Below are 113,833 nucleotides of genomic sequence, written 5' to 3'. Positions count from 1 at the left end.
GACCACTTAATATCGGCATGCTTGAAGGCTGGATAACTGCGCGTGGCACGCACGTAGCGCTTGACATCGCGGATATCGCCACCGACTGTGGCATTGATGCCGTGGGGTGACACGATGATTCTGCCGCGAAGCCCAGCGGACTCGCAGACGCTCTGCTGCCACAGTCGGATAGCTTCCGGGTCGGGCAGCGGCGCGAAGACGTAGAACAGCACAATCTTGGGAGTCGACACAATGCCAGAGTACGGACCCCGAATGCGTGTTGCCTTGATTGCCCTCGGCAGTATTGCTGCCGTCACATTGACCTCATGCGGCGTGCTGAACACCGATGCTGCACCCAGCAAGATCGTGATCCCCGGCACCGATGCCCTCCTCACCGAGTCGGCAGCGCCGTCCTTGGCCCCGACCTCGGCGTCAGTCACCGGCAAGGCCGACGAACCGACGTCTCCGTGGAGTATGGCGCGCGTGATCCGGGCCGCCCCGCGAAGTAGTAACTCGCAGTTCCAAGTCGGTTCCACATCGGTCAGCGGCGAAGTGTCTGCGGCTTCGGGCTATCACTTCTCCACCGAAGATCGCAGCATTCGTTGTTCCACTGGCAACAACGGTGCCAACGCGCTGGTGTGCGTCAGCGAAAAGATCGACGGGGCGCGGCAGCGGCCAGTTGATGCCCCCGAGAAATGTGACTGGGCGCGCGACTATGCGGTCGTGGATGCAAACGGCCCCAAAGAGGGTGCCTGCTCAAATAGCTACCCGGTGCTGTTCCGATCGACCATCTTGCCCGCTGGCAACTCAATCGTCGTTGATCGGTTCGCGTGCTTGGCCGACTCCAGCGATCTGTACTGCATTGAGTCAAGTTCAGGCACAGGATTCGCTATTACCTCTGATGGCTACTCGAACATTCGAGGAGATGAACGAGCACCGAAATCGCTTTTGGGTTTAAGTCCCGCCACTTCAACTTCTGCCCGCTGAACAAACCAATTGAAGAACTTGTCTCTGACAAATATTCGATGACGTGTAGTCTGTCGAGAAGAATAGTTATCGATGCTTGAATGACCCCCAGCACGAAATCTCGCTACTCATTTTCATCGCTGCACCCGTTACCAGCGCTCCCGGAGGAGAAGTACACATGGCCAAGAAGACCGTTATCCAGATCGTCGACGATCTCGACGGTGCCGAGCTCGACGAGTTCGAGACCGTGCAGTGGAGCTTGGATGGTAAAAACCTCGAGTTCGATACCTCACCCGAGCATGCGGAAGAGTTCCGCAATCTTGTTGCGACGTACGTTGCCGTGTCGCGTCCCAGTAGCCGCGGCGGCGCCACGCGCCGTTCGGCACCCGCGGGTGGCCGCTCCGGAATCGATACGCGAGCGGTTCGTAAGTGGGCAACGGAAAACGGCTACACCGTGAGTGACCGCGGTCGCATCCCCGCCGACATCGTCGCCGCGTACAACGCTGCGAACTGATAGATCACTTCCCCGCGACTGCCCCCGAGGACTCCTCGGGGGCAGTCGCATTTCTATCTACCTGGTTTTAATTCCCGATTCGATGTCCCGCACGATTACCCTTCTGACCCATGACCCTGCTTTCCGCAGTTCGCCGACGATGGCTCCCACTCCTAGCCATTGCCTTTTTGGTCGCGGTCCTCACCTCGTGTTCCGGCTCCGCATCAGACTCCGATGATTCCGGCCTCTGCGCACCGCCCGGCGTGCAGAGCGCTTCATCGGCGCCAACCAATCTGGCAACATCGGCACAGGCTCCCGATCGGTTCACCACCGCCACCACCGCGCCCGTCGACTCGATCGACATCTCAACGCTGAAGCTGTCCAAGCCCGGCACCATTGTGGTCGGGACGCTCGGTGACGCCCCGCCAAGCATCTGCGTCAACTCCGCCCAGCAGTACACGGGCATGGACAACGAAATGCTGAAGGCGATCGCCGCCAAGCTGGGCTTGAAGGTGGAGTTCATCGGGACCGAGTTCTCAAGTTTGCTCGCTCAGGTCGCCGGCGGACGCTTCGACGTGGGGTCGTCGTCGATCACCACGACCGACGAGCGTCGTCAGACGGTCGATTTCACCAACGGCTACGACTTCGGCTACTTCGCACTGGTCGGCCCCTCGAACGGTGCGATCAAAGGTTTCACCGACCTCAATGCGGGCACGCGCATCGGCGTCGTCCAAGGCACCGTCCAGGACGACTACGTCACCAACATCTTGAAGTTCGATCCAGTGAAGTACCCCGACTATGCGACCGCATACGCAAATCTCAAGTCCGGGCAAATTGACGCATGGGTGGCCCCCAGTCAGCAGGCCGAGGGGACGGTTCAGCCCGCTGACGGCATGAAGATCTTGGAAAACACTTTCAGCATCAACAACTTCACAGCGTGGGCTGTCGCGAAAAACAATCCCGGACTGCGCGATGCCCTCAATAGCGGTCTCGACGCGATCATCGCGGACGGCACGTGGGCCCGGCTTTACAGCGACTGGGCGCCCGACAGTTACCGGAAGGTTGGAAGCCCGGATCGAAGGCGGCGCCAATGCCGCAGCTACCCGACTTCGCCGCCATTGCGGCAGCAAACGCGAACAAGCCGAAAACCGAGACCGCCGTCGAATCGAAGGGAACGTGGCAGCAGTTGCGCGCCACCTTCCTCAATGGGGAGCAGTTCCGAAAGGCACTTCCCGAACTGCTCTCCACCGGGCTCATCAACACCCTGAAAATCGCCATCACCTCGGGCATTCTCGGGACCATCGGCGGAATGCTGTTGGCGTTGGCGGGAATGGCACGCACCCGCTGGCTGCGGTGGCCCGCGCGCGTTTACACCGACATCTTCCGGGGGCTGCCTGCCGTTGTCGTTATCTTGATCGTCGGGCTTGGCTTTGGTCCGGTGGTGAAGAACCTCACCGGCGGTAATCCCTTCTGGCTGGGCTCGGTGGCGCTGGCATTGCTGGCTGCGGCCTATATCGGCGAGATCTTTCGGTCGGGTATTCAGAGTGTGGAGCCCGGTCAGATGGAGGCGGCTCGGGCCCTCGGTTTCTCCCACAACCGGTCCATGTGGCTGGTGATTGTTCCGCAGGGTGTTCGACGCGTGCTCCCCGCGCTGGTTAACCAGTTCATTGTGCTGATCAAAGACTCGTCACTGATCTACTTCCTTGGCCTCACTTTGTTGCAGCGCGACCTCTTCGCCGTTGGTAAGGACTTCAACGCCAACAGCGGCAATCTAACGCCGCTGCTGGCCGCTGGCCTGCTGTACCTGGTGATGACCGTCCCGCTGACGCACCTGGTGAACTACATCGACCGCCGACTGCGCATTGGAAAGGCGTGAGCCCCATGAGCACATCCCCGAGTTCAACACCCGATCCCGCGACTCCCCCGCCAGCTGCGGTAACGCGCAAAGCCGTTTCGCTCACCGGCAAAGACCTGCACCTGTCGTTCGGCGACAATCACGTGCTCCGCGGCGTCGACCTGCACGTCGACGCCGGATCCACGACCACCGTGATTGGCCCGTCTGGCTCCGGCAAATCAACGCTGCTCCGCGTGCTCAACCGACTCCATGAGCCGCAGCAAGGCGACATCTTGATTGATGGCGTCAGCGTGTTGAAGGAAAACCCCGACGCGCTGCGTCGACGCATCGGCATGGTGTTTCAACAGTTCAATTTGTTCCCGCACCGCACCGTTGCGCAGAACGTCGAACTGGGGCCCCGCAAGCTCCTCGGCCTCGGAAAAGACGAGGCACGCGCCCTCGCGCTCGCTCAGCTTGAGGCTGTCGGATTGGCGCACAAGGCCGATGCCCGGCCATCGACTCTCTCCGGTGGCCAGCAACAGCGCGTTGCCATCGCGCGCGCACTCGCGATGAACCCGGAGATCATGTTCTTCGATGAGGCCACGAGCGCCTTAGACCCCGAACTCGTCAAGGGCGTGTTGGCGTTAATGACCGAACTGTCGCAGCAGGGCATGACCATGATCGTCGTGACTCATGAGATGGGCTATGCCCGCGATGTATCCGACCACGTGGTGTTTATGGACGAGGGAGTCGTCGTCGAATCGGGCGTTCCCGAGCAGATCTTTACCGACGCCCACAGCGATCGACTCAAAACCTTTTTGTCGCAGGTGCTGTAGGTCGCGGCGAGCAGCGCAACCCGCGGGTCGAATCGTCGCAGAAATAGAAAGAGGCTGTTAGTCCGACGCGAGAATGGCGGCGAATTCGTCGGAGGCATAAAACGGGGCCAGCCGGCGGCGCAGGGCCGATTCAACGATGCCGTCGCTGTCGAGTTGAGTAATCACCGGCGGACCAAACCGCATAGCCTCCTCGACGAGGTCGGTCCGTGCGATACCGAGTTCGTCGAGGATTTCCGAGAGCGGAGTCTGCCCGTACGTGTCGAAGACTTCGTCGATGCCCTCATCTAGCAGAGCACCGAAGTACGGGGTTTCGCGGAACGATCGCCAGAACTCAAACACCAACACGATGGTGTCCTCGACGTCCCCATCGCTGAGAATGTCACGCACCTGGTCGGCCTGCTCATCAGTGCTGGCAAGCCACAACCACATTTCTCGGGCCGCGTCGAGAATGAGGTGATCGGACTCAGCGCTGTTGACCGCCAGCACATACCGTGTGCCGCGACGCGCAACCCGTTCCACCAGAGTCTCGACGATGCCCGCGAGTTTGCCGGGCAAACGCGACGGATCAACGGCTCGCTGCACGGCCTCAACGCACGCGTCCTCTGAGGCCGGACTCGTCAATACTCGTTCCACGATGCGACGCGACAGTCCGAGGTCGGCGATTCCGGTCGCGAGTTCCTCGAAACGGCGGCGGTCGAGCACGTCCTGAAGTCGCGTGTCGTGGTCGGCCGAATACTGGTAGAGCCGTTCAGCGACGGCACCGACGAGACCGGGGATCTCGCCGTCGACGGGGAACGCGATCGCATACTTGCGTGCAACCGCCTTGATCAAATCGCGGGACACAGCGGTCTCCAACGGCAACTGGTCGGCAACGTCGAGAAAGGCAGTAATTTCCTCGTCTACCAGCGCCGCGAACTCGTGCGGGTCGGTCAATTGCCGACGCTGCTGCGCCACATGAGCGTCGAGGAGTCGAGCGGCGAGATCGGCAGAGTCGGCTGGCATGGCACTCATGCTACGAGGTGGCCCCGTTGCAGTTGTCCCCGCCAGAGCAGTCCCCCGCCCGAGTTGTCCCCGTCAGGGCTCTTGGGAGACGGACTCGATCTGACGAATCACAATGGTGGCGACAGTGACCACCGCGACGATTCCGGTCGCGAGCCACATTGCCCAACCGCCACCGATGAGTCGGTGCATGAGGGCACCGATCACTCCGCCGGCAGCCAGCGCCGTCCACAGAGACAGATTGCGCAGCCACAGCCACTTCTTGCCGCCCGCCAGTCCTTCGACGAACTGTTGCCCAGCCTTCACCAGGGTGCCCGTCATATAGGTGAGGCCAATGCTGACTTCGCCGTTATTGAGGAAGACCGCATTCATCGCGCCCATCGCCGCCGGTAGCCCGGCTGCGGCGGCAGTCGCCGGGTCGGTAACAACGGCAATCACACATGTCAGCACCAGGAGAATCGTGGTGGTCACCAGAACCGTGATGCGCCCATCGCCGAAGCGGGCGGCGACCGCACCGATCACCACGCCAGCCATGAAGCTAACCAGCAAGCCCGCAACGAGCCAGATACTCGTGAGGTACCCGGTGCCGAGTTGCGCGGCCAGGTCGGTGGTATTGCCGCTCATGAATGACACAAAGTGGCCTTTGAGTTCGATGAAACCGACGGCATCGAGATAGCCAGCCACGCTCGATAGGGTCACCGCCAGGGCAACTTCGCGGCGACGAGCAGACCTCACCGGCTTGCCAACAGTCGTTGCAGGATGGTCAACACTCCTTCATCGGCATTACTGGGTGCGCGGAAACGGGCGCGTTCGGCCACGGCGGCGTGCGCGTTGGCCATCGCGAAGGAGAAGTCCGCGGCGTCAAGCATCTCCAAGTCATTCAGGTAGTCGCCAAAGACCATCGTGTTCTCCGGACCGGCCCCGAGCAGTCGTTGCAGTGCCTGCACACCCTGCGCTTTGTGCGTTCCCGGTGCGGTGATGTCGATCCAGTGCTGCCCCGAGACTACCAACTGGTGTTCACCGACGAGCGGCGCAAAGATGCTCGACGCTGCGTGCTCGGCGTCGGCGAAATCGTAAATGGCAAGTTTGACGACGTCACCGGGGATCGCCAACTGGTCTTCAACCGCGTCGAGCCGGACGCAATACTGCCGTGCATGCGCCAGGAAGTCGGCGTCTTCGGATTCGATGAACGCACCGTCGACGCGGTGCACAATCAACCGCAGCCGATCTTCGCTGGTGGTGCGTACCGTCTCGACGACGGTGCGGACAAGTGCGGGATCGACATTGGACGACGACAATAGCGCGCCGTCGTGCATCACCATGCTGCCGTTCTCGGCGACGTACGAAAGCATGCCCGGATGGCGGTCGAAGAGATCGAGCAGCGTGTAGTACTGACGTCCGCTCGCCGGAACGAAGGCGATACCGCGCTTGGTGAGTTCGGCGAGGAGCGGCCAGAACCTGTCGGGTACCAGACCTGCTTCGTTGAGGAGCGTGCCGTCCATGTCGGCGACGACCAGTTTTATGTCGGCGAGAGCCAATTCCTTCGCTGTGATCTCCCCGCGCGGGAGGCGATCAACCATGCCTTGACTCGCCGAGTTCTGCCCGCCGCTCGGCTTCCTTCTGGATGTAATCGTTGTCGGCGAAATCGGCAAAGTCACTCTCGTCGGTCACCCGGCGCACCTCAAGTTTGGTGCCGGGACCCAGCGGGCAGCGGCGCGCCCATTCGGCGGCTTCCTCACGACTGGCCACTTCCAGGATCCAGAAACCGTTGAACAGTTCGTGAATCTCGCCGTATGGGCCGTCGGTGACGATGGGATCATCGGTCGCGAAGTCGACAACGAACCCCTCCGACGGGTCCGACAGTCCGTCGGCGGCGAGGAGCACACCCGCGTCGACGAGTGCATCGTTGTAGGCGCCCATCCGGTTGATCATTTCCTCGAACGGGATTTCCTCACCTGCGGCCAACGCGGCGTCGTCGTTGACTCGCATAATCAGCATGTACTTCATTTTCTACTCCTCCGATAATGGTGCGGATGTGATGACGAAGGCCCGATTTGGCCCGCGAATGAGCACGTTGAACGGGGAGACCAGAAATCGACACGGTCGGGAGAACATTCTTCATCCGATTACCCGACTGCCACAATGCCTGGCTGTGGGATTGGATGGGCGGAGTGTTCAACCGATCTTCCCTCCCCCGTGTGGCGACCCTGCTTCTCAGCAGTGCGCTGACCTTGACTGCATGCACGGCCCCTCCCTCCGAAACGGACCCGAAATCGTCGGCTCCCGCACCAGTGAACCAGACCATCACAATCAGTTGGACCGGCGACAATATTCTCGGCACCGACAGTGATTTCGGCGGCAATACCCTGCCGCAGGTGTGGGCCGATAACGGAAAGGCCCCCGACTACTTCTTCCGAAATGTGAAGCAGTACTTCGACAACGACGATCTGACTGTGGCGAACTTCGAGGTGGCCCTCACCTCCGCCACCACCGAGCGCTACAAGGGCGAAGGCGAAAACTACCACTTCAGCGGCGAACCTGCCCTCGCCAAGACACTGTCGGCTGGCGGTATTGACGCGGTGACCCTCGCCAACAACCACACCTACGACTACCTCCGCCCCGGATTCGACGACACCACGAAAGCACTGCAAGACGCCGGTGTCGAGTACTTCGGTACCGGGTCCGAATCAGAGGGCTCGGACTACGACTACTCGCTAATCCGAAATGTGAAGGGCGTGAAAGTCGGCCTCGTCGGCTATCAGACCTGGCTCGATACCCCCGACATCCGCGGCAAGATCGCCAGTGATTTCCAAGAGCTGCGCGCTCATGGGGCCCAGGTGGTGATCCCGTTCTTCCATTGGGGAATCGAATCCCAGCATGAACCGTACGACGTGCAGCGCGAGCTTGCGACGTTCGCGATCGACAACGGTGCCGACGCTGTGATTGGCACGCACCCGCACGTCCTGCAGTCCATGTCCACATACAAGGGCAAGCTGATCGCGTACTCGCTCGGCAACTTCGCGTTCGGGGGCAACACCAATCCGACCGACAAGCGAACCATGGTGGTGCAGACACGGTTTGACGTGCGAAACAACAAGGTGGCTGGGTCGTCGTTCCGGGTGATCCCCATGCGGTTGTCGTCCACCGAGGCGATCAACGACTACCAGCCCACGCCGTATACGGGTGCCGAACGCACCGACGTTCTCGGCTTCATCAATTCACTCTCGCCCAAGTTAAACGGCACCATCGGCACCAACTTTGTTGCGGTACCTGCCGATCAGGACGGTCGTCGCAGGTAGGCTGCGGTCCGCGCTACTTGCTCGTCTTCGTCGTCGACGAGGGCGGCCAGTGCGGCCTGCGCCGCTGCACCGGGGAGTTCACCGAGAGCCTGGGTAATTCGTCGCCGCACCCCCGGGTTCGCGTCGGACAACTTGGCGATCAGCGCGAACGCGACGGTCTGCTCGGGGAGTTCAGAATTTGCGGCGACGGCGAGTGCATCGGCTGCGTCCACATCGCGGATGCCGTCGACGATCAGCCCGATGAGGACGTCAGGGTGTGGAGGCTGGCCCCGGCGGCACAGTTCGAGAGCGGCCGAAGCCCGAATTTCGTGGTTGGGGTCGGACACCGAAACCGTCAGGGCAGCAGTTGACGCCGGTCCTGCGATCTCCGTTAAGGCGAGGACCGCACGAGTACGTTCGCGCACATCTGAGCGTCGTGCGGCTTCGGCGAGCAACGGAACTGCGTCACCTGCCCGGACCAGGGCCCACCGGAGCGCCCCGGCGACATTGGGCTCGTCTTCGTGCAGCAACGACTCCACGAGCGCTGAGGTTGGGGCCGTTCGGCCGGTGGCGGTGAGCGCAGCGCGTTGTCGTCGTCCGGCGTTAGGTGACGACAACGCCTCCAACAGTGCAATTGTCGACAGCACGTTGTCCCAGTCGTCGAGGCCGCGTTCGGCGATCGCATTGAGTCGCCGAAGAAGTTGTTCGCCTTCGGCAATCTGCGCGGCGGTCCGTTCCGCGAGTTGGGTCACGAGCGCGTCGGGGGCGAAGTCGGGGTCGTCCAGTGCACGGCCAACCTCGCGCAGCGACAGTCCCATCGAACGCAGGCTCTCTACGTGGAAGATCCGGGCGAGATCAGCGGGAAGGTAATCCCGATAGCCGGACGAGGTCCGTCCGGTTGGGGTTACCAGGCCGAGGGTTTCGTAGTGCCGAAGCATTCGGGCGCTCACCCCGGAGCGACGGGCCACCTCACCAATCCGCATCTCTCACCGTCCCTTTAGTGCCACCGTGCGTCGAGCTTCGTGGAGACTGTCTGCGAAGCCGGTGTCGGGGTCGCGCATCAGCGCTTCCGTCGCCACCGCGTGAGCCCGAACGTCCGGATCGTCTGAGCTTTGCGCCCGCAGTATGAGGTTGAGCGAGTCGTGGCCGATGCCGACAAATGCACGACTGAGACTGCGCTGCAATTCATCGTTTCCTCGCCCCAACTGTGTGACCAGTATGGCAGCCACCTCCGACGATTCTGGCGCGAGCGCGACGGCAGCCCGCCACGCGGCACGCGCGACTTCGTCGTCGCGGTCGGTGAGCAAACTACTCGGCACGGATCCCCACATCGAGCTGTCACCAATCTTCGACAGTGTGTGTAGCGCCTGACTGCGGGCCTGCGGCGGCGACGAACGAAGCTCACCAATCAGCAAAGGCACCACGTCGTTGGGGTCATGGCGGGTGAGGGCCCAGGTCAACATGTCGCGGACAAAGAAGTCCGGTTCCACGGCGCTTCGTTCGATCAACGCTGCGACGAACTCCGGGTCGGGAGAGGTTCCCGACGCCAGGGCGGCGCGGAGCCGGAGTTGCGCGTTTGTGGCCCGCAGACCCACAACGATCGTTGAGGTTTGGGCCTTGGGTGTTCTGGTCATCGTGACCACCTCCTAAAAGGCAGTCAAGACCCTGTCACGGTGTCAGGGTCAAGCGTCGTGAGCTAGAAGTCGAAGCCCCCGAAATCGCCGCCACCGAAATCGCCGAAGTCGCCCCCGCCGAAGTCGCCGCCGTCGCCGTAATCGCCCCCGTCGCCGTAGTCTCCACCGTCGCCGTAGTCTCCACCGCCGTCACTCATGTCGCCACCAGCGAAGTTGCCGTCGGAGACACCCGCGGGGATGCCTGCCATCCCGGAGAACAGAGAACTGAACAGGAGGGCAGAGCCCATGCCCCAGGCACCGCCGATGAGGGCGGGTTTCCACCAGGGTTCGGAGTACCAGCCTGCGGGAACAGGTCGGCCAGCGACGCGGCCACCCGGATAGTAATTTGGCGTCGCGTCGGACGGCTTGGGCGATGCTTGCACTTCGCGGCCTTCAAACTCGACGGCACGGGCTTCGGTGACCGAACCCGCTGCGCGTTGGCCTTCGAGTTCAGGGATCGGCGGACCCGGGTCGAGATTGAGCGCGGTGCGCGCCGCCCGAATGTAATAGAGCCCTTCGATAGCAGTCTGTTTAGCGAGTAACGCCTGACCGGGTGTTGCCGCCTGCTCTATCTGCGATCCGGCTGCGGTGAAGCGTTCACCTGCGTCGGCGAGCGATTGCCTGGCCGAGGCGTCGTCGCCGGGATTGAGGGAGTAGACCTGCCCACCGAGTCGCTCGATGGCCTGCCGGGCGTCGGCCTTGGCGTCGTCGAGTCGGGCTTGGGCAGCTTGGGCACCGTTGCTTCGTCCGCGGACCATGAAATAGATACCGACGGCGATCAACGCGATGAGGACGATAGTGAAAAAGTCTGGCACTCCATCCAGGGTACGGATTCTTGGCAAACCAAGGGTGACCTACCTAACGCGCAACTCGGATTATCGGTAGCGTAGCCTTGCCTTATGTTGAGTGTCAGAGGAGTTACACGGGTCTTTCCCGCGTCACCCCAGCCGGTGCATGCGCTCCGCGGCGTTGACCTCGACGTGCGCGAGGGTAGCTTCACTGCCATCCTCGGCGCCTCCGGTAGCGGCAAGACCACCCTGCTTCGAATTCTCGCCGGTTTCGATCGCCCCGACGGTGGCGAAGTGTCCATCAACGGCACGATCGTCGCGGGTCCCGGCACTTTTGTCCGGCCCGAAAAGCGAAGCGTCGGCATCGTCGCGCAAGAAGGTGCGCTGTTCCCGCATCTGTCGGTTGCCGCAAATATCGCCTACGGACTCCCCGGCGGCATCGGTTCCCGGTTTAGCACCGCCGCCCGACGCCACCGCAGTGAACGCGTCGAAGAAATGCTGCATCTGGTCGGGATGGCCGGATACGGGAACCGCAGCGCCGACGAACTGTCCGGCGGGCAGCAGCAGCGTGTGGCTTTGGCCCGAGCGCTGGCCCCCGCCCCGACGGTCCTTCTGCTCGACGAACCGTTCTCCGCACTCGATGCTTCCCTGCGCGTGGACCTCAGAGAGGAAGTCCGAGAACTATTGCGGAGCATCAACGCGACCTCTGTCTTGGTGACCCACGATCAGAGCGAGGCTCTCTCGCTTGCCGATCACGTCGCCATGATGCGCGACGGCCGCGTGATCGCCTGCGCGCCACCCAACGAGTTGTATGCGAAGCCCGTCGACCCCTCGGCGGCGGCGTTCCTTGGCGATTCGGTCGAGTTGCCCTGCACGTTGGTCGACTTAGGGAGCACCGACAAGACCGCGATCGTCGACTCCCCGCTGGGCAGACTCCGCGTTGACCGTTCGGCAGTTTTCGGCGAAACCCTGGTCCTGCGGCCCGAGCAGTTCACCCTGACCGCCGATGGCATTCCGGCGACCGTCGCCTCCACCAGCTTCTTTGGTCACGACGGTCTGGCACGACTGTCGCTGATCGACGGTACCGGGATCGTCGCACGCATGGAGGGTCGCGATCTGCCGGCTCCCGGTAGCACCGTCCGCGTGAGCGTCGTCGAATCCGATCTCACGGACGCCGCCGCGTCCTAACGCCACACCACACTGCAACCGATCGTCACCAGAAAGAAACAGAGGACCCATGGCTGACCCAGCAAAGCGGCTGACCTGGCGAATTGTCGCTGCCACCACGGCACTGGCCACCGCGTTTACGTTGACTGCATGCTCATCGAGCAACGACGACAGCGACGCCAACACACTGACCTTGTATTCGGGTCAGCATGAGGAAACTGCGAAGAGTCTCGCGCAGGCGTTTGAGGCGTCGAGCGGTATCAAGGTCAACGTGCGTGCGGGCAAGGACGCCGAGATGACCGGACAGATCGTCGAAGAAGGCGATCGTTCCAAGGCCGACCTGATCATCACCGAGGAGCCGGGCGCCATGGCCGGGCTCGACAAGAACGGCCTGCTCAGCCCCGTCGACAAGTCGGTCCTTGCGGTCCCGGACCAGCGGTTTGTGCCGTCGACCGGCAACTGGGTTCCGTGGGCGGCCCGTGCGCGCGTAATGTTCTTCGATCCCAAGCTGATCAAGGAAGGCGACCTCCCGCCGTCGATCCTCGATCTGACGAAGCCGGAGTGGAAGGGCAAGTTCGCATACGCCCCGTCTGGCGCGTTCAAGTCGACAACGGCCTACCTGATCAACACGATCGGCAAGGACCGGACCCTCGAATGGCTCAAGGGCATCAAGGAAAACGGCGTCAACGAGCAGTCGAACGGGAAGGTCCGCGACAGCGTCGAGGCCGGTCAACATCCCTTCGGCCTGTCGAACCACTACTACTGGTACATCATGGCCAAGGACAAGGGCGGCGAGGCCAATGTGACCTCGCGCGTGCACTTCATGAACAACGACGACGCCGGTGCGCTCATGCTGGCCTCGGGTGCCGGCGTCCTGAAGTCGAGTTCCAAGCAGAAGGAAGCAGCCCAGTTCTTGAAGTGGATCGTCGCCGCTGACGGTGGACAGAAGGTCCTCGCCGAAAACAGCCCGCAGTTCCCGCTGACGCCCGGCGTCAAGAGCAGCTACGGCCTGCCCGATCTCAAGTCGTTGACCTTCCCTGTCTTCGATCAGGCGTCGCTGCAAAACACCGCCGAAGCGAATGACTTGCTGAAGCAGAGCGGCATCATCTGACGGTGACCCTTCCCCAAGACCCCGATACCGGTTCCAACGCCATCGCGGCATTGGAACCGGTATCGGTGCTTGGCACCGACGGGCTGGAACCGGACGTCGACGCCGCAAGTAAGCAGTCGCGGATTCGACGGGGCCGACCGCCCATCGCCCTGGTTGTTCCAGGCATTCTGGTGGCCGTGGCGGCCATCGCGCCGGCCGCCTATTTGCTGTTCCGCGCTGGGTTTAGCTTTACGCTCCTGCTCGACGAACTCGACAATCCGTCGACCGTGCCGCTGATCTGGAACACGCTCAAACTGCTCGTCCTGGTTTGCGGATTCACCGTGATCCTTGGTGTTGGCTTGGCCGTGCTCATCGCCCGCACCACCCTGCCGATGCCGCGCGTGTGGACGGTACTGCTTACCTTGCCCCTCGGCGTGCCGACCTTTGTCGGATCGTATGCGTGGGTGGCATTTAGCTACCGCTACTTCCCCGGCTCGACCCTGATCTTTGGGCTCGGTGGCGCGACAGCCATTCTGACCCTCACCCTATTTCCCTACGTTTTCCTGCCGACGCTAACGGCATTGCGCAGACTCGACCCCGCGCAGGAGGAAGCAGCCCGAGCTCTGGGGCGTGGCCCGGTGGCCGCGTTCCTCCGCGTGACCCTGCCTCAATTACGCCCGGCGATCGCCACCGGCATGCTGATTATCGGCTTGCATCTGCTCGCCGAATTCGGTGCGCTACAGATGCTCAACTACCAAACTTTGACGACGGTCATCGTCCAACAGCAGACCGTGTTGGGGATGCCGGAGTCGGCTCGCGCACTGGCCGTAGTGCTGGCGGTCGGAGCGATTGGACTCCTCCTGCTCGATCGCGTGCTGCGCGGTAAGCGGCGCCCGGTCCGCACTGGCAGCGGGACCCCGCGACCTCCGCTGCGCTGGAAACTCGGCTACAGCACGCCACTGTGGACAGCGCTCTGCGCGGCGGTCGTAGCTGGTGCCCTCGCGGTGCCTTTCTGGGTGACCGGAAGCGGCATCATCAATCACCTGACCGGCAGTGGCAGCTCTATCGATTGGGCCGAACTCGGGAATGCGGCAGGTAACACGGCGAAGTGGGCACTGTCGGCGGCCGTCCTCGCCACCCTGTGCGCTATTCCGGTCAGCTTGCTCGCCGCGCGCTACCCCGGCCGTATCTCGACACTGATCGAGCGTTCCACCTGGGTGGCGCACGCGCTGCCGGGCGTCATCATGGCACTGTCGCTGGTGTTCATCTCGGTGCGGTGGATGTTCCCGCTCTATCAAACGTCCACCCTGCTGGTCATCGGCTACGTTGTCCTGTTCCTGCCGCTCGCCGTCGGATCGCAGCAGGTCGGATTCGGGCAGGCCGCTCCGGCGTTCGACGACATGTCACGGTCCCTCGGAAAGGGCCCGTTCGAGACGTTCACACGGGTCACCATGCCGCTTGCGCTACCCGCGATCGGAACGGGTGCCCTCCTCGTCGGGCTTGATGCAGGCAAGGAACTGACCACCACGCTGTTGCTTCGTCCCACCGGCGAGCACTCCCTCGCCACGGCCCTGTGGTCGACCACCAACGGCGAAGTACTCGACTTCACCGCTGCCAGCCCGTACGGGTTAGCTCTCCTGCTGATCGGTGCGATTCCGGCGATTCTCCTTGCTCGGTCGACGGTCCGGAAATAGGCGCTCGCCATTCTCCACAGCGATCCCTAAGCGTCCACTGTCAGACGGATCCCCGTGGGGCTTGTTTCGAGACGTTCCTCAACGCATCTCAACGTATGCCCCACTTTGTCGGCACCTCGTCGTAACGTAATTCTCAACCGTCACACGTTAGGAACCAACGATGCGCGCAGTGAAGCTAACTTCACCGGGAACCCTCGAAATGGTCGAGGTCGAGAAGCCCGAACCTGGTCCGGGCGAGGTGCGCGTCAAGGTCGCTGGCGCAGGCCTGTGCCACTCCGATCTGCACATTTTGCATTTGCCAGTACCGTGGCCGGGCCCCGACCCCACGCTCGGACATGAAGGCGCGGGCTGGATCGATGCGGTCGGTCCGGACGTGACGGGCCTCGACATTGGCAGTGCGGTCTTGGTGAACCTGATCTGGAGCTGCGGCCAGTGCCGACCGTGCATCCTGGGACGCGACAACGCCTGCATCAGCGGCGGCCGGTACATGTACCCGCCCACCCCTGGACTCGGTCCCGACGGGGCCATGGCCGAATACATGATCGTGCCAGCGCGCCATGCCATGCCGCTCGGCAATCTCGACCCGGTGAGCGCCGGTCCGCTAGCCGACGCCGCCCTCACTCCAATGCGCGCCATCAGCTCGGCCCGCGACTGGTTGACGCCCGGTTCCACGGCTGTCGTGATCGGTGTCGGCGGGCTTGGCCACATGGCCGTCCAAATTCTCGCCGCCAGCACCGGCGCCCGAATCATCGCCGTCGATATGGCCGACGACAAACTCGAACTCGCCCGCAAACACGGGGCCGACCTCGTCCTTAAATCCGACGCCGCCGCTGCGGCCATCCTCGCCGAATCCGACGGGTACGGAGCCGACGCCGTCTTCGACTTCGTCGGCGTGCAGCAAACCGTCGACCTCGCGCGCGGCGTCGTCGCACCGGAAGGCGCGCTCCGCCTGGTGGGACTCGGCGGCGGAAAAATCGACCTAGGAGCCGAAGCGAACACCGGTGTCATCCCGTGGGGCGTCGACATTCGGAAGTCGTACGGCGGCACCCGCGCCGACCTCATCGAAGTCATCGCGCTGGCAGCACAAGGCAAGCTCACCGTCGAACACACGCTGTATCCGCTAGCAGACTTTCAGCGCGCCTTTGACGACCTGGAGGCCGGAGCTATCGCCGGCCGAGCAATTCTGACGCCGTAGGAGTTACGCGAAACGCTCGTTGGTCTGTGGATCGTAGAGTCGGAAGCCAAGCTCGCGCATCACGTCGATGACCGTGTTGATGTCTGCGGCCTCGACACCGTAGCCAGTGCAGGTCACCGCTTGAGTGTCGACGAAGATGTCGAACACCGGGCTTCCCACGAGGTGACTGCCCGGCGGGTAAAGCAGACTCTGCGACCACCTCCAGCCGTCGATCCCGCTGAGTGCCCGCTCAACACCAGCCTTGTCGACCAGCGCGACGTGTTCGACGCGCTCACCCGTATTGAGCCGACGATAGGTGTCCATGCAGTCCGCCGCATCGTCACCTGACCAAAATGACAACGTGTAACTCATGTGCCGATTCTCCACGACATGGAGCTCCCGGTCAGCAGTATCGGGGACCGGACCATCGAGGACGGAACCGTCGAGGACTGGGACGGGATATTCAACGTGGAGAAGCTCGCACTGACATACTCGGCAAATGCCTCAGCACGTCAGCGCCGACGAAGTCGATGATTTCGAAACCGCCACCCGCGATCTCGTCGGCCTAGCACTGCGCAGCGTCGACCACGTCGACATGTCACTCCCCCAATTCCGTCTGCTGTTGACCCTCCACGAAATCGGACCCGCCAGTTCGACCGACTGCGCACGGGCGCTTGGCGTGGTCGGATCGTCGATCACCAGACTCGCCGACCGACTCCACACGTCGGGTCATCTGGTTCGTGGCAGCGATCCCAGTCACCGCAGCATCGTGCGACTGGAACTGACCGACACCGGACGCAAAGTGGTCAGGCAGGTCAACGACCGGCGACGGACCGAACTCGCCGCAGCACTCAGCCATCTCACTCCCGAAGCTCGCGCCGACTGCGCACAAGCTTTGCGCGACCTCCATTCAGTTCTCAGCGAAGAGGGCAAAAACGACGATCTGCGACGACATTTGCCGCTCTAGTGTCACACCGCGTGATTTGACCGAATCAAGTCTTGCATTGTGCAAGACTTGACGTAGGCAATGATTGCGGTCACGCAGGGAACCGTGCGCCATCGTTGCGTTCCGGTGCCGCCGCGTCGACGGCACCCGGTCCTGAGAACCAGTGATTGGAGAAATCATGAGTACCGACACCGCAATCCGCGGACCGCAGAAGCTCGGCCCGTTGACCCCGCTGGTCGGCATCTGGGAAGGCGACACGGGCGTCGACCTCTCGTACCACAACAAAGACGACGAGACGAGTAAGACCTCGTACTTCGAGCGCGCAACGTTCAAGCCGATCCCGGTTCAGGAGAACGGACAGCAGACCCTGTGGGGCCTGAACTATTCGATGACCGCGTGGCGGCACGGCGAAGAAGGCATGGATCCGTTCCACGACGAGATCGGTTTCCTGCTCTGGGACAAAATCAACGGTCAGGTCATGCGCACGGTCGTTTTTGGTCGCGGTATCGCGATCCAGGCCGGCAGTGATGCCGGCCCGCACGACACCGTCCTCCACTTCAATGCCAGCCCCGGTGACCCAAGCTATGGCATCCTGCAGAACAAGTACCTGATGGAGCGCGCTGAGATCAAGAGCTTCACCAGCAACTTCACGATCATCGACGACGACACCTTCTCGTACAACTCAGACCTGCTGATGCGTCTGGCCGCGACCGGCGGGGAAATGCACCACACCGACGAGAACACCCTGCGCCGCGTGAAGCGCTTCCATCCGGGATCTGAATTCAACTGATCCGTGAGATTTGGCGTTCCATGCCGCCGATCGTGACCTCATCCGGGTCACAATCGGCGGCAGTGCCGCTTCTACGGCTACGCGAGCTCCGTAACCTGGCCGCGCTCGACGTGCCACCGACGGCCGACGCGCACGTTCTCGAGCATGCGGCGGTCGTGAGTGACGAGCAGGAGCGCCCCGGTGTACGCCTCCAGTGCCTGCTCAAGCTGCTCGATCGCCGGGAGGTCCAGGTGGTTGGTCGGCTCATCGAGAACCAGCACGTTGGTGCCGCGCGACTGAAGGAGCGCGAGCGCAGCCCGAGTCCGCTCCCCCGGCGAGAGCTCCCCCACCGGTCGTTGGACGTGATCGGCCCGGAGCCCGAATTTGGCGAGCAGTGTGCGAACTTCCTCGGTGGTGAAGTCGGGGACCAGACTTTCAAACCGGTCGGCGAGCATTTCCTCACCCGAGAAGAGTCCCCGGGCCTGATCGATCTCGCCGATCGCGACGCTGCTACCCAGCTGGGCGGTACCGTCGTCTGGTGTTGTACGACCCAAAATTAACCCAAGCAAGCTCGACTTACCGGCCCCGTTCGGGCCTGTAATCCCGATCCGGTCACCCGCATTGACCTGCAACGACACTGGCCCGAGGGTAAAGTCACCCTGCCGACGGACCGCATTGTTCAACGTCGAAACAACCGAACTCGATCGGGGTGCGGCACCGATCGTAAACTCCAGCACCCATTCCTTTCGGGGCTCGGCGACCTCGTCTAACCGCGCGATCCGGCTTTCCATCTGCCGAACCTTCTGCGCCTGCTTTTCACTCGACTCGGTGGCGGCGCGGCGTCGGACTTTGTCGTTGTCCGGGTTTTTCTTCATCGCGTTGCGGACACCCTGGCTGGACCATTCACGTTGAGTCCGGGCACGCGAGACCAAGTCGGCCTTCTTATCCGCGAACTCCTCGTATGCTTCACGCTTATGCCTGCGGGCCACCTCGCGCTCTTCCAGGTAGCTTTCGTACCCGCCACCGAAGAGCGTGTTGGTATTTTGCGCCAAATCTAACTCCAGCACTTTGGTGACGCTACGGGCCAGGAACTCCCGGTCGTGGCTCACCAACACCACCCCGCCGCGCATACCGCCAACCACCTCTTCCAGCCGGACCAGCCCCTCAAGATCGAGGTCGTTGGTCGGCTCGTCGAGCAGCACAATGTCGAAGCGCGAACACAGCAGGGCCGCTAAGCCGACCCGAGCCGCCTGGCCGCCCGACAGGCCCGTCATCAGCGCCGACGCCGGATCGCCGCCCAACGTCACCCCATCGAGGCCCAGGTCCGCGAGCACAGCGGGTAGTCGCTCATCGAGGTCTGCAGCTCCGGTCGCCAGCCAATGATCAAGGGCCACGGCGTAGAAATCCGCAGGGTCGACAGACCCGGACGCCTCGTCGGCAAGCGCATCGGCGGCCGCGTTCATCGCATCGGTCGCCGCCGCGCACCCGGTGCGACGTGCGACGTACTGGCCGACGGTCTCGCCCTCAATACGCTGGTGTTCCTGGGGCAGCCAGCCGACGAAGGCATCCGACGGCGAGCACGTCACTGTGCCCTCCAGCGGCGCGAGATCGCCAGCCAACACGCGAAGCAGGGTGCTCTTGCCTGCGCCGTTGGCACCCACCACGCCGATGACGTCGCCCGGCGCGACCGTCAGGTCGAGGTGGTCGAACAAAACACGATGCGCGTACCCGCCGGAGAGGTCTTTCGCGACGAGAGTTGCAGTCATGCGTCCTATGGTCCCACTCGAACTAGCGCCGCCGCGCATTCAGTGCCACGTACACCATCCTCAACATCAACTCCGTGCCATTGATGATCGGATCGATCCTCATACGCCTGTGACCGCAATTACATTGGGGCGTCGTCAATATTCTTGCCCGACCCACGCCACTTGGAGTTCGCTTTGGCCACTCGTTCTCGCCTCCGCCAATCTGCAGCCGCAGCCACAGCCGCCGCGGCCAGCGCCGCGCTCGTTGCAGGTGCAACGTTGGTCCCATCGGTCACGCAGCCTGAGCCCCAGCGGACTACCGTCGCAGACCCGATGCTCGCCTCGTCGACCGCGATGTTGGGCGGAATCGCTGCGGACCCAGAGGGCATCATCAAACTCCTCATCGGCAACGGCGGCTGGAATTTCGTCAAGAACGAGTTCGGCGATAGCAGCGCCACCGCGATCGGCCCCGGCTTTGCCATTGCCGCCGCAGACAAGGGCGAGTCCGCAAACGCCTTCGCTCTCGGGGGCCTAGCAATTGCGACCACCGACATCACGATCTTCGACATTCTCGGGTTCAAGGGATTCAAGATCCCCACCGGCCAAGCCTCATGCATCGGAGTCGTCGCGTTCGCGACATCCTCCACCGATGGCATGTGCCTCAACCTGCTTGGCACGGTTGACGCCGACTATCGCACCGATGCCGGTGAGGTTTCGCTCGGCGTCACCAATCCCCTCGCTCTGATTGGGTTACTCACCGGAGACAAGGATCTGCTCGGCCTGATCAAGGAAGTCGTCGCTGGCAAGCCGCTCTCGCGGATCCTGACCGACGACTTCGCTCGAATCACCCTCGGCGGTACTGAACTGGTGAAACTGACGTCCGACTACGCGTTCTCACCGCTGTCGGCATATCCCGGAGCTATCGCGCTCGGCTGGCTCGGCGGTCAACTGGTCCTGTTCCCGACCATTACGAACGGCATTTTGAAGGGCAACGTCAACTACCTGGGTGTGCCCGCCCTCGACTTCTCGAACTTCGGGAAGCTCGACAACATCAGCAGTTTGATCCCGTCACTGTCGGTCGGCCAGTTCAAGACTCCCATCCCCGGGGTGACGATCCCAGAACTGTCGACGGGTGATTTGCTGAGCCCGCAGTCGACGTCGTCGGTAAACCCGAATGCTCTGTCGCGGACGGCAGATGTACCCGAGTTGGCGGCAGATCCCGCGCCGCAGGTGCCAGCCGAGGCGCCGGTCGCTCCCGAGCTGCCTATGCCGACTGACCCTGGTGCGCCGACGGACCCAACTGTGTCGACACCCGTCGACGACGCGCCTGCACCGAGTGCGGACACAACCCCGAGCACAGGTTCGGACGCGGCCCCGGCCGACGTGCCCATCGAAATCGACGCCGCCGCGTAACGACAGTCAAAACACCGGTGGCGGGAAATGGATAACCATCTCCCGCCACCGGTGTTTTTGCGTACTTGCGCTCTAGCTGTAGTCGTAGAACCCACGACCGGTCTTGCGGCCCAGACGACCGGCGTCGACCATACGACGCAGCAGTGCTGGCGGCGCGAAGTGCGGCTCAGCGAACTCCGCGTACAGCGACTCCGCGGCAGCGAGGCAGATGTCGAGGCCGACGGTGTCGCACAGCGTCAACGGGCCCATCGGGTAGCCGCAGCCGCCCTTCATTGCTGCGTCGATGTCTTCGGCGCTGGCGTAGCCGGAGTCGTACATGCGGATGGCCTGGCACAGGTACGGGATCAGGAGCGCGTTCACGATGAAGCCTGAACGGTCACCGGCCTGGACGGTGGTCTTGCCGAGGACGGTTCCCGCGTACTCGGTGACAGCGGCGGCCGTTTCCGGTGCGGTGGTCAGCGCGGAGATGATCTCGACGAGCGGCATCACCGGGACGGGGTTGAAGAAGTGCACACCAACAACGCGCTCGGGATGCGCGGTGGCTGCGGCGATCTTGATGATCGGGATCGACGAGGTGTTGGTGGCGAGGATCGTCTCCGGCTTCACGACGTCGTCGAGCTTGGCGAAGATGTCGTGCTTGATGGCCTCGACCTCGGGGGCCGCCTCGATGACCAGCTCGCGGTCTGCGAACTCGTTGACGTCGAGGGTCACCTTGACGCGGCCGATGGCTGCGTCGGCGTCTTCCTGCGAGATCTTGCCCTTGGCGACGCCGCGGCTGATCGACTTGGTGATTCGCGCGGTCGCTGCGTCAGCGAATTCCTGCTTGGTTTCTAGAACCAGCACGTCGCTTCCGGCCTTTGCACACACTTCAGCAATACCGGCACCCATGGTGCCTCCGCCGATCACGCCAATGAGATTCACAAATAACTCCAAACTGAGCGGGCCAGAAAATCAGTGCCCGGATTCATTGCTGTCGATTGAACAGAATAGTGGTCAATCACCTGGCATTTCGAATCCTGCCCCGAGCGTTGCAACATTCATCACAGGTCAAGCCCGTTAATCCGCAGAATGTCGCCGGGTGCGTTCACAATAGTCACTCGTCCACCATGGCCCGGGTCGGGATCGGGCAGGAGTCCGTCGGCATCAATGAGGTAGACGTCGTGGCCGTCGAGTGTGAGTCGCCGAATAGCTTCGAGAATCATGCGGCGACCAACGTCCGCGATTGACCCGACTCGGACGATTCCGATTCCTACCCGTTTGGTGGTTAGCGGCTCTTCGACGAGGTTCCGAAGGAAGCGTTCCGCTCCGGCAAAAGCAAGGTTGCCCTGCAGCGAAACTATCGTTATCGCCTCGTCGCCTTCACCGACAATTCGGCGGCCACGGACGGCAGCCAGTCCGGGGGGCGCTACGTCCATCAGATGCATGCCCATCTCTGACGTGAAGCGTTGGAAGAGTTCGGCCCCGCGCACGCTGTTGCCATGCTTGTCCAGGCGCGGAGAAAAGGTCGCGATACCTGCTTGTCCCGGCAACGCGCCGATCATGCCGCCCGCCACGCCACTCTTGGCCGGGACCCCGACCCTCGTCATCCAATCACCGGCACCGTCGTACATGCCGCACGTCGCCATCACGCTGAGCGTTTGCCTGACGACCGCCGCGGGGACCACCGGTGCACCGGTCACCGGGTTGACGCCTCGGTTCGAGAGCGTCGCCGCCATCCGCGCAAGATCTTCGACGGTCACCAGAAGTGAGCACTGCCGCGTGTAGCCCGCGACAGCAATGAGCGGATCATCGTGGATGGTCCCGTTGGCCCGCAACATGTTTGCCAATGCCCGATTGCGGAACGAGGTGCTGATCTCCGACTCGAATACCGACTCGTCGACTTCCAGTCGACGACCGGCAAAGGCGCTGAGACCGTCGACGATCCGTTCCACCTGCTGTTCTGCCGTTGCATCGTGTCGGCCAGCTAGCGAGTGAGTCGCTATGGCACCCGCGTTGATCATTGGATTGAGCGGTCGCCCGAACTCCGTGTCGAACGACATCTCGTTGAACGCGTCACCGCTGGGTTCCACGCCGACCTTGCCCAGAACCTCGTCGAATCCGCGGTCTGCGAGGGCCAGCGCATAGACGAAGGGCTTGGAGATCGACTGGATGCTGAACTCCACCTCGCAGTCGCCCTGCGAGTACATCTGGCCGTCCTCGGTACAGACTGCGACAGCGAGTCGATCGGGGTCGGCGTCGCGCAGTTCCGGAATGTAGTCGGCAGTGGCACCGGAGTGATCCGCTTCGACCGAGGAAAGTGCTGACGCGAGGTAATCAGGGATTGGTGATCGCACGATCGCAGCGTACGGCGAGACCCCAGTTATCGCACCGGTTGTGGTTGCCGCGCCGTGTCGCGCCAAAGTGCGACAACCACATCTGGTGCGACAACTGAAGCCGGGCGGGCCAGGGCTGCCGACTCTGCGGGTACAACCTGCTGGTGTTCCCCGTGCTGCTCGGCGACAAGGGTCCCGATAGATAGTCAAGGACATGCTCGCGTAGCTGCCAGGCTGACGACCGCCTGCCCGATCACCTCGGCCCGCCGCCGCGGTGTCCGCGCCTTCAGGATCTGCAGGATGATCGCGTACCGATCCGACCGGCCCAACGCGTCGAACGCCGAGGCCGCCATCGGGCTAGCCGCGAGTGCCGCGACCAGATCGTCCGGTGGTTCCGCCGTCCGCTGCGACTCGTAGGCGGCGTCCCACCGGCCGTCGGCCATGGCGCGCTCCACCTCCGCGAATCCCGCCGGACGTACCCGACCCGCAGCCGCGAGGGCCTCGAATTTGCCGACGTTGATCTTCGACCACGAACTCGTTGCCCGCCGCGGCGAATACCGCTGGAGGAAGGAGTCGTCGTCGTTCGCGCGGCGCTGCCCGTCAATCCACCCGAAGCACAGGGCACCGTCAAGAGCGTCCCCGATTGTTAGACCGGGCATGGCCGATCGACTCTTCGCGATCCGCAACCAGGCATCCGACCGGTCCGCGTGGTGCTCGTCGAGCCACGCTTCCCACTCGTCACCGTCAGTGAAGGCGAGGATCCCGTCGCGGTCCATCCTGCGATACTGCCACTCGCCTGCGGTCGTGACGACTCGTCGCTATGGGGTGCCCATGGGAGGATTCGGACGAATGCCGCAAGCACTCCTTGGGAATGGAGGTCGGCTGCCTTTAGAGGCCGACGCCGCGCTTCGACAGCCAAGCCTGCGGATTGACCGGATTACCCTGTGCGTTCCAGACTTCGTAGTGCAGGTGGGGGCCCGTCGAGTTGCCGCGGTTGCCCACGGTGGCGATCTTCTGACCGGCGATCACCCGCTGCCCCTTGTGCACAAAGCTCTCGTTGACGTGACCGAAAATGCCGGTGGTGCCGTCGTCCTGCTTGACACGGATCCACAGCCCGTAACCCGAGGCCGGGCCGGATTCAAGCACGACGCCGTCAGTCACCGCGTAGACCGGGGTGCCGATCTTGGCTGCGATGTCGACGCCGTTGTGGTGCGTGCCCCAGCGAGGGCCGTAGTGCGAGGTGACGGTGCCCGACGCCGGCTTCACCGCACGGCCGGGGAAGGAAACATTCGGCACCGCCAGACCGCGGACCGCGTCGTCGAGTTCCTTCGGCAGTTCCAGGTTCTCCGGCAGCGTGATGTTCCCGGGCAGCACAATCGGTGCCTCCGACTTCTTCGCCGGCTTCGCCGCGGCCTCACCGGCCGAGACGGTGGCCAGTCCGACGGCACCGGCGAACGCGGCCACCGCGCCGACACGGATCGGCATGGACATCCCGGTCCGGGCCACGCGATGGCGGCCGCGGCGCGCGGGCTGGCCGGCAGCGGGGTTCATAGAGTTGGCAGCGTTCACGCGGTACTGCGGCACAATCACGTCCGTTCGAATTTGGTAACGATTTGGAATCGACAAAGACACGGCGAGGTTACCTAATCTTCTGAGCAGAGACAACAAAGGGCGGCGACGACGCTCGCCGACCGAGGCCCTGCACCGCCCTTCGTACCGGGGACGTGGCAACGGCTGGGAACCGGCCACAGGACGACACCGAGTGCACGGTGGACCATCCGGGCACGACGAATCCCCCGACCGGCCGGGGTGTCCGGCTGGTCGGGCGGGTTACGCCCCCAACAGGTGCTCGAGGTGGGCCTCGAGCCGAGAATCCTCCGGAGCCGGCGGCCCGTGCGGGCCGTTCACCGGCAACAACTCCGCGTGGTGGGTCGGGTTGACCCGCCACACCGCCGGGCGCCCCGGCTGGCGGGGCCGCCAAGCGACCCGGCCCCGGGCGGGGCCGTCCACAACGAGTTTGGTTTCCCACGCCCCGACGTTCTTGCCCACGCTGCGGTTGTGCCGCCCACACGCGGCACCCAAATGGTCCACATCGGTGGGACCACCATCGGCCCAATCCGGGAAATGGTGCGCCTCGGTCCGGGCGAACGGGGCATTACACCGGTGAGCGGTGCACCCGCGATCGCGGGCAAAAAGCATCAGCCGTTGGGGCTTGTTGGCCAACCGCGACCCCCGCCCCAAGTACAGGGGCTGGCCCGTGGCGTCGGCGAAGACCGCCAAATGCGGGGTGGCATTCGCGGCCAGCTCGACGAGCTCGCCCACCGGAACGCGGGTTCCGGTCGCAGTGAGGGCGACTCCGGCCTGCTCGGCCAACTCCCGGTCAGTCACCGTGATGACCAACTCCGAGGAAAGCTTGCCTCCCGCACCGGGCCGCAGGGCTTGCTCGGCCTCCAGCAGCGCCAGCAGGGCGTCGTGCTGGCGTTGGCCGAGCGAACGGTCATCGCGTTCGGCCGCCGCGGCGAGGGCGGCCGGATCAGCGGCCTCAGCCGCCCCGCGTGGGGAGGCTGGGTCGGCGGGGTTGTTCATTCCGGGCTTGGCCCAGGAGTCGAACATGACCTCGAACCGCGCCCGAAGTTCGGGGGTGAGGTAGCCCCGAACTTTGCTCATCAGGCGTTGGTCTTGCCCGCCGAGACCGAACTGGCGGAGCCGTTTGCGGTCCCGCTCATCGGTGAGCGCCCCGTCAGGGTCCAAATGAGCCAACAATCGGTGCCCGGCGGTGCGGACCCCGGCCGGGGTGAGGTCGCGGGCGACCTCGGCCAACCGGGACTCAGCCCCGGCCCGCACCTGCGGGTCGACCGCACTGGGGATCTTGCGCATCACCTCGTCGATCACCACCACGTGGTCGGCGCCGATAGCGCCGTCGGCGACCGCCTCGGCGGTGGCCGGAAACACCGGCGCAAGAGTCTCACCCTGCAAATTGGCCAGGCGGGCGATGCCGGCACCGGTGATCCGGCGGCGCTTGGCCTCCCCGTCACCGAGACGAAGGCCTCCGGCGAGGTAGGCGTGCAGTGAGAGGAACCCGGCCTTGCGGTAGGCACTTCGGTCGGAGATCTCGGCCAGCAAAGCCGAGGTGGCGCCATCGAAGCGGCGGTTGGCACGCTCGAGGATCTCGGCGGTTTCGAGGAGTTGGCCCTCGGTGGAGGCGGTGAACACCGAGCCCGCCAGGTGGGTGGCGACCGTGCCAGCCAGTTCGGCGAGCTCAGCCGGGCCGAGCTCGGCAACTGCTTGGTTTAGGTCCATCGGGGTCACCTCCTCGCGTTCATCGTGAACTTTGCGAAGTAGTTCACTGTGTGTTCGTTTGTATGTGTGAACACTATCGCGACCCTCTGACAATTTTCGTCATCTGCAGTTTGGACCCCTCGTCACCCATTCGGACGAACTGACGCACATCTGCGTCGACCCCTCTTCACCTGCGGGATTATCGAAAAACAAGCACAAATTTCCCAGCGACACCGCGCAGATTTGTCGGACGCCGGGCAGGCTAGAACGGGCAGCAATGAACCTTCGAAAGATCAGCCGCGGAGCACTAATTTCCCTAGCCACGACGTCAACACTTCTTGCCTCAGCCTGCGGATCGTCCGACAAGGTGGCGGCCCCGTTAACGGTAACCGCGACAGAGACGACCACCGAGACCACAACTGTGACCCGGTCTTCCAAAACCAGTCCGACGACCGCTGAAACTCCGACTGAACCAGCAACGACCACGGTAGAGGCGACCACGACGCCTCCGGAGACAACCCCGCCGCCGCGCCCGAACTCGAGATCCGGTCTGACCACGTCCCAGCAGAATGCGGTCGCGAAAGCGTCCGACTACCTGTCGATCTCCGCTTTTTCACGAAAAGGCCTCATCGACCAACTGGTTTACGAGGGATTCAGCACCAACGATGCCACCGTCGGGGTCGACAACCTCAGCACCAACTGGACAGATCAAGCGGCCAAGAAGGCCGCTGAGTACATGTCGATCAGCGCCTTCTCTGAACAAGGACTGGTCGACCAACTCATTTTCGACGGCTTCACTCCATCCCAGGCACAGTCGGGTGCTGCAAGCCAGTTCTGATCACCGAACCAGCAGGTCAACAACAATTTTGGCCGACGATGTCACAAACTGCGCCTCTATCTCGTCCACCTTCTGACCAAACAAGACACCAGGAGGACACCATGAGTGCACGCGTAAATTTCTTCGGCAACGACACCGCAGCGAAGCTGATGAAGTACATCAATTCGGCGGGCAGGGTGATCTCGGAATCATCGCTACCCGCAGCTACCGGCGAACTAGTGAAGATCCGCGCCAGCCAGATCAACGGGTGCGGATTCTGCACCGACATGCACACCAAAGACGCCGCCCACGCTGGGGAGACAGCTCAGCGACTCAATCTGGTCGCCGCTTGGCGAGAAGCGACCGTCTTCACCGATGCCGAACGCGCCGCACTCGCCCTGACTGAGGAGGGCACCCGCATTGCGGACGCGGCGGGCGGCGTTTCTGATGAAGTCTGGGCCGACGTCGTCGAGCACTTCGACGACGACCAGCAGATCGCGCTGATCGGCCTCATTGCGCTGATCAATGCCTACAATCGGATGAATGTCATCGCGACGATCCCAGCGGGAAGCTACACCCCCGGACAGTTCAGCTGACATGTCCACTCCCGCCTTGCCCGGCGCTGAATCGGCAGCCGAGACATTCGAAAACCTGCGGCCCCGCCTCATCGGGGTCGCCTACGGACTGCTCGGCAGTGTCTCCGACGCCGAAGACGTGGTTCAGGATGCGTGGATCCGACTTCAGGGCACCGATATCGACAGCATCGACGACCTCACCGGCTGGCTCGTGACCACCACGTCTCGACTGGCCTTGGACGTCTTGCGGTCGGCACGAGTCCGGCGGGAGAGTTACGTCGGCCCGTGGTTGCCCGAACCTGTCGAGACCGCACCCGACCCGGCCGACTCGGTTGGGCTCGCGGATTCGGTGTCGTGGGCGATGCTCGTGGTCCTGGAGACACTCAGCCCCGCCGAACGCGCGGCATTCGTGCTCCACGATCTGTTTGGGTTGTCGTTCGACGAGGTCGGCACGGCCCTGGGCCGCGCGCCAGCGGCATGTCGGCAACTCGCATCGCGCGCCCGCTCACACGTCCAGGAGCGTAGGCCGCGATTCGACGTCGATCCATCGGCGCATCACGACATCGTCGACGCCTTCGCCGCCGCCTCAATGTCCGGCGATCTCGGCGGACTCCTGCGAGTGCTGGCCCCGGACGCGGTACTCACCGCGGATGGCGGCGGCATCGTCCAAGCCGCCCGCCATCCGATCGTCGGTGCGGCCAAGATCGCTGCCTTCCTCGCCGGCATCTCGAAACGCCACGGACCAGAGAAGGCGATGCGCACGACCATCGTCAATCACAATCCAGCGCTGCTGGTGTTCCTCGGGGACCACCTCGACGGCATGGTCGCACTCACCATTTCCGATGGCCTTATTGTCGCGATCGACTACGTCCGCAACCCGGAAAAGCTGACGCACGTCCACGGCTGACGGCACTTCTCAGTCAATCGCACGAACAATCGGCGACATCGCTTGACCGTTCGCTGAACCATGGGCTCAGATGGACGCATGGGAGATGAATTGTTTGAGCATGAGACCAAAGTTGACCTGAGTCGCGAAGAAGCCGCACAGCGACTCCACGATCTGGCCGACGCGATCGCGCGCCACAACGAGGTGTCGTACGTGCAGAACAATAAGACTGTCCGGATCGACGTCCCGGACCGAGTGAAGTTGAAAGTCGAATTCGAGCGCGGCGACGAATCGGAGATCGAAGTGGAGATCTCCTGGTAGGCCGCTTCACGAGGCGGGCGTCGACGACACCAGTCCGTGGTCGAGTGCGTACAAACTCGCCCCCACTCGGTTCGACACCCCGATTTTGGAGTAGCAGCGTTCAACGTGGTTCCGTACGGTCTTGACGCTGAGGAACAACCTCTCGGCGATGTCCCGGTTCGAGAGGCCGCGTGCGACGAGTTCGAGGACCTCACGTTCGCGCGGGGTCAGCACTTCGGAATGGGGTTCGTGCCGCAGCAGGTTTCCGGTGGCGGCTGCGATCACCGCCTCCGCGCAATCCCGGTCAAGGGAACCGGCGTCACACCGAGTCCGCAGTCGCCTCGCGGCCATCGGTGCGGTCATCGCCTCGCGGTAGGGTCGCGGCTCCACGGCAGACTGGTAAGCGACCGCGGCCGCCAGCAGACGTTCCGGGCGCCCCAGCGACGCCCCTCCCAGCCCGAGCGGATAGCCGGTTCCGTCGATTCGCTCATGATGCGCACGGGCAACGGCCCGGACATCGTCCAACCCCGGAATCCGATGCAGCGCTCGCTCAGTGAGATAAGGGTGCATGCGAACCCGCTCCCACTCGGATGCGGTCAGTGCCGCCGGGGTCGACCACACGTGATTCGACACCCCGAGTCGTCCGACATCGTGCAGGTGGCCGGCCCGACGGACTGTGCGCAACTCGCGTGGGCCGAGTCCAATCAGCTGACCGCTGCTGCACGCAAGCGCTGCCACCGACCGTGAATGCCCCAGCGTGAAAGGGCATTTCAGATCGACGAAGTCACCGACCGCGGACAGCAGTACGTCCAGTTCGTCATCGTCTGGCACCGCTGTTCGGTCCGGTGCTATCGCAATCGCGGTTGTCCAACCGTCCCGGCCAGACAGCGCGGCCAGGAGCTCGCCCGGTGCGGCCAAGACGGCGTCGACCACTTCAGGATCGAACTGTCCGCCGCGACGGCGCCGCAACATCTCCACCGCCCCATCGACACCGTAAGTGCGGTAGTGCACTTCCGCCACGTCGGACACCTGAGCCACACGCATCGGCATCGGGATCGACGTCCCCGATGCCCCCCGTCGGCAGTCCGTCACCGTCGAACCGCTCGAAGGTGAACGCCAACGCGTGCTCCACCGATGGGCTCAGTCCCATGTGCCGTGCGAGCAGGGCGGCAGCTGCGCAATGGGAATGGATCATGGTGGCGAGTTGCCCTCGCGCATCACGAAACAGTGCCGCGAGCACCTTCAGCCGGTCCGGCAACGGCTCGCCGCGACGCACGTTCTGCACCAAGAAGCGCAGGTAGGGCAAGCCGGACCAGTCGACCAGATAGGCATCGTGCCGGACCGCGATGTCGTCACCGAACCAGCGTGCGTACTCCTGCGAATCGGCGTGACAACCGATCCACATGAGCAGCGTCGAATAGTAGACGGCCTCGCGGTCGGCGGCTTCGAGGCCAAGACGGTCGGCGACCCGGCAGGCGATGATCGCGGACCTGAGCATGTGCTCGGAGGGTTGCCCCAGTCCCAGGTCGATGGCAACCGACAGGCCGGCGAGCACCTCTGCCCGCCGGGGAGCCACGACTTCACGTCGCTCACCTGCGCCCATCATCCAATTCTGCGACGGCCTGGATACCAATTGATAGTGCCCGCTGGTACCGGTGATGAGGTCAGACGAAGTTGGACGGCCGCCTCGGAGCCTGTTCACGTCCCGATCCCCACGGTGCGCCGACCGCCCTCCGAAGTCCGGACGTCGGTGCCGAACCTGGCTCGACCGACAAAGAACAGTCCGCGCTGCGGGAGCCAGAAATCGCCCAGTCGAGCCTGAGTGTCCAGCGGTGCCGGATCGCCGAAATCCTCACCGCTCAGCGTGGCTGTTGATTCGACGACCCGCCATACGCGCAGCGGTGCCGCGCGGAATCGCTGGCCGTTCGGCGCAGTTCCCGCCAAGCGAATTCGGCCGGAGCCGAGGACGCCGCTCGCCATCGGCCCCATCACCTGGAGTACCGCGGTGCTGTTCCAGGCCCACTGGGGCGTCGCGCCTCCCATTGTTGTCATCGCCCGCGTCGCCAGCCCGGATCCGAGTCGGACCTGCCACGCCAATCTGGTGCCCTTGGTGGTGTCAGTGTCCAGGGCTACGTTGAGCGTCCAATCGTCCTGCCACCGAAGGTCAATTGCGGAGACGCGGACGGCGTGATCGGATCCGACAAAGTAGCGCGGACAACTCCGCTCCGGATCGGTGGTCGTGTAGATGGTCCACTCCCCTTCCGGGTCGCGGTGCCAGACGGTGCGATAGGCCGGGCCGACGGAACTGGCCACCATTGACCGAAGCGCGAGGTAGTGGCCGCTGGAGAAGGGCAGACCCATGATGCCGAAGCCGGTGAATCGATCGTCGTTCCCACCAACCAGGTACGGGTCGGCGGTGAGTGCGTGTACTGAGGTGCATGGTGTTGTGTTCATGACTTCAGCATCGGCGTCGGGCAGATCGATGACATGAGGCATCGGCCTCAATTCTGGTGCGGAGGTGTCAGGGCTCGATCCGCAGGACGCGGTCATCACCGGGATCGGGATCGCCGCGGCCGTCGGTGTTGTTCGTGAGCACCCACAGGGACCCGTCCGGGGCGACGGCCACATCACGCAGTCGGCCACGCTCGCCGGACAGGTACTCGGTCGAGGATGAGGTGTCACCCAGAGGGACCTCGCGGAGACGCTCGCCGCGCAAATTCGCGATCCAGATCGAGCCGCCGGCTATGGCCATTCCGCTGGGACTGGCGTCAGCGGGGTTCCATTGTTGGACGGGATTGGTGAAGCGGCCATCCTGGGCGATGCCCTCGACCGTCGGCCACCCGTAGTTACGACCGGGCTCGATGACATTGAGCTCGTCCCAGGTGTCCTGGCCGAACTCGGTCGAGTACATGGTGCCGTCCTCGTCCCAGGCGAGACCCTGCGGGTTGCGATGCCCGTAGCTGTAGACCGGAGAACTGTCGAACGGGTTGTCGGCCGGCACGTCCCCATCCGGAGTCAGCCGCAGGATAGTGCCCGCCAGAGAGCCCCGGTCCTGCGCCGCTGACCTGTTCCCGGCGTCGCCCACGGTCACATACAGCATGCCGTCCGGGCCGAAAGCGATCCGGCCGCCGTTGTGGTTGCCCGCCGACGGGATGCCATCCAGAAGCGTTTGGGGCTCTCCGAGGCTGAGCGAGCCAGGTTCGCCATTCAACTCGAAGCGCTCGAGGCGGTTCTCCTCTTCTGCGGTGTAGTAGGCGTAGAGGTGGTCGTCGTGAACAGCGATGCCGAGCAGGCCGCCCTCGCCCATCGGCGCGACACCCTCGATTTTACCGACCTCGCGCGAGAGCCCGCCAGCTTTCAGCTCGACGATCCGGCCAGAGTCGCGCTCGCTGATCAGGGCAACATCGCCGTCGAAGGCGATCGACCAAGGCGCGTCCAGACCGGACGCGACCGTCGTGACGTTCCCAATGGAGGTGCGCTCGCCAGGTCCGGAAGCCGAGGACGTCGAGCTTGGCTGCCCGGAGCGCGAGTTGTCCGAACTGCTCGCACAGCCGGTCAGTACCACGGCGGCGACGAGCGGCGTCAGCGCGGCAGCAGCTCCGCGGCGGACGAGCAATGGCGTCCTCATGTGAGTTCCTCGCCGCCGAAGAACGTGGTCATGATGGGTCCTTCCGTCGGGCGCGAGGTCCGTGGAGGCGGCCTTGATTGCCGTCGGACCGGATCGGCTCCGCGGCGCAGCGCCGACCACGCTTCAACGCTACGCGACCGGAAAGGCGTGCAGCCCAGCGTCGAACTTCGCCGAGCCATTTAACGCACTCCCCCCGACAACGAAGAAACCCGCTCCGACCGTAGTCAGAGCGGGTTTCTTTCAGTGGAGCTAAGGGGACTCGAACCCCTGACCCCCACACTGCCAGTGTGGTGCGCTACCAGCTGCGCCATAGCCCCGTGTTCAGTTATTCGCACCATAGTGTTTCCACCGCCGAGTGCGCTAGCTAAGTTACCGTAACCCGATGAGCCGGACCAAATCGGCTGGTCCGCAGCGTACGACTACCCCGTCGGCTGAGTCCCGGCGATGAGATCGTCGAGCCAAGCTGTGCCGTCCATGATGTGCTCCACTTGCTTGCCAGCCAGGAGCACGGACGGGGTGGCGACCTGACCTTCGGTGGAGTTGCTTAGCTGAGTTTCCGACGCGGAAGCCATGTCGCGGCCTTCGTCGACCAGCTCGCCGGACGCGATACACCCCTGGGTGGCCGGGCTGGCACCGTCCGACGCCGCGAGAGCAGCGATTTGCTGGTTGTTCAGGTCGTCGCCCGCCTTCTCGAACAATTGCGAGTGCAGCTTCCAAAACACCTCGCGGTTGTCGTTGCGTGCCACGCACAGCACTGCTCCGGCCGCACGCGACGAGTAGTCGCCGGACTTGGAGTTACCGTCCAAGAAATTGAGCATGTGGTAGCGGACACGGATCTTGCCGTCGATCACGTTCTCCCAGATCGCAGCTCCCGACTGTTCCTCGAACTTCTTGCAGTGTTCGCAGTTGAAGTCCTCGAAGATGTCAATCGTCTTCGGCGCGGTGCGGTCACCGACAATGAATGACGCATTCTGGGCGAGGACCTTGTCGTCGACCGGCGGGTAGGTCTTGTTGTTGGTGAAGATGATTCCGCCAACGATGAGCGCCGTCACGGCCAGCAGGCCTAGTCCGATGAAAAAGTACGGCCGTTTGCTGGCCGCCTGCGGCTCGTAATTCGGATTCTCGCGAGGACGCTTAGCGTTGGTCACGACAACGACTGTAGCCGGAACGCTCCAGTGTCAGTCGCTGCCGAGCACACCGTCCACCAACGATTGCGCTTCCGCCTGCACACGCGCCAGGTGCTCGGGTCCATGAAACGACTCCGCGTAAATCTTGTACACGTCCTCGGTGCCCGACGGCCGGGCCGCGAACCATGCGTTGTCGGTCGTGACCTTGAGTCCACCGATCGCCGCGCCGTTTCCGGGTGCTTCGGTGAGGATCGCGGTGATTGGCTCCCCCGCCAACTCCGACGCGCTCACCTGGCTCGCCGACAGCGCTGAGAGTCGTGCCTTCTGATCACGATTGGCTGGCGCATCGATCCGCGCGTACGCGGTGCGACCGTACTGCTCTGCCAGTTCCTCGTAACGTTCGGACGGCGACTGTCCCGTCACGGCCAAGATTTCGCTGGCCAGCAAGTTCATGATGAGCCCATCCTTGTCGGTGGACCAGGGTCCGCCGTGCATCGTCAGGAATGACGCCCCGGCGCTTTCCTCTCCACCGAAGGCGATGCTGCCGTCGAGCAACCCGTCGACGAAGTACTTGAACCCGACGGGCACTTCCACCAACTTGCGGCCGATTCCGGCAGCGACGCGGTCGATCAACGACGACGACACCAGCGTCTTCCCGATCGCCGCGGTGGCCGGCCAGTCCTCCCGGTGCGTAAACAGGTAGTCGATCGCAACCGCGAGATAATGGTTCGGATTCATGAGCCCCGCATCGGAGGTGACGATCCCGTGGCGGTCGGCATCGGCGTCGTTGCCGGTCGCGATATCGTACGACTCCCGCGCGGCGATCAGCGACGCCATTGCATTCGGTGAGCTGCAGTCCATCCGGATCTTGCCATCGGTGTCGAGGGTCATGAACCCGAACGCCGGGTCAGTATTGGGGTTCACGACGGTCATCGAATCCAGGCGGTAGAAGTCTTTGATCTCGCCCCAGTATTCGACCGATGCCCCACCGAGCGGATCAGCGCCGATGTGCACGTCGGCCGCCCTAATCACATCCATATCGACGACCTGCTCCAGCGCAGTGACGTACTCGCCGAGGAACGGGTAGTCGATGACGAGATCCGAGGTCCGTGCCCGTTCAAAGGGCACCCGCTGAACGTCGCGGAGCCCACCTTCAAGGATTTCGTTCGCGCGGGACGCAATCACCGACGTGATGTCGGTATCGGCGGGTCCCCCGCTGGGTGGGTTGTATTTGAAGCCACCGTCGGCGGGCGGATTGTGCGACGGGGTCACGACGATTCCATCGGCCATCACGCCGGGGATCTCGGAATTGAAGCGCAGGATCGCACGAGAGACAGCAGGTGTTGGGGTAAACCCGTCACCGTCGGCGGTGAACACTGAAACCCCGTTGCCGACTAAGACTTCGAGCGCCGTCCGCCACGCCGGAATCGACAGCGCATGCGAATCGAACCCGATGAACACCGGTCCGGATATACCCGCGCGTTCCCGAAATTCGACGATCGCCTGCGTCATCGCCAACACGTGCGCCTCGTTGAACGCGCCGTTCAAGCTCGATCCCCGGTGTCCAGAAGTGCCAAAAGCCACGCGTTGGTCGACGTTCGTCGGATCGGGAGCGATGTCGTAGTACGCGCGCTCCACCGCCGCGACATCAATGAGATCGTCAGGTGTTGCGGGGGTGCCTGCTCTCGGGTGTGCCATAGCACCCGATTCTGCCCCACCGCGGCCCAACTGACACGGCGTCGCGCAGCCGGTATGTCGTACTTTCCGGATACGCTGGCGTTCAACAGGCCGCCCGGCCACGTCCACCGAAAGTCCAGAGGATGCTGTTGCACATGGCCAATGCCTTGCTAGCACCCGTGCGCTCAGCACTGCCCGCACCCGAAGCTGCCGTGCTGGTGCTGCCCGGCGGTACTGATTTCAGTTACCGCCGGTTTTCGCCCCTCCAGGGCAGCGCCGTGCGCATGTACCCGTTTACCGCATCCATCCAGGCCCGCTTCGGTCCTCGGGTCCGCGTTCGCCAAGCCCAGTACCGCGTCTACGGGTGGAACGGCGAGCAAGCGAGCCCTATGCCTTATGCCCGCGCGGCTCTCGATCGGCTCGCCAACAGCTACCCGGATGTGCCCGTCATCGTGATCGGACACTCGATGGGCGGGCGGATTGCCGCGCACTTGGGTGCCGATCCCCGAGTCACCGGCATTCTCGCGCTGGCCCCATGGTGGCAATTCGCCGATTGGCAATACATTCGCGACGGTGTCCGCGTGCGTGCCATCCACGGCGACGCCGACACCGTGACCCGCGCGCCTCGCACCCGCAAAGGCATCGCCGAGTTGGCGGCCCGCGGATTCGACGCGGAATTTGTGTCCATTCCCGGCGGTGGTCACCCCATGCTCGACCACGTCGGGCTGTGGCAACGTCAAGCTCTCGACTTTGTCGCCAACACGCTGGGAGATCGCCCGTGACCACTCCGCCCCCGCCGGGAATGTCCCCGGTCCTCGCCACCTCGGCGCTGTCACGGTCCTTCGGGCAGCATCGGGCCGTCAGCCATGTCGATATCGCGCTCCACCCGGGCCGTATTACCGGCCTCGTCGGACCCAACGGCGCAGGCAAGACGACGCTCTTGCTGATGCTTGCCGGACTGCTCGCACCCGATGGCGGAGCCATCATGCTCGACAACGAACCTGTCGACCACCGGCGTCTGCGGTCCGCGATCGGCTGGATGCCCGATACCTTCGGAACGTGGGAATCGTTGACGCCCCATGAAATCCTGGTCGCCTTCGGTCGCCTCTACGGCATCGACAAGTCGGCCTGCGATGCCCGCGCCCGCGATCTCCTCGCACGGGTGCATTTGGAACCGTTCGCCGATCATCCGGCCTCCGGCCTTTCTCGTGGACAAAAGCAGCGACTGGGACTTGCGCGGGCCCTCATCAATGCGCCGCGGATTCTCCTCCTCGACGAACCCGCGTCCGGGATGGATCCGCGCTCACGGATTGAATTGCGATCCTTGCTCCGCGCAGTCGCCGACTCCGGAGCGGCGGTACTGGTTTCGTCGCACATTCTGGCCGAACTCGATGAAATGTCCGACGACATCGTCATGATGACGCACGGCACCACCCAGGTTCCGCCGCCCACACGGGCAACGAGTTGGCGGATTCGCCTGGTGGGACAAGCCCCCAACCAAGTCGCAACCATCGAACTGCGCGACGATGCCGCTGCCGCCAGCTACCTGGCCGGGCTGGTGGCCGCCGGCCATCAGGTCGCCGAGTTCTCAAGGACCGGTAGCGGCCTCGAACAGGCCTACCTCAACCTCGACGCGGATCGGACCTGACATGCCATTCAACGTTTCGGCCGCCACCACGATCGCCAGCCTGGAAATTCGCCAGCGCATCCGCTCCACCAAGTGGAAATGGACGCTCGGCATCCTATTTGCCCTCATCAGCTTACTGATCCTCGGCTCACTCGGACTCACCCTCATGGTGGGCGGCACCTACGCGGCGTGGTCTCGGTTCCTGTTCGACCTTGCCCTCGGCATTGTGCTCTTCCTGGGTTTGGTCGCCGCCCCAACGATGTCTGCGACGTCAATTAATGGCGACCGGCGTGATGCCACCCTCGCCGTCATCCAGGCCACCCCCATCACATCGACGGAATTGGCGGTCGGCAAGTGGTTGGGCTCGTGGTTGGCCTCGCTCGCACTGATCGCAGTCGCCGCACCGTATCTCCTCTGGGGTGTGTTTACCGGGCCAGTCTCACTGCTGGGTGCGGTGCTGGGCATCGTTGTGCTGGCGATCTTGCTCGGCTGCTATTGCGCGATTGGTTTGGGTTTCTCATCGCTCACCGCACGTCCTGCTGCGTCGGCAATGCTGACGCAGTCGACGGTCCTTCTCTTGCTCGTGGGCCTGCCCATCCTATTCGGCATGACGTTGCCGCTAGTCACGCAGAGCCATGAGGTGACAACCTCTAGCCACTCTCCGGAAACGCCTGGCGAATGCACGAATGCCCAGGTCAACCAAGATTTTCTGCATACCGAACGGACTTGGTGGCTGCTGGCCGCCAACCCCCTCCTGATCGTCTCCGATGCAATCGCCAGCGGCGTCGAACGCGGACCGGCAGAATACGGCGAGTCCGCTTCATCGCTCCCCGCTGCGGGGTTGTCGATCGCTCGGTCCGGCCCGTACCTCAAGGGGAGCGTTTGCCTGGAAGAATACGGCGACTACCGATACGGCAGGCAGGTCCATGAGACCCGTTTTATCGGCACCAGTTGGTACATCGGTTTGATCTTCAACATGGTCCTCGGCGCACTCGGTTTGTCGGTCGCGAGCCGCCGGCTGCGCGTCCCCGCGCACAAACTCGCCAAAGGTGTGCGGGTGGCATAGCGACCCGTTGGCAGCCCTCGGCCGACAGGCCGATGCCTCGCCGAACTCCCTCGTTCACTCGCGACCGATCGTCCGAACGGAGCCGTCAGTACCAGACTTTTCGTCCCGCAATCGGGCGACCGACGGCTCCGAGAACCCAGAGAACCGCTCCAATGACAATGAGCGCGACGCCGACGTAGGTCAAGATCGCGATCGAGAACACGAAGCCCAGAATCAGAAGTAAAACTCCAAGAAGAATCATTACGTTTCCATTCCGCCGACGCAGAGTTCGGCTATTTCATTCGATCGTTTCATTTACTCGGCTGCGGAATCTGGACATCGCAGTCATCGACCTTGGGGTTGACACCCGCGTAGTTCAGCGGCCCAGCGACGATCGTCAACGCGATCGTCCCCGCGGTCGCGCAATTCGCGTCCGATTCTTTGAAGTAGTCGCGCTGCACTGCCGCGACCACGCCGATCACCAGCCAGATGAGGACGATCACGCCCAAAATTCCGCTATTGCGTCGCACGGCCATCGCCACCTTTCGGTTCATCACACGTTGTGATGGAACATGAGTACCCAACCGTGGCCGTCCCGAAACATCACGCCCCGCACCGACGTCCCGTGCTCCGCAAAAGCTACTCCGATGACGCCCAACGTCGCTGTTCACGGGTAGCGTCAGAGTCTGGTAGACGAAAGGCGCAATCATGACGATTTCCATTGCCCGCGTGTACGACCCCCCGAACGGTAACCGCGTGTTAGTCGACCGACTGTGGCCGCGAGGTATCCGGAAAGACGATCCGCGGATTGGCCGGTGGCTCAAAGAAGTGGCACCGTCGAGCGACCTTCGCAAGTGGTATCACGCCAACACCGACCAGTACGACTTGTTTGCCGAGCGCTACCGCGACGAGTTGGCAACCCCCGGCCCACAAGCCGATGCCCTCGCCGAACTCGTGGAGTTGGCGAAGGCGGGCGACGTCGAGATTGCGACCGCCATGAAGGACCCCGACCGCAGCGAAGTCCCCACCTTGGTCGCAGTGTTGGCCGACCTCGGGGTCACCTGAGGCACGATCCCAAGCTTTATTCCCGGTGCTGTGGAAACGCGTACCGCAACCAGGATGGCGGACGGAAAGGCGCTGGCGTCGCTGACGGAAGAGCGAGGCGATCGGCGATGCCCCACACGGCCGCCAGATTGTGGCCAAAACCCAGGTGCGAGCTTAGGACTTCGATGTTCTCGTGCAGGTTCGACGGGTCGTCGCGGCAGGCCTGCCACGCCACGACCCCATCCAGTCTGCTGTAGAACGAGGTGGTAGGCATCGATAGTGGCTCGGCATCAGCCTCCAGCGGTGTTTCGAGCCGCCGGGCATGCAGTGGGGTTAGCAACTGGTACACCGGCTTCGCGCGACTCTGGTTGTGCGTCTGCATGCGGAACGGACTCCCCAGCGTAATGACCTGCCTGACCATCTCTGGAGTCTCGCGCGCGAGTTCGCGGGCAAAAATACCGCCGAGACTCCACCCAATTAAGCTGACCGGCTGCCCGTGCCGTCGGTACACCTCATTGAGTCGCGCGCGCATACCATCCAAGATCCGCGTGGTCGGGCCGAGATTGACGCCCGACTTCCAGCCGTACGTGGGGTACCCAAGATTGGCCAGGGTGGCCCGCAAGGGGGCGGTGGTCAGGTCCGACGTCGCCAGCCCCGGCAGAACCAGGACGGGCTGGGAATCGGAACTGACTGGAGCGGTCGTCATGGCTGGCCAAGTCCAGGCGTAGCCAGCTAGTTCCCACAATGACCGCGAAAAGTCCGTCGACGTCAAAGCCAGCCCCGGTTTGGGTGCCGACGCCCGCGGGTCGCTCCGTGTCAGTCCGTGCATGACATTCCTACCTTTAGTTGGTCAACATTCCGCCGTCGACCGGCAACGTAATCCCCGACATGTAGCTGCTGGCATCGCTGGCGAGGAAAACCAGTGCCGAATCCAATTCGCCTGCGTCGCCCAAGCGACCGAAGAGGGTGCGCGGCACCACGTACTTCTCCAGGACGCCGTCCTCGAACTCGCCGGTCATCTCGGACTCGAAGAAGCCTGGAGCGAGGGCGTTGACGCGAATCCCCTTGCGCGGCGTCCATTGCTGAGCGAGATCTCGGGTGAGTCCGATGACAGCGGACTTACTTGCCGAATACGCGGCCTGCGGCATCAGGACGCTCGTAATTCCGAGGATGCTCGCGATGTTGACGATGGAACTGCCCGGCTGCATCACCCTCGCGCACGCCTGCGCCATCCAGTATGTGCCGTTCACGTTGATGTCCATCACGCTGCGGAAGGCGTCCGGTGCTTCACGGAGCGCGGGCACCGAACTGGCGACGCCAGCATTGTTGACGAGGATGTCGAGGCGACCGAATTCGGCGATGGCGGCTTCGGCGGCCGCGGTGCACTGATCGGGGTCAGACACATCGGTACTGACGGCGACGGCGCGGCGGCCGAGTGCCTCCACGGCCGCCTTCGTCTCCTCGAGACGGTCTGCGCGTCGGGCCGCCAGTACGACGTCGGCACCAACACCGGCGAGCGCCTTGGCGAAGCCGACACCCAGACCGCTCGATGCGCCGGTCACGAGGGCGACTTTGCCGTCCAGGCGGAAGCTGTCGAGGACTGCAGACATGAAAGGTTCTCCTGATCAGTTTCGAACTATTACGTTGAAAGGCGGTCGGCAAAGGCTCTCATCCGAGAGCGTCCACGACTCCAATTGCCCCGAGGGTATCGAGGCCTTCGCGCGAATGGTGCGCTAAGACAATGAGGTCGCGCAGTTCCCCGTCGCGATCGCGAATGTGGTCCCGAAGCAGAGCTTCACCGGTGAATCCGAGCCTCGAGAACATCTCGATGATCGGTTCCTGATCAGTGGTGAGTTCGATGACGATTTTGCCCAGGCCCGCACCGAATCCGGACCGCAACGCCTGCTTGGCCAAGTCTCGGCCGGTGCCGCCACCGCGGGCGGCCGGGTCGACGACGATCCGTAGTTCACCGACGTGATCGGACCAACCAGGCAACCGATTGACCGCAGCCCACCCGACGACTTGGTCGCCGTTGACAGCGACCCATCGCAGATCTGATCCGGTCGCAAGGGCTGCGACATGTTCGATGTCGTGGACGTTCTCACGGATCAACGTGAGGTCGAGGTCCGATAGTCGCGCGAACATGGCTCCCAGTCGGCCGATGTCATCTGCGGTGATCGTGCGGATTTCAACAGACATTTCTACAGCTCCTCGCTTTGCTTCTGGAGGAAGTCGATGATGGTTGGAACTGTCGTCTTGGCCGCCGTGCGGCCAACCACGAGTCCGATGTGCCCGGCGGGCAACCGTAGCTCCGTTTTCTGCTCTGAGCCGACGAGATCCATGACCGGGGAGGCGGCAGCAGCAGGCACGATGTGGTCCTTCTCCCCCAGTACCGCCAGGAACGGGACCTTGATGGCCTTCAAACTGACTCGGTCGCCGTCGAGGACAAACGTCCCATTGACCAAGGCATTGCGTTCGAGCAACTGATCGACGAGTTGTCGTGCGAGCTCTCCGGCGAGGGGCACATGGTCACTGGTCCACCCATTCATCGCCTGATAGGCCTTGACGTAGTCGTCGTTCCACAGTTTTTCCAACAGATCGACGTAACCGGTGATGTCGGCCGTCGGAGTGAGCGACCGGAAAGCGGAGTACACGACGTCTGCGGGCACGTTGCCGTTGTCATCGAGAAGTTCCTCGATGTCAGCGCCGCCCAGCATTGATACGCCGATGTCCATGGGTTCCAGGTCCACTGGGCAGGCCATCACGGTGTGCGTTCGCACCGGCGAATCCGGGTAATGGGCACCGTGAAGCAGGGTGAAGACGCCGCCGAAACAGTAGCCGAGGATGCTCACCTCGTCGGCTTTCGAGCGGTCACAGACTTCGCGGACCGCTGCCGGGATAACGCCATCGACGTAGTACTCGAAACCGTTGAGGGCATCCCGCTCATCGGCCTCTCCCCAATCGAGGAGATACACGTCAAACCCGCCGTGCAGGAGATGCTCAATGAAGCTGTTTCCCGGCGCGAGATCGAGGATGTACGCCTTGGAGATCATGCTGAACACGATCAGCAGCGGAGGGCGGTAGCGAATGTCGTCGTTTCGGTACCGATACAGGCTCGCTCGACCGTTGCGCCACACGAGATCGCGAGGAGTCTGGCCAGTCTCGACACTCGAGATACCAGCTGCCATCTTGATTCCGTTACGGGCACGCAGCGCATTGCGTTCCACCTCGCGCCGCACCCGATCGATGATGCTCATTGCCGGTCACGCAGTTTTGCCTCGCGCGCCTCGAGTTCCATCCGCAGTCGGCGCACTTCGTAGTCCAATTCGCCGATCTGTCTGCGGAGTTTCTTGACGTCGGTGCCCGCTGGCAGGTTCACCGCGTGCAGCACCGATGCGGCGGCATCGTGAACCCCGCGGACGATCGATCGCTGCAGTCCACCGACCACCGAGTTGGCCGTACGAAACTCATCCGAATGAACGACGTCTTCGACCACCGGCGTTAGCCGCTTCTCGACGGCGTCGTACACCCCACGCAACGACAGTTCCATCAGCCAGCCCTCCGAATTTCTGTGTTGCGAGCGGGAGCACCGAGCATCGCTGCGCAAGCCTGCTGAACCTTCACCGCGTCCGGCGCTTCGCCGGTAATGAGGTTCGCATAGACAAAGGTCTCGGTGATGCGCACCAAAATCAACGCCAGATCGGGAATCGGCAAACCCGGCTCCAATTCGCCAGCGTGTCCTTGCTCGTCCAACATTTGGGCTACCCGACCGACAATGCGCGGTTGCACCCCACCGGCCCGCGTGGTCAACACTTTGAAGGCCCGTTCAGGCTCGCGGGCCAAAAATGCGCGAAAAGCACTATCTCGGTTGGCAATCGCCGCAAACTCGCCGAGCGTATTGGCGATTTTGACGGCGCCGACACCCGGCGCACGTTGCTCGGATGTGTCGAGAGCCACCTCACACATCGACCAAATCACTTCGGCGAGCAACCCGTCGCGACCCTTGAAACGGCGGTAGATAGTGCTGCGGTTGACCCCGACAATCTGCGCGAGTTCGCCGACCTCGATGCGTCCGCGCGCAATGAATGCCTCGCGCGCTGCTACGAGGATGGCACCGTGATCGATCATTCCGCACTCGCCTCCTCCCCGACACTGCACTCCGACGCGCCGTGCACCATTTCGGCAAAATGGTGCACAATCTCCTATAGTCAGGAACACTATCCTATGGGTGAGTGACCTGGCCCATGTTGGAGCAAATACGGTGGCACATCAGAAGTGCGACGGCGGACAGAGGAGACATAGATGATTGAGACGACGATGCAGCACGGAGATCTTTTGATCTCGGGGTTAGTCGAGTACAGCCGGAAAGTCTTCCCCGAGGCGAAGATCGTCACCTGGACTGAAAATGGTGCTCGCGACACATCGTTTGCCGACATCGGCAATCAGGGTGCCCAGATCGCGAACGCACTCGCCAAGCTCGGAATCGGCGTCGGCGATCGTGTCGCCACCTTCATGTGGAACAACGCCGAACACCAAGCGCTGTACGCCGGCGTCCCGTCGATGGGCGCAGTCCTGCACACCCTGAACCTGCGTCTCTCGCCCGAGCAGGCCATTTTCATCATCAACCACGCCGACGACAAGGTGATCTTTGTCGACGCCTCTGTGGCGCCGCTGCTGTCGCCGTACCTTCAGGGCACGCCGAACCTCCAGCACGTCGTGGTCGTGAACGGCCCAGTCGAAGCCCTCACCGCGCCCGACCACATCACCGTGCACGCCTACGCCGACCTGATCGCGGGCGAACCCACCACCTACGACTGGCCCGCGTTGGACGAGAACGCCGCCGCCGTCATGTGCTACACGTCGGGCACCACCGGCGACCCGAAGGGCGTCGTCTACTCGCACCGCAGCATCTACTTGCATTCGCTGCTGGTGACGTCGACCACCGGCATGGGACTGTCGAACCGGGACTCGATGCTGGCCATCGTTCCGATGTTCCACGTCATGTCGTGGGGCCTGCCTTACGCCGCCATGTTTGCCGGTTCCACCGTCGTCATGCCTGACCGCTTCCTGCAGCCGGAGCCGCTGTTGGCGATGATGGCCGCCACCAAGCCCACCCTCGCCGCTGCCGTCCCGACCATTTGGGCTGGTGTTTCGGCGATGCTCGACGCGAACCCGCAGGACATCACGCACCTGCGTGAGGTCATTGTGGGCGGTGCCGCGGTTCCGCCGTCGATGATCACCAAGTTCGACGGCTATGGCGTCCCGATTGTGCACGCATGGGGCATGACCGAAACCTCGCCGTTGGGCACCATCGCTCGCCCGCCGGCCGGCATTGAGGGCGACGACGCCTTCCCGTACCGCGTTACGCAGGGACGCTTCCCGGCTCCGGTGGCCGCGCGCATCATCGGCGACAACGGCGAAGAACTCCCCTGGGACGGCATTGCCCAGGGTGAACTCGAAGTGGCTGGTCCCTGGATTACCGGTTCGTACTTCCAGCCGGACGGTAACGTCACCGACCCGGCGAAGTTCAACAACGGCTGGCTGCGCACCGGCGACGTCGCGACCGTCACTCCGAACGGCTTCATGACGATCGTCGACCGTGCCAAGGACATGATCAAGACCGGTGGTGAGTGGATTTCGTCGGTCGAACTTGAGAATGTCATCGCCTCGAACCCGACGATCGTCGAAGCCACCGTCATCGGCGTGCCCGACGCCAAGTGGGACGAGCGCCCGTTTGTGTTGGCTGTGGTCCGCAGCGAAGACGACGCCGACGTCGATGCCCAGCGCGCCTACCTCGAAGACCTGGTTCCTCGCTGGCAGATCCCCGAGCGCTGGTCGTTCGTCACCGAGGTCCCCAAGACGTCGGTCGGCAAGTTCGATAAGAAGCGTGTGCGCCAGCACTACGCGGAGGGCGACTACCAGATCCTCGGCCAGCCGCAGGAGTGACGTAAACGGCCGACAATTTGCCCCGTGAAGAGCCCGGTTACCCTCGCGGTAACCGGGCTCTTCACATCTCCGGAGCTCGGTCTAGACTCGCGTGAGTGAGTCGCAAGAAGATGGCCCTCGCGGCACTCGGCACCATTCTGGCGCTGGCGTTAGGCCTCGTGGTTTGGCTACTGGTCGCGAAGGACTATGCGATTGCCGAAGAACACGTGACCATCGAAGGTCCGCGTGGTGAACTCCACGCCGTCCTCGCTAAACCGGTCCAAGACGCCAACCCGCACGGTGTCGTGATTTTTGTCCAGGACCGCGGCCCGAACGATGCGGACACCGGCACCTACCGACCCATCTGGGACGCATACGCCAAAGCCGGTTTCGCGGTTCTCAGCTGGGATAAGCCCGGAGTCGACGGTGCTCCCGGCAACTGGCTCAACCAAACGATTCACGATCGGGTCTCCGAAGTGCAGTCGGTCATCTCCTGGGCCTACAAACGGCCAGACCTGGACACGACTCGTATCGGGATTTGGGGTGAAGGCCAGGCGGGGTTCGTCGTGCCAGAGGTGCTCGCGGCGCGCAGCGACATACGTTTCGCGACCCTCGTCGGCCCATCGACGAACTGGATCCACGATCGCCTCTTTGCTGTGCGCGCCGATCTGACGGCCCGTGGTGACAGCACCACCGAGGTGGCGGCGGCCGTCGATCGCCGAGACCGGTTCTTCACCCTCTTGGAAAGCGGCTCCAACTATCAGACCTATGTGCGGTCGGGCATCGATTCGCCACCGATGCTCGCGCCCGCGTTCGCCTTCGCTGAGCGAAACTTCCGCGCCGATGCCGCCAATGCTGTGGCACGGATCTCGACGCCGCTCCTTCTCGTGCTCGGTGGCGAAGATCGTGCAGTCGACATTGCTCAGACAGAAAGCCTCTATCGCAGCAAAATGCGTTCCGACCTGCTAACTGTCAAGACTTTCGCCGATGCCACACACACCATCACCCGCAATCAGATCGAATACCGGGACGACTTTCGCGTGTCCGCACGCACGTTATTCGCGCCAACGAGCGTGTACGCACCCGGTTATTTGGACACCCTCCGGATCTTCGCCAAGCACGCCATCGCTTAACCGCGTAACGTCGTGTTGGGTAATTTGAACGATCGACAAGGAAGCGAGATTCTCATGGATGCAGCATTGTGGACGGCTATCACTGAAAACCCGCACGTCTTCGAACTTCTGAAGACTGTGTTCTCCGGGGTCGCATAGTCCCTCGGCTTTACCAGCGCCGCGTCCGATTTCGGACGCGGCGCTTTTGCTTTCTAAGCGCTCGCGACCGGTTGTCTGCGGTAGTCGTCGGTCCGGAGGGCATCGACAGACGAGAGATGCCATCGGCCGTGGTCTCCGGTATTGGTTCCCAGCGCAGCTGGCCCATGAATCGCCACCGCATACGCCCAAGCCCGCGGATCGGAGACCAGTTCTGGCTGGTATACCTCCGAAAGTCGTGCCAGATAGGTGTCCCCAGCCCGTGTCCGCCCGAAGCGTGCCCGAATCACCAGCGCCGCCGCGACCATTCCCACCGCCAACGCGAACGGGATGAGCGCACTCACGCCGCCACCGTTGATCACGACCGCAACGGTCAGCACCGACAGCACCACCGCCGTCGCCAGAAGCGGTGCGAGCGCGAGCCGACGGTCGTGCCTGCTGGCGAGAAGGCGCCGCGAGATGAGGTAATCGGTCATTTCGTCGAGTCGGTCGCCGGTAGCTTCGCGGACGGCCTCGACTGTCGGTGCCGTGAGCGACTTGCCGCGTCGGGCTACATGCGCGGTGTACGCGTCACCATTGACCGTGTCCGCGGAGCGACGGCCTCGGTCGTCCACGGATTCGTCGAGCCATAGCAGTGCGACAGCAGCGGCCCGCCGATGCCCATACAGGCATCCGACTTCGGTGGGGGTGAGCTCGCGGCCCGGTTCGATCTCGCGTTTTCGCCACAGTAGGTACTTGCGCCACGCGAAGGCCAAGGCTGCAATCACGACGACGATGACGCTGAGCCAATAGAAGAATTCTGGGTTCCCGACCATGCCCATCGCATCACCTTGCCACAACCGCCGGGCACCGTCTTGCCGATCGTGAACCACGCCTTGGCACAACGGAGTTCGCGTCTCATCTCAATGAAAAACCTCCCACCTGAGTTTCTCAGGTGGGAGGTTTTCGTGGAGCCGCCGGGAATTGAACCCGGGTCCTCCGTCACTTTGGTGGGGCTTCTCCGTGTGCAGTCCGCTGTGTCTCTACTTGGATCTCCCGGGCTCGCGAACAAGCCGGGATGACGATCCCAGTCGCTGTTAGGTGTCCTAGCGTCGTCCGCGACCGGCGACGATAGTAAGTCCCCTAGCTGATGCCGGCATCCGGTTCCGGGAACTTAGATCCGGGCCGACAGACTAGCCTCGGTGCTTAGGCAGCGAGGGCGTAGTCGCGCTGATTGGAATCGGCGCTTAATTGGTTGCTGCGACGCTTACGGTGGTCTCTAGCCTGCACCGACACGCTTCCCCCACCTCGATGCACGTAGTCGAAACCGATCGGCCCCTAGGTGGTGCCCGCCAAATTTCTTTGCCGGACATCTAATACTAACCAACACCACCGACAGAATCATCCCGATATCCGTCGGGAGATTAATCGGCCCTGCGGCGCAGGGGCTTTACATCCCCTTGACGCGCCGTCCGACGATGCGTTCGACTTCGCGTTTGGCAGTGCGTTCGGCGATGTCACGGCGCTTGTCGTGGTCCTGCTTGCCCTTGGCGAGGGCGAGCTCGACTTTCGCGTAACCGTCGGAGAAATACATCGACAGCGGCACCAGCGTCATGTTGCCGTCCCGCAACTTGCCGATCAGGCCATCGATCTCGCGACGGTGCATCAGCAGTTTGCGCTTGCGGCGCGGCGGATGGTTCGTCCACGTTCCGCTGCCGTATTCGGCAATGTGCACGGCGTTGAGCCACACTTCGCCATCGTCGATCGTTGCGAATGCGTCCACCAGTGACGCCTTCCCATCACGCAGGGCTTTCACTTCGGTGCCCTGCAGCACCATGCCTGCCTCGAATGTCTCGAGGATCGTGTAGTTGTGCCGAGCCTTTCGGTTCGTCGCAATTACCGACTTACCCTTTTCCCTGGGCACGGCAGACCTCCAAATCCACTAGTGACAAAAGCTCGGGGTGAATTTACTCCCGAACGTAGACGCGCAGCGTGCCGTAGCTGGTGACACCGGCGAGGACAATGCCGCCCAGGATCAGCCACGGCGACACAAACCACACGTCAGCCGACGTGATGCGCGCCAAGATGTTCACACCGTAAAGGTCCGCGAGGGCTTTGTCGAAGAAGAAAACCTTCGCCAAGAACAGCCCACCGATCGCGAGCAGCGCGCCGGCAAGGGCCGCGATCACCGCCTCCAGCAAGAACGGTAACTGCGTATACCAGCGGGTGGCACCAACCAACCTCATGATCGAGACTTCCGTTCGTCTCGTATACGCGGCAATCTGCACGGTGTTGACGATCAGCAAGATCGCGGCGACCGCCAGTACCGCAGCTATTGCAAACGCCGCGTTGCGCGCGCCGTCGAGCACGCTAAAGATACGTTTCACCAAATCCCGCTGATCCAACACCCCATCGACGCCCTCGGCGCGCGAGAACTTGTCGAGGACCGCACCGAACCGGTCCGAGTCAGCCATCTTGACGCGCAATGCGCCCTGGTAGGCCTCCTTGCGGATGAAGTCGGCCAGTTCCGGCGATTCCTTCTCCCAGGATGCCTTAGCCGTTTTGAACGCCTGATCCTGGCTGATGAACGTCACCGACGCGACGCCGGGTTCGGACTCCAGATCGGCGCGCAAGGTGGTGCACGGCGCTTCCAAGCAGTTGGGGTCCTTCGCGGTGACAGCGTCATTGATGAAGAACTGCATCTCGACGCGGTCGAGGAAGATGTTCTGGCTCTTGTTAGCCATTTGAATCACCAGCAGTCCGCCGCCAAACATGCCGAGCGTGATTGCGGTCGTCAAGACCATGGCGACGGTCATGGTGAGGTTGCGGCGGAATCCGTTGAGGACTTCGCCGATGATGAAGTTCAAGCGCATGTGTTGCCCTGTTTCGTCTCGTCGAGTTCTCTGCGTGCCTAGCCGATTCCGTAAACGCCGTGCTCGTCGTTGCGGACGAGTCTGCCGTTGTCGAATTCGAGAACGCGGCGCCGCATCGCATCGACGATGGAGCGGTCGTGGGTGGCCATGACGACGGTCGTACCGCCGCGGTTAACCCGGTCGAGCACTTCGACGATCTCTTCGCTGGTCTCCGGGTCCAAGTTGCCGGTCGGCTCATCCGCGAGCAGTAAGGCCGGACGATTCACGATGGCGCGTGCGATCGCCACCCGCTGCATCTCGCCACCCGACAATTCCCGAGGCATCCGATCGGCTTTGCCCTCCAAACCCACATATTCGAGGGTCTGTGGCACCACCTCGCGGATCGTCGAAGACGGCTTACCGATCACTTCGAGAGCGAAAGCCACATTGTCGGCAACCGTCTTCTGCTGCAGCAGTCTGAAGTCCTGGAAGACGCAACCGATGGACTGGCGCAACTTCGGGACGTCCCGGTTTCGCAACTTGTTGACATGCATGTCGCCAACGAAGACGTCACCGGCGGTCGGCTTGTCTTCTTTCAGCAGGAGCCGAAAAAACGTGGACTTACCGGAGCCGGAAGGGCCGATCAGAAATGCGAACTCGCCTCTGTCCACTTCCACGGACAGATCGTCCAACGCGGGTCGAGAGGACGCCTTGTACTGCATCGTCACATTCGTCAGGGTGATCACGTTAGCCAAGTGTACTGACCGCCCCGCCCTATCCTCCGACGCTCTCCGGCACCTGTGTGGACTGCTGCGGTGCCACCGTCGTGGTTTCCGGTGCCTGATGACGCTGACCTGTCGCCGGACCCGACGTCGGGGCAACAGACTCGTCGACGCTAGTCGACGCCGAGCCCCGACCGTCGGTTGTCGATGACTCCGGAGCGCTGGTGGTCGTGGGTGTGGTTGTCTGCGGGACAGTCGTCCTGGTCGGCTGCACTTGCGGTGTCTGAGTTACCTGCCCCGGCGAGTTGCGGGTCGGTTCGTAATGCTGGCTACTGAACCCGTAGAACGCCAACAGCGCCAGCCACACAATGACCAGCACGACGGTAGTCGTGCGGACACGGGTCCGATACACATGCTGCATCCGCGACATCAAGCGAGATAATTTCGACTCGGGCGTGTCGAGCGGATCATTCTTCTGGACGCCAGCCCCCGTCGTTGCATTTTCACCCGTCAAGGTTCACCCCGCCACCAGGTTCGCCTGCCATTTCAGCGGCAGTGCGCGTAACGCCCTGAGCCTGGGCGCTCGTCACGAAAATTCCGTGACTGGCCAAGCCCGCGATAATGTCGCCGCGCAGGGCGCGACCAATCGCGAACTGCTGCCCGGGGAGCGTGCGCGCCACCATGCGGACGGTCGCCGATTCCAGTTCAAGTTTCGTAATACCCAGCGGGGTCGGGGCGTCCAAGAGGAGTCGATTCCACTCCTTCTTCTCGTAGAACGCCTGGCCGACTTCACGCAGGGCCGCATTGACCTCGTTGATGTCGGCATCGAGCGGAACCGGCACATCGACGACCGCCCGCGCCCAATCCTTCGACAGGTTGGTGGCCTTGATCATTTGCCCGTTCGGCACAATGATCAGTTCACCTTCGGAGTTCCGGAGTCGCGTCACGCGCAGCGTCACATCTTCGACGGTGCCCTCGGCGGCAAGCCCACCGGTCACCGTCAGATTCACGACGTCACCGTAGCCGTACTGATGCTCGGCGATGATGAAGAAGCCCGCCAGCAGGTCCTGGACCACCCGCTGTGCGCCAAAACCGAGGGCGGCACCCACGACGGCACTGAGGCCGACCAAACTGCTGCCGGGAACCCACGTCCCCAACACGTGCAGACCCGCAATCACTACGGTCAACGCCACCAATGTCCACGTGATCACTTCGACGAGCGCCCGCCGGTGCTTCATGTCCTCGGACTGGACGATGTCGTCGCTCGACTCAAACTGTCGGAGGATGTGCTTGCTGTAGCGGTTCGCGAGCCATCGGAAAAACCGAACAACCAGCAGTGCGCCGACAACCCACAGCATGATGTCGACGAAATCGACAGCCAGCCACTTCTCCCACGACCGCATCCAGCTCGGCAGGCCGAGCTCGTCGACTAAATATGTCGGAGTGTCGATACGATCACTCGCCCTCGTCCATCCGCCAGCGGATACCCGCCTCGATGAACTGGTCGAGATCTCCGTCGAGCACCGACGAGGGGTTGTTGCTTTCCACGTTGGTGCGGAGATCCTTCACCATTTGGTAGGGGTGCAGCACGTACGACCGCATCTGGTTGCCCCAGCTGGAGCCGGTGTCACTCTTGAGCGCATCCATCTGGGCGCGCTCTTCCAGTCGCTTGCGTTCTAGCAGCTTGGCCTGGAGCACGCGCATGGCGGCAACCTTGTTCTGCAGCTGACTTTTCTCGTTCTGGCAGGTCACGACGATGCCGGTCGGGACGTGAGTCAGGCGCACGGCGGAGTCGGTGGTGTTGACCGACTGGCCGCCGGGACCTGACGAGCGGTACACGTCGACGCGGAGGTCGTTCTCGTCGATGTCGATGTGGTCGGTGGTCTCAACGACGGGCAGCACTTCAACTTCGGCGAACGACGTCTGGCGGCGGCCTTGATTGTCGAACGGAGAGATCCGGACGAGACGGTGTGTGCCCTGCTCAACCGAGAGGGTGCCGTACATGTACGGCGCCTTGACCGCGAACGTCGCCGACTTGAGGCCAGCTTCTTCGGCATAGGACGTGTCGTAGATCTCGACACCGTGCCCGTGCTTCTCGGCCCACCGGATGTACATGCGCATCAGCATCTGCGCCCAGTCTGCGGCGTCGACGCCACCGGCACCGGACCGAATATTGATCAGCGCCTCACGCTGGTCGTATTCGCCGCCGAGCATCGTCTTGACTTCCATCGCCTCAATGTCGCTGCGCAGTTCGGTGCGTTCGGCATCGGCGTCTTCGATCGCCGCGGCAGCCGAGTCACCTTCTTCGGCCTCCGCCAACTCGTAGAGAATCGGCAGGTCGTCGAGCCGCGAACGCAATTCGGTGACGCGACGGAACTCCGCCTGCGCATGCGAGAGCTGGGATGTGACCTGCTGAGCGTGGTCTTGGTTGTTCCACAACTCGGGGTCGGAGGCCTGCATCTCCAGTTCGTCAATGTGGCGACGCAGCTCATCGAGGTCCATCACCTTCTCAACGGTGGTGAGGGTGGTGTTGAGCGATTCGAGATCAGCAGAGACATCTGGGTGCACGAGAAACCAGGTTACCCTCTGACACCCGGCACGAACCTCAATGCGGCAGTGACCAGCTACGCGGTGAACGACCAGGTGGAATCGACCTTGCCGGGGCGGTACATCACCGGAAGGTCGGCGCCAACGGTGGGCGTCTGAACATTGGTTGCCAGGATTTGGGTGCCATACACCTCGGTGGGGTTGATCTCCGGGCCGATGATGGTGCCGCTCAAGGTGCAGTATCGGCGACCGTTTTTGTCGGGCTCGTTAAGCCTGCCAACACCGGTCACGGTGAGCGTGCCCTGCACATATCCGTCGCCGCCAGCCCCCTGACCGCCGAACATTCGGCGACCGCTCCGCTGCATGAACATCGCGGCGAGTGTCGTCAGGATAAGGAGAATGAACACCACAGAAATCCACCAAGGCATGCCTGGGAGCCTACCGTTGCCGACGCCGGGGAGGTGGCCGTCGCGGTGATAGCGTCGAACATTGTGGCTATGAATCCGGACTTGCAGCTTGCCCTCGACTTGGCCGACGCCGCCGACGCCCTCACGCTGTCGCGGTTCGGTGCGCTCGACCTGCAGGTCGACTCCAAACCTGATCTGACGCCGGTCTCCGACGCCGATTTGGCGACCGAACGGCTGATCCGCGAGCAGATTGCCGCTGCGCGCCCCGACGATGCGGTCCTCGGCGAAGAGTTTGGCGGCGACGCCGTTCTCGCTGGTCGCCAATGGGTGATCGATCCGATCGACGGCACCAAAAACTTTGTGCGCGGCGTTCCGGTGTGGGCGACGTTGATCGCGCTCCTCGTTGACGGTGTCCCGACAGTCGGTGTCATTAGCGCGCCTGCCTTGGCTCGACGGTGGTGGGCCGCCGAGGGGCTCGGAGCGTTCGCGACCGCGAACGGTTCCGACCCGAGGCCGATTTCCGTCTCGAAGGTCGGCAACCTCGACTCGGCATCGCTGGCGTTCTCCAGCCTTTCCGGCTGGGCCGACCGCGGTATCCGTGACGAACTGATCGCCCTCACCGACGCCGTGTGGCGGGTCCGCGGGTACGGCGACTTCTTCAACTACTGCCTCGTCGCCGAGGGCGCGGTCGACATCGCGGCGGAGCCGGAAGTGTCGCTGTGGGATTTGGCACCGCTCGACATTCTGGTTCGCGAAGCTGGCGGCACGTTCACCTCGCTCGAGGGCGCTGTCGGCCCGTCGGGCGGCAGTGCCGTCGCAACGAATTCACTACTGCACGAACGGGTTCTCAAGTCGCTAAGCCGGGAGTAATGTCCGGTTCATGAGCAACGAAGTGAAGATGATTATCCTCTCGACCGACAACCTCGACGAGTCGATCGAGTTTTACAGCGGCACGCTCGGGATGCCGCTGAAGTTCCGCGACGGCGCCCATTTCGCGGCCCTTGACGGCGGTGCCATCACCGTCGCGCTTGCCACTTCCGTCGACCATCCCATTCACGGCCAGGTTGTCGTCGGTATCAAGACCGACGATGTCGACGCCGCAGCGAAAGCGGTCGAGGCCAACGGCGGCGGCATCGTCACTCAGGCTTACAACGACGCCCACGAACGTCGTGCCGTCGTCTACGACAACAAGGGCAACGGCCTCGTCTTCTACAGCCCCCTCCCGAAGTAGTCAGCAGATCCCCCGCCCCGCACCCACGCCCTGCCGTTCTCGCATGATGCGTTGATTCCCGCACTACGTCTGACATAGTGCGGGAATTAACGCATCATGCGGGAACGACGGCGGCGGGGGTGCTTGGTGCCTACAGGTCGGTCGCGGTGCCTTCGTCAAGTACGACGAAACTCGTCCCCGCCGGGGACATCTCGCTGATCCGGGCATTGTGGATCGTGCGACCGGCGTCCGACAGCACCGCCTGGTGGATCGGGAACGCGACTCGGGGGTTGACGGCGCGGAGATAGTCGACGGGCTCGCTCAGCTTGAGCCACGGGGCGGCCGCCGGGAGTGCCAGCACATCGATGCGTTCAAACGGAATATAGAGACTGTCACCGGGATGCATAAAGGCACCCGTCCGATCGGCCGTATCCACCACGTAAGCGGTGTTGTCGATAACCGGTAGCTCCGGATGAATCACCGCGTGTCGGCCACCGGTGCCGCGAACGGTCAGCGCGCCAATCGTGACCGACGCACCCGGTGCCATCACCTCCCACCTACCGACGTCGGTCCGCTCGGCAAACTGCTTCGCGGTCTGCGGATCGGCGTACCGAACGGCGCCGGGATTAGCCGCCACCAGCGCGGGCAGTCGTGCCGGATCCGCGTGATCAGGATGCTGGTGAGTGATGAGAATGGCGTCGAGATCACGCAAATCCTCGAAGCCGTTGGAGAAGGTGCCCGGATCGAACAGGATTCGCGTGCCGTCGTTTTCAAGCAGTACGCAGGAGTGTCCAAAGTGTGTGACGACCATGACATCCACAATAGTTCGCGCTCCCACGTGACAAGCTTCTTACCGAGGAGTAAGGTTCGTTCTTACTACGGAGTAATAACGCGTGTCGGCGGTGCACCGCACCACCGCTCCAGGGCCCAACTCCGAGCCGAAGAAACTTCGAGAACTGGTGAGGAAATGACCACTAATACCGAACCCCGCGACACCTCGTCCGTCGGTGCGCAGCCGCACAAGCGCAGCGCCATCGGTACCGCCATGCGGGTACTGACCACGATCACCGGCTCCCCCCTCGCCGAGAAGTACAAGCTCCGCGAGCCGATCAACCGTGTTGCCTACGAAGCCACCAAGACCGGCTTCAAGACCCTTGGCGCCGCAAACCGCGCCTTCACCCAGGTCTCCAGCACCGGAAAGCCGCAACGCCCCGCGACGCCATCCAAGGGCTTCTTCAACCTGAATCCTGACGAAGAGCAGGCGATGATCGCCGAGACCGTCAAGGAGTTCTCCACCGAGATCCTGCGCCCGGCAGCCTACGACGCAGACGCAGCGGCAACCGCTCCCGAAGACATCCTGAAGCGTTCGGCAGAACTCGGCATCACGATGATCAATGTGCCGGAAGCCTTCGACGGTGCCGCCACCGATCGCGGCGTTGTCACCAACGCGCTCGTCGCCGAGGCCATGGCATACGGCGACATGGGCCTGGCCCTGCCGTTGCTCGCCCCCAGCGGCGTAGCCACCACCCTCACCAACTTCGGCAGCGACGCGCAGCAGCGCACCTACCTGCCCGACTTCGCCGGCGAGAATGTACCGACGTCGGCCGTCGTCATCGCCGAACCCCGCCCTCTGTTCGACGCCTTCGACCTGCAGACAAAGGCCAAGCGCGTTCCCAGCGGCTACCGCCTCTCGGGCGTCAAATCGTTTGTCCCCGCCGCCGCAAGCGCCGAACTGTTCATCATCGGCGCCCAGCTCGACGGCCGCCCGGCGCTGTTCATCGTCGAATCGAACTCCGAAGGCTTGGTCGTCGAAGCTGACCCCGGCATGGGTCTGCGCGCCGCAGGCATGGGTCGCCTGCTGTTGAACGACGTGGCGGTCCCCGCTTCCGCTGTCCTGGGCGAAGGCGACGCTGACGAGTCTTTCGCCGCCTACCGCGACGTGGTTCGCCTGTCGCGCCTTGGCTGGTCCGCACTGGCCGCAGGCACCGGCAAGGCCATGCTCGATTACGTGGTTCCGTACGTCAACGAGCGCGAAGCCTTTGGTGAGCCGATCTCGAACCGGCAGGCCGTGGCCTTCATGGTCGCCAACATCGCCACCGAACTCGACGGCCTCCGCCTGGTGACGCTCCGCGGCGCATCCCGCGCCGAGCAGGGACTGTCGTTCGCCCGCGAGGCGGCACTCGCCCGCAAGCTCACCATCGACAAGGGCCTGCAGATCGGGCTCGACGGCGTGCAACTCCTCGGTGGACACGGCTTCACCAAGGAACACCCGGTTGAGCGTTGGTACCGCGACCTGCGTGGCGCAGGCATCGGCGAGGGCATCGTCGTCCTCTGACGACGAGCCAGTCCAAGGAGTCTGAAATGGCAATTAATCTCGAACTGCCCACCAAACTGCACAGCACCATCGAACAGGCCCGCGACGCTGCGCTGCAGATCTTCCGGCCGATCTCGCGCAAGTACGACCTTGCCGAGCACAGCTACCCGGTGGAGCTCGACACGCTGGCGAGCCTTTACAACGGTCTTGCCGCCGCAGGTCAGGCCGGTGCCGGCGCGGCCGGTGGCCGCGGTGACACCAAGGAGCGTCCGGAAGGCTACGTCGCCAACGGCGGCAACATGCAGTCGGTCCTCAATGCGATGTGGGCGTCGTACGGCGACGTCGGACTGATGCTGTCGATCCCGTATCAGGGACTCGGCAACGCTGCGATCGCCGCGGTCGCAACAGACGAGCAGATCGAAAGCTTCGGCGGCGAGGTCTGGGCGTCGATGGCGATCACCGAACCGAGCTTCGGTTCGGACTCGGCCGCCGTCACCACCACCGCGATCCGCGACGGAGACGAATACGTCCTCAACGGCGAAAAGATCTTCGTGACCGCTGGCAGTCGTGCCAGCCACATCGTGGTGTGGGCATCGGTGGACCGCAGCCTCGGTCGCGCCGCGATCAAGAGCTTCGTGGTGCCGCGCACCCATCCGGGCGTCACGATTGCTCGGCTTGAGCACAAGCTCGGCATCCGGGCCTCCGACACCGCCGTCATTCGCTTTGAAGACTGCCGCATTCCGGCCAAGAACCTCCTCGGTTCGCCGGAAGTCGACGTCAAAAAGGGCTTCGGCGGCGTGATGCAGACCTTCGATAACACCCGCCCCATGGTGGCTGCGATGGCTGTGGGCTTGAGCCGCGCCGTACTCGAAGAACTGCGCGCCGTCCTCGAAGGCGCCGGACTGGAAATCGACTACGATCGGCCGACTTCCGATCAGCCTGCCGCTGTTGCCGAGTTCATCCGTATGGAGGCCGACTACGAGGCTTCGTACCTGCTGGCGCTGCGCGCGGCATGGATGGCCGACAACAAGCAGCCAAACTCACTGGAAGCGTCGATGTCGAAGGCCAAGGCCGGACGCACCGGCACCGACGTGTCGAACAAGGCCGTGGAACTGGCGTCGACGGCGGGTTACTCGGAGCACTCACTGTTGGAGAAGTGGGCTCGCGACTCGAAGATTCTCGACATTTTCGAGGGCACCCAGCAGATCCAGCAGCTGATCATTGCGCGCCGCATCTTGGGCAAGAGCAGCTCAGAACTGAAGTAGTCGAGCAGCGACGGTAAGGCATCGGGGCCGAGAGTTCACGGGAACTCTCGGCCCCGATTTTTCTTCATTTGACCGGCGCTTTTCTGTCACATCGACACGCCGACTTCCGACCGTTCCATCACCGATCGTGGCGTGTCGTGACGCTTTGGCCGAATTGTGACAGAAAAGCGGAAGTGGCGGTCGCGATCGGATCAACTTTTCGGTCGGGATTGTGATCAGCACTACTGAGACGGTAGTCTCAATCCATCTTGTGAAATGAAGTCATTTCACACCGGGAGTTAGGGCCGGATGGATGTGTGAGGACAAAAAGGGGAATCCGTGAGAATTCGTTGCTATGCGGCCGCCGCACTGAGCGCGCTCGTCGCCATCACCGCGGCACCAGCGCTGATCGTTGCACCGGCCAGCGCCAACCCGGCCGTGAAGGTCGCACCCGCGCCACTGCTACCGCTCCCATCAGAACTCGATCGAGACTTCTACCGACCGTCTGCAGCAAAGGTCGCCGCCGCCAAGCCCGGCGAAATCTTGCGGGCACGGAAGATCACTCCAGCCAACTTCGGCTTGGTGCCGATCAATGTCGACGCATGGCAACTCACGTTCCGCTCCACCGACACCCAGGGCCGCGCAATTCCGGCAGTCACCACCGTGCTGAAGCCGCGCGGCACCACCAAAGACATGAAGCGCGGTGGTGCCCGCAAGGTGATCTCCATGCAGATTGCCGAGGACTCGACCGCCGGCCACTGCTCGGTGTCGTACGCGGTGCAGCAGTTCAACGCGAGTTCGCTCCTCGGACAGGTGGTTGCTCCCGCCGAACTGTTGATTGCGCAAGGTTTCCTCGACCAGGGCTACGCGGTGGTCCTGCCCGACCACGAGGGCCCCAATCACGCCTACGCGGCAGGCCCGCTCGGGGCACGGATCACTCTCGACAGCCTGCGCGCAGTCAAAGCGTTTGCCCCGTCGAGCATCACCGAAGCATCCCCGATCGGCCTCTACGGCTACTCGGGCGGCGCCATCGTTACCGGCCACGCGGCCGAACTCAAGAAGAGTTACGCACCGGAACTGAACATCGTCGGTGCGGCCGAGGGCGGCGTTCCCGCCGACCTAAAGGAACTCCTGCTGGCTGCCCAGAACGGCGCGACCAGCGGCCTGGTGTTCGGTGCCGTTGTCGGCCTGACCCGCGAGTACGACTATTTCCGCGACTTCACCAACCGACACGTCAACCCGGTGGGCAAGGCCGTCATGGCACTCAAAGCTCCGCTCTGCGTGCAGTACCAGTCGATGACCTTCCCGTTCATGAACAATCTCGGGTTCATCCAGTGGCCGGGTGGTGCCCTCCGCGCACCGGCGGTCAAACGCCTATTGAACGACACCAAGATGGGTAAGTCCCTGCCCGATATGCCGATGTACATCTGGAACTCGTCGCTCGACGAGATCGTGCCCATCCATCAGGTCGACACCCTGGTGAAGACGTACTGCCGCAATCCGGAAGCTCAAGTCACCTACACGCGAGATCACTTGTCGGAGCATCTCATTGGCGAGATCTCGGGCGCACCGATGGCGTTTCTATGGCTCAAGGATCGACTGGACGGCAAGCCAGCCAAAGCCGGTTGCACCACGCGCGATGAGTTGACGATGGCCTCCGACGCACAGTGGTGGCCGACGTTCTCCGCCACCATCGGCACCAACCTCGCCGGACTCTTCGGTAAGGCCTTGGGCGCGGGACGATAGCGGGCGTCCCCGGTTGGTCTCGGTCGCCCACGGTTAATGTTGAGGGGTGAGCGAACCGAGGCTGTACCGGGGGCAGTCGATCGAAGATCGGCGGCTCGACCGCCGTCGTCGCTTCTGCGAATCCGGACTCGCACTGTTTGGCACGGCCGGTTTCGCGGCGACGTCGGTCGCCACCGTCTGCAAACATGCCTCGCTGTCATCGCGTCAGTTTTACGTGGAGTTCGACGATCGAGAGTCGTTGCTACGCACTATTTACGACCAGATCGAGGATGCCGCGTCGACCAAGGTGGAGGCCGCTGTCACCGCCGCGTTCGAGGCGGGCGGCAACCTTGACGAGGTGCTCGACGCGGGTATCAGTGTCTTCGTGGAACACTTCGCGGCCGATCCGCGGCGGACGCGACTGTGTTTCGTGGAAGTAGTCGGCGTGAGCGCCGAGTTTGAACGTTACCGCGCCGAGCGTCGGACCCGGTGGGCAGATCTGTTGTCCGCGGTCGCATCCATCGGCATCGACCGCGGCTTGATCACCGAACCGGCCGACCCCCTTCTGTGGACCGGGTTTATCGGCGCGGTCAACACAATTACTGTCGCGCAGTCGAATTCACCGGAACTCACCAGCGACGACACTCTGCGCGCCATGCGCACCCTTTTGCACCGAGGCGTACTTGGTTAGGGTGGCTTCCCTCTAGGCTTTGGCCATGACTGCTCCCCAAGGGATTTCGCCCAGGCGCCGGATTGAACTCGGCGTTCTCGCGATCCTCGCAATCGCGTTGGGAGCACTCCTCCTCCTGAGGCCCTTCCCCAGCATTCCGTGGATGGCCGCCATCCTGGCCATTGCGCTGATCGTTGTCGGCGTCCTTGACCTGATGGATGCCGAGCTTCGCCGAAATCCCGTGCGTCTCGCAGTCGCGGTGGCGCTCCCCATCGTCGGCGTGGTGCTGCTGGCATGGCGGGGTCTGTCGATCTTCGGAATCGCCGTCGCCGCCACCATTGCGTTGGGTGTTTGGGGCATTGGTCGGTGGCTCCGCGCCGCGCGGGGTGCGCACGCCTGGTGGGTCGATGTCCTTATGGGTGTGGCGGCGATCGCCGCGGCGGTCCTGGCCCTGTCGTGGCCGGGCGTCAGCGTGTTCCTCACTGTGCAAGCCGTCGGTGTTGCACTTATCTGGCGCGGCGGGGCCGAACTGATTCGCGTGGTTCGTAATCGCCGCAAGATGGTCGAGGCTGCCGACTCGGTCAGTCGCTGGCGTACCTTCCTCGGCACCGTCGCCGCCCTCGTGGCCGTCGCAATCACGGTGCCACTGGCCATCGCGACCTTCGTCGTTCGCGGCACCGCACCGGTCCCCGGACCCTTCTACCAGGCCGATCTCCCCACCAATACTGCACCGGGAACCCTGCTGCGGGTCGAACCATCGACCCAGGGCACACCGACCGGTGCCCGCGCTTGGCGGATTCTCTATTCGACGATGCGCGGCAACTCACCGGCACTCGCGAGCGGCACCGTGCTGATTCCCGACACTGCACCGGCCAAGTCGGGCCCGCGACCGGTGATCGCGTGGGCCCACGGCACCACGGGCGTCGCCGAGAATTGCGCGCCGTCCATGATGGCCGAACCATTCGGTCACATTCCCGGCCTGAAGCAGGTGATCGCTAACGGGTGGGCCCTGGTTGCTGCCGACTACATCGGATTGGGAACGAAGGGTCCGTCGCCGTATGTGATTGGTGAGGGTGAAGCGCGATCGGTTCTCGACTCCGTCCGCGCAGCCAGGTCGCTCCCCGATCTGACCCTCAGCAATCAGACTGTGGTGTGGGGCCATTCGCAAGGTGGGCATGCCGCGCTGTGGACCGAGTTACTGGCACCGTCGTATGCCCCCGACGTGACGATTATCGGCACCGCCGCGCAAGCACCCGCGGCGAACCTGCAGGACCTGGCGGTGGGGATGGAGACGATGGCTGGTGGCTCGCTACTCGCGTCGTATGTGCTGGAAAGCTACGCACAGGCCTATCCAGACGTCTCGTACGCCGATTATGTGAAGGTCCAGGCACGACTGCCGATCCGCGGAATGGCCTCGCGCTGCCTGTCGTCGAAGGCCCTGCCGGTGTCACTCGCCGAAGCCTTGCTCCTCGGCAAGAACTTCTACTCCCAGCCGCCAACTTCGGGACCGCTTGGGGTGCGCCTCGCTGAGAACACACCCAGCGCCAAACTCCCGTATCCGACGCTCATAAGTCAGGGCTTGTCTGACGAGGTGATTAGCCCGGGTTCCCAGAATTCTTTCGTGGCCGACCAGTGTGCAACCGGCAGCAACGTGGAGTATCGAACGTATCCGGGGCTGGGGCACATGACGCTGATCGAGGACGACTCCCCCGCCGTTCCCGACCTGTTGTCGTGGACGCAGGCTCGGTTCGACGGGGCGCCCACCACACCGAATTGCCCATCCGTCCGGTGACAACGATCCCCGGAATTGAATCAGTTCGTCGTCTGATCAATGTCATTCTGGAAACGAACCGCCGACGGGAAATGGCCTAACCCTAGTATCGGGTAATGCCCCCATATCGGGTCCGCCGTGCGCTGCTCGCGGCAGCATCGTTCCTCATCGGGATCGTGCTGATTCTGCGGCCGTTTGACTCGCTCACCTGGTTCGCCGTCACCTTGGGCCTTGCCCTCATGCTCGGTGGCGTCATTGAAATCATCCGCGATCGAGATCAGCACAGCACCTTCTCCACGGCATGCGGTTACATCATGATCGCGTGCGGAATGATCGAGGCAATCTGGCCGGGCCTCACGTCGTTCGGAATCAGTGCCGCAACCACCGCGGGCCTCGCGACCTTCGCGGTCTCGCGCCTCGTCGACGGTGTTCGCGGGACCGGCAGTCCGCGCGTAGCGGACGGTCTGATCGGCATCGCAGCTTTGGCTCTGTCGTACGTCGCCTATGCCACGCCGGGCGTCAGCATCTTCGCAGTGGCGCTGGCAATCGGGATCGCGCTGATCTGGTACGCCGTCGCCACCGCCGTTTCGGTGTTTAGTCGAAGTCCCCTACTTTCTCCCACACCTGTCCCCCGCATTGCTGCCGCCCTGCTCGCGGTTGTCGTAGCGGTCCCGCTCGCGGCGGTCAGCTTTCAGACACGTCAGGGCACTCCCGTGGCCGACAACTTCTACGAGGGTGCGGCCGAAGGACCCCCGGGAACGCTCCTTCGGGTGGAACCGTTCAACCGCGAGATCGGTAAAGGCAGCAAGGCCTGGCGGATCCTCTACACCACTCGACGCGGCGATCACCCGGCCCTGGCCAGTGGGATTGTGGTTGCCCCATCGGGTGAGCCGGGCACCGCACACCCGGTCATCGCGTGGGCGCATGGAACCACCGGCACTGCCGCAGGATGTGCGCCGTCGTTGCTGGAGAAGCCGTTTACCGCCGGCGCCATGCCTGCGTTGTCGCGGGCGATCGACGAAGGCTGGGCGGTCGTCGCCCCGGATTACATCGGACTGGGCACCCAGGGCCCACACCCTTATCTGATCGGCGAAGATGAGGCACGGTCCACGCTCGACGCCGTACGTGCGGCTCGCTCGGTCGACGGCCTCTCGTTGGCGAACGAGACCGTAGTTTGGGGTTACTCGCAGGGCGGGCATGCCGCGCTCTGGACGGATTTAACGGCACCGAGTTACGCTCCGGACGTCCCACTGTCGGGAGTCGCTGCCTTGGCACCCGCATCGGATTTGCGGGCGATCGCCCACAATTTGCCGTCCACGCGCGGCACCGCAGCGTTCGGTGCCTACCTCCTGGACGCCTATTCGCACGTCTACCCCGATGTGGATCCCGATCGCTACCTGCGTCTCCAGGCCCGACTGCCAATGGAGGCCCTGCAGGACAAGTGCCGCACCGCGCCGGGATTCGCGACAGCCTTAACGCAGTCCATAGCGGTCGGCACCAACCCGTACTCGCAGGATCTCGATACCGGCCCGATGGGCCGTCGTCTGGCCGAGAACACTCCCGTCGGCACCTCGACCACACCCCTGCTGATTCTCCAGGGCGGCGACGACCAGTTCATCGCCGAGAGGGCACAAACGGGCTACGTCAACCAGTTGCGTGCCGTAGGCACCCCCGTCGACTATCGCACCTACCCCGGTATCGACCACCCGGCCATGGTCGCGAGCGACTCACCGGCCATCACGCGCCTCATCGACTGGACCCGCGACCGCCTGAAGTGAGCGCCGCCCTCACCCATTTTCATGCCCGCCTCCTCGCTCCGCTCGTCGCGCTTTTCTGTCACGATTCGGCACTAACCATCACCGATCGGGTCGATCGGTGATGGTTAGGCAGACGCAAAACTCGCAGATGTGACAGAAATGAGGAGATTCGGGTGCCCGGCAGCCCGGAGTACGCCGTACGACGACGCGCGCCGCACCTATTCCTGGCCGAGTTGCTCCACGAGTGCGTCGAGGACGGACTTGTCTTCGATGGTTGACGGGACGGAGTAGTCTTCGCCGTCGACGATCTGACGCATCGTCTTGCGGAGGATCTTTCCCGACCGAGTCTTCGGCAACCCCTGCACGACGGTCACGTCGCGGAATGTCGCGACGGCACCAATCTCGTCGCGCACCAATTTGACGAGGTCGGCGCGAAGGGCGTCGTCGGAGATGTTTGCGCCCGCTTTCAGAACCACGTAGCCGCTCGGGCGCTGCCCCTTGAGGTCATCGTGGATGCCGATGACGGCGCACTCGGCAACGTCCGGGTGCGCGGCGACGACCGCTTCGATACTTCCCGTGGACAGTCGGTGACCGGCAACGTTGATCACGTCGTCCGACCGCCCGAGGACGAACACGTAGCCGTCCTCATCGATGTACCCGGAGTCGCCGGTCAGGTAGTAGCCGGGAAATGCTTGCAGATACGACGACCGGAAGCGGGCTTCGTCCTGCCACAGGCCAGCCAGGGTGCCCGGAGGCAACGGCAGCTTCACGACGATGTTGCCTTCGGCCGTCGCCGCGACCTGCTTGCCGTCGGCGTCGACAACCTGCACGTTGAAGCCGGGTACGGGGACAGTCGCGGTACCCGGCTTGAGCGGCATGGGTTCCAGGCCACGCAGGTTCGCCACGATGGCCCACCCGGTCTCGGTCTGCCACCAGTGGTCGACGACCGGCACGCCGAGCTTGGCCGACGCCCAGGCGAAGGTGTCCGGATCGAGGCGCTCACCCGCAGCGAACAACGTCGTGAACTTCGACATGTCGTATTTCGCGAGTTCTGCGGCCTCGGGGTCGGCCTTTCGAATCGCGCGGATCGCGGTGGGTGCGGTGAACAGTGCCGATACCCCGTGCTCGGCAATAACGCGCCAAAACGCGCCAGCGTCGGGGGTTCCGACGGGCTTACCTTCGTACATCACGGTGGTCGCGCCCAGCAGTAGCGGACCGTAGACGATGTAAGAGTGTCCGACCACCCAGCCGACGTCGGACGCCGTCCACCACACGTCCTCGGGCGAGACGTCGTAGACGTACCGCATCGACCACGCCAGCGCCACGGCATGACCACCGTTGTCGCGGACCACGCCCTTCGGCTTACCCGTGGTGCCGGACGTGTAGAGGATGTACAGCGGATCGGTGGCTGCCACTTCGACGGCGTCGGCCGGTTCGGCGGTCGCCATCTGTTGATCCCAGTCGAGCCAGCCGAAGCCCGTGGCCGATCCACTAACTTGCGGGCGGTCTTTAACGATCACCGTGCTCGGCGTCATTTCCGACAGTCCCAGCGCATCGCGAACCATCGGCAGGTATTCGACGGTGCGCCCCGGTTCCAGACCACCGGATGCGGTGACGATGGCAACGGGAGCGGCGTCGTCGATTCGCGTGGCAAGTTCGGGGGCAGCGAATCCACCAAACACCACCGAGTGCACCGCGCCGAGGCGGGCGCAGGCGAGCATGGCGATCGCCGCTTCGGGAATCATCGGCATATAGATAATGACGCGGTCACCCTTGGAGACGCCCTGCCCGGCCAGCACACCGGCGAACCGGGAGACCTCATCAAGCAATTGCGCATAGGTATAGGTGCGCTTCTCGCCGACCATCGCCGAATCCCAAATAAGGGCGTCACGATCGCCACGGCCGGCGGCGACGTGGCGGTCAAGGGCATTGCTGGAGGTATTGAGGGTGCCGTCCGGGAACCATCGGTAAATGGGCGGAGCGGACTCGTCGAGTGCCTTCGTGGGTGGGGTCATCCAGTCGATCGCGGAGGCCGCTTCAAGCCAGAAGCCATCGGGGTCGTCAATACTGCGCGCAAAGGCGTCTGCGTAGTTGGCCATGCACGCCACGGTACTAATCCATCGGTGATGGCCATCACTTTTTGAGCGTGGAACCGCTCACATTCACTAAATTTTTGGTCACGGATCGATAACAGCCCGTTTGCGCGGCGACCAGGCGATACTCCCAAATTACACGCCTGCAATTGTCGGCCCGATGTGATGGCAGCCACATTTTTTCGGCGTGACCTCGGGTTTTGCAGCCAGTACTGTCACTTCAGTCCACGAACGCGGCATGAATTTACGCCAGCCGCGCCCCAGGAGGAATTGATTTATGAGCTTCACCAAGCTTGCTGCACGTACCGCTATCGCTGGCGCCATCGCCATTGCCCCGCTGACCCTCGCCGCAGGTGTCGCCTCGGCTGACGCCGGCCACAACTGGGATGCTGTCGCACAGTGCGAGTCGGGCGGCGACTGGTCCATCAACACCGGCAACGGCTACTACGGCGGCCTGCAGTTCTCGCAGAGCACCTGGGAAGCCAATGGCGGTACCGGCAACGCTGCGAACGCTTCGCGCGAAGAGCAGATCCGCATTGCCGAGAACGTCCTCGTTACCCAGGGCGCAGGCGCATGGCCGACCTGCGGTGCCTACCTGTAAGCACCAAAACTAGCTCGTTGGTTGAACCCGGTCGCGCACGGCGCGGCCGGGTTCAACGCTGTCTAGACCGCATGCTTCTTGCTTGACCTATGGTCGAAGGACAACCAGCACGAGTGGGAGAAGGTCAGGCCAATCATGTCGACGCTCTCGTTTACGAGTCTCGGTGCTGCGGGCACCGTCACCGGGTCCAAACATCTCCTGCAGCGCGACGGCGCGACAATCCTCGTCGACTGTGGACTGTTCCAAGGCATTAAGAATCTCCGCGAAGCCAACTGGCGTCCACTCCCCATCGACGCGGCTGCCGTGGACGCCGTCGTCATCACGCACGCGCATCTCGACCACACCGGTTACCTACCTCGGCTAATCCGCGACGGCTTCCGCGGTCCCATATTCATGACCCCGGCGACCCGCGACGTCGCCGAGATCATCCTGCGCGACTCCGCTCACCTGCAGGAACGCGAAGCGATGCTCGCCAACAAGCACAAGTCCACCAAGCATTCCCCCGCCAGAGCGCTGTACGACGTCGCCGACGTGGAGCAAACCCTCAGCCAGATCCACACGCGCGCAGCCGGAAAGTCGTTCGCACCCATCCGTGACGTTCGCGCCCTATACCGCGGTGCCGGGCACATCCTCGGTGCAGCGACACTGGAGATCGAGTGGGGCGGGGTCACCGTCGCCTTCAGCGGCGACCTTGGCCGGTACGACGATCCCCTCATGTACAACCCGGAACCCATTCCGAGCGCCGACTACCTCGTCTGTGAATCCACCTATGGCGACCGTCTCCGCGACGCAGCCGACCCAGCCATCGAACTGGGCCGCATCATTACTGCGACCACCGACCGCGGCGGGACAGTCGTCATCCCGGCTTTCGCAGTCGGCCGGACGCAAATGATTCTGTACTACTTGTGGACGCTGAAACGCGCAGGCAAATTGCCCAATGTGCCGATTTACGTCGATAGCCCCATGGCGATCAACGCGGGCGAACTGATGCGCACACACCCGGCCGCGCATCGCCTTGACGTTGCCCACACCGATGACATGTTTTCCATCGCCACCTACGTCCGCGACCCCGAAGCGTCGAAGGCCATTTCCGCCGATCGCAAGTCGAAGGTCGTGCTGTCGGCCAGCGGGATGGCGACCGGTGGGCGCGTCCTCCACCACCTCGCGGCGTTCGCACCCGGCTCGCAGAACACCATCGTGCTGGTCGGCTACCAGGCGGTGGGAACCCGAGGACGGTCGTTGGCCGACGGTGCCCGTTACCTCAAGTTGTATGGCGAGTGGATTCCAGTGTCCGCACGGATCGAGAATCTGCACATGCTGTCGGCGCACGCCGACGCGGACGAACTCATCCGGTGGATGCGCGGCTTCGCTCATCCACCCAAGCGGACATTCTTGGTGCATGGCGAACCCAATGCGTCAGAGTCCCTCCGTCACCGACTTGACCACGATCTCGGCTGGCCCGCGGTGGTTCCGCACCAGAACCAACTCTTCGAACTGCCCTAGGCGTCGGTCTATCCCCAGGTGCGGGCTTGTTCGACGATAAATCCGACGATGATCACCGCGCTGCCGCCGATTTCGGCGATGATCAGCGCCACCATCGACGCCGATAGGGCTGGCGATGACGGATGGAATTGGTTCGTGGTGTCTTGCTTGTATCCGTGAAGGCAGTACGCGGCGATCGCGCTGACGAAGAATGCCACCACGATGACCAGAGCGGTGACATTCACGACACTGGGCCAGGCACTGAACTGCACAAAAATTGCGAGCATCGCGGTTGCGAAGGAGTACATCAGGGCTGCCCGGTGGGCGATGTCGACGTAGATGTGCGCCTGCCCCGTCGCACTGTGCATGATCTGCCAGTACTTCCACACTCCGAGGAGCAAGGCCCAAAGAAAAATGAGGCCGGCTGCGATCATTCCGACTTGGGTCGCGAGCGACAATGTCATGAGTCAGAACCTAACAGTTCGCGCACCGTCGGCTTTGGCTGTCTACGGCGGACCGTTGCTACGGTGCAGTCATGGCCCCCCAACAAACTTGGATGCGCTCTTCTCGTCTCGTGCCATTGGTCGCCGTCATCGTGGGCATTGCTGCGGTTGCGTTCGTCCTCTTCCAGGCATCGGACAAGGAGGAAGCCGCCAAGCAACAGTCCGACCACGGCTTTGCTGCGGTCGAACAATCAGAGTGGGAGCACCGCGACCCGGAAGACCCGATGGCCCTTGGCGACGTTGATGCGCCCGTCGGGCTCGTCGTCTTCAGTGATTTCCAGTGCCAGTATTGCGCCAAGTGGTCACATGAGACCCTCCCAGAGCTCCTGAAATACGTCGACGACGGCAAGCTCCGCATTGAGTTCCGCGAAATGAACATCTTCGGTGCCGAATCCGAGCAGGCTGCCCGCGCCGCCTATTCGGCCGGCTTGCAGGGCAAACTCCGCGAGTATCACGCCCTCCTGTTCCCGGAGGGCAAGCATCGCCCCAAGAACCAGTTGAACGACGACGCCTTGGCCGACCTGGCAAGCCAGGCCGGACTCGACGTCGAACGATTCAAGACCGATTACGGTTCACGACGGGTGCTGTCAGCTATTCGTGACAAGGCGAGCGACGGTTTTACCGCCGGTACCGTCTCGACACCGGCTTTCATCCTGGCGAACCAACCGATTCTTGGTGCGCAGCCGACCAGCGTCTTTACCGACAAAATCGACAGCGTGCTCGACGCTTCCGGAAACTAGCGGCGACCTGTGGATATTGGACTCGCGACCGCGTTTCTCGGTGGTGCCCTCAGTCTGATTAGCCCGTGCAGCGCGCTGCTTTTGCCCGCCTATTTTGCGTCGGCGGTCGGATCTGGGGCGCGCCTAGTTCTCCACACGAGTGTCTTCTACGCTGGGCTGCTGCTGACCCTGGTTCCGGTGGGAATTGGCATTGGCGCCGCGGGGCGCATGTTTGTGGAGCATCGATCGGCGATCGTCGCACTCACCGGTCTCGCGTTGGTCGTGTTCGGCGTCATTGCGATGTTCGGTCGCGGCTTCGATTTGGCGGGCAAGATGCCCGGAGTGGACCGATTACGCCACGCCGCGCAAAACCGGTCGGGGTTAGTTAAGAGCGCGGTCCTCGGTGCGGCTTCCGGAGCCGCAACGTTCTGTACCGGCCCGATTCTGGGTGCCGTGTTGACGCTGGCTGCCGCTCAGGGCGATGAAGTTGGCGCGGGTATTCTCTTGGCCGTGTACGGGGCGGGCATTGTGGTTCCGATGATGCTGTTGGCTTTGACCTGGCAACGGTTGTCGGACCGTGGTCGGGCGATTATCCGTGGACGCGAGTTCACCGCGCTGGGCAGAACGTGGCATACATCGTCGGTTCTGACGGGGATTTTGCTGATCGCCGCCGGTTTGTTCTATTGGCTGACCGACGGATTCGTCGGCGTCGCCGACCCGGTGGGCGGCGGCGTCACGGACAAACTGGCGACGATTGCCGAAACGCTGTCGCGACCGGAAGTCGATATTGCGTTGATCGTGCTCGCCGTGGGCGGAGTGCTGTTCTGGTGGTGGCGCGGACAGCGTCGTGCCGAAGTCGACGCCGATCGTCACCCCGCCGAGTAGGCACCTAACGGACGCGGGGGCGGCGGGCAGCTACCGCTTCCAGTGGCGAGCGCCGGGCAACCCAGTCGCCGGCATCGACGTGCACCCAGGTGGCCAGTTCTACGGCGGCCCGCAGGTCAGCGCGTAGGTCTCGCCGATGGATCGGCTCGTGGTGAGCGGCCCGATTCCGAACGAAAGCGAGTGTGGTGAGGTGGCGTTCGACGCCCCTGCGGCGTTCCCGAATGTCCCGGTAACCGGAGGGAAAGGCCTTATGGAGAGCGGGCACCCACAGCGATGTCAGGTAGCGCTGCGCCACTAGGTAACGCCAGAAACCGATGGTCAGTTCGGCAACAACTTGGTCGTGGTACTCGGTGCTCACCCCGCGATTCTCGACGCTGCGCTGTGCGCGATCGAGGTCTTCGAGCCCCCGCGCTTCGATCGGAATGATCTCGAACCACGAGTCGTCGCCTCGGTGGCGCGCCCAATCCACCAATTGCGTGTCCATCGCGTTGCGGGTCACCACTTCGACCATCGCGACAGTCGCCATCACGGCAGCCGACGCCATGATGTTCCAATCGTAGAGCCGGAGTGCCGCAGCAATGTCGCCACGCGCGGCGTCTAGATACGACCGCAACCGCACCGCGGTGAGCAGTCGTGGCACACCGGTCAGCCCTGTGGGCGCGCCCCACCGATTAGTCGTTGACATCTCCCAACACCCCCGTATCGTTGGTTGACGAAGACCCCGGAACGATCCCTGGCGACAAGCCACATCGCCGGGGTTACGTCGTTCCCGGTGCCCCGATGCTCAACAAGATAGACCCGACCTACGACAATTGGACGCCGCTGGTGTCACGAACTCCGCTGATCATCGCGGCCCGGGGTTAGCGTTAAAGACGATTCGCCGAATCCCGATCAAGCTTCTGTCAACCGCCGATACAACGCAGCAGGCCGTCCCCTTAGGCTCTCCGCCAATACTGGTTCGCCGTCGAGAAGGACCGGGTCCAGGAGCGGTTTCATGCGGCGGTTGAAGTTGTCCTTGTGAAGGCGTTCGCCAATCACGGCTTCGTGCACCTTGCGTAGTTGATGGAGAGTGAAGGGCTCGTCGAGGAAGCCGTCCGGGTCCGGGAGCGTATCGGCGTACCGGTGGCGAAACTCGTAACGCGAGCGAAGTTCCCTGACTGCGTCAGCAACGATCTCGTCGTGGTCGAACTGCAGTGGGCTCTCACCGTCGAGTCGGCCGTCGTGATCAACTCGAACCAGGTCGCCATGCGCCGAAGTTAGATCCGCTTCCCGCACCGAGATGGCGTGTGCCGCCGAGATCACCCAGGAACGACTGTCGCGGTTCGGGTCGTCGAACAGGCGCAGCAGTCTTGGGTGCACCTCGCTGCCGAACTCGACCCCCACCTTGCGTCGAAAAACATCGGCGGTGGTCTGGGCAACGGTTGTGCGTTCGCGCACGAATCCTCCGGGGAGCGCCCGACCATCCGGGTCCGTGCGGTCCTGGATTAGCACGCGCAGTTCAGGGATTGCCGCTGTCGCACCGACAACCGTGAGAATCGCTAAGTCGACCGTCACGCCTGGTCGCGGGTACTTCTCCAATGCACTGTTCGTCACCCCCAAGACATTAGCGCGTATCGAGTGCTAATGTTTAGCTATGATGACACGCTAAAGGAGTTGAGATGACGCAGGACAAAAATTTCGAGCGCGACAGCAGCAGCGACGCACTGTGGGCAGATTTCCAGGCGGCCGACCGCAAATCCGAAGCCGCTGCCCACCACCCAAGGAACCGAGACCATCTGATCGGACTGGTGAAGGACACCCTGCGGGACAAGTTCGGGCAGCAACCGTTGGTCGACGACGACGGCGACTGCGTCCTGGACCATCTGGGCCAGAAAGTGTGGGTCAGGGTACTTCCGGACGCCCCGCTCATCGTTACCTTCAGCCGCGTCGCGCACGGTGTGTACTCACGGCGAGCGACCGAGGTGGAACTGGGAATCCTCAACCGCCGCAGCGTCGTCACCAAGTGGACGCTGGTCAATCGGTCCATCTGGCTGGAAAGCGCGATGATCTGCACGCCCTTCGCTCCACAGCACCTATCGCTACTGCTCGACCAGTTCTTCTCAACCATGACGTCAACCCGCGATGACCTCGCTTATCGCACCGGCTCGGAGGTGGCCTAAATGAAATTGACTCCCGCACAACTCGATCGCGCCTGTGGCGCGGTCCTCGGTTCAGCCGTCGGCGACGCACTTGGCGCACCCTACGAGTTCGACTACCTGCGGCCAGGCCCCGAGGGCCCGCAGATGCTCGGCGGTGGCCTCGGGAACTTCGCCCCGGGCGAGTGGACCGACGATACGACCATGGCCTGGGCCATCTTGGACACATCGGCATCCGGTCTCGATCTACGCTCCGAGGAAGGCCTCACCGCCGTCGCCCGCCGCTTCCGTGACTGGTACGACTCCGGGCCCGCCGACATCGGCAACCAAACCCGCGCGGTACTGCGCGCTGTCGGGCCAAACCCGACAGGGACAGCCGCCACTGCCGCGTCCATCGAGCATTGCAGGTCTGTCACTCACTCCGGGGGCAACGGATCCCTCATGCGCACCGCCGCCGTCGCACTTCCATACCTGCACGACCCCGCCGCCGTCGCCGACGCAGCGCGGAAAGTCAGCGCGCTGACGCACTACGACCGCCGCGCTCAGGAGGCGTGCGCGTTGTGGTCGTTGGCCATTCGTTGCGCGGTTGTCGACGCCAGGTTCGACGTGCGCGCCGGCCTGAACTCCCTCGACGACGAGGCCGCCGCGTATTGGAGTGAGCGCATCGACGAAGCCGAACAGCGCGAGCCCGCGGAGTTCACCCCGAACGGCTGGGTGGTTGCCGCGTTTCAGGCCGCATGGTCGGCCATCGTCCACACCCGGGTACCCATCGATCAGCCGTGCCGACACTTCGGAGAAGCACTGACCACCGCCATCCGCATCGGCAACGACACCGATACCGTCGCCGCGATCGCCGGCGCCCTCCTCGGTGCCCGGTGGGGTGCATCCGCTGTACCAGCACGGTGGCGTCGCATCCTCCACGGCTACCCGGGACTAAGCGGCGAACAGCTCGTCGGTCTCGTACACCTGGCCGCCACCGGCGGACCCGAATCGCACGGATGGCCCACCGCCACCCGGATCGACTACCCCGCCAGCCCGCCGATTCTCGTCCAACACCCGCACGACGATGGCGTGTGGCTCGGGGACGTCACCGCGCTGGGCGCGCTCCCCGCCGACGTCAGCGCGGTGATCAGCCTCTGCCTCGTCGGAACAGACCAGATCGCACCCGATGTCGAGCACATTCCGTTCCGCCTAATCGACGAACCCGGTGCACAGATAAACCCTAACCTCGACTTCGTCCTCGCCGACGCGGCCGCCACCATAGCGGCGCTGCGCAGCGAGGGACGCGAGGTACTGGTGCACTGCGTCGCCGCGCAAAGTCGGACCCCGGCGGTCGGTATTGCGTACGCAATTACCAAGGGCGTGAACCGCCAAGCAGCGACCGAAGCAGTAGCTGCCGCCGTCTCCGGAGCTAACCCGAATCCGGGATTCCGCGAGTCGCTCGCACGATTGGAGTCGTCATGGCAACGCGGCCTCCGCCCGTAACGGTGCCCCCTAGTCGGCCTGACGCTCACGTTCCATCAGGTAGAGGGCTCGTGACTCACGGGCGTTGCGGCCGCGGAGGTCGTGCAGCAACTCCGGCGGCAGACTGACGAACTCGTAGTCGGCGTCAAGCGAACCGAACGCCATCGCCACCCAGCGGGCGTCCTCAACGTGCAGCGTCACCAAAGAACCCTCGGGATGATCGGCCGCTTGTGCCCAGCGGCCGATCTTCGCCCGGACCACCTCGGGCGAGGCATGGACCACGGCGGTGACCTCGTGCGATTGGTGGACGGCGCGGAGGCTGCCGCGAACAAACTCGCCTGCGTCACCACCGGGAATCGCCCGCGGCCGGAAACTCCGCTTGCCCGGCGTTGCATTCTTCAACCGGTCGAGCCGGAAGGTTCGCCAATCCTGGCGACCCAGGTCGTAGGCCAGCAGATACCATCGTTGACCTACCGGGACCAGGCGGTTCGGCTCCACGCGACGACGGCCGGGCGTACGGCCAGCCCGCGCAGCGGGGGCATAGTCGAATTCGATTTCGACGGTGTCGCGGCAGGCGAGCGCCACCGTCGTGATGACTTCGGCGTCCAACGGTGGCGCTGACTGTCCGGGGATGGCGACGCTCATCGCGCGTAAAGCGTCGGCGCGCTTGCGAAGCTTCGGCGGCAGCACCTGCGTAACCTTCGCCAACGCGCGCACCGACGCTTCCGCCACCCCTGCCGCAGACCCCGAGGCCGCGCTCCGCAAAGCCGCGACGATTGCGACGGCTTCGGCTTCGTCGACCACTAGCGGAGGCATTGATCCACCCGGTGCCAACTGGTATCCGCCGCCCGTGCCACGCACCGACTCCACCGGGTACCCCAACTCCCGCAGACGTTCGACGTCGCGGCGCACCGTTCGCTCGGTGGTCTCCAGCCGCGCGGCGAGTTCCGCTGCGGCCCACAGTCGATGTGCCTGAAGCAACGCGAGCAGCTTAAGGGTGCGTGTCGTCGTAGCGGCCATGGGTTCATGGTGCCGGATTCAGCGGACAGAAACTGTCCGGAAAGCTGAAATTGATTGCGGACACTTCCTGTCCTTTGAGGTCCCTAACGTCATGGTCACACCAAGTTGCGATCCGACCAAAGGAGCCCGAAATGACTGTCACGTCCGAGGAAGACGCAAGAAGCGGACCCATCGCGAAGCTCACTGAGACCACGTCTCAGACTGCGCTACCGACACTCAGTCCGCGGGCCCGGACCATCGCGTTGATCTGCCTGCTCGCGGCTTCGTTCATGGAGTTGATGGATGCCACCGTCGTCAACGTCGCCCTCCACACGATGACCGACGACCTCGGTGCTTCAGCGAGCGCCCTGCAGTGGATTGTTGCCGGATACCCCCTGGCCTACGCCGTCGGACTGATTCTCGGTGCTCGCCTCGGGGACCGGTTCGGCCGACGCCGCCTCTTCATCATCGGGCTCGCCGCGTTCGGGGCCGCCTCGCTCGCCTGCGGACTGGCCGCCGATCCCACCCAACTCGTCGCCTTCCGGATCGTGCAGGGAGCCGCCGCAGCACTCATGGTGCCGCAGGTCCTGACCAGCATCCAGGTGATGTACGCCCCCGAAGAACGAGGCAGGGCGATGGGCCTGTTCACCTCGATCATTGGGCTGGCCGCCGTCAGCGGCCCGGTCTTGGGTGCGTTCATCACGAGCGGCGACTGGTTCGGCATGTCGTGGCGGCCGATCTTCCTGATCAACGTGCCGTTGGCAGTCCTCGCGATCATCGCCGCACGCGCCTTTGTCCCCCAGACTCGCGCCGACAAACCGGCACCCATCACCGCCGGATCGGCCATCGTCCTCGGTTTGTCGTTGGCGGCGATCATGCTGCCGATAACGCTCGGCCCGGAGAACGATTGGCCTGCCTGGGGGTTCGGACTCATCGGCTCCGGAGTTCTCGGTTTGGGCGTCTTTGCCCAGCAGCAGATCAACGCGCAGCGAAGCGGCGTTGAGCCGATGATTCCGCCAGCCCTGTTCCAAACGCGATCGTTTAGCGCGGGCCTTGCAACGTTCGGCGCATTGATGATCCCGACCGGCGGCTATTTTCTGGTGCAGTCGCTGCACGTGCAGCTTGCCCTGGGCTGGTCGGTGCTGCACACGGGATTGATGTGGATCCCGTTCTCGCTCGCGGTTCCCGCTTCGGCTGGTTTGGCTGCCACGATGTGGGCCCCGCGTTTCGGCAAGCGCGTCTTGCAATACGGTGCCGTCGTCTTCATTGCGGGCATGCTGACGATGGATTTCGCCGAGTCTTCGGCGCATCCGGCGCTCTGGTTCACCGTCGCGTTGACTGTTTCGGGCCTCGGGTTCGGTGCCATCGTCGGATCGGCAGGCCTTCTGGTGCTCGACGAGGTGCCGGTCAATCTCGCCGGTGCCGCCTCGGGCGTCTTCAATACCGTGCAGGCGTTGTCGGTCGCGATTGGTGCGGCCGTAATCGGCACTGTCTACAGCAGCGTTGGCACCACCCACGGTTTGGAAGCCGGCTACCGCGCGTCGTTCGCCATCATGGTCGCCTTCCTCGCGGTGGGTGCCATCGTCGCCCAGGCAATGCCCCGCCCAACCCCGCGCTAACTGGTTCTCGCATGATGCGTCGATTCCCGCACTACGTCTGACGTAGTGCGGGAATCGACGCATCATGCGAGAAGGGCGGCGCGGGGTGGCGATAGCGGTCTGACGTAGGCTGCAGGTTGCTCCCGCGCGGCAGGAACCCGGTTCAAATCCGGGGCGGTTCCGCCACTGTGACGTCGCATTGTCGACGAAGCCAGATACTGCGCGCGGGTTGATCCGACATACGACGGGGCGCGAACCCCGGAGGAGGAACTGCCGCCATGGCATCAACTGGTGTGCCCTCGGCACGCATTGCGCTGCTGTCCACGTCCGACACCGATCTGCTCTCGGCGCGCGCAAGCGATGCCGCCTATGTACTGGCCAACCCGACCCGCAGCAACGACGCCGAACTGACAGCGGCCGTCGAAGACGCCAACTTGGTCGTTGTCAGACTCCTCGGTTCGCCCCACGACCTTTGGCCCGGTCTTGCCGCAGTCCGTGACCGCGGCACACCGGTGGTGGTTCTAGGCGGAGAGCAGGAACCCAACGCCGAACTGATGGAAATCTCCACCGTCCCGATGGGCGTTGCCGCACAGGCCCACCGCTACCTTGCCGAAGGCGGCCCCAACAATCTCGCCCAACTGCACGCCTTCCTTTCCGACACGATCCTCCTCACGGGCGAAGGATTCGAGGCCCCGGAACCCATCCCGAACTGGGGATTCGTCGACCGGAAGCCGATCGACAACCAGCGTCCACGAGTAGGAGTCCTCTTCTACCGCGCTCATCAGGCCAGCGGCAACACCGCGTTCGCGCACGCCTTGGCCGATGCGATCGACGCGACCGGACAGGCTGTTGGCCTGCCGATCTTTGCTGGCTCATTGCGGTCCGCGCCGGACGATCTCTTCGACGCACTCGGCACCCTCGATGCACTGATCGTGACGGTCTTGGCAGCAGGTGGCTCGGTGCCTGCAACAGCCAGCGCCGGCGGCGACGATGAAGCATGGGATGTCGCGCGCATGGCCGCCCTCGACATCCCGATCCTGCAGGGCCTGTGCCTGACGTCGAGCCGCGCCGAATGGGAGGCCTCCGACGACGGCGTCACCCCGCTCGACTCGGCCAGCCAGATTGCGATCCCCGAGTTCGACGGCCGGATCATCACCGCACCGTTCTCTTTCAAGGAGATCGACGACCGCGGTCTCCCGCATTACGTCGCCGACCCCGAACGGGCGAACCGCGTTGCCCGAATCGCCGTCAACCATGCACGACTGCGCGCTGTGGGAAACGCAGAGAAGAAGCTGGCCGTGATGCTGTCGGCGTATCCGACGAAGCACGCTCGGATCGGTAATGCGGTCGGTCTCGATACCCCGGTGTCGGCGATTCGGGTGCTGCGCCGCCTGCGCGACGAAGGCTACGACCTCGGCGGCGACAATCCCGTCACCCGACTTCTCGACTCCGACGACGACACCCGGGCTGGCGATGCGCTGATTCACGCGCTGATCGCAGCGGGCGGGCAAGACGAAGAGTGGTTGACGTCGGCACAACTCACCGACGCGCACGTGCGGATCACCAAGGCCGAGTACGACGAGTGGACCGCCGATCTGCCGACCGACCTCCGCGAGGCGACGGTCGACGCGTGGGGCGAGTCGCCGGGAAACTTGTTCGTCAACGACTCGGGCGAGTTAGTCTTGGCCACCTTGCAGGCGGGCAACGTGGTGATCCTGATTCAGCCGCCCCGCGGCTTCGGCGAGAACCCGGTCGCGATCTACCACGATCCTGACCTGCCGCCGAGTCATCACTACCTTGGTGCCTATCGGTGGATTGAGCACGGCTTTGGTGCCGACGCGATCATTCACCTGGGCAAGCACGGGTCGATGGAGTGGCTGCCCGGTAAGAATGCGGCGCTCTCGGCGTCGTGCGGACCGGATGCCGCGCTCGGCAGCCTGCCGCTGATTTACCCGTTCCTGGTCAACGATCCCGGTGAGGGTGCGCAGGCCAAGCGGCGGGCGCACGCGGTGATCGTCGACCATCTGATTCCGCCGATGGCGCGCGCCGAAGCCTACGGCGACATTGCCCGACTCGAGCAGCTTCTCGACGAGCACGCCAACATCGCCGCGATGGACCCGGCGAAGCTTCCCGCGGTCCGCGGCGAGATTTGGCAGTTGATGCGGTCTGCGGAAATGCATCGCGACCTCGGCCTGGAGGAACGCCCGGAAGACACCGAGTTCGACGACTTCCTCCTGCACGTCGACGGGTGGCTGTGCGAAATCAAGGACGCCCAGATCCGCGACGGCCTGCATGTTTTGGGTGCGGCACCGACGGGTGAAGCCCGAGTGAATCTGGTTCTCGCAATCTTGCGGGCCGCACAGGTGTGGGGCGGGGTCGGAAATGCGCTCCCCGGGTTGCGGTCGGCCCTCGGCTTGGCTGAGGGCGCCGAACTCGCGGAGGTCAATGCCGTGGAGGCGCAGGCTCGCCGGTTGGTTGAGCAGATGGAACAAGCCAATTGGGATCCGACGGTCGTCGCCTCCTTGCACGACGACGTCGGCGTGCAAAGCGTCCTGACGTTCGCGGCCGAGCAGGTTGTTCCCCGGTTGGCGCAAACCACCGACGAGCTCGACGCGATCACGCACGCTTTGAACGGCGGCTTCATCCCGGCCGGACCGTCCGGTTCACCGTTGCGCGGCCTGGTGAACGTCCTGCCGACGGGCCGCAATTTCTACACCGTGGATCCGCGGGCCATCCCGTCGCGGTTGGCCTGGCAGACTGGGCAGGCGATGGCCGATTCGCTCATCGCCCGGCACCTTGATGAGACCGGGACGTACCCAAAGTCGGTGGGCCTGTCGGTGTGGGGCACCAGCGCCATGCGTACCTCCGGCGACGATATCGCCGAGGTCCTCGCACTCCTGGGCGTTCGCCCCGAATGGGACGAAGCCTCGCGGCGCGTCAGTCGCCTCACCGTGATTTCACCCGCCGACCTCGGACGCCCGCGGATCGACGTGACCGTCCGAATCTCTGGGTTCTTCCGCGACGCCTTCCCCCACGTGGTGGCGATGCTCGACGACGCCGTGGCGATGGTGGTCAACCTGGACGAGGACACCGAGACCAACTTCCCGCGGGCCAACTATCTGGCCGACCTCACCGTGCACGGAGACAAGCGCCGCGCCTCAACGCGAATCTTCGGGTCGAAGCCGGGGTCGTATGGCGCGGGCATCCTGCAGGTGATCGAATCCGGATCGTGGCGCGACGATGCTGACCTCGCCGAGGTTTACACCGCGTGGGGTGGTTTCGCGTACGGACGTGACCTCGACGGCGCTCCGGCGGCCGACGATATGCGCGCAAACTATCGACGCATCACGGTGGCTGCAAAGAACGTCGACTCCCTGGAGCACGACATTGCCGATTCCGACGACTACTTCCAGTACCACGGCGGCATGGTCGCGACCGTCCGCGCGCTCACCGGCAGCGACCCGAAGGCCTACGTCGGTGACTCCACCACGCCCGACGCCATCCGGACGCGCACGCTTAGCGAGGAGACCGCCCGCGTCTTCCGTGCCCGCGTGGTGAATCCGCGGTGGATCGCCGCCATGCAGCGCCACGGCTACAAGGGCGCCTTCGAGCTGGCGGCGACCGTCGACTACCTCTTCGGTTTCGACGCGACAGCGGGCGTGGTTCACGACTGGATGTACGAGAAGCTCTCGCACGAGTACGTCCTCGATGAGACCAACCGAGAGTTCCTCCGCACGTCGAACCCGTGGGCGCTGCGCGGCATCGTCGAACGACTACATGAGGCGGCCGAGCGCGGTCTGTGGGCCGACCCGGACCCGGACACCCTCGCCGCGATGGCCGAGGTGTACCTCGAAGTCGAGGGCGATCTGGAGGACGGAGTACACGTATGACGGCGACGAAAGTACGCATCCTCGGGATTGGGATGGGTCCGTCGCAGGTAACCGCCGAGGTCGCCGAGGCCTTACGGACCTGCGATTACGTCATCGCCGCCGCGAAGTCCGACGACGATCCGCTCCTTTCCGTGCGCCGCGCCGTCGCGCAGTCATCGCGGATTCCCGTGGTGGCCGTCCCCGATCCAGAGCGCGATCGCAGCGACTCTGGCGACTCCGGCGACTACGTGACCGCTGTCCGAGACTGGCACGAGGCCCGCGTCGATGCCTACGAAAAGGTGTTGCGCGCACGCGGCGGCACCGCCGCCTTCCTGGTGTGGGGCGACCCCTCGCTCTACGACTCGACGATCCGCGTCGTGGAGCTACTCGCCGACCGGATGCCGCTGGAGTACGACGTTCTCCCCGGCATCAGCGCGCCGCAACTGCTTGCGGCTCGACATCGCATCGTGCTGCATCCGGTCGGTGTTCCCGTCCACATCACGACCGCCCGCCGGTTGCATGACGACATCGCCGCCGGTCAGCGGAATGTGTGCGTCATGCTCGGCGGCAGTCCGGACCTTTCGGGGCTCGGTGACTGGGCAATTTGGTGGGGTGCCAATTTGGGCGATGCCTCCGAAGAACTGGTCGCTGGGCGGGTCGCCGACGTTGCCGAAGAGATCGACCGGGCCAAGTCAAGGGCCAAGCAGAAGGTCGGCTGGGCAATGGACGTGTACCTGCTGAGGGCACCCTGATGGCGGGTTTGCTGGTGGCCGGAACCACCTCCGACGCGGGCAAGAGCATCGTCACGTCCGGCCTCTGCCGAGCCTTGGCTCGACGCGGCATCTCCGTGGCCCCGTATAAGGCACAGAACATGTCGAACAACTCGATGGTGTGCGTGGCGACCGACGGCACGACCGCCGAGATTGGTCGTGCCCAGTGGGTCCAGGCGTTGGCGGCCGGGGTTCCGCCGGAACCGGCGATGAACCCGGTCTTGCTCAAGCCCGGTACCGACCGGCGCAGCCACGTCGTCGTGATGGGACAGCCCGCTGGTGAGGTCGATGCCGCCGACTGGACTACCGGCCGACGGCATCTCGCCCGTGCGGCCCATGCCGCCTACGACGGCCTCGCCTCGCGTTTCGACGTCGTCATCGCCGAGGGTGCCGGCTCCCCCGCCGAGATAAACTTGCGCGCGGGCGACTACGTCAACATGGGTTTGGCTCGACACGCCGGTCTGCCGACGATCGTGGTCGGCGACATTGATCGCGGCGGGGTTTTCGCCGCCATGTTCGGCACCCTTGCCCTCTTGGAACCCGCAGATCAACAGCTGGTCAGCGGGTTCGTCGTCAACAAGTTCCGCGGCGACGTCGGACTGCTGACGCCCGGACTGGACTCGCTGGAACAGTTCACGGGCCGACGGGTGTTTGGCGTGCTGCCATGGGATTCGACCCTGTGGCTCGATTCCGAGGACGCCCTCGATCTCGCGGGCCGTCGTGCCCGTACCGATCGAGCGCGGAAGGTCGTCGTGATCCGACTCCCCCGGATCAGCAACTTCACCGACGTCGACGCGCTCGGTCTGGAACCGGACGTTGACGTGGTATTCACCACCGACCCGCGCGAGGTGTCCGATGCCGACCTCGTGGTGCTGCCGGGGACACGCTCAACCATCGCCGACCTGGCGTGGCTTCGTTCCCGCGGAATTGATCGGGCCATCATGAAGCACGCTGGGCAAAACCGCCCGCTCCTCGGCATCTGCGGCGGGTTTCAGATGCTCGGCCACACCATCGCCGATCCTCACGGCGTGGAATCCCGGGCGGGTGTCTCGGTTGACGGCCTGGGGCTCCTTGATATCCGGACCGAGTTCCAGACAGAGAAGAACCTGCGATTGCCGAGCGGTTTCGCTTTGGGTGCCCTCGCGAATGGCTACGAGATCCACCACGGTCACATGTCGGTCGCGTCCGGCGAGGACTTCCTCGGCGGAGCGCGGTCGGGCCAGGTGTTCGGCACCATGTGGCACGGAAGTTTAGAAGGCGACGACTTCCGCCGCGCCTTCTTAAGCGAGGCCCTCGGTATCGCACCTTCGACGGTGTCGTTTCCGCGGGCCCGCGAAGCTCGACTCGACCGTCTCGGTGATCTCGTCGAAGAACATCTTGACGTTGAAGCACTCATCGAGTTGGCCAGGTCTGGGGCGCCCAAGTCGCAACCGATTCTCCCGCCGGGAGGTACCCCATGAAGGTGCTTCTGCTCGGCGGCACCGGTGAGGCCCGCGCGCTGGCGTCACACCTGGTCGCCACCGGTATCGACGTCACCAGTTCACTTGCCGGCCGTGTCGCGCGGCCACAACTGCCGGTCGGCGAAGTCCGGATCGGCGGCTTCGGTGGTGTCGATGGCCTGCGGCGCGCGCTGGCCGAGTACCACGCGGTGGTCGATGCCACGCATCCGTTCGCCCGCGGCATCAGCACGAACGCCGCACTCGCCTGCGATGCGGAGAACGTGCCCCTGATCCGATTGGCTCGCCCCGGTTGGGAACCGCAGGAGTCGTGGCGCTATGTCGATTCGCACGCCGACGCGGCTGTCGTAGCGGCGCGTCTCGGCAGCCGCCCCTTTCTCACAATTGGGCGGCAGGAGTTGGCGCAGTTCATTCCAGACCTCGGTGAGCACCACGTGTTGGCTCGAGTGGTTGATGTACCGGACGTGACGATTCCGTCGTCGTGGAAACTAATCACCAGCCGCGGCCCGTACACGCTCGACGGCGAGCGGGCATTGATGCGGTCGCACGCCAGCGACGTCCTCATCACCAAGGACTCCGGTGGCAGCTTTACCTGGCCGAAGCTGGCTGCCGCCGCCGAACTCGGCGTACCGGTCGTAGTTGTCGCGCGACCGCCGTCCCCCTCCGGGGTCGCCACCGTGAGTACGGTCGACGAAGCGTTGGTCTGGGTGCTGACTCAGTAGCCAGACCAACGCAACTACCCGCCCGGGTCAGAGGCTCGCCGCGAACTCCTGTCGCCGGATTTGCGCCGATTGTTCGGCATAGAGCCGTGATACGAGCCCGGTCAGCACGACACCAATGACGCCCCACATGGTGGCGAGGGTCAGCAAAGATGCGCGACGAAAGAACCACAGGGTATCGGCTGGGAAATCCCCCACCTCATTGACCGTGCTGAACAGGTTGCCCGCCACCACGACCACCAGCAGGTAGATCGCGATTCCGCTGACGACTCCCGTGTAGGTCCCAAACTTCTCACGCAATTTGACTGCCGCGTAGGTGGCTCCTGCCGCGGCTGCGACGGAGATCGCGACGAACCCGAAGTAGAGAATTGTGCGACCGCCGATGGTGTCGCCGCTACCGACGGCCGGTGGCGTCGCCGGGTACTTCAGAAATGGGACCAAAGCAAAGGCGACGAACCCGATCGCGGCGATCAATGCGGTCGAACCGCCAGGCTGAAGTCTCCCTAGGCGACCGAGAGTAGCCGCCGCGATGAGCGCGACGATGCCTCCGAGGGCGACTCCGACGCCAACAGTCCCGGTCAAGAGTCCCCAGGTTTTTTGCGTTTCCCGAGAGACTTCAGCGGCGCTGTCGTCGTGGGAATGGGTGTGTCCGGCCTCGGCGGCTGTTTCGATCCCGATCGCGGTTTCGACTTGGCTCTCACCGACCGCGTAGGCCACAAAGAACGTGGCGATGCCAGCGAGAAGTCCCGCGATCAGGCCACGGACAAGAAATGCTCGTGCGTTCATGGCGTATCCCTCCGCAACTCAGTGGCAGGGATAGCCGAGCAGGTGACGTCCGTCGTGGAGCCACTCGTGGACACCGGTGCCGGGCGGAACCGACACTGCACCCTGAGTGGTGCTGACGAAAAAGATCACCACCATCGCAAGGAGACCGAAAAACACTACCCACGGAGCAAGTTCTTTCAACGGGATCGTGGGAATGGCACCGGCAACCGGTACCGCAACAGAATGCGACATGTGTCCTCCTCAAGGGTTCATGCGCCCTTGATCATTGGGTGGTGACAGGCATTCGGGTCTGGCTTCACCCCTGATGATTTCTCGAAAAGGGATGTCACAGTAGCGCGACTGCGCCGGAATCTCACCGGCTTCCTCATGCATGCTTGCACCTGGCATCCTATCCCCAGCGATCGCGTGACCAGCCCGTGGGGTCGGCGCGCCTCTTCACGTTGAAAGTCGGGGATACAAGTTGGGCACTATGCAATCGAAGCTCGCTGAACTCGGCGGGTTCTTTGCCCTCGACGACACGGTCGACGATGCGACCTGGACGCCACTCCGCGCTCTCGTGGAAGACGGTGCCGTGCTCGATGAACGGGTCACATTCACGCAGGCGTTGCTGGCCGAGATGGCCGGAGCAGATATTGATCGTCGGGTCGCGGCGTCGACGATGTCGCTGGGGCTTTTCGCCCGCCTACTAGCGCCGCAGGTCGCAGCAACAGTTTTGGGGATCGATATTCCCGCCCTCGATCTGGACACGACTTTCTGGAAGCCGGCCGCCGCGGGCCCGTGGCCGATCGTCGTCACCGGACCTGTTGGTGTGCCCGACATTTCGGCGGCGTTGACGACGGTGATGAGACCCCTCGCCGAGGCGATTGCCGCGCACTACGCACTTTCTTCGACCGTGTTAGACGGCAACATCGCCTCGGCGGCCTTCGGCGCGATCGCCATGATTAATCTGGTCCGCCCCGAACTCGCTGACGCTGCGACCGCCGTCGGACGGCACCTCCTCAACGGTCCTTTCGTCGGGAAGGGGACGCTGAGCGAAGGAACAACGCCGAGCTATGTGCGGCGCTCCTGCTGCTTGTACTACCGAATCCCCGGCGGCGGTTACTGCGCCGACTGCATCCTCGGCCGGAGCTGATTCACGGCGCGCTGATGCACCGCGTCGGCAAACCGCTGCGCCAGCTGCGGGTGCCCTGCCCAATGCACGTGCAGGTACGACGCATGCAGGGTGTCGGTCGCGAAGCCCGTCGGCGCGTCGTCGATACTCCATGCCGCGACCGGCCCGTTCGCCGGACTGGTTTGAGTGCGGTGAAATTCGTGCCCGGTCACCTGCTCGCCGGTGCGTGTCAACAGGGAGTCTGCGGTGGCCGTGGCCACCGGGTATCGCAGCGTCAGCCGACCCGACATCTCCGCCGAGGCATGCACGGCACCGGCCATCGGTGCGCCGTCGAGCGTGTTCGCCAGGTACAGCAACCCCGCGCATTCGGCGACGGTCGGCATTCCCGATTCGACCGCACCCCGCAGGTCTGCGAGGAGTTCACGGTTGGCGGCCAACTCGCTGGCGTAGACCTCCGGGAACCCGCCGCCGAGGTAGAGTCCGCAGGTTCCGGCGGGCAGCGCGGTGTCGACGAGCGGGTCGAAACCCACCACATCGCATCCGGTCGCCCGAAGGAGTTCGTCGGTTTCGGCGTAGCGGAAGGTGAAGGCACGACCGCCAGCCACTGCGACAACGGGACGCTCAGTCCCCTCCGCGACAACCTCGGTCCCCGGATTCCACGCCTGTGCTTCCAGGTCTGGTGCGGTGCGGGCAGCGTGGAGGAGCGCCGGAATGTCGAGGTGCGCGGCGATGACGCGCCCCAGCAGGTCCACGAACTCGTCCGAGTCGTCCCGTTCGCTTGCTGTCACCAGGCCGAGGTGCCGGGACGGCGTGGCGAGTTGCTCGTCGCGCGGCAGCAATCCAAAAACCGGTAGTCCCGCGGTTTCCATGGCCGCGACAATCTCGGCGTCGTTGCGGACCGATCCGGTCCGGTTGAGGATCACTCCGACGATGTTGATGGTCGGGTCGAAGGCCGCCATGCCCGCTGCGACGGCGGCGACAGTCCGCGACTGTCGCGCCACGTCGATCACCAGCACCACCGGCGAGGATGTCAACGTCGCGACATGTGCCGTCGAAGCAAATCCGCCGGTGCCGAGCCGACCGTCGTAGAGGCCCATAACGCCTTCGACGATCGCAATATCTGCGCCCGCCGCACCGTGCAGCAGTAGCGGCACGATGCGATCTTCCCCGACCAGGTGCGGATCGAGGTTTCGTCCCGGGCGTCCCGTCGCGAGGCAGTGATAGCCAGCGTCGATGTAGTCGGGTCCCACCTTATGTCCGCTGACCTCTTGTCCGGCCAAACGGAGCGCCGCCATCAAGCCCATGGCGACTGTGGTCTTACCCTGCCCGGTCGACGGTGCCGCGATCACCAGTCGCGGTAGCTTCATCGGCTCACCATTCGATGCCCCGCTGCCCCTTCTGCCCGGCGTCCATAGGGTGCTTGACCTTGGTCATCTCGGTAACCAAGTCGGCAGCGTCGACGAGCGCGGCGGCCGCATTGCGGCCGGTGATGATGACGTGTTGGTGGCCCGGCCGGTTGGCAAGGACCTGCACTACCTCGTCGACGTCGACCCATCCCCACTTCATCGGGTAGGTGAATTCGTCGAGGATCAGCAGGTCGTGGGTCTCGTCGGCGAGCCGACGCTTCACCTCCTCCCAGCCTTCGACGGCGGCGGCCGCGTGGTCTTCGGTGTCGCCTTGCTTGCGGCTCCACGACCATCCCGAGCCCATCTTGTTCCACTGCACGGGCCCGCCTTCGCCGGTCTCCTCGTGCAGTTGGCCGAGGCGTTCCAGGACGGTCTGTTCACCGATGCGCCACTTGGCGGACTTCACGAATTGGAAGACCCCGATGTTCATGCCCTGGTTCCAGGCGCGCAGGCCCAGCCCGAAGGCTGCGGTGGATTTTCCCTTGCCGTCTCCGGTGTGGACCATCAGCAGCGGTCGGTTTCGACGCTGGCGAGTGGTGAGACCGTCGTTGGGGACCGTCGTTGGTACTCCTTGCGGCATCAGGCGGCTCCATTCAAGTGGTGGGTGTGCCGGCGAACCGAGGCCGTCAGCGCTTCGGCGCTCACTTCGGCGACCGGCAGATGTTCGGCACCCAGTCGTGCGGCGAGTTGACGGGCGAGGCCCAAGCGCAGCGGACCGCTTTCGCCATCAACGACGACGGTCGTGACGCCGAGGCTCGCGACGTAGTCGGCGGCGTGCAGCGACCGCGCGACGGCATCGGCACCACTCGTGGCACGACCATCGGTCACAATCACCAACAGCGGCCGCAGGCGCGGGTCGCGCAACCGTTCGCGCGTCACCACACGCGCCGCTTCGAGGAGTCCTTCAGCCAGCGGCGTACGTCCGCCGGCCGGGAGGTTGTCCAGTCGCGCTGCGGCGACGTCGACGCTGTGCGTGGGCGGTAGGGCGAGATCAGCGGCGTTCCCGCGGAACGAAATCAGGCCAACTTTGTCGCGGCGACGATAGGCGTCCAGCAGCAGTGACAGGACGGCGGTCTTGACCTGCGTCATGCGTTTGCGTGCGGCCATCGAACCGGAGGCGTCGACGCAGAAGAGCACCAGGTTGGCTTCGCGCCCCTCTCGGACGGCGATCCGCAGATCTTCACCGCGCAGGTCGATCCGCTCTCGTCGATCGTCGGTCGCTCGGCGTACCGCCTGTTTGCCCGCTGCGGCTTTGATGGTTTCCACCAGGTGCAGGGATCCGGTCGCGCCGACGGTGGCTCCGATACGACGGCCGGTGGTGGCGATTGCGCGACTGCGGCGTCCGGCTGTGCCGGCACCGATACCGCGAACAGTCAGGTGCTTTGGTCGATAGGGGTCCGTCGCCGCAGCGACGGTCTCGGGACCGACCGAGCCCGGTGACGGCTGCTGGTCGTCGGAAGCGGGATCTGGCGCGGGTGTGGATTCACCGCTGTCAGTTCCGTCCTTTTCTGCCCCGTCCTTGCCTGCCCGGTCGTTGTCTGCCCCGTCGGTCTGCGTCGACTCGTCGAGATTGTCGGGACCGTCCGGACGATGCTCGGGTTCCGGCGGTTCCGGAGGCAGTTCATCATCGCCCAGGATCTGATCGAGAAGTTCCTCGTCGATGCCGGGAGCGTCGAAGGGGTTGCGGCGTCGCCGGTGCGGCAGCGCGAGCAGAGCTGCCTGGCGGATATCGGCCTTGGTGACGGTGTCGCGGCCAAACCATGCAGCATGTGCGACGGCCGCGCGAGCAGTCACGATGTCGGCGCGCAGCCCGTCGACCTCGAACGCCGCGCACACTTCGGCGATCTTCAATAGCGCAGGATCGCCGAGTCGTACCGCACCAACGCGTTCTCGGGCCGCTGCGATCTCGTCGGTGAGCGCAGCCTCGCTGGCGGCGTAGTTGGCATTGAAGGCTGCGGGGTCGGCGTCGAACGACATCCGGCGCCGCACCACTTCGGCGCGCAGAGTCGGCTCACGCGGGGCCGCGACCTCCACGGTGAGGCCGAACCGGTCGAGGAGTTGGGGGCGCAGTTCCCCTTCCTCGGGGTTCATGGTGCCGATCAGCACAAATCGCGCCGCATGCTCAATCGAGACGCCGTCGCGTTCCACCGTCGCGCGTCCCATGGCGGAGGTGTCGAGGAGGAGGTCGACGAGGTGGTCGTGCAGCAGGTTCACTTCGTCGACGTAGAGGATGCCGCGGTGCGCGCGGGCCAGGAGTCCCGGTTCGTACTCGACCTTGCCTTCCGACAGTGCCCGTTCCAGGTGCAGGGACCCGAGGACGCGGTCTTCGGTGGCACCGACCGGCAGTTCGACGAGGCGAACCGGCCGGGTGAGAGTCGTCGTATCAGCGAACGGGGCGTCGGGTGAGGTGGCTGCGGGGTCGGCCGGGTCGATGGAGAAGCGGTCCGCCGCGTACACGTCGATCGGCGGCAGCACGGCGGCGAGCGCGCGGACTGCGGTCGACTTTGCGGTCCCTTTCTCCCCACGAATCAGGACGCCCCCGATTTCCGGGGCGATTGTCGTGAGGATCAACGCCAGTCCCATATCGCCAATGCGGCGACCGACGTCGGCGTTCTCGGGGGTGGCCGTCTCGCATCCGAGGACAGCAGAAAAGGGGTACTGCACCGGCATTTGAGGCTCCCGCTCATGCACACGTGGTCGGCGTTCAGAACGCCGCCACACAATAGGGTCGGGCGCGAGGCCGGTCTTCGGACTTGTCGGATCCCCTCGCATGGAGGGGCCCGATTTACCGCAGCGGGCCTGTGCCGGAATCTCACCGGCTTCCCAGATTCTCCTTGTCGGCAGTTGCCACCGTTTCCGATGCCGAAGCCTCCAAGGCACCTCGTGCCTAGTGCCTACGATAGCGTCAGCGTTCGTGTCCCAGACAACGAGCCCCGCGACCCCGCCGCCGATCACCGTTGTTGGCGTCGGCGCCGAAGGTTGGGCGGCGATGCCCGCTGAACAGCAAAAACTAGTACTCGACGCCAGCGTGGTTATCGGTGGCGCACGACACTTGTCGATGCTCCCCGACCGTCCCGACCAGCGGCGGCACGTTTGGCCGTCGCCTTTGCGCGAGCAGCTCGGGGCTTTTCTTGGCGAGGTCGCAGGCGGCTCCGTGGTGGCGCTCGCGTCGGGTGATCCGCTGGTCTCGGGGATCGGTTCTACATTGATCGACGTGCTCGGTGCCGACCGTGTGCGGGTGATCCCGGCAGTGTCGTCAGTCGCGTTGGCCCGGGCTGAGTTGGGGTGGTCAGCCGAGTCGTGTGTGGTCGTCTCGCTGGTGGGTCGCGATGTTTCGCTAGTGGTCCGAGAGTTGTCTGCGGGTCGACGGGTGGTGGTGCTGTCGTCGGACGAGAACACTCCCGCGGCAGTGGCGGACCTGCTGCGAAACCTCGGCTACGGCGCCAGCGTTATGCACGTGCTGGGCGACCTCGGATCGGCCGATTTCAGCCGACGCGACGGGACCGTCGCCACCTGGACCGGACCGTCGTCGAGGCTCAATGTGATCGGCCTCGAGCTGATCGGGCCGCCCCACGGATCGTGGGTTGCCGGACTGCCCGACAGCGTTTTCGAGAACGACGGGCAGCTCACCAAACGCGACTTGCGCGCCTCGGCGTTGGCGCGGCTCGCTCCTGTCCCCGGCGAGCACCTGTGGGACGTGGGCGCTGGCGCAGGCTCGGTTGGGATCGAGTGGATGCGCGCGCATCCCACCTGCACGACCACCGCAGTCGAAGCGCACCCCGACCGGGCAGAACGGATCGCCCGCAATGCCAGCAACCTCGGGGTGCCTGGTTTGCGGGTCGTGGTCGGGAAGGCACCAGAAGCCCTCGACGGCCTACCCGAACCGTCAGCGATCTTCATCGGCGGCGGCGCGACCGCCCCCGGCGTCGTCGACCATTGCTTGGCCGCACTGCCCGCTGGTGGTCGCCTGGTGGTGCACGGCGTGACGATCGAAACCGAACGACTCCTCGGCGAATTGCACGCCGCGCACGACGGCGAGTTGACCCGCCTTGCGGTGGAGGTCGCCGCCCCGATCGGCAGCTTCACCGGCTGGACGCCGATGCGCACGGTGACCCAGTGGACGTTTACGCGCGGAGCTTAGTTCCGCGCTCCCGCGCAGGGTCGTACAGGAACGACTCCCCTCCGGCCGTCGGGTCCAGCGCCCAACCGACCAGGATTACGGCTGCCCGTTTGAGCCTGGCCGCGTCGACGATGTCGGCGATGGTCGCCACGGTTCCCCTAAGGATCTGCTGCTCGGGTTGGCTGGCTCGGTACACGACGATCACCGGGCAGTCGGCGCCGTAGTCGCCGATCAAGTCGTCCATCAGGGCCCGGGTTTTGGTGATTGCCAGGTGCAACACCAGTGTTGCCCGCGTCGCCGCGAACGCTGCCAGATTTTCCGTCGCCTGCATCGCGGTCGATCGAGCCTGCGTCCGCGTCAACACCACTGACTGGCTGATGAGCGGGACCGTCAGCTCCCGCCCCACGACAGCCGCTGCGGCCGCGTAGGCGGGAACGCCCGGCGTTACGTCCCACGCGACGCCTGCCGCGTCGAGCCGTCGAGTTTGTTCGGCGAGCGCCGAGTAGATGGACAGGTCGCCCGAGGCCAGGCGCACCACCTCGTTCCCGGCCGCATGCGCCTCGACGATTCGGGAGGTGATCTGGTCGAGGTCGAGACCCTGAGTATCGACAAGCTCAGCGTCTGGGCTTGCGTGGCTCAGCACGTCGGGATCAAGGTAGGTCCCCGGATAAAGCACCACGTCGGCGGCGGCGAGCAGTCTCGTCGCGCGGACGGTCAGCAGGTCGGCGGCACCGGGTCCGGCGCCCACAAAGTGGACGGTCATTGCGCCAGCTCCAAAGCCTTCACGTAGCGAGGCGTCCACACCCCGGCAGCACTGATTCGCGTGGAACTTGCACCCACGATGAGCAGGCATTTCATGTCAATGGTCGTCGGATCCAGCTCGGCCAGGGTCGTCACCGTGAGTGATTCTTCGGCCCGGCCTACGTCCCGTCCGACGATCACCACGGTGTCGGCGGCCCGATGTTCCAGCAGCACCTCCCGCGCCGTCGCGATTTGCTCAGTCCGCGACCGCGACGCCGGGTTGTAGATTGCCAACACCAGATCCGCTTCGGCAATGGCGCGCAGTCGTCGTTCAACAACCGCCCACGGCTTCAGCCGATCCGACAGCGACATCACCGCGAAGTCCGCTCCGATCGGGGCACCCGCCTTCGCAGCTACCGCCTGCACCGCACTCACTGCGGGCAGCACCCGGACCGCAATCCCCGCATACGCGGGATCCTCAGCGGCCTCGAACACGGCCGCCGCCATCCCGAAGATGCCAGCGTCGCCGCCCGACACTACTGCAACCTTCTCCCCAGCTTTGGCGAGATCCAGCGCGTGCCGGGCACGGTCCACTTCGACGGTGTTGCCCGACGCATGCCGAGTGAGGCCGACTCGCTGGGGAACACGGTCAACGTACGGGCCATAGCCGATCACATGGTCCACGTCGGCGAGCGCCGCGGACGCCTCGGGCGTCAGCCATCCGTCGGGGCCGGGTCCAAGCCCGATCACCAGCAGTTCCGCGGCTGGACGCGCGACGACCGACTCCTCCGGCACGTCACCGTCGGCTCGCATCCGCGCTGCCGTGGCCTTCTTCGCGTCGTCACCGGGGACCACGATCAGCGAAAAGTACGGCACCGACGCGGGGTCGACGTCGACCACCGGCAGCCAGCGTTCCTCCGGTTGCGACGCACGTTCCACGTACCAGGCGCCGTCGAGGCGACCGGCTTGCGCGAGCGCCGACCGCACCGCCGGGAACGTCCGACCGAGCTTCATGATGATCGCGCCGTCGGTGTCGGCGAGGCGTCGAGCGAGTTCCGGTTCCGGCAGCGTGCCGGGCAAGACGGTCAGAACGTCGGATTGTCGGACCAGTGGTCCGGCGCTGCCGCCGATGGCGGCGGTCGCCGCGGCAAACGCTGGGATTCCGGGGACCACCATCGTCGGATAGATGTCCTTGAAACGGTCGTGCAGGTACATCGATGACCCGTAGAACAGCGGGTCCCCTTCGGCGAGGAGCACCACATTGCGGTCGGCGTCGAGGTGCGCGGACAGTCGTTGGGCGCACGTCTCGTAGAACGCCGTCATGGCACCGACGTATCCGCCCGGATGGTCGGTGGTGCCGGTCGTAACCGGGTACCGCAGTTCTTCTTCGATGGTCTCGGTCGGGATGAAGCTGTCGGCGATCCGCCGCGCATGCGACTGCTTGGTGGTTCCCGCGTGATAGGCCACGACGGTCGCCTCGCCGATGATGCGAGCAGCTTTGATCGTGACGAGTTCGGGGTCGCCGGGGCCAATGCCGACGATCGTGAAGGTGCCGGTCATTCCTTCTCCTGTGCCAGGGCGTTGAGCGCCGATGAGGTCATGGCCGAGCCGCCGCGACGTCCGCGGACGGTGACGTACGGGATGTCGATGCCGTGGGTCGCGGCGAAGTCGATAAGGGCCTGCTTGGATTCGGCGGCACCGATGAAGCCGACGGGGCATCCGACGATCGCGGCCGGTCGCGGGCCGCCGTCGAGGATCATTTCCAGCAGGTGAAACAGGGCCGTCGGCGCATTGCCGATCGCCACGACCGCCCCTTCCAAGCGCGGTTCCCACAGCGAGACGGCGGCAGCGGTGCGGGTCGTCGACCAGTCGGCGGCTAGGCCGGGGACACGGCGGTCGTTGAGGAGGCAGAGGACGTCGTTGTCTTTAGGGAGACGTGCGCGGGTGACTCCGGTCGCGACCATGGTGGCGTCGCACAGTATCGGTGCGCCCGACGCCAGCGCCGCCCGCGAGGCCGCCACCATCTCCGGGTGCACCACGAGATCGGCGGCGAGGTCGACCTGACCGCTCCCGTGGATCATGCGGACGGCGAGCTTTTCGGCGTCCGCCGGAATCCCACTGAGGTCGGCTTCCCGTCGGATCGTCGCGAACGAGTCGACGTAAATGGCCGGGCCGGAATCAATGTACGGATAGTGGCGCGAGGGCCTGGTTGGGCTGGTCATCGTGGGTCCTTGGGAATCAGTACGCCGCGCCAGGGCGTGACGATCAGGTAATCGGTGGTGCTAGTGCGGGCTTCGACAAAGTCGCGGTCCATGCCCGCCCCGGGGACCTCGACGTGTGCCTCGCTGTAAGCCAGGGCCGGTCCTGGCGGAGGCACGCGCGGGTCCGGCAGTTGGGGTTCGACGAGCGGTGCCGCCAGTTCGCGCACATGCCACGGGGCGGTCGGACCCGTGCCGCGACGGTCGACGAAGGCTGTGGCCAGGTCGGCCAAGGTTTGGGCGGCATCGTCGAGGTCGACGACCGGACCCCATTTTTCGCCGACTCGGACTTGGACGGTCGCGCCGTCGAGTGCGACAAGTCCGAGGTCGCAGGCGTGGTTCATTAGGTCGCCACGACCGTCGTCGAGGACGAACAGGAAGCGGCCTGACAGGGTGGCGATTTTTGGGTCGGTGCATAGCAACCGATCGAGTTCGTGGCCGGTCGGGCGAAGATAGGCTCGACCACCGCTCAGTCCCGTCTGCGGCGAGATCATGATGTTGCGAACGAGTTCGTGGGTGCGCGTCGGCAGGAGTCCGGTGGCTTCGATGGCCGCGAGCGTCGCGTCGTCGAGTTGTCCCGTGCCTTGCAGGGCCCGAAGTTGCAGGTTTGCTCGGGACGTCACGTGAATGCGGCCGTCGCCGAACCGTTCGGCGACTTCGAGGATTGCCGCAAGTTGTTCCGATTCGACGCGTCCGCCAATGAGTCGGAGGCGGACGAGGAGTCCGTCGTCGGCGGGCCACGGGCGCAGCGCACCCGGACACCGGTCGCTGCGCGTTCGGTGGGCGTTGAGCCTTAGGCCGGCAGGCATGGGTAACCCATCTGGTCAGGGACCCAGTGCGCGAGGTCCGGCATTGACCTGGCGGCGATTGCCGCTAGGGCCAGCAGGTTTTCGGACTCGGGTTCATTCGGGCCGAGGCGCCTTCCCGGAGCGTTGCTCCAGTGGCTGCCGATTCCTCGGCGTGCCCCGCCCGTCCCCCTCACCGCTGCGCGTCAGTCCCGGAATCTCACCGGGTTCCCTGACCCCAACATGGAGTACGACTGGCAACTTTGGACCGTACCAGCCTCCCCGACCTAGGTCGGAACCCGCAGCACCCCTTGTTCCCGCATGATGCGTCGATTCCCGCACTATGTCAGACGTAGTGCGGGAATCGACGCATCATGCGAGAACGGGCAGGGGGGCGCGGGAAATGCAAGAAGACCCGCACCAAATGGTGCGGGTCTTCTTGTTTAGTAGCGGGGGCAGGATTCGAACCTACGACCTCTGGGTTATGAGCCCAGCGAGCTACCGAGCTGCTCCACCCCGCGTTGCATTGATTACGTTACACACCGGTGAACTTCCAACGCAAATCGGTTTGCCTGCAACGTGATCGAGGACACTGACCAGCCATTTTCTACCGCGGGTGGACGCCCATGAGAGCTGCCATCTGGGTGGCGACAGGCGTCAGGTTCAGCTTGTCGGGATCCTTCTTCGGCTTGTTATCCCACGGTTGCGGGATATCCGGGTTGGCCAGCGACGCACGATCAGCACCACGGACCGACGTCGGGTTGCCGACCGGGACGGCGCACTTCGCGTCCGTGTTGAACGGGAAGTCGTCGTAGTTGATGTCGAAGTTCGGGTTCTTGCGTTTGATCTCCGCGATCATCTGCTGGGTCGACTCGTAACCCCGCGTACAGCTGGGCGGATTCCCGGTCTCCAAGACGATCCCAAACCGGATTTGCCCGTTGCCGGGGGCGGGCGAATGGCTACCAGCCGACAGATTCGACAGCAGCGCGACCGTCATCTCGGTAGCGAACGAAGTCGGGGAAATCGCATCAACCGTCCGCCCCAACTGGCCGATCAGCTTGGTCGCATCGGCACCATTGTCGTCAAGAAACCCTGACAGTGCGGCCGCCGCACGGGGGCCATCGGCCAAAATCCGGCGGATCGCCGGGTCCGAACCCGCCAACTGCGCGGCCACCAGATCGAGACTTCGCGACCACTTCAGGATCTCGTCGGACTGTTCCGCCTGCGTCTCGAGAACCACATTCGAGCTCTTAATCAGGCCGATCGTACTGTTCAGGCTGGCGAGCCCGTCTGCGGATACCTTGTCGAGGGAATCGATCAGCCGCGACAGGTCGTCACCCTTACCGTTGAAGGCCTTCCCCAGCTCGGTCACGACGGTGCGCAACTGGTCGACGGGGATCGTCTTCGTCAGATCAATCGTGGAGGCAATTACTTCGGCGATCACCGGCGGCATTTTGACCTTGTCGATCTCCGCACCGTCAGCCAAGTACGGCCCCGCAGACGACGGCGGCTGCAAGTCGAGGAACTGTTCACCGATCGCCGACCGGTTTGCGACCACCGCAACTGACGACTCCGGGATCTTGTGGTCGGTGTCGATCATCAATTCAACATCGACGCCGCCCGGGCGCATCCGCATGGCACTGACTCGACCTGCGTGAACCCCTCGGTATGTCACCTCGGCGTTGTCGAAGATGCCACTGGCATCGTCCATGTGGACCACCACTCGATACCCGGCGATTCCGAGGGCCTGATCCATGCGCGCGAAACGCACTCCCGCGTACACCGCGGCAAGGAGTCCGACAATCAACACGACCGCCAGTTGGGTCCTCACCAGTCGACTGAGCGGCGGCATGTACGACCTTCTCTACGCATTGGCTTCACCTGGAAATCCGATCTCCAGGTGAGCGTATGACGCAGCAGTCGCCGTCCACTACTTCAAACCCGCACGTGTGAGGAACCGATTGCGAGGTTTACTCCTGTGAGGTTTCTCACGAACTGCGGTAGGGTGAAATTGCACCCCAGGTTCTGTACCAGGTGTTTTCTCCACTGTTCGACCTACCGAGGAGGAGCAATGTCGAACCACGCAATGAAGCGACAAAGTCATGGCAACCATTGGATGGGCGTAATCGCCTTCATTCTGTTGCTGACCGGCGGCGCATTCTCCGGTCTGTGGGTCGTTACCCTCGCCGACCTTCCCGCAAACAAAGGTATGAACATCACCTACGGCGTCTTGGCGCTCGGCTGCCTGGTGCTCTCGGTCATGATTTTCAGTTTCCTCGTAAGGCAACTGCGGCACTCCCCGGTATTGCCGGACAACACTCCCGCAGAGATCAACCGGTACCTCGCAAAGGTGCGCCCTTCCTAACTATCCCTGCAACACAAAGAACGCCGGCCGATCGGATTCCGATCGGCCGGCGTTCTTTACGCGTTCGGGCTATCCGCCCGTCGACTCGTACTTCTTAATTGCCTTGTCGAGGTTGTCGAGCGCCTCACCGTAGGCCTTGAAGTCACCACTCGACTGGGCCTTGCGTACGTTCTCGAGCGCCTGCCCCAGTTCCTTCACTGCCGCATCACGGGCCGGGCTGTCCTTACCGTTGTTCGACGGTGCCTGCGGTGTCGGATTGGCTGTCGGGGCGGGCTCTGTTGCCGCGCCACCGTCCTTCTCCGGCGCGGTGGCCGCGACCGGTGAGATACCGACCTGCGCCAGCGCCTCGGCGACCGTCGGGGCATAGCCGACACTCACGTTGTCGCCGCCAGCTGCCGCGTTGTAGTAGGTCAGGACGCGGTACAGCTTCGGAATCGCCGAGTTACCACTCTTGGCCTCGGTGTACATCGGCTGGACGTACAGGATGCCGTTGCCGCCCACCGGCAGCGCCAACAGGTTGCCGTAGGTGACCTTGGTGGTTTCCTCCACCAGCTTTCGGTCCGACGCGACGCGACCATTCGAGGTCATGTTCTCGGCCGCCTGCTGCGGGCCCATCGTCTGGTTGATTGTGGGCAACACCTTGACGGTGATCTTGCCGTAGCCGTCGGGGTCGGACGCCGCCGTCATGTAGGCCGCCAAGTTCGGTCGATTCAACGCCGTCATGACCGCGGTCAGCTGGTACTGAGCGTCGTAACCGAAGGGGCGGCTCGCCGTGAAGTAGTACGGCGGCTGCTGCAACCGGTTGTCATCGCTGGTTGTCGGGTCGGCCGGAACCGTCCAGAAGTTATTCGCCCGGTAGAACGTGCCCGAGTCGGCCACGTGGTACTTGGAAAGCAACTGACGCTGCAGCTTGAACAGATCTTCCGGATACCGCATGTGCGCTAGCAGGTCGGTGTTCTTGTCCAGGTCCGCGCGCGGCTTCACCGTGCCCGGGAACACCTTCATCCAGGTCTTGAGGACCGGGTCTTGGGTGTCGAACTGGTAGAGATCGACTTCGCCGGTGTACGCATCGACGGTTGCCTTGACCGAGTTACGAACATACGAGACGTCCTCGTCGGGCAGCTGGCGGCCGGTCTGGCCGACAGTCGTCGCCCGCGAATCTGCGGTGGCCTCGGCGAGAGACATGCGCTGCGCGTACGGGTAGTTCTGCAGCGTCGTGTAGCCGTCGACGATCCACTTGATCTGGCCGTCAATCACGGCAGGGTAGGTCTTCGAATCGACCTTCAACCACGGTGCCGCCTTCTTGACGCGATCGCGCGGGTCACGGTTGTACAGCAGCTTCGATGCCTCGTTGATTTGATCCGACAGCACAAAGTTCCGCTCGCCGTACTTCAGCGCGTACAGCAGTCGGGTGCCGAGGTTACTCAGCGGCACACCCGAATCAGCAGTGTAGGTGTAGGTGAGGCCGTCACCGTCGTACTCGTGCTTCTGCCCGTCTGCCGATCCGACGATCGCGTAGTCGGGGTTCACGTTGGCGAGTAGCTCACCGAAATAGATGCGAGGCTGCTTCACCTGAATCGGCTGCTGGGCGTAGCCGGGCTTACCAATCGTGTCGAGGTCGGACACCAAGAACACCGGCTGCCCACCGCGGTCCGAACGACTGTCCGCGCCGCTGGCCTCGTCGACCTTGTTTGCCTGAGCCGCAATGAAACCATTGCCGTGCGTGTACACGGTGTGCTTATTGATCCAGCCCTGCTGGTTTGCGTCGTACTTCGAGGGGTCGAGTTCGCGGACCGCAACCACGAAGTCGCGCTGACGTTCAACCGTCTGTTCCGAGTCCGGCAGCTTTTCCTTGACCGGGTATCGGTCGACGGCCAACTGCTTGGGGAAGCCGTAGAAGTTCTTGAGCTGCTGACGCTGGTCGAAGGCGCGCGACACCACGTCCGGGTCCAGGATGCGGATGTTCGACAGCGTCGGCTCGTCTGCGTTCACCAACTCCGGCTTCGCGGGCGTCGAAGTCCAGTTCTGCTCGTACGTGACATCGACGCCGTCCCGAATCCGGTAGGCATCGGTGGTGGCTTGGATATTGCGCTGGATGTAGGGGTCTTCCTTGGTGATGGCGCTCGGCTTCACCGAGAACTGTTCCATCGCCGCCGGCCAGATGACACCGATAATCAGCGCCGAAACCAGCATCAACACGGCAGCCAGGGCCGGGATGCGCAGGTCACGCAGGGCGATGGCCGCGAAGAAGGCAATCGCACAGACAATCGCAATAGCCATCAGGATCAGCTTCGACGGCAGCACGAAGTTAATGTCGGTGTACGTGGCGCCGGTGAAAATGTCGCCGCGACGGTCGCTGTAGAGCAGGTCGTAACGGTCGAACCAGTAGCCAACCGCCTTGGCGATCATGAACAGGCCCGCGATAACCGCGAGCTGGACCCGAGCGGCACGGGTCAGCGATCCGCGTTGCCCGCCGCCGCCAAGTTTGATTCCGCCAAACACGTAGTGCATCACCAGGTTGCCGATGAAGGCGACAACCAGCGCAATGATCACGATGTCGAGGATCATCCGGAAGAACGGCAACGAGAACGCGTAGAAGCCGATATCCATGTTGAACTGCGGATCTTTGATCCCGAACGATTCACGGTTGACGAAAGTTTGGACCGTCGCCCACGAACCCTGCGCGATGAGGCCTGCCATCAAACCAATCAGCACCGCCGGTAGCGCGAACATGAGTTTTGGTCGGGTACCGATGGTGGTGCGGTAGCGCGCGAGGGGATCGTTGGGACTCGAAAGCATCACGAAGTCAGGTCGCACCCGGTAAGCGGCATACATGGCACCGAAGATCACCGCGGCCACAAATACTGCAACCACCGCGAAGACGACGATCCGCGTGACGATCGTCGTGCTCATCACCTCGGTGTAACCGATCGACGAGTACCAAAGCCAGTCGGTAATCAGCGACACCACGCGCGGCGCTATGAGCACCAAGAGCAGAAGCCCGACGCCGATCCCGATCAGGATCTTCGACCGCCGCGACAGCGATGGCCGAGGGTGCGATCCAGTCATGCTCACCACGTGAATAAACTCCCTGATTACTCCGTGCCCGCGCCACTGCGAGCACAATGCCGACCAGCTTACCGATTTGTGCGAGTCGGCCCAGTTGACCGTGGCCCGCGCACGGCACAATGGAGTCCGTGACCCCTTCCGAAAGTTCCTCACGCCCCGGCTTTTCGCAGGCCGACGTCGGCAATGCCCTCGCCCAATGCCTCGCCTACACCGCCGAGTTGCCCTGGGGTTCGCGGCCGATTTTGTTCGCGTTGGTTCCGACCGCGGTATTGGCCGCCCAGGCTCCGGGCCTGGTGGATCCCGACGACGTTTCGGCGTTGAGCCCGGTGGTTCAGGAAACCGAGAGCGACGACCTCGAGCAACTTCTCACCACGGTGGCGTGGCCACCACAGGTGGTCGGGTGTGCGCTGGTGTCGGAAATTACGCTACTGCCACCGGACGCCGAGGCCGATTTGGATGCCGCGCTTGAGCCGCTACTGGCCGACGCCGATGCCGCCGACGAGGCGGCTCGTCAGGCAGCCCACGCCCATCCGGATCGTCAGCAGGCTCGCCTCGCCGCAGGTGTGCTGCGCAACGGTAAGCGGGTTGCGCTTCTAGCCTTGCGCGACGGCGATGGTCAGTCCGGTGACCTGCAAACTCACCCCGATCTCGCGCCGAACCTGCTCGATTCGCTCGCCGAGACTTTCCACGGCTAACGATCAAGAGCAGCTAGGGCGCGTCGCCTTCGGATCGTCGAGCGAGTCCAGCGACTGCACCGCACTGGTCAGGGTGTCGATCTTGACGAGTTCGATGCCGTCAGGGGTGTCGGAGGTCGCGGCGGCGCAATTTTCTGCCGGTACAAGGAACACGGTGGCACCGGCGTCGCGCGCAGCCTTGATCTTGTGCGTGATGCCGCCGATCGGTCCGACGGTGCCGTCGGGCTTGATGGTTCCGGTCCCTGCGACAAACTTTCCTGCAGACAAGTCGCCGGGCGTCATCTGGTCGATGATCGACAAGGTCAGCATGGTGCCGGCTGACGGGCCACCGATGTCACCGACGTTGTAAGTGATGTTCGTATTGGGGTCTTCGGCCATCGTGGTGAAGGTCACGCCAAGGTAAGGGCGCGACTTGTCATCGGGCCGCTCCCCCAGCTTGATTTGCTCGGTCAACCGCGCGTTTCCACGCTGCACGACCACCTCAATCGTCTCGCCTGGCTTGAGCTTGCTCAGCACCTCAACGACTGCCTTAGGGTCGGGAACGTCGACGCCGTTAACACTCACGATCCGGTCGAACTGCTTCAACTTGCCAGCAGACGGGCCTTTCGGGGCCACATCGTCAACGCCGAGCGTGGTCGGCTTATGAAGATAGTTCAGCGCTGCGGCAGTCGCGTTCGCTTCCGAACTGCTCATCTGAGCGACGTTCTGCTGCTGGACTTGCTCCACGGACTGGTCCGGCGGGTAGTACAGCTCGCGCGGCTCCAACTCATAGTCGCTCGACAGCCACATACCCAATGCTTGGAACAAGGTCATTTGGTCGTGGAGCGACACCGTTGTGAGGTTTAAGTGCCCCTTCGGGTGGGGGTCGACCGCGTCGGAGACCGAGACCACCGGCTTCCCGTTCTGGTCGCCGAGAGTGTTCACCGTGGGGCCTCCGCTCAGCGCCACGTAGGGCACTTTGAACGTCATGCCTGCGACGAGGAAAACAATAAGCAATGCCATGCCGACAGTGATCGTGGCGATGCGGCGATGGGCTGGCTGGATGGTCACCCGAACCAGGGTAGTGCAGCAGTGTTCAAGGACGCGGCGCGCAGCGTCCCGATGCCGGTACCGTTGACGGTATGAATGATCTGCCCTTCGGCTTTTCCTCCTCCGACGACCGTGACAAAAACAGCGGCGACGGGGATAACAACCGTGGCGATAACGACGGCAACAACGGCGGTCAGAATCCGACGAACCCGTTCGCCTTCGCGATGGGCGATGGCGGCGCTATTGACCCATCCCAGCTGGGCCAAATTTTCAGTCAGCTCGGCAACATGTTCAGCGGTATGGGCGCTGGCATGGCCGGTGGCGCCGGACAAGGCGCGGTCAACTACGAGGTAGCAGCCAACCTTGCTCGACAGCAGGTGGGCTCGTTTACCCCGATGCTTGAGAAGGAACATCGCGCCGTCGCCGATGCCGTTCGGCTGGCCGAGGTGTGGCTCGACGACCAAACGACAATGCCTGCAGGTATCACCACCACTGCGGCGTGGACGCCTGTGGACTGGTTGGAAAACACGATGCCGACCTGGCAAACCCTGTGCGATCCGATCGCCGAGCAAATGGCCAAGACGATGGACGCCGGTCTCCCCGAGGAAGCCAAGGCCCTCGCTGGCCCGATGATGGCGATGATCGGCCAGCTCAGCGGAACGATGTACGGCACACAGCTGGGCCAGGGCCTCGGCCAGATGGCTGGCGGAGTCCTGACATCAACCGACATCGGTTTGCCGCTGGCCCCGGATCAGATGGGCGTGCTGTTGCCGGAGGCGATCGCGAAGTTCGCCGAGGGGCTCGACCTGCCCGCCCAGGAAATCGTGGTATTTCTCGCGGCCCGCGAAGCCGCCCACATCCGCTTGTTCACGCATGTCCCGTGGCTCAAGCAGCGACTGCTCGCGACCGTCGAAGAGTATGCGCGCGGAATCCGCGTCGATTTCGATGGCCTACAAAACATGGCGGGGGGCATCGATCCGCAAGAGTTGCTGACCAATCCGGGCAAGATCGAAGAGCTCATGGGTTCGGCGGCGTCGTTTGAGCCCGTCACGACCCCGGCACAGGAGGCCGCCCTCGCTCGTCTTGAAACCCTCCTCGCATTGATTGAAGGTTGGGTAGAGACCGTCGTGTCCGACGCGCTGGGCGACCGGATCCCGAGCACGGCGGCGCTGACCGAAACCATGCGTCGGCGGCGGGCATCGGGCGGACCGGCCGAGCAGACCTTCGCCACGCTGATCGGCATGGACTTGCGTCCCCGTAAGCTCCGCGAGGCCGCAACGCTGTGGCGGTCGTTGACCGCGGCTTCCGACGTCAGCGTTCGTGACGGCGTGTGGGGCCACCCGGACTTGCTCCCAGATGCCGAGGATCTCGACAATCCGGCAGGATTCATCGACCGCGTAATCGGCGGCGACACCTCGGGCATCGACGACGCCCTCGCCGAACTGGAACGCCAGTTCAAGGACGACGGGGATATCAAGGACGACGGGGGCAAGAACGACGGGGGCAAGGAGTAGCCGGTTCCGTCATCGGCTTCCAACAAATCTGTGGATAGCGTGGTCGCGGAGTTAGCGATACGGTGCCAGCCTTAGCTGCATGGAATCGCGCGATCTACTTCCGATCCTGACTCCGGGTACCCCGGTGCTGACTCGAGCAGACAAGCGCGTCCACATTGGCACCGACCCGCGGACCGCGCTGGTGGTAGACGTTGGCCCCAACGTCACCGCCACCGCCGTTACCGAGGTCCTCAAACGACTCCGCACGCCACAGCGATACCGGCATGTCAGGCGGGCGGTGCGATCGTCTGGGCTTACCGTGACCGCATTCTGGTCGATCCTCGATCAACTCGTCGACAACGGTAAGGCCGTCGAACCCACCGCCCACCGATCACCTTTGCGTATCGCCGTCGCGGGGCACGGTGAACTCGCCGACGTACTCCTCAATGGCCGCGTCCCCGTGGGCACCACCACCGAACCCTACGATCCCGAGGTACTTCCCGGGCCGGGCGGTCAGCGCCCAAGTTTGGTGGTGATCGCCGATCAACCGGTGGCGGACCCTGCGGTGTGGCATCCGCTGATGATGGCAGCGGTCCCCCACCTGCCGGTATACGTCCGCGACGACGTCGGGACGGTGGGACCGCTGGTATTACCCGGGCTGTCGAGTTGTTTGCGGTGTCTCAACCTGCACCTGACCGACGTCGACCCCGCATGGCCGCTCTTGGCCGCCACGCTGCATTCCATCGCGGGTGCGTCGAGTACGGCAACCCGGTTCGCCACTGCGGCGTTGGCGCTGGCCCAAATCGATGAGCTGGCAACCAAACTCCGCGTCCGCGACGCCCAACCTCCGTCGACCTTGGGAAATACCATCGAATTTTGCCCGCATCCGAGCACCGTTCGGACGATCGACGCCCCTGTCCATCCTCGCTGTGACTGCACCACAATCAATCGGGTCGGGCCTCGGCCCCGGCTTTCCTCTATCCTCAACCATGCGGCGAAAGGACACCATTGAGCGAGATCACGCGGGGCCAAGGCCGTCGCAATGCCAAACTGGCCTCACTTCCGTTGGGAATGGCCGGACGCGCGGCAGCCGGACTCGGTAAGCGCATCGCAGGTAAAAGCAAAGAAGAAGTCAGCGCCGAGCTGATGAATAAGACGGCCGAGCAACTATTCGCCGTCCTCGGTGAGCTCAAGGGTGGCGCCATGAAGGTGGGACAGGCCCTGTCCATCATGGAGGCCGCCATCCCCGACGAGTTCGGCGAACCATTCCGCGAAGCGCTCACCAAACTGCAAGCCGAAGCGCCGCCACTGTCGGCCGCAGCAGTGCACAAGGTCCTCGACCAGCAGCTCGGCACGCGGTGGCGCGAACGATTCCTGGAGTTCGACGACGAACCCGCCGCTTCGGCCAGCATCGGTCAGGTTCACCGGGCCGTCTGGTCAGACGGCCGCGAGGTTGCCGTCAAGGTTCAGTATCCGGGTGCCGATCACGCCCTCAAAGCAGACCTTAAGACGCTGAGCCGGATGTCCGGAATGATCCAAAAGCTGTCCCCGGGCACCGACGTCAAAGCGATGGTCGATGAACTCATCGATCGCACCGAGGACGAGCTCAACTATCTCGCCGAGGCCGACAACCAACGCGCCTTTGCCAAAGCTTTCGACGGCGACCCCGACTTCTTTGTCCCCAAGGTTGTTGCGAGTGCCCCGAAAGTTGTTGTTTCCGAATGGATTAACGGAACTCGACTGTCGAAGCTGATCGTCGATGGCACACAGGAGCAGCGCAACAACGCCGCCGCCAAGATGACCACGTTCGAGATCAGCTCACCGGCGCGCGTCGGCATGATCCACGGCGACCCGCATCCCGGAAACTTTTACATCCTGGACGATGGTCGGTTCGCGATCCTCGACTTTGGGGCCGTCGGGCACTACCCGGACGGATTGCCTCCGAAGACGGGCCAAATCTTAGCGCTGGCCCGCGACAAGAAGTACGACGAGTTACGCGATCTGATGGTGGAAGCAAACTTCATCCAGGCTTCGCACGCCGACCGTGTGACGCCCGAAGACCTCGCGAAGTACCTGCAACCGTACGTCGATCCGCTGTACACGGACACGTTCCACTTCACGCGCAAGTGGTTGCAGCGGGCCGCAGGTAAGGCGACCGACTTCAACGGTGACGTCTACAAGACATCGCGCAACCTCAATGTGCCGCGCGAATATGTGATGGTTTTCCGCGTCCTGATCGGCTGCGTCGGCATCGCCGCTCAACTCAACGCCGAGGCCCCCTACCGCGCCATCTTGCGGGAATGGATGCCGGGCATTGATGCCGAATAGCCGGCGCCGACCGGGCACCATGGAACGGTAACCTCGCCAACCAAACAAGAGCCGGGACAGGTCACTACCTGTCCCGGCTCTGTGCTTGTCGCGTCGATCGGTATACCGGTCCGGCGCACCCGAGTCGCTCACCCCCTTTTTCAAGAAATGCTCGCGGCCGGGTACTTGCGCGGACGGCCGCGCGGCCGCTTGCGGGCAATCACCGCGCCGCGCTCGAAGATCTCGCCGCCCCACACGCCCCACGGCTCTTCGCGCTCCATGGCGCTCTCCAAGCATGGGACCTGCAGCGGGCACTGCTTGCACAGGCCCTTGGCTTCCTCCAGTAGTTGCGGCTGATCCGCGAACCACATGTCGGCGTCGATCTGATCGTCCTGGCAGGGCAGGGATATTCGGGGAATTGCAAGGGTAGACATTTCAAGTCGGCTTTCTGTTCGCAGAAGTTAAGAATCTGGTGAACCCGGGCCGAGCTTTTGCGCCAACGCAAAAGGCCACGGATTCGCTTTCGCGATTCGCCGTGGCCTTGATGTTCCGGTGATCTCTTAGGTAAGAGACCTTCGGAAGGACGTCGTGATGCCGTCCATACGGGCCACGGGGAATCGCTGGCGCGCTCGCGCCACAATCGCTGCTGTTACAGCCAGATGTTCTGCTTGCCAGTTCATGTCGGTCGACTCCCTTTCGTTTGACCGTCGTAGTCGGCACAGGAGATCCCCGCACCGCGTAAGTACTCCGCCTACTTTAGGCGGCTCTGCTAGAAACGCACAACCTATTTTCTACCTGCGGTTTTACCGGTGCCGACGCCTCCGGGGAGAGCCGAATCCACCACTTCGAGGATCTGCCGACCGATCAACTCGGCTCGTTCGGATCCAAACCCGCGGACCTTCTTCAATTCTTCGATGCTCGACGGCACGGCAACGGCGATCGATCGGATCATCGATACGCTCATCACATTGACCGGAGAAATCCCTTCGGACTTGGCATAATCTTCCCGCCATTTGCTCATGGCCTTGTACACGTCGGGGTCCGGTTCGGATCGCTCAGGCATCGGCCCGGCAGCGGCTTCAAGCCGCGGCTTCTCAGGCATCAGCGACTCCAAGAACCGGGACCGGCGACGCTTACTGCTGCGCCCTTCCCCGCGCGAAAGACTCCACGACAGGTGCAGGTGCTCGCGAGCACGGGTGATTCCGACGTAGAAGAGTCGGCGTTCCTCTTCCACTTCGTCGGTAGTTTTGGAGGCGCGCCCCAGCGGCATTGAGCCCTCATGCAGACCGGTGAGGAATACGGCGTCCCATTCGAGGCCCTTTGCCGCGTGCATCGACGACAGGGTGACGCCGCCACCGACCGGCGCGTGCCGCATGCGGGAGCGTTCGTCGAGTTTGCGCACGAGGCCCTCGAAGTCGAGAGCGGGGGCTTCCGCGGCGATGGCTTCGACGATCTCCATCAACCGCAGGAGCTGCTGCCAGCGGGACCGCGCATTGGCACCCTGGGGTTCGGCTTCGGTGAGGCCGACCGAGCGGAGCGCGTGGCGCACCGCGTCGACCGGTTGCATGGGTGGCGGCGCACCCTGCGCCAACGAGATGAGGCGACGCATCCCCGCCGCGATCTCCGGGCGGTCGAAGAAGCTCTGAGCGCCCCGCACCTGGTAGTCGATACCGGCATCGGAGAGCGCTTCTTCGTACTGCTCAGACTGGGCGTTGATGCGGTAAACGACCGCGATCTCCGACGACTTCACACCGGTACGGATGAGGCGCTTGATCTGAGCAACAACACCGACAACCTCAGAGACATCGTCGTCGAATCCGGCGAAGATGGGTTTGGGTCCGTCGGCTCGTTGGCCGATCAGTGTCAGGCGGGTACCCGCAGCGCGGCCGCGCGCCTGGCTGATTGCCGTGTTGGCGAGGTCGACGACCTGCGGGGTGGACCGATAGTCGCGCTGCAGTCGGACGAGCGTGGCTTCGCGGTAGCGGCGCGTGAAGTCGAGCAAGTACGTGGGCGTGGCCCCGGTGAAGCTGTAAATGGTCTGGTTGGCGTCGCCGACAACGGTGATGTCGTCACGACCACCGAGCCAGGCGTCGAGCAGGTTCTGCTGAATCGGGGTGACGTCCTGGTATTCGTCGACCACAAAGCTGCGGTAGCGGGACCGGAACTCCTCGGCAATCGACGGATCGGATTGCAGGATTGTGGTGGTGAAGATCAGCAGGTCTTCAAAGTCGAGGAGACGGTCTCCGTTGGGGGCCACCTTGGCGGCCTCGTATGCGGAAAACACCTGCGCCACGGTCCGCGGATCTGTGGGGACGTCGCGGTGCGCTTCTAGAGCAGCGGCCATGTACTGGCCGGGACCGATGCCCGACGACTTGGCCCACTCAATTTCGGACGCGAGGTCGCGCAGCAGGTCGCGGTCGGAGACGTCGAGCCCCAACTCCCGGCTGACGCGTCCGACCATCCGAAACTTGTGCTCGAGGAGTTCCCACCGGACGTCGCCCATGGCCATCGGCCAGAAGTACCGAAGTTGACGCATCGCCGCAGCGTGAAAGGTTTGGGCAACGACTTGATTGCCCGGCCCGGAGATACCGAGGGCGGCGAGTCGTTCACGCATTTCGGCGGCGGCCCGCGCGGTGAAGGTGACGGCGAGAACCTGCTCCGGGTTGACCTGCCCGGATTCGACAAGATGCGCGATACGCCGGGTGATAGTGCGGGTTTTTCCCGTGCCAGCACCCGCCAAAACACAGACCGGGCCGCGGGGTGCGAGGACGGCTTCGAGTTGTTCGGGGTCGAGGCCGGACGTGGTTGCTGAACCTGCTGTCCGCGACCGACTACCAACCGTTCCGCCGCCTGCCATACGTCCTGCCGTTCGAGTACTTCCCGCCGTACGTGATTCCGTCACCGTCATGCGCCTACGGTCGCACGCACCTCTGACATTTTCGTGGTCGGTGCGGGGCCTAACGCGGGTGTTAAACCTTGCCGAGTTTGGTGAGGATGTCGCCGATCGGCGGGTTGGTGGCGGTGGTCCCGTCCGCGTAGAGGACCGTCGGAACCACATGGTTGCCCCCGTTAACGCTGCCGACGAACTCGGCGGCCTCGGGCGTGGCTTCAATGTCGATCTCGGTGTACTCGATTTCCTGACGCGCGAGTCCGGCGCGCAGGCGATCGCAGAACGGGCACCACGAGGTGGTGTAGACGGTCAGTTCCGGGTTGGTCGCCGCATCAGTCATGTCGCTATCTCAACATATTTTCCCGACCCGGGCACATCCGGGGCGAGTTCAGGGTTTCGGTGCGCGAGCCCAGCCGGTGATGAGGCTGCGGGCAATGGAAATCGATCCGGGGAGGAGCAGTTCGGCGTCGGTGTTGGTGCCGTTCCATTCCCGGTCGCGGCCGAGGGCCTGCAGCACGTCGTCGCGGTGGAACCAGCGAGCGTCGCCCAGTTCGCCGTCGCGAAACGACAGCGGATCTGCCGGATCGCCGATTGCCTCGAACCCCAACATCAGCGATCGCGGGAACGGCCACGGCTGCGAACCGAGGTAGTGCGGCGAGTGCACGTGGATTCCGGCTTCCTCGAACACTTCTCGGCGCACGCACTGCTCGAGTGACTCTCCCGGTTCCACGAACCCGGCGAGCGTCGAGAACCAGCGTTCGGGCCACACGGCCTGCCTACCGAGCAGAACCTGGTCGGCACCGTCGTGAATCACCATGATGACGGCCGGATCGGTGCGCGGATATTCTTCGGCCCCGGTTTTGGGGTTGCGGCGTAGCCACCCGCCCTGCACGAGCTCAAGTGGGTCGCCGTCGATCGGCGAATAGCTCGCGGTCCGGTGCCAGTTGAGCATTCCGAGCGCCGTCGCGAGCAGACCTGCTTCATCTGCGGGTAGGCGATGAGCCCCCGAGCGCGCCTCGCCGAAAACGTCCGGTGTCTCCTCAACGCGCAGCGCCCACGAGTCGACTTCGTGACCGTCGACCACCTGTAACGCGAGGAACACGCCGTCAGCGACCGGTTCGGCACCGAGGCTGATGGCCGGAACCCAGCCCAGCGTTCCCTGCTCGGTTACGGCGTACTGGCCACTGTGATCAACCAGCAAGACGCGCGCCGTTGCCCACCCGGCACGCAACCGCTCCGGGTTCTTTCGAACTTGGTCGGCGCGGTCCAGGTTGGCACGCGCCAGCAGCGGCTCTTCGCCGAGCTCAAACGAGGCGGGCATCAGGCCGGTCCGCCCTGTCGGACGTACAGCAGTCGGTCACCAGCTTCGATGGCTTCGACTTCTTCATCGCCGACTCGATACAGCTTGCCCGCCCGCACCACGCCCAGGACCAGGTCCTTCGTGTGTGCGGGCGAGCCGCCGGTCTCCGCTGGCTCCACCTCGCGTTCGGCGATCGCATAGCCCTCTTCCGGACTCAGCAGGTCTTCGACGATCTCCACCACTGACGGAGTAATCGTCGCGATTCCGAGGAGGCGACCTGCGGTCTCCGACGAAACGACCACCGAGTTCGCGCCCGACTGCCGCATCAGATGCGTGTTCTCGGACTCGTTGATGGCGGCGACGATCTTGGCGTTCGGGTTGATCTCGCGGGCGGTGAGCGTCGCCAGGACGGCCGTGTCGTCGCGGTTGGCGGCAACCACGATCGCGGCCGCGTGCTGCACCCCAGCCAGACGCAAGACGTCGGACTTCGTGGCGTCGCCGCGGACGGTGACCAGTCCGTGCGCACCCGCCGAGTCGAGGGCGATCTGATCTTTGTCGACGACGACAATTTCGGCGGGCTTACCGCCATCGGCAATCACCGCATCCACCGCGGTGCGGCCCTTGGTGCCGTAGCCGATGACGATGGTGTGGTTACGCACGCGGTTCCTCCAGTTTTGGATCTTGATCGCCTGCCGCGAACGTTCGGTCAGCACTTCCAGGGTCGTACCGATGAGCACGATCAGGAAGAGCACGCGAAGCGGGGTGATGAAGATGATGTTCACAAGCCGGGCCGACTCGGTGATCGGGGTGATGTCGCCGTAGCCCGTCGTCGACAATGTCACGGCCGAGTAGTAGAGCGCATCGACATACGTCATCTCGCCCTCTTTGGCGTCGATGTACCCGGAACGATCGATGTACACAACAATCGAGCAGACGAACAGCGCGGTCAGCGCCCACAGGACGCGGCGGCCGATTGCGCGGGCGGGACTCTTTTCCGTTTCCGGGATTCGGACCACACCGACGAGGGCATAATCCGGCTCGTCTACGAGGCCGCCTCTGCGCCTCAACCGTGTTCGCACGCCGCTCCTGATCACGAATTGGAGGCTACTGCATGTCCGGCAGTCCGGGTGTGCAGCATGGCGGCAAGCTCGTCAGGTCCGGGTAGGACGGCCGGCTCAAGGGTGAAGTCGTGCCGCACATAGACAAAGGCGGCACGAACCGCCTCGAGGGGAATCCCCGACAGTTGCGACCACGCCACCCGGTAGGCGGCCAGTTGAATAAACAGCGGTGCCCGTTTGGCCGGTTCTGGGACGGCCCCGGTTTTCCAGTCGACGACGAGGGCACCGTCACCGTCGGCGAAGACTGCATCCATGCGACCGCGCACCACGGTGCTACCGATAACGGTTTCGAAGCCAACTTCCACTTCGACGGGTGTCCGGTCGGCCCAGGGAGAGGCCAGGAACTTGCTCCGCAGCAGGTCCAGGTCTTCTTCGGCGGCACCCGGGACAGCGTCGGCTGCACCGGGCAGCTCATCGACGTCGAGGAGTCTTGTGGCCCCGAAGCGTCGTTCCACCCAAGCGTGGAACGCGGTGCCGCGGCGGGCCATCGGATTGGGTCGAAATGGAACCGGACGACGCAAGCGCGCGGCAAATGCTTGGTCGTCGGAGTCCAGTTCCACCAGTTGGCTCACCGACAGGTGACCGGGGAGTTCCACCTCCACGAGTTTCTCGGTGGTGCGGGCACGTTCGTCGAGCAGAACTCGCACTTCCCGCTGCCACTCCTGCGCGTCGAGGTCTGCGGGTTCGGGGTCGGCGACGGCAAACAGGGCCCGTTCGGCGCGGGCCGTGTCGACCAACTCGGCGGCAGCGACCATCGGTAGTCGGCGATCCCCGAGCAGGTCGACCGGCCAGGGAACCGACACCTGCTGCTCGGTCAGTGGGTTTGTGGCGTCTTCCTCCGGCGGAAGTGCGTCGATGTCGATGCTCATCCCCGTCGGGTCGACGTCCGGGACGTTACCGGCTGCGGCATCGGCGACCAGCGCGGCGATCTCGGTGTAAAAATCGGAGCCACCGCGCGGCTTGTCGCCGGTCTCGGACCAGTGATGAGCCGACACCAGGAGGGTGTGCTTGGCGCGGGTCAGGGCGACGTAGAGAAGTCGTCGATCTTCTTCGAGGCGCCGCTCCCCGATCGCTTCTTTGTGGTCGTCGATGGCGCCTTCGAGTTCTTTCCGGTCAGCGACTTCGGTCAGATCGAGCGGTGGGAAACCTTCGTCGCCGTCCCGCGAGAGATCACCGCGTAGTTCGGCGGGCAGTTCGCGCGCCGAACCGAGCCATGTCGTTTCTGCCTTTCCGCCGGGAAAGATGCGTTGGGCCACATGCGGCAGTGCCACCACATCCCATTCGAGGCCCTTGGCCGCATGCACGGTAAGAATCTGCACTCGCTGCGCAGCAACTTCCACCTGGCCGGCCTCCAGGCCCTTCTCAACGGTTTCGGCGGCATCGAGGAACGCCAGCAGTCCGGACAAGGTGGCACCGGAACGCTCCGAATAGTGGGTCACGTACTCGGCGAAGGCATCGAGATGCTCGCGACCGGTCACTTCACCGCGCATACGACGAGCCCGAATCTGTGCTTCGACCGCGACGCCGATGGTTTGTTCGACGTCGGCAACAAGTTCGGGAAGTGGCTGTCCGATCCGGCGTCGTAGTCCTTCGAGCTGTTTGCCGAACGTTGAGATTCGCTCGAATCCAGCTGCACTGTAACGGCTTTGGTCGCCGGGGTCGGCGAGCGCATCGCACACTCCGGCGGAGTCGACGGACTCGCCGGGCAGGGCGGCGTCGAGGGCTTCGTCGAGCGCTTCCCGACTGGTGACCGCACCCGTGGTTGCACCGTTGGTGCCTGCGGCGAGTTCGCGGGCCCGGCGCCACAGCGCGGCCAGGTCGGCTGCACCGAGTTGCCAGCGTGCGCCAGTCAGCAGGCGCATAGCCGCGGTTCCCGCCATCGGGTCGGCCATCAACCGCAATGTGGCGACGATGTCGGTGATCTCGGGAACGTGGAGCAGTCCCCCGATGCCAACCACCTCGGCGGGAATACCGCGCCGTTCCAGTTCGGCGGCCAACGGGGCCGAGTCTTCGTTGCGACGCACCAGGATGGCGGTGGTGGGCGGCGGGACCTCGTCGCGCTGCGCGGCGACGTAATAGTCCTCGATGATGTCAGCAATCCAGTTGCGTTCGTCGATCACGGTCTCCGTCAGCGCCAACCGCACGGTTCCTGCGGGAGCATCCGGGCGCGGGCGCAGTTGGCTGACCGGGACGCCACGGCGCCGCAGTTCCTCCGACGTTTGGTTTGCCAAATACAGTGCACCGACGCAGTTGCGCCAACTGGTCAGCAGTTCCTTGCGTGGCGCGTCGCGACTGTCGGGCCGCGGGAAGTCGCGCGCAAAGCGCGGCAGGTTGGCCGCCGAGGCACCACGCCAGCCGTAGATCGACTGGATGGGATCGCCGACCGCGGTGACTGCGATGGTCCGTCTGCCGCCAACGCTGTGTCCCCCAAACAGCGACGACAGCAGGATCCGCTGCGAGTGGCCGGTGTCCTGGTATTCGTCGAGCAACACCGCTCGAATGCCGGATCGTTCCGCGTCGACCACTTCGGGGTGCTCACTGACCAGCCGTGCCGACAGCGACATCTGGCTGCCGAAGTCCAACGCCCCCTGCGCGGCCATGGCTTGCCGCAGGGCCAGGACCAGGGGTATCAGTTCGCGGCGTTCGTCCATCACCGCCTGGATTTTGCGGAGTTGACCGTTCGGTTCGGCACGCTGCCCCGGGCCCTTGGGGAGCGTGTCGATCATCCGGTACAGGTCCGCACCCGCCGCCTCCAGGTCATCGACGTCAACGAGGTGTTCTGCCATTTCTGAGTACAGGCGCAGCACTGCCTCGGTGACCGACGACGGCACCTTTGAGGTGTTGAGCTCGCCCGGCCATGTCGACACCACGGAGAACGCCAACTGCCACAGTTCAGCTTCGCTCAGGAGCGTGGCGGTCGGCTCGACGGGCAGCAGCAGTCCGTAGTCGGAGATGAGGCGGCCTGCGTAGGCGTGGTAGGTGCTGACTTCGGCGTCTGCGCTGCGCAAACGGCTGGCGAGTTCGCCACCCGGATCCCACTCCATCAGTGCCGGACTCCCGGCCAGCATCGACAGTCGACGCCGGATGCGAGCTGCCAATTCACTGGCGGCCTTGCGGGTGAAGGTGAGGCCAAGGATCTCTTCGGGGCCGACAAGCTTGTTCGCGACGAGCCACACCACGCGGGAAGCCATCGTCTCGGTTTTGCCGGCACCCGCGCCAGCGACCACCAGCATCGGTTCCATCGGCGCCTCGATGACCTGAACTTGTTCGTCGGTCGGTGACGGCAGACCGAGAGCTGCGGCTAGCGATCGCGCGCCAATGCGGGGCCGTTCGTGGTGGTTGGTCATGAAGTCGTCAGTCATCGGTGACCGCTTTCCCCCGAAGTTGCGCCGGGCAGGAAGCAACCAGCCCGCAGTGACTGCATCCGCTGTTGGGTGTCGCCGTGAACACCGGGCCGATACTGGCCTGGGCGGCGTTGCGCACCACGCCGATCCATTCCTGCACTTGATCTGGC

At 63.9% G+C, this 113,833-nt stretch carries 107 protein-coding genes, 2 tRNA genes, 1 other RNA gene, 2 pseudogenes and 3 riboswitches (2 of these 115 only partly in view); of the genes and pseudogenes, 48 read left to right on the top strand and 64 right to left on the bottom strand.

The genetic code is table 11. From position 1 onward, the window contains the following. A protein-coding gene (gene trhO, locus AC1L34_RS00840) for an oxygen-dependent tRNA uridine(34) hydroxylase TrhO (RefSeq protein ID WP_424296657.1) crosses the window boundary here: on the bottom strand, positions 1-230 show its 5' portion. 628 nt of this gene lie to the left of the window's left edge; the window shows 230 of its 858 coding nt (coding positions 1-230); the start codon lies at positions 228-230; its stop codon lies off the left edge, out of view. Position 231: 1 nt separating this feature from the next. Between trhO and AC1L34_RS00835 the strand changes: the two genes are divergently transcribed. From AC1L34_RS00835 to AC1L34_RS00820, 4 genes and pseudogenes are all read left to right on the top strand, one after another. Further along, a complete protein-coding gene (locus AC1L34_RS00835; RefSeq protein WP_424296655.1) occupies positions 232-966 on the top strand; it encodes a hypothetical protein in 735 nt (244 codons plus the stop codon). Positions 967-1,123: 157 nt separating this feature from the next. After that, the gene (locus AC1L34_RS00830; protein ID WP_424296654.1) at positions 1,124-1,459 is read left to right on the top strand and encodes a histone-like nucleoid-structuring protein Lsr2; all 336 of its coding nucleotides are present in this window, start codon (positions 1,124-1,126) and stop codon (positions 1,457-1,459) included. 110 nt (positions 1,460-1,569) lie between these two features. Then, positions 1,570-3,314 (top strand): annotated as a pseudogene (locus tag AC1L34_RS00825) (ABC transporter substrate-binding protein/permease). A 5-nt stretch (positions 3,315-3,319) separates the two neighbouring features. Continuing rightward, entirely contained in the window at positions 3,320-4,108 is a 789-nt protein-coding gene (locus AC1L34_RS00820) for an amino acid ABC transporter ATP-binding protein (protein WP_424296650.1), read from the top strand. A gap of 57 nt (positions 4,109-4,165) precedes the next feature. Here AC1L34_RS00820 and AC1L34_RS00815 read toward each other — a convergent pair whose 3' ends face one another. The 4 genes from AC1L34_RS00815 to AC1L34_RS00800 form a co-directional block, all read right to left on the bottom strand. Next, positions 4,166-5,110 (bottom strand): hypothetical protein, encoded by a 945-nt coding sequence (locus tag AC1L34_RS00815; protein WP_424296648.1) that lies wholly within the window; start codon positions 5,108-5,110, stop codon positions 4,166-4,168. Positions 5,111-5,182: 72 nt separating this feature from the next. Continuing rightward, the gene (locus tag AC1L34_RS00810; protein WP_424324933.1) at positions 5,183-5,806 is read right to left on the bottom strand and encodes a YoaK family protein; all 624 of its coding nucleotides are present in this window, start codon (positions 5,804-5,806) and stop codon (positions 5,183-5,185) included. 32 nt (positions 5,807-5,838) lie between these two features. After that, positions 5,839-6,687 carry a Cof-type HAD-IIB family hydrolase gene (locus AC1L34_RS00805; RefSeq protein ID WP_424296645.1) on the bottom strand — a complete coding sequence of 283 codons (849 nt, stop codon included), beginning with the start codon at positions 6,685-6,687 and terminating at the stop codon, positions 5,839-5,841. Continuing rightward, entirely contained in the window at positions 6,680-7,114 is a 435-nt protein-coding gene (locus AC1L34_RS00800; RefSeq protein WP_424296643.1) for a YciI family protein, read from the bottom strand. Before AC1L34_RS00800 ends, AC1L34_RS00805 begins: the two co-directional genes overlap by 8 nt. Before the next feature lie 284 nt (positions 7,115-7,398). Between AC1L34_RS00800 and AC1L34_RS00795 the strand changes: the two genes are divergently transcribed. Further along, positions 7,399-8,406, top strand: coding sequence for a CapA family protein (locus AC1L34_RS00795; RefSeq protein WP_424324934.1), 1,008 nt, complete (start codon positions 7,399-7,401; stop codon positions 8,404-8,406). Here AC1L34_RS00795 and AC1L34_RS00790 read toward each other — a convergent pair. The 3 genes from AC1L34_RS00790 to AC1L34_RS00780 all read right to left on the bottom strand — a co-directional run bounded on the left by AC1L34_RS00790 (position 8,385) and on the right by AC1L34_RS00780 (position 10,873). Continuing rightward, positions 8,385-9,368 carry a MerR family transcriptional regulator gene (locus AC1L34_RS00790; protein WP_424296640.1) on the bottom strand — a complete coding sequence of 328 codons (984 nt, stop codon included), beginning with the start codon at positions 9,366-9,368 and terminating at the stop codon, positions 8,385-8,387. The two genes, AC1L34_RS00795 and AC1L34_RS00790, sit on opposite strands and share 22 nt — an antisense overlap. Positions 9,369-9,371: 3 nt before the next feature. Then, entirely contained in the window at positions 9,372-10,019 is a 648-nt protein-coding gene (locus tag AC1L34_RS00785) for a HEAT repeat domain-containing protein (protein WP_424296638.1), read from the bottom strand. 62 nt (positions 10,020-10,081) lie between these two features. Continuing rightward, entirely contained in the window at positions 10,082-10,873 is a 792-nt protein-coding gene (locus AC1L34_RS00780; RefSeq protein ID WP_424296636.1) for a DUF1542 domain-containing protein, read from the bottom strand. A gap of 84 nt (positions 10,874-10,957) precedes the next feature. Here AC1L34_RS00780 and AC1L34_RS00775 point away from each other — a divergent pair, with 84 nt between their 5' ends. The 4 genes from AC1L34_RS00775 (at position 10,958) to AC1L34_RS00760 (ending at position 15,992) form a co-directional block, all read left to right on the top strand. Then, on the top strand, positions 10,958-12,034 hold the full coding sequence (locus tag AC1L34_RS00775) for an ABC transporter ATP-binding protein (protein ID WP_480035035.1): 1,077 nt from the start codon (positions 10,958-10,960) through the stop codon (positions 12,032-12,034). A gap of 49 nt (positions 12,035-12,083) precedes the next feature. Then, positions 12,084-13,124 carry an extracellular solute-binding protein gene (locus tag AC1L34_RS00770; RefSeq protein ID WP_424296632.1) on the top strand — a complete coding sequence of 347 codons (1,041 nt, stop codon included), beginning with the start codon at positions 12,084-12,086 and terminating at the stop codon, positions 13,122-13,124. Positions 13,125-13,126: 2 nt separating this feature from the next. Continuing rightward, a complete protein-coding gene (locus AC1L34_RS00765) occupies positions 13,127-14,797 on the top strand; it encodes an ABC transporter permease (RefSeq protein WP_424296631.1) in 1,671 nt (556 codons plus the stop codon). Between the two features lie 160 nt (positions 14,798-14,957). Further along, entirely contained in the window at positions 14,958-15,992 is a 1,035-nt protein-coding gene (locus AC1L34_RS00760; protein WP_424296629.1) for an NAD(P)-dependent alcohol dehydrogenase, read from the top strand. A gap of 3 nt (positions 15,993-15,995) precedes the next feature. Here AC1L34_RS00760 and AC1L34_RS00755 read toward each other — a convergent pair whose 3' ends face one another. After that, positions 15,996-16,343, bottom strand: a complete 348-nt coding sequence (locus AC1L34_RS00755; protein ID WP_424296627.1) for a hypothetical protein — start codon at positions 16,341-16,343, stop codon at positions 15,996-15,998. A gap of 127 nt (positions 16,344-16,470) precedes the next feature. Here AC1L34_RS00755 and AC1L34_RS00750 point away from each other — a divergent pair, with 127 nt between their 5' ends. Further along, a complete protein-coding gene (locus tag AC1L34_RS00750; protein WP_424296626.1) occupies positions 16,471-16,938 on the top strand; it encodes a MarR family winged helix-turn-helix transcriptional regulator in 468 nt (155 codons plus the stop codon). A gap of 157 nt (positions 16,939-17,095) precedes the next feature. After that, the gene (locus AC1L34_RS00745; protein ID WP_424296624.1) at positions 17,096-17,707 is read left to right on the top strand and encodes a heme-binding beta-barrel domain-containing protein; all 612 of its coding nucleotides are present in this window, start codon (positions 17,096-17,098) and stop codon (positions 17,705-17,707) included. Between the two features lie 77 nt (positions 17,708-17,784). Here AC1L34_RS00745 and AC1L34_RS00740 read toward each other — a convergent pair whose 3' ends face one another. Further along, positions 17,785-19,452, bottom strand: a complete 1,668-nt coding sequence (locus AC1L34_RS00740) for an ABC-F family ATP-binding cassette domain-containing protein (protein WP_424296622.1) — start codon at positions 19,450-19,452, stop codon at positions 17,785-17,787. 174 nt (positions 19,453-19,626) lie between these two features. Between AC1L34_RS00740 and AC1L34_RS00735 the strand changes: the two genes are divergently transcribed. Continuing rightward, positions 19,627-20,844: a hypothetical protein gene (locus AC1L34_RS00735; protein ID WP_424296620.1), complete on the top strand. Its 1,218-nt coding sequence runs from the start codon at positions 19,627-19,629 to the stop codon at positions 20,842-20,844. Positions 20,845-20,916: 72 nt separating this feature from the next. Here AC1L34_RS00735 and AC1L34_RS00730 read toward each other — a convergent pair whose 3' ends face one another. The 5 genes from AC1L34_RS00730 to AC1L34_RS00710 form a co-directional block, all read right to left on the bottom strand. Next, positions 20,917-21,765 carry a 3-hydroxybutyryl-CoA dehydrogenase gene (locus AC1L34_RS00730; RefSeq protein ID WP_480035034.1) on the bottom strand — a complete coding sequence of 283 codons (849 nt, stop codon included), beginning with the start codon at positions 21,763-21,765 and terminating at the stop codon, positions 20,917-20,919. 119 nt (positions 21,766-21,884) lie between these two features. Further along, positions 21,885-23,177, bottom strand: coding sequence for a glutaminase (locus AC1L34_RS00725; RefSeq protein ID WP_480035033.1), 1,293 nt, complete (start codon positions 23,175-23,177; stop codon positions 21,885-21,887). A gap of 185 nt (positions 23,178-23,362) precedes the next feature. Next, entirely contained in the window at positions 23,363-23,932 is a 570-nt protein-coding gene (locus AC1L34_RS00720; RefSeq protein ID WP_480035032.1) for a YdeI/OmpD-associated family protein, read from the bottom strand. A gap of 112 nt (positions 23,933-24,044) precedes the next feature. Further along, complete coding sequence (locus AC1L34_RS00715; protein WP_424322896.1) at positions 24,045-24,707, bottom strand: M23 family metallopeptidase; 663 nt, start codon at positions 24,705-24,707, stop codon at positions 24,045-24,047. A gap of 279 nt (positions 24,708-24,986) precedes the next feature. Further along, positions 24,987-26,456 carry an HNH endonuclease signature motif containing protein gene (locus AC1L34_RS00710; protein ID WP_480035031.1) on the bottom strand — a complete coding sequence of 490 codons (1,470 nt, stop codon included), beginning with the start codon at positions 26,454-26,456 and terminating at the stop codon, positions 24,987-24,989. 256 nt (positions 26,457-26,712) lie between these two features. Here AC1L34_RS00710 and AC1L34_RS00705 point away from each other — a divergent pair, with 256 nt between their 5' ends. The 4 genes from AC1L34_RS00705 to AC1L34_RS00690 all read left to right on the top strand — a co-directional run bounded on the left by AC1L34_RS00705 (position 26,713) and on the right by AC1L34_RS00690 (position 29,034). After that, positions 26,713-27,273, top strand: coding sequence for an Ltp family lipoprotein (locus AC1L34_RS00705; RefSeq protein ID WP_480035030.1), 561 nt, complete (start codon positions 26,713-26,715; stop codon positions 27,271-27,273). A gap of 101 nt (positions 27,274-27,374) precedes the next feature. Further along, on the top strand, positions 27,375-27,848 hold the full coding sequence (locus AC1L34_RS00700) for a carboxymuconolactone decarboxylase family protein (RefSeq protein ID WP_424293100.1): 474 nt from the start codon (positions 27,375-27,377) through the stop codon (positions 27,846-27,848). A 1-nt stretch (position 27,849) separates the two neighbouring features. Beyond that, positions 27,850-28,734, top strand: a complete 885-nt coding sequence (locus tag AC1L34_RS00695; RefSeq protein ID WP_424293099.1) for a sigma-70 family RNA polymerase sigma factor — start codon at positions 27,850-27,852, stop codon at positions 28,732-28,734. A 78-nt stretch (positions 28,735-28,812) separates the two neighbouring features. Further along, positions 28,813-29,034, top strand: a complete 222-nt coding sequence (locus AC1L34_RS00690; protein WP_424293098.1) for an amphi-Trp domain-containing protein — start codon at positions 28,813-28,815, stop codon at positions 29,032-29,034. Positions 29,035-29,040: 6 nt separating this feature from the next. On the opposite strand, the pseudogene AC1L34_RS00685 reads toward AC1L34_RS00690, so the two are convergent. From AC1L34_RS00685 to pgm, 6 genes and pseudogenes are all read right to left on the bottom strand, one after another. After that, positions 29,041-30,616: pseudogene (locus tag AC1L34_RS00685) on the bottom strand (HD domain-containing phosphohydrolase). A gap of 95 nt (positions 30,617-30,711) precedes the next feature. After that, positions 30,712-31,509 carry a hypothetical protein gene (locus tag AC1L34_RS00680; protein WP_424293097.1) on the bottom strand — a complete coding sequence of 266 codons (798 nt, stop codon included), beginning with the start codon at positions 31,507-31,509 and terminating at the stop codon, positions 30,712-30,714. Between the two features lie 25 nt (positions 31,510-31,534). Then, positions 31,535-32,641 (bottom strand): PQQ-dependent sugar dehydrogenase, encoded by a 1,107-nt coding sequence (locus AC1L34_RS00675; protein ID WP_424293096.1) that lies wholly within the window; start codon positions 32,639-32,641, stop codon positions 31,535-31,537. 244 nt (positions 32,642-32,885) lie between these two features. After that, a tRNA-Ala gene (locus tag AC1L34_RS00670) sits at positions 32,886-32,958 on the bottom strand. A gap of 102 nt (positions 32,959-33,060) precedes the next feature. Then, entirely contained in the window at positions 33,061-33,789 is a 729-nt protein-coding gene (locus AC1L34_RS00665) for a DsbA family protein (RefSeq protein ID WP_424322180.1), read from the bottom strand. A gap of 30 nt (positions 33,790-33,819) precedes the next feature. Further along, positions 33,820-35,466 carry a phosphoglucomutase (alpha-D-glucose-1,6-bisphosphate-dependent) gene (gene pgm / locus AC1L34_RS00660; protein ID WP_424293839.1) on the bottom strand — a complete coding sequence of 549 codons (1,647 nt, stop codon included), beginning with the start codon at positions 35,464-35,466 and terminating at the stop codon, positions 33,820-33,822. 134 nt (positions 35,467-35,600) lie between these two features. On the opposite strand from pgm, the gene AC1L34_RS00655 reads away from it, so the two are divergent. Genes AC1L34_RS00655 through AC1L34_RS00645 form a run of 3 tightly spaced genes read left to right on the top strand, consistent with a single transcriptional unit; the run spans position 35,601 to position 38,138 of the window. Continuing rightward, positions 35,601-36,227: an alpha/beta hydrolase gene (locus tag AC1L34_RS00655; protein ID WP_424322181.1), complete on the top strand. Its 627-nt coding sequence runs from the start codon at positions 35,601-35,603 to the stop codon at positions 36,225-36,227. Beyond that, positions 36,224-37,093 carry an ABC transporter ATP-binding protein gene (locus AC1L34_RS00650; RefSeq protein WP_424293837.1) on the top strand — a complete coding sequence of 290 codons (870 nt, stop codon included), beginning with the start codon at positions 36,224-36,226 and terminating at the stop codon, positions 37,091-37,093. Before AC1L34_RS00655 ends, AC1L34_RS00650 begins: the two co-directional genes overlap by 4 nt. Before the next feature lies 1 nt (position 37,094). Continuing rightward, positions 37,095-38,138, top strand: coding sequence for an ABC transporter permease (locus AC1L34_RS00645; RefSeq protein WP_424293836.1), 1,044 nt, complete (start codon positions 37,095-37,097; stop codon positions 38,136-38,138). Between the two features lie 85 nt (positions 38,139-38,223). On the opposite strand, the gene AC1L34_RS00640 is transcribed toward AC1L34_RS00645, so the two are convergent. Then, complete coding sequence (locus AC1L34_RS00640) at positions 38,224-38,379, bottom strand: hypothetical protein (RefSeq protein ID WP_424293835.1); 156 nt, start codon at positions 38,377-38,379, stop codon at positions 38,224-38,226. A 49-nt stretch (positions 38,380-38,428) separates the two neighbouring features. Beyond that, on the bottom strand, positions 38,429-38,671 hold the full coding sequence (locus tag AC1L34_RS00635; RefSeq protein ID WP_424293840.1) for a hypothetical protein: 243 nt from the start codon (positions 38,669-38,671) through the stop codon (positions 38,429-38,431). Positions 38,672-38,825: 154 nt separating this feature from the next. Between AC1L34_RS00635 and AC1L34_RS00630 the strand changes: the two genes are divergently transcribed. Continuing rightward, a complete protein-coding gene (locus tag AC1L34_RS00630) occupies positions 38,826-39,182 on the top strand; it encodes a DUF488 domain-containing protein (RefSeq protein WP_424293834.1) in 357 nt (118 codons plus the stop codon). Between the two features lie 16 nt (positions 39,183-39,198). Here the strand turns inward: AC1L34_RS00630 and AC1L34_RS00625 are convergent, their stop codons facing one another. Genes AC1L34_RS00625 through AC1L34_RS00600 form a run of 6 tightly spaced genes read right to left on the bottom strand, consistent with a single transcriptional unit; the run spans position 39,199 to position 43,289 of the window. Then, entirely contained in the window at positions 39,199-39,990 is a 792-nt protein-coding gene (locus tag AC1L34_RS00625) for an esterase/lipase family protein (protein ID WP_424293833.1), read from the bottom strand. A 13-nt stretch (positions 39,991-40,003) separates the two neighbouring features. Next, positions 40,004-40,771, bottom strand: a complete 768-nt coding sequence (locus tag AC1L34_RS00620) for an SDR family NAD(P)-dependent oxidoreductase (RefSeq protein WP_424325648.1) — start codon at positions 40,769-40,771, stop codon at positions 40,004-40,006. 58 nt (positions 40,772-40,829) lie between these two features. Further along, complete coding sequence (locus AC1L34_RS00615; protein ID WP_424293831.1) at positions 40,830-41,360, bottom strand: GNAT family N-acetyltransferase; 531 nt, start codon at positions 41,358-41,360, stop codon at positions 40,830-40,832. 2 nt (positions 41,361-41,362) lie between these two features. Continuing rightward, the gene (locus AC1L34_RS00610) at positions 41,363-42,418 is read right to left on the bottom strand and encodes an alpha/beta fold hydrolase (protein ID WP_480035029.1); all 1,056 of its coding nucleotides are present in this window, start codon (positions 42,416-42,418) and stop codon (positions 41,363-41,365) included. Next, positions 42,415-42,711, bottom strand: coding sequence for a hypothetical protein (locus tag AC1L34_RS00605; protein ID WP_424293829.1), 297 nt, complete (start codon positions 42,709-42,711; stop codon positions 42,415-42,417). Before AC1L34_RS00605 ends, AC1L34_RS00610 begins: the two co-directional genes overlap by 4 nt. After that, positions 42,711-43,289, bottom strand: coding sequence for a TetR/AcrR family transcriptional regulator (locus AC1L34_RS00600; RefSeq protein WP_424293828.1), 579 nt, complete (start codon positions 43,287-43,289; stop codon positions 42,711-42,713). The genes AC1L34_RS00605 and AC1L34_RS00600 overlap by 1 nt, the downstream gene beginning before the upstream one ends. Before the next feature lie 174 nt (positions 43,290-43,463). Between AC1L34_RS00600 and AC1L34_RS00595 the strand changes: the two genes are divergently transcribed. Both AC1L34_RS00595 and AC1L34_RS00590 read left to right on the top strand, forming a co-directional pair. Beyond that, a complete protein-coding gene (locus AC1L34_RS00595; protein ID WP_424293827.1) occupies positions 43,464-45,107 on the top strand; it encodes a long-chain fatty acid--CoA ligase in 1,644 nt (547 codons plus the stop codon). A 95-nt stretch (positions 45,108-45,202) separates the two neighbouring features. Next, positions 45,203-46,219: an alpha/beta hydrolase family protein gene (locus tag AC1L34_RS00590; protein ID WP_480035028.1), complete on the top strand. Its 1,017-nt coding sequence runs from the start codon at positions 45,203-45,205 to the stop codon at positions 46,217-46,219. A 191-nt stretch (positions 46,220-46,410) separates the two neighbouring features. Here AC1L34_RS00590 and AC1L34_RS00585 read toward each other — a convergent pair whose 3' ends face one another. From AC1L34_RS00585 to AC1L34_RS00545, 9 genes are all read right to left on the bottom strand, one after another. Next, a complete protein-coding gene (locus AC1L34_RS00585) occupies positions 46,411-47,169 on the bottom strand; it encodes a TIGR04222 domain-containing membrane protein (protein WP_424294184.1) in 759 nt (252 codons plus the stop codon). Positions 47,170-47,299: 130 nt separating this feature from the next. Then, positions 47,300-47,672, bottom strand: a transfer-messenger RNA (tmRNA) gene (ssrA, locus tag AC1L34_RS00580). A 111-nt stretch (positions 47,673-47,783) separates the two neighbouring features. Continuing rightward, positions 47,784-48,257, bottom strand: a complete 474-nt coding sequence (smpB, locus tag AC1L34_RS00575) for an SsrA-binding protein SmpB (RefSeq protein WP_424294185.1) — start codon at positions 48,255-48,257, stop codon at positions 47,784-47,786. A 43-nt stretch (positions 48,258-48,300) separates the two neighbouring features. Next, positions 48,301-49,206, bottom strand: a complete 906-nt coding sequence (gene ftsX / locus AC1L34_RS00570; RefSeq protein WP_424294186.1) for a permease-like cell division protein FtsX — start codon at positions 49,204-49,206, stop codon at positions 48,301-48,303. A gap of 38 nt (positions 49,207-49,244) precedes the next feature. Next, positions 49,245-49,931 (bottom strand): cell division ATP-binding protein FtsE, encoded by a 687-nt coding sequence (ftsE, locus tag AC1L34_RS00565; protein ID WP_424294187.1) that lies wholly within the window; start codon positions 49,929-49,931, stop codon positions 49,245-49,247. A 28-nt stretch (positions 49,932-49,959) separates the two neighbouring features. Then, a complete protein-coding gene (locus AC1L34_RS00560; protein WP_424294188.1) occupies positions 49,960-50,337 on the bottom strand; it encodes an Rv3103c transmembrane domain-containing protein in 378 nt (125 codons plus the stop codon). 73 nt (positions 50,338-50,410) lie between these two features. Further along, positions 50,411-51,310, bottom strand: coding sequence for a mechanosensitive ion channel family protein (locus AC1L34_RS00555; protein ID WP_424294189.1), 900 nt, complete (start codon positions 51,308-51,310; stop codon positions 50,411-50,413). Positions 51,311-51,362: 52 nt separating this feature from the next. Continuing rightward, positions 51,363-52,475, bottom strand: a complete 1,113-nt coding sequence (gene prfB / locus AC1L34_RS00550; protein ID WP_424323812.1) for a peptide chain release factor 2 — start codon at positions 52,473-52,475, stop codon at positions 51,363-51,365. 56 nt (positions 52,476-52,531) lie between these two features. Continuing rightward, on the bottom strand, positions 52,532-52,882 hold the full coding sequence (locus AC1L34_RS00545; RefSeq protein WP_424294191.1) for a hypothetical protein: 351 nt from the start codon (positions 52,880-52,882) through the stop codon (positions 52,532-52,534). Between the two features lie 69 nt (positions 52,883-52,951). Here AC1L34_RS00545 and hisN point away from each other — a divergent pair, with 69 nt between their 5' ends. Next, positions 52,952-53,731 carry a histidinol-phosphatase gene (gene hisN, locus AC1L34_RS00540; RefSeq protein ID WP_424322218.1) on the top strand — a complete coding sequence of 260 codons (780 nt, stop codon included), beginning with the start codon at positions 52,952-52,954 and terminating at the stop codon, positions 53,729-53,731. A 10-nt stretch (positions 53,732-53,741) separates the two neighbouring features. Continuing rightward, positions 53,742-54,092, top strand: coding sequence for a VOC family protein (locus tag AC1L34_RS00535; RefSeq protein ID WP_424322188.1), 351 nt, complete (start codon positions 53,742-53,744; stop codon positions 54,090-54,092). 130 nt (positions 54,093-54,222) lie between these two features. Here the strand turns inward: AC1L34_RS00535 and AC1L34_RS00530 are convergent, their stop codons facing one another. Next, positions 54,223-54,882, bottom strand: coding sequence for an MBL fold metallo-hydrolase (locus AC1L34_RS00530; RefSeq protein ID WP_424293713.1), 660 nt, complete (start codon positions 54,880-54,882; stop codon positions 54,223-54,225). Positions 54,883-55,038: 156 nt separating this feature from the next. On the opposite strand from AC1L34_RS00530, the gene AC1L34_RS00525 reads away from it, so the two are divergent. The 6 genes from AC1L34_RS00525 to AC1L34_RS00500 all read left to right on the top strand — a co-directional run bounded on the left by AC1L34_RS00525 (position 55,039) and on the right by AC1L34_RS00500 (position 63,573). Then, positions 55,039-56,406 carry an acyl-CoA dehydrogenase family protein gene (locus tag AC1L34_RS00525; protein WP_424293712.1) on the top strand — a complete coding sequence of 456 codons (1,368 nt, stop codon included), beginning with the start codon at positions 55,039-55,041 and terminating at the stop codon, positions 56,404-56,406. A 26-nt stretch (positions 56,407-56,432) separates the two neighbouring features. Further along, entirely contained in the window at positions 56,433-57,650 is a 1,218-nt protein-coding gene (locus AC1L34_RS00520) for an acyl-CoA dehydrogenase family protein (RefSeq protein WP_424293711.1), read from the top strand. A gap of 324 nt (positions 57,651-57,974) precedes the next feature. Further along, a complete protein-coding gene (locus AC1L34_RS00515; RefSeq protein WP_424322219.1) occupies positions 57,975-59,375 on the top strand; it encodes a lipase family protein in 1,401 nt (466 codons plus the stop codon). A 46-nt stretch (positions 59,376-59,421) separates the two neighbouring features. After that, complete coding sequence (locus AC1L34_RS00510) at positions 59,422-60,045, top strand: TetR/AcrR family transcriptional regulator (RefSeq protein WP_424293792.1); 624 nt, start codon at positions 59,422-59,424, stop codon at positions 60,043-60,045. A 25-nt stretch (positions 60,046-60,070) separates the two neighbouring features. Then, on the top strand, positions 60,071-61,816 hold the full coding sequence (locus AC1L34_RS00505; protein ID WP_480035027.1) for an alpha/beta fold hydrolase: 1,746 nt from the start codon (positions 60,071-60,073) through the stop codon (positions 61,814-61,816). 95 nt (positions 61,817-61,911) lie between these two features. Further along, entirely contained in the window at positions 61,912-63,573 is a 1,662-nt protein-coding gene (locus AC1L34_RS00500) for a lipase family protein (RefSeq protein WP_480035026.1), read from the top strand. 197 nt (positions 63,574-63,770) lie between these two features. Here the strand turns inward: AC1L34_RS00500 and AC1L34_RS00495 are convergent, their stop codons facing one another. Continuing rightward, on the bottom strand, positions 63,771-65,651 hold the full coding sequence (locus AC1L34_RS00495; protein ID WP_480035025.1) for a propionyl-CoA synthetase: 1,881 nt from the start codon (positions 65,649-65,651) through the stop codon (positions 63,771-63,773). Positions 65,652-65,922: 271 nt separating this feature from the next. Between AC1L34_RS00495 and AC1L34_RS00490 the strand changes: the two genes are divergently transcribed. Together AC1L34_RS00490 and AC1L34_RS00485 are read left to right on the top strand one after the other, a co-directional pair. Continuing rightward, a complete protein-coding gene (locus tag AC1L34_RS00490; RefSeq protein WP_424297248.1) occupies positions 65,923-66,246 on the top strand; it encodes a transglycosylase family protein in 324 nt (107 codons plus the stop codon). Between the two features lie 135 nt (positions 66,247-66,381). Next, positions 66,382-67,749 carry an MBL fold metallo-hydrolase RNA specificity domain-containing protein gene (locus AC1L34_RS00485; RefSeq protein ID WP_480035024.1) on the top strand — a complete coding sequence of 456 codons (1,368 nt, stop codon included), beginning with the start codon at positions 66,382-66,384 and terminating at the stop codon, positions 67,747-67,749. A gap of 8 nt (positions 67,750-67,757) precedes the next feature. Here the strand turns inward: AC1L34_RS00485 and AC1L34_RS00480 are convergent, their stop codons facing one another. After that, positions 67,758-68,192, bottom strand: coding sequence for a hypothetical protein (locus tag AC1L34_RS00480; RefSeq protein ID WP_424324876.1), 435 nt, complete (start codon positions 68,190-68,192; stop codon positions 67,758-67,760). 71 nt (positions 68,193-68,263) lie between these two features. On the opposite strand from AC1L34_RS00480, the gene AC1L34_RS00475 reads away from it, so the two are divergent. Together AC1L34_RS00475 and AC1L34_RS00470 are read left to right on the top strand one after the other, a co-directional pair. After that, positions 68,264-68,971: a DsbA family protein gene (locus AC1L34_RS00475; protein WP_424297253.1), complete on the top strand. Its 708-nt coding sequence runs from the start codon at positions 68,264-68,266 to the stop codon at positions 68,969-68,971. Between the two features lie 9 nt (positions 68,972-68,980). Beyond that, complete coding sequence (locus AC1L34_RS00470; RefSeq protein WP_424297255.1) at positions 68,981-69,835, top strand: cytochrome c biogenesis CcdA family protein; 855 nt, start codon at positions 68,981-68,983, stop codon at positions 69,833-69,835. Positions 69,836-69,839: 4 nt separating this feature from the next. Here AC1L34_RS00470 and AC1L34_RS00465 read toward each other — a convergent pair whose 3' ends face one another. Together AC1L34_RS00465 and AC1L34_RS00460 are read right to left on the bottom strand one after the other, a co-directional pair. Beyond that, positions 69,840-70,520 (bottom strand): hypothetical protein, encoded by a 681-nt coding sequence (locus AC1L34_RS00465; RefSeq protein WP_424295109.1) that lies wholly within the window; start codon positions 70,518-70,520, stop codon positions 69,840-69,842. 206 nt (positions 70,521-70,726) lie between these two features. Beyond that, positions 70,727-71,428 carry an NrtR DNA-binding winged helix domain-containing protein gene (locus tag AC1L34_RS00460; RefSeq protein ID WP_480035023.1) on the bottom strand — a complete coding sequence of 234 codons (702 nt, stop codon included), beginning with the start codon at positions 71,426-71,428 and terminating at the stop codon, positions 70,727-70,729. A 65-nt stretch (positions 71,429-71,493) separates the two neighbouring features. Between AC1L34_RS00460 and AC1L34_RS00455 the strand changes: the two genes are divergently transcribed. Together AC1L34_RS00455 and AC1L34_RS00450 are read left to right on the top strand one after the other, a co-directional pair. Beyond that, complete coding sequence (locus AC1L34_RS00455; protein ID WP_480035022.1) at positions 71,494-71,994, top strand: T3SS (YopN, CesT) and YbjN peptide-binding chaperone 1; 501 nt, start codon at positions 71,494-71,496, stop codon at positions 71,992-71,994. Then, entirely contained in the window at positions 71,995-73,455 is a 1,461-nt protein-coding gene (locus AC1L34_RS00450; protein WP_480035021.1) for an ADP-ribosylglycohydrolase family protein, read from the top strand. 9 nt (positions 73,456-73,464) lie between these two features. On the opposite strand, the gene AC1L34_RS00445 is transcribed toward AC1L34_RS00450, so the two are convergent. Beyond that, a complete protein-coding gene (locus tag AC1L34_RS00445; protein ID WP_424295102.1) occupies positions 73,465-74,454 on the bottom strand; it encodes a helix-turn-helix transcriptional regulator in 990 nt (329 codons plus the stop codon). Positions 74,455-74,585: 131 nt separating this feature from the next. Between AC1L34_RS00445 and AC1L34_RS00440 the strand changes: the two genes are divergently transcribed. From AC1L34_RS00440 to AC1L34_RS00420, 5 genes are all read left to right on the top strand, one after another. Next, on the top strand, positions 74,586-76,052 hold the full coding sequence (locus AC1L34_RS00440) for an MFS transporter (RefSeq protein ID WP_424324880.1): 1,467 nt from the start codon (positions 74,586-74,588) through the stop codon (positions 76,050-76,052). 130 nt (positions 76,053-76,182) lie between these two features. After that, positions 76,183-76,252, top strand: a riboswitch (cobalamin riboswitch). 57 nt (positions 76,253-76,309) lie between these two features. Continuing rightward, complete coding sequence (cobN, locus tag AC1L34_RS00435) at positions 76,310-79,921, top strand: cobaltochelatase subunit CobN (RefSeq protein WP_480035020.1); 3,612 nt, start codon at positions 76,310-76,312, stop codon at positions 79,919-79,921. Next, complete coding sequence (gene cobF, locus AC1L34_RS00430; RefSeq protein WP_480035019.1) at positions 79,918-80,652, top strand: precorrin-6A synthase (deacetylating); 735 nt, start codon at positions 79,918-79,920, stop codon at positions 80,650-80,652. The genes cobN and cobF overlap by 4 nt, the downstream gene beginning before the upstream one ends. Next, the gene (locus AC1L34_RS00425; RefSeq protein ID WP_480035018.1) at positions 80,652-82,130 is read left to right on the top strand and encodes a cobyric acid synthase; all 1,479 of its coding nucleotides are present in this window, start codon (positions 80,652-80,654) and stop codon (positions 82,128-82,130) included. Before cobF ends, AC1L34_RS00425 begins: the two co-directional genes overlap by 1 nt. Then, a complete protein-coding gene (locus AC1L34_RS00420) occupies positions 82,127-82,849 on the top strand; it encodes a cobalt-precorrin-6A reductase (protein WP_480035017.1) in 723 nt (240 codons plus the stop codon). The genes AC1L34_RS00425 and AC1L34_RS00420 overlap by 4 nt, the downstream gene beginning before the upstream one ends. Positions 82,850-82,876: 27 nt before the next feature. Here AC1L34_RS00420 and AC1L34_RS00415 read toward each other — a convergent pair whose 3' ends face one another. Beyond that, complete coding sequence (locus AC1L34_RS00415) at positions 82,877-83,632, bottom strand: CbtA family protein (RefSeq protein ID WP_424293908.1); 756 nt, start codon at positions 83,630-83,632, stop codon at positions 82,877-82,879. An 18-nt stretch (positions 83,633-83,650) separates the two neighbouring features. Next, a complete protein-coding gene (locus tag AC1L34_RS00410) occupies positions 83,651-83,863 on the bottom strand; it encodes a CbtB domain-containing protein (protein ID WP_424293907.1) in 213 nt (70 codons plus the stop codon). 238 nt (positions 83,864-84,101) lie between these two features. Here AC1L34_RS00410 and AC1L34_RS00405 point away from each other — a divergent pair, with 238 nt between their 5' ends. Then, entirely contained in the window at positions 84,102-84,764 is a 663-nt protein-coding gene (locus tag AC1L34_RS00405; protein ID WP_424293906.1) for a (2Fe-2S)-binding protein, read from the top strand. Here AC1L34_RS00405 and AC1L34_RS00400 read toward each other — a convergent pair. Genes AC1L34_RS00400 through AC1L34_RS00390 form a run of 3 tightly spaced genes read right to left on the bottom strand, consistent with a single transcriptional unit; the run spans position 84,731 to position 88,819 of the window. After that, positions 84,731-86,110 (bottom strand): cobyrinic acid a,c-diamide synthase CobB, encoded by a 1,380-nt coding sequence (locus AC1L34_RS00400; protein WP_424322195.1) that lies wholly within the window; start codon positions 86,108-86,110, stop codon positions 84,731-84,733. The genes AC1L34_RS00405 and AC1L34_RS00400 overlap by 34 nt on opposite strands. 4 nt (positions 86,111-86,114) lie before the next feature. Then, positions 86,115-86,729: a cob(I)yrinic acid a,c-diamide adenosyltransferase gene (gene cobO / locus AC1L34_RS00395; protein WP_424322197.1), complete on the bottom strand. Its 615-nt coding sequence runs from the start codon at positions 86,727-86,729 to the stop codon at positions 86,115-86,117. Next, positions 86,729-88,819, bottom strand: a complete 2,091-nt coding sequence (locus AC1L34_RS00390; protein ID WP_424322198.1) for a VWA domain-containing protein — start codon at positions 88,817-88,819, stop codon at positions 86,729-86,731. The genes cobO and AC1L34_RS00390 overlap by 1 nt, the downstream gene beginning before the upstream one ends. 51 nt (positions 88,820-88,870) lie before the next feature. Next, a riboswitch (cobalamin riboswitch) is annotated at positions 88,871-89,017 on the bottom strand. A gap of 46 nt (positions 89,018-89,063) precedes the next feature. Here AC1L34_RS00390 and cbiE point away from each other — a divergent pair. Beyond that, entirely contained in the window at positions 89,064-90,290 is a 1,227-nt protein-coding gene (cbiE, locus tag AC1L34_RS00385; RefSeq protein ID WP_480035016.1) for a precorrin-6y C5,15-methyltransferase (decarboxylating) subunit CbiE, read from the top strand. On the opposite strand, the gene cobM is transcribed toward cbiE, so the two are convergent. The 6 genes from cobM to AC1L34_RS00355 form a co-directional block, all read right to left on the bottom strand. Next, positions 90,274-91,032 carry a precorrin-4 C(11)-methyltransferase gene (gene cobM, locus AC1L34_RS00380; protein ID WP_424325376.1) on the bottom strand — a complete coding sequence of 253 codons (759 nt, stop codon included), beginning with the start codon at positions 91,030-91,032 and terminating at the stop codon, positions 90,274-90,276. The two genes, cbiE and cobM, sit on opposite strands and share 17 nt — an antisense overlap. After that, positions 91,029-92,570: a precorrin-3B C(17)-methyltransferase gene (gene cobJ / locus AC1L34_RS00375; RefSeq protein WP_424325677.1), complete on the bottom strand. Its 1,542-nt coding sequence runs from the start codon at positions 92,568-92,570 to the stop codon at positions 91,029-91,031. Before cobJ ends, cobM begins: the two co-directional genes overlap by 4 nt. Continuing rightward, the gene (locus AC1L34_RS00370) at positions 92,567-93,232 is read right to left on the bottom strand and encodes a precorrin-8X methylmutase (protein WP_424294090.1); all 666 of its coding nucleotides are present in this window, start codon (positions 93,230-93,232) and stop codon (positions 92,567-92,569) included. The genes cobJ and AC1L34_RS00370 overlap by 4 nt, the downstream gene beginning before the upstream one ends. Beyond that, entirely contained in the window at positions 93,229-94,077 is an 849-nt protein-coding gene (locus tag AC1L34_RS00365; RefSeq protein WP_424294089.1) for a nitrite reductase, read from the bottom strand. The genes AC1L34_RS00370 and AC1L34_RS00365 overlap by 4 nt, the downstream gene beginning before the upstream one ends. Positions 94,078-94,132: 55 nt before the next feature. After that, a riboswitch (cobalamin riboswitch) is annotated at positions 94,133-94,327 on the bottom strand. 173 nt (positions 94,328-94,500) lie between these two features. Next, a tRNA-Met gene (locus tag AC1L34_RS00360) sits at positions 94,501-94,574 on the bottom strand. 86 nt (positions 94,575-94,660) lie between these two features. Then, positions 94,661-95,905, bottom strand: coding sequence for an MCE family protein (locus AC1L34_RS00355; protein ID WP_424322202.1), 1,245 nt, complete (start codon positions 95,903-95,905; stop codon positions 94,661-94,663). 219 nt (positions 95,906-96,124) lie between these two features. Between AC1L34_RS00355 and AC1L34_RS00350 the strand changes: the two genes are divergently transcribed. Then, complete coding sequence (locus AC1L34_RS00350) at positions 96,125-96,418, top strand: hypothetical protein (protein WP_480035015.1); 294 nt, start codon at positions 96,125-96,127, stop codon at positions 96,416-96,418. Positions 96,419-96,487: 69 nt separating this feature from the next. Here AC1L34_RS00350 and AC1L34_RS00345 read toward each other — a convergent pair whose 3' ends face one another. Then, complete coding sequence (locus AC1L34_RS00345; protein WP_424325420.1) at positions 96,488-99,487, bottom strand: UPF0182 family protein; 3,000 nt, start codon at positions 99,485-99,487, stop codon at positions 96,488-96,490. 128 nt (positions 99,488-99,615) lie between these two features. On the opposite strand from AC1L34_RS00345, the gene AC1L34_RS00340 reads away from it, so the two are divergent. Next, positions 99,616-100,182 (top strand): PPA1309 family protein, encoded by a 567-nt coding sequence (locus AC1L34_RS00340; RefSeq protein WP_424293453.1) that lies wholly within the window; start codon positions 99,616-99,618, stop codon positions 100,180-100,182. Between the two features lie 3 nt (positions 100,183-100,185). Here the strand turns inward: AC1L34_RS00340 and AC1L34_RS00335 are convergent, their stop codons facing one another. Continuing rightward, the gene (locus tag AC1L34_RS00335; protein WP_424322205.1) at positions 100,186-101,232 is read right to left on the bottom strand and encodes a YlbL family protein; all 1,047 of its coding nucleotides are present in this window, start codon (positions 101,230-101,232) and stop codon (positions 100,186-100,188) included. Between the two features lie 71 nt (positions 101,233-101,303). Here AC1L34_RS00335 and AC1L34_RS00330 point away from each other — a divergent pair, with 71 nt between their 5' ends. The 3 genes from AC1L34_RS00330 (at position 101,304) to AC1L34_RS00320 (ending at position 105,032) form a co-directional block, all read left to right on the top strand. Further along, positions 101,304-102,725 (top strand): zinc-dependent metalloprotease, encoded by a 1,422-nt coding sequence (locus AC1L34_RS00330; protein ID WP_424322206.1) that lies wholly within the window; start codon positions 101,304-101,306, stop codon positions 102,723-102,725. 79 nt (positions 102,726-102,804) lie between these two features. After that, on the top strand, positions 102,805-103,716 hold the full coding sequence (locus tag AC1L34_RS00325; RefSeq protein ID WP_424293450.1) for a hypothetical protein: 912 nt from the start codon (positions 102,805-102,807) through the stop codon (positions 103,714-103,716). After that, a complete protein-coding gene (locus AC1L34_RS00320) occupies positions 103,713-105,032 on the top strand; it encodes an ABC1 kinase family protein (protein WP_480035014.1) in 1,320 nt (439 codons plus the stop codon). Before AC1L34_RS00325 ends, AC1L34_RS00320 begins: the two co-directional genes overlap by 4 nt. A 140-nt stretch (positions 105,033-105,172) precedes the next feature. Here the strand turns inward: AC1L34_RS00320 and AC1L34_RS00315 are convergent, their stop codons facing one another. The 7 genes from AC1L34_RS00315 to AC1L34_RS00285 all read right to left on the bottom strand — a co-directional run. Continuing rightward, positions 105,173-105,445: a WhiB family transcriptional regulator gene (locus tag AC1L34_RS00315; RefSeq protein WP_424293455.1), complete on the bottom strand. Its 273-nt coding sequence runs from the start codon at positions 105,443-105,445 to the stop codon at positions 105,173-105,175. Between the two features lie 350 nt (positions 105,446-105,795). After that, positions 105,796-107,868 (bottom strand): ATP-dependent helicase, encoded by a 2,073-nt coding sequence (locus tag AC1L34_RS00310; RefSeq protein WP_480035013.1) that lies wholly within the window; start codon positions 107,866-107,868, stop codon positions 105,796-105,798. Positions 107,869-107,980: 112 nt separating this feature from the next. Then, a complete protein-coding gene (locus AC1L34_RS00305; protein WP_424293457.1) occupies positions 107,981-108,241 on the bottom strand; it encodes a mycoredoxin in 261 nt (86 codons plus the stop codon). A 48-nt stretch (positions 108,242-108,289) separates the two neighbouring features. Then, positions 108,290-109,222, bottom strand: coding sequence for an NAD(+) diphosphatase (gene nudC / locus AC1L34_RS00300; protein ID WP_424325181.1), 933 nt, complete (start codon positions 109,220-109,222; stop codon positions 108,290-108,292). Then, positions 109,222-110,280 (bottom strand): potassium channel family protein, encoded by a 1,059-nt coding sequence (locus AC1L34_RS00295; RefSeq protein ID WP_424293498.1) that lies wholly within the window; start codon positions 110,278-110,280, stop codon positions 109,222-109,224. Before AC1L34_RS00295 ends, nudC begins: the two co-directional genes overlap by 1 nt. Before the next feature lie 11 nt (positions 110,281-110,291). Then, positions 110,292-113,681, bottom strand: a complete 3,390-nt coding sequence (locus AC1L34_RS00290) for an ATP-dependent helicase (protein ID WP_480035012.1) — start codon at positions 113,679-113,681, stop codon at positions 110,292-110,294. Continuing rightward, positions 113,674-113,833: the final stretch of an ATP-dependent helicase gene (locus tag AC1L34_RS00285; RefSeq protein WP_424323546.1), read on the bottom strand. It continues 3,125 nt past the right edge of the window; the window shows 160 of its 3,285 coding nt (coding positions 3,126-3,285); its start codon lies off the right edge, out of view; the stop codon is at positions 113,674-113,676. Before AC1L34_RS00285 ends, AC1L34_RS00290 begins: the two co-directional genes overlap by 8 nt.

It is taken from the genome of Gordonia sp. 34D (assembly GCF_056682775.1).
This window is presented reverse-complemented; position numbering and strand designations above follow the sequence as displayed.

What these genes read in the sequence shown, in the direction of transcription:
- AC1L34_RS00655 (WP_424322181.1), top strand. Translation starts at nt 35,601, where the DNA reads ATGGCCAATGCCTTGCTAGCACCCGTGCGCTCAGCACTGCCCGCACCC.
- AC1L34_RS00420 (WP_480035017.1), top strand. Translation starts at nt 82,127, where the DNA reads ATGAAGGTGCTTCTGCTCGGCGGCACCGGTGAGGCCCGCGCGCTGGCG.
- AC1L34_RS00620 (WP_424325648.1), bottom strand. Translation starts at nt 40,771, where the DNA reads ATGTCTGCAGTCCTCGACAGCTTCCGCCTGGACGGCAAAGTCGCCCTC.
- AC1L34_RS00490 (WP_424297248.1), top strand. Translation starts at nt 65,923, where the DNA reads ATGAGCTTCACCAAGCTTGCTGCACGTACCGCTATCGCTGGCGCCATC.
- AC1L34_RS00610 (WP_480035029.1), bottom strand. Translation starts at nt 42,418, where the DNA reads ATGAGCATCATCGATCGGGTGCGGCGCGAGGTGGAACGCAATGCGCTG.
- AC1L34_RS00835 (WP_424296655.1), top strand. Translation starts at nt 232, where the DNA reads ATGCCAGAGTACGGACCCCGAATGCGTGTTGCCTTGATTGCCCTCGGC.
- AC1L34_RS00310 (WP_480035013.1), bottom strand. Translation starts at nt 107,868, where the DNA reads ATGGCAGGCGGCGGAACGGTTGGTAGTCGGTCGCGGACAGCAGGTTCA.
- AC1L34_RS00365 (WP_424294089.1), bottom strand. Translation starts at nt 94,077, where the DNA reads ATGCCTGCCGGCCTAAGGCTCAACGCCCACCGAACGCGCAGCGACCGG.
- AC1L34_RS00545 (WP_424294191.1), bottom strand. Translation starts at nt 52,882, where the DNA reads ATGCCTTGGTGGATTTCTGTGGTGTTCATTCTCCTTATCCTGACGACA.
- AC1L34_RS00720 (WP_480035032.1), bottom strand. Translation starts at nt 23,932, where the DNA reads ATGGACCGCGACGGGATCCTCGCCTTCACTGACGGTGACGAGTGGGAA.
- AC1L34_RS00330 (WP_424322206.1), top strand. Translation starts at nt 101,304, where the DNA reads ATGAATGATCTGCCCTTCGGCTTTTCCTCCTCCGACGACCGTGACAAA.
- AC1L34_RS00305 (WP_424293457.1), bottom strand. Translation starts at nt 108,241, where the DNA reads ATGACTGATGCGGCGACCAACCCGGAACTGACCGTCTACACCACCTCG.
- AC1L34_RS00775 (WP_480035035.1), top strand. Translation starts at nt 10,958, where the DNA reads ATGTTGAGTGTCAGAGGAGTTACACGGGTCTTTCCCGCGTCACCCCAG.
- ftsX (WP_424294186.1), bottom strand. Translation starts at nt 49,206, where the DNA reads ATGCGCTTGAACTTCATCATCGGCGAAGTCCTCAACGGATTCCGCCGC.
- AC1L34_RS00405 (WP_424293906.1), top strand. Translation starts at nt 84,102, where the DNA reads ATGCAATCGAAGCTCGCTGAACTCGGCGGGTTCTTTGCCCTCGACGAC.
- AC1L34_RS00830 (WP_424296654.1), top strand. Translation starts at nt 1,124, where the DNA reads ATGGCCAAGAAGACCGTTATCCAGATCGTCGACGATCTCGACGGTGCC.
- AC1L34_RS00450 (WP_480035021.1), top strand. Translation starts at nt 71,995, where the DNA reads ATGAAATTGACTCCCGCACAACTCGATCGCGCCTGTGGCGCGGTCCTC.
- AC1L34_RS00475 (WP_424297253.1), top strand. Translation starts at nt 68,264, where the DNA reads ATGGCCCCCCAACAAACTTGGATGCGCTCTTCTCGTCTCGTGCCATTG.
- AC1L34_RS00530 (WP_424293713.1), bottom strand. Translation starts at nt 54,882, where the DNA reads ATGGTCGTCACACACTTTGGACACTCCTGCGTACTGCTTGAAAACGAC.
- AC1L34_RS00700 (WP_424293100.1), top strand. Translation starts at nt 27,375, where the DNA reads ATGAGTGCACGCGTAAATTTCTTCGGCAACGACACCGCAGCGAAGCTG.
- AC1L34_RS00410 (WP_424293907.1), bottom strand. Translation starts at nt 83,863, where the DNA reads ATGTCGCATTCTGTTGCGGTACCGGTTGCCGGTGCCATTCCCACGATC.
- AC1L34_RS00635 (WP_424293840.1), bottom strand. Translation starts at nt 38,671, where the DNA reads ATGAACCGAAAGGTGGCGATGGCCGTGCGACGCAATAGCGGAATTTTG.
- AC1L34_RS00625 (WP_424293833.1), bottom strand. Translation starts at nt 39,990, where the DNA reads ATGCACGGACTGACACGGAGCGACCCGCGGGCGTCGGCACCCAAACCG.
- AC1L34_RS00480 (WP_424324876.1), bottom strand. Translation starts at nt 68,192, where the DNA reads ATGACATTGTCGCTCGCGACCCAAGTCGGAATGATCGCAGCCGGCCTC.
- AC1L34_RS00790 (WP_424296640.1), bottom strand. Translation starts at nt 9,368, where the DNA reads ATGCGGATTGGTGAGGTGGCCCGTCGCTCCGGGGTGAGCGCCCGAATG.
- AC1L34_RS00745 (WP_424296624.1), top strand. Translation starts at nt 17,096, where the DNA reads ATGAGTACCGACACCGCAATCCGCGGACCGCAGAAGCTCGGCCCGTTG.
- cobN (WP_480035020.1), top strand. Translation starts at nt 76,310, where the DNA reads ATGGCATCAACTGGTGTGCCCTCGGCACGCATTGCGCTGCTGTCCACG.
- cobJ (WP_424325677.1), bottom strand. Translation starts at nt 92,570, where the DNA reads ATGACCGGCACCTTCACGATCGTCGGCATTGGCCCCGGCGACCCCGAA.
- cobM (WP_424325376.1), bottom strand. Translation starts at nt 91,032, where the DNA reads ATGACCGTCCACTTTGTGGGCGCCGGACCCGGTGCCGCCGACCTGCTG.
- AC1L34_RS00505 (WP_480035027.1), top strand. Translation starts at nt 60,071, where the DNA reads ATGACTGCTCCCCAAGGGATTTCGCCCAGGCGCCGGATTGAACTCGGC.
- AC1L34_RS00690 (WP_424293098.1), top strand. Translation starts at nt 28,813, where the DNA reads ATGGGAGATGAATTGTTTGAGCATGAGACCAAAGTTGACCTGAGTCGC.
- AC1L34_RS00770 (WP_424296632.1), top strand. Translation starts at nt 12,084, where the DNA reads ATGGCTGACCCAGCAAAGCGGCTGACCTGGCGAATTGTCGCTGCCACC.
- AC1L34_RS00455 (WP_480035022.1), top strand. Translation starts at nt 71,494, where the DNA reads ATGACGCAGGACAAAAATTTCGAGCGCGACAGCAGCAGCGACGCACTG.
- AC1L34_RS00740 (WP_424296622.1), bottom strand. Translation starts at nt 19,452, where the DNA reads ATGACTGCAACTCTCGTCGCGAAAGACCTCTCCGGCGGGTACGCGCAT.
- AC1L34_RS00630 (WP_424293834.1), top strand. Translation starts at nt 38,826, where the DNA reads ATGACGATTTCCATTGCCCGCGTGTACGACCCCCCGAACGGTAACCGC.
- AC1L34_RS00390 (WP_424322198.1), bottom strand. Translation starts at nt 88,819, where the DNA reads ATGCCGGTGCAGTACCCCTTTTCTGCTGTCCTCGGATGCGAGACGGCC.
- AC1L34_RS00345 (WP_424325420.1), bottom strand. Translation starts at nt 99,487, where the DNA reads ATGACTGGATCGCACCCTCGGCCATCGCTGTCGCGGCGGTCGAAGATC.
- AC1L34_RS00705 (WP_480035030.1), top strand. Translation starts at nt 26,713, where the DNA reads ATGAACCTTCGAAAGATCAGCCGCGGAGCACTAATTTCCCTAGCCACG.
- nudC (WP_424325181.1), bottom strand. Translation starts at nt 109,222, where the DNA reads ATGCCCGCCTCGTTTGAGCTCGGCGAAGAGCCGCTGCTGGCGCGTGCC.
- AC1L34_RS00325 (WP_424293450.1), top strand. Translation starts at nt 102,805, where the DNA reads ATGGAATCGCGCGATCTACTTCCGATCCTGACTCCGGGTACCCCGGTG.
- AC1L34_RS00800 (WP_424296643.1), bottom strand. Translation starts at nt 7,114, where the DNA reads ATGAAGTACATGCTGATTATGCGAGTCAACGACGACGCCGCGTTGGCC.
- AC1L34_RS00315 (WP_424293455.1), bottom strand. Translation starts at nt 105,445, where the DNA reads ATGTCTACCCTTGCAATTCCCCGAATATCCCTGCCCTGCCAGGACGAT.
- AC1L34_RS00640 (WP_424293835.1), bottom strand. Translation starts at nt 38,379, where the DNA reads ATGATTCTTCTTGGAGTTTTACTTCTGATTCTGGGCTTCGTGTTCTCG.
- AC1L34_RS00520 (WP_424293711.1), top strand. Translation starts at nt 56,433, where the DNA reads ATGGCAATTAATCTCGAACTGCCCACCAAACTGCACAGCACCATCGAA.
- AC1L34_RS00585 (WP_424294184.1), bottom strand. Translation starts at nt 47,169, where the DNA reads ATGGTCGGGAACCCAGAATTCTTCTATTGGCTCAGCGTCATCGTCGTC.
- AC1L34_RS00495 (WP_480035025.1), bottom strand. Translation starts at nt 65,651, where the DNA reads ATGGCCAACTACGCAGACGCCTTTGCGCGCAGTATTGACGACCCCGAT.
- AC1L34_RS00595 (WP_424293827.1), top strand. Translation starts at nt 43,464, where the DNA reads ATGATTGAGACGACGATGCAGCACGGAGATCTTTTGATCTCGGGGTTA.
- AC1L34_RS00500 (WP_480035026.1), top strand. Translation starts at nt 61,912, where the DNA reads ATGCCCCCATATCGGGTCCGCCGTGCGCTGCTCGCGGCAGCATCGTTC.
- AC1L34_RS00400 (WP_424322195.1), bottom strand. Translation starts at nt 86,110, where the DNA reads ATGAAGCTACCGCGACTGGTGATCGCGGCACCGTCGACCGGGCAGGGT.
- AC1L34_RS00465 (WP_424295109.1), bottom strand. Translation starts at nt 70,520, where the DNA reads ATGTCAACGACTAATCGGTGGGGCGCGCCCACAGGGCTGACCGGTGTG.
- AC1L34_RS00290 (WP_480035012.1), bottom strand. Translation starts at nt 113,681, where the DNA reads ATGACTGACGACTTCATGACCAACCACCACGAACGGCCCCGCATTGGC.
- AC1L34_RS00680 (WP_424293097.1), bottom strand. Translation starts at nt 31,509, where the DNA reads ATGCCTCATGTCATCGATCTGCCCGACGCCGATGCTGAAGTCATGAAC.
- AC1L34_RS00370 (WP_424294090.1), bottom strand. Translation starts at nt 93,232, where the DNA reads ATGACCAGCCCAACCAGGCCCTCGCGCCACTATCCGTACATTGATTCC.
- AC1L34_RS00815 (WP_424296648.1), bottom strand. Translation starts at nt 5,110, where the DNA reads ATGCCAGCCGACTCTGCCGATCTCGCCGCTCGACTCCTCGACGCTCAT.
- AC1L34_RS00760 (WP_424296629.1), top strand. Translation starts at nt 14,958, where the DNA reads ATGCGCGCAGTGAAGCTAACTTCACCGGGAACCCTCGAAATGGTCGAG.
- AC1L34_RS00715 (WP_424322896.1), bottom strand. Translation starts at nt 24,707, where the DNA reads ATGAACCCCGCTGCCGGCCAGCCCGCGCGCCGCGGCCGCCATCGCGTG.
- AC1L34_RS00645 (WP_424293836.1), top strand. Translation starts at nt 37,095, where the DNA reads ATGCCATTCAACGTTTCGGCCGCCACCACGATCGCCAGCCTGGAAATT.
- AC1L34_RS00805 (WP_424296645.1), bottom strand. Translation starts at nt 6,687, where the DNA reads ATGGTTGATCGCCTCCCGCGCGGGGAGATCACAGCGAAGGAATTGGCT.
- AC1L34_RS00535 (WP_424322188.1), top strand. Translation starts at nt 53,742, where the DNA reads ATGAGCAACGAAGTGAAGATGATTATCCTCTCGACCGACAACCTCGAC.
- AC1L34_RS00440 (WP_424324880.1), top strand. Translation starts at nt 74,586, where the DNA reads ATGACTGTCACGTCCGAGGAAGACGCAAGAAGCGGACCCATCGCGAAG.
- hisN (WP_424322218.1), top strand. Translation starts at nt 52,952, where the DNA reads ATGAATCCGGACTTGCAGCTTGCCCTCGACTTGGCCGACGCCGCCGAC.
- AC1L34_RS00605 (WP_424293829.1), bottom strand. Translation starts at nt 42,711, where the DNA reads ATGGAACTGTCGTTGCGTGGGGTGTACGACGCCGTCGAGAAGCGGCTA.
- AC1L34_RS00755 (WP_424296627.1), bottom strand. Translation starts at nt 16,343, where the DNA reads ATGAGTTACACGTTGTCATTTTGGTCAGGTGACGATGCGGCGGACTGC.
- AC1L34_RS00785 (WP_424296638.1), bottom strand. Translation starts at nt 10,019, where the DNA reads ATGACCAGAACACCCAAGGCCCAAACCTCAACGATCGTTGTGGGTCTG.
- AC1L34_RS00415 (WP_424293908.1), bottom strand. Translation starts at nt 83,632, where the DNA reads ATGAACGCACGAGCATTTCTTGTCCGTGGCCTGATCGCGGGACTTCTC.
- pgm (WP_424293839.1), bottom strand. Translation starts at nt 35,466, where the DNA reads ATGGCACACCCGAGAGCAGGCACCCCCGCAACACCTGACGATCTCATT.
- AC1L34_RS00750 (WP_424296626.1), top strand. Translation starts at nt 16,471, where the DNA reads ATGCCTCAGCACGTCAGCGCCGACGAAGTCGATGATTTCGAAACCGCC.
- AC1L34_RS00695 (WP_424293099.1), top strand. Translation starts at nt 27,850, where the DNA reads ATGTCCACTCCCGCCTTGCCCGGCGCTGAATCGGCAGCCGAGACATTC.
- AC1L34_RS00485 (WP_480035024.1), top strand. Translation starts at nt 66,382, where the DNA reads ATGTCGACGCTCTCGTTTACGAGTCTCGGTGCTGCGGGCACCGTCACC.
- AC1L34_RS00710 (WP_480035031.1), bottom strand. Translation starts at nt 26,456, where the DNA reads ATGGACCTAAACCAAGCAGTTGCCGAGCTCGGCCCGGCTGAGCTCGCC.
- AC1L34_RS00675 (WP_424293096.1), bottom strand. Translation starts at nt 32,641, where the DNA reads ATGAGGACGCCATTGCTCGTCCGCCGCGGAGCTGCTGCCGCGCTGACG.
- AC1L34_RS00560 (WP_424294188.1), bottom strand. Translation starts at nt 50,337, where the DNA reads ATGTCGCGGATGCAGCATGTGTATCGGACCCGTGTCCGCACGACTACC.
- AC1L34_RS00350 (WP_480035015.1), top strand. Translation starts at nt 96,125, where the DNA reads ATGTCGAACCACGCAATGAAGCGACAAAGTCATGGCAACCATTGGATG.
- AC1L34_RS00555 (WP_424294189.1), bottom strand. Translation starts at nt 51,310, where the DNA reads ATGCGGTCGTGGGAGAAGTGGCTGGCTGTCGATTTCGTCGACATCATG.
- AC1L34_RS00600 (WP_424293828.1), bottom strand. Translation starts at nt 43,289, where the DNA reads ATGATCGATCACGGTGCCATCCTCGTAGCAGCGCGCGAGGCATTCATT.
- AC1L34_RS00615 (WP_424293831.1), bottom strand. Translation starts at nt 41,360, where the DNA reads ATGTCTGTTGAAATCCGCACGATCACCGCAGATGACATCGGCCGACTG.
- AC1L34_RS00425 (WP_480035018.1), top strand. Translation starts at nt 80,652, where the DNA reads ATGGCGGGTTTGCTGGTGGCCGGAACCACCTCCGACGCGGGCAAGAGC.
- cobO (WP_424322197.1), bottom strand. Translation starts at nt 86,729, where the DNA reads ATGCCGCAAGGAGTACCAACGACGGTCCCCAACGACGGTCTCACCACT.
- AC1L34_RS00820 (WP_424296650.1), top strand. Translation starts at nt 3,320, where the DNA reads ATGAGCACATCCCCGAGTTCAACACCCGATCCCGCGACTCCCCCGCCA.
- AC1L34_RS00525 (WP_424293712.1), top strand. Translation starts at nt 55,039, where the DNA reads ATGACCACTAATACCGAACCCCGCGACACCTCGTCCGTCGGTGCGCAG.
- AC1L34_RS00355 (WP_424322202.1), bottom strand. Translation starts at nt 95,905, where the DNA reads ATGCCGCCGCTCAGTCGACTGGTGAGGACCCAACTGGCGGTCGTGTTG.
- cobF (WP_480035019.1), top strand. Translation starts at nt 79,918, where the DNA reads ATGACGGCGACGAAAGTACGCATCCTCGGGATTGGGATGGGTCCGTCG.
- AC1L34_RS00445 (WP_424295102.1), bottom strand. Translation starts at nt 74,454, where the DNA reads ATGGCCGCTACGACGACACGCACCCTTAAGCTGCTCGCGTTGCTTCAG.